Genomic DNA, 112488 nt, shown 5'->3' on the forward strand with positions numbered 1-112488 from the left:
CTGGTTCAGCAGCGGCAGCGGAATATGCACCGTCACGCCGTCGGCGTCGGCGCCCGGCTCAAACTGATAGCTAAGCCGCAGCTTAAGGTTGCCCTGATGCCAGAAGTTCGGATAGTCCAGCTTGCTAACCTGCTCCGCCCCTTCCTTAATCAGCATGCTCTTCTCAAAGTTGAGCAGATCCGGCGTCTCTTTGCTGGCCTGCTTCCACCAGCTGTCGAAGTGGCGGGCGGAGATGACGTCGTGGCTGATGCGCTGGTCGTAGAATTCGAACAGGGTCTCGTCGTCCACCAAAATGTCGCGGCGGCGCGACTTATGCTCCAGCTCTTCGATTTCCGCCCGCAGCTTCAGGTTCTCCCGGAAGAAGGCGTGGCGCGTTTGCCAGTCGCCCTCCACCAGCGCGTGGCGGATAAACAGCTCGCGGCACAGCGCCGGATCGATCTGGCTGTAGTTGACCTTACGCGCGCCCACGATCGGCAGGCCGTAGACGGTGACCTTTTCCGTCGCCATCACCGCGCCCTGCGCCCGCTCCCAGTGCGGCTCGCTATATGAGCGTTTGATCAGGTGCTGCGCTACCGGCTCCACCCACTCCGGCTCAATGCGGGCGGCAATGCGGCCCCACAGCCGGCTGGTCTCCACCAGTTCCGCCACCATCGTCCACTTCGGCGGCTTTTTAAACAGACCGGACCCCGGGAAAATGGAAAAGCGGGCGTTGCGCGCCCCGGTAAACTCCTGTTTATCGGCATCCTTCATGCCGATGTGCGACAGCAGACCGGTCAGCAGCGCGGTATGGATCTCGCGATATTCCGCTGGCTCGCTGTTGATCGGCAGGCCAAGCTCCTTCACCACCTGGCGCAGCTGGGTATAGATATCCTGCCACTCGCGCACGCGCAGATAGTTCAGATAATCGACCCGGCACTGACGGCGGAACTGATTCGACGACAGGGCTTTCTGCTGTTCGCCGAGATAGTTCCACAGGTTCACAAAGGCGAGGAAGTCAGACTCTTTATCGTGAAAGCGGCGGTGTTTTTCGTCAGAGGCCTGCTGTTTGTCCATCGGCCGCTCGCGCGGATCCTGAATCGACAGCGCGGAGGTGATGATCATCGCTTCTCGCACGCAGCCGTGCTTCTGCGCCTCCAGCACCATCCGCGCCAGACGCGGGTCTACCGGCAACTGGCTAAGCTGACGGCCCATCGGGGTCAGCTTGTAGGCGGTGGCCTGCTCATCGGTGGTGATGGCGCCCAGCTCTTCCAGCAGGCGCACGCCGTCCTGAATGTTGCGCTTATCCGGCGCTTCAACGAACGGGAAGGCGGCGATATCGCCTAAGCCCAGGGCGGTCATCTGCAGGATGACCGACGCCAGGTTGGTGCGCAGAATTTCCGGATCGGTAAATTCCGGGCGCGACAGGAAATCGTCTTCTGAATAAAGACGAATACAGATCCCTTCCGAGACGCGACCGCAGCGGCCTTTACGCTGGTTGGCGGACGCCTGGGAAACTGGCTCGATCGGCAGGCGCTGCACCTTGGTGCGGTAGCTGTAGCGGCTGATACGGGCGGTACCGGGATCGATAACGTACTTAATGCCCGGTACGGTCAGCGAGGTTTCCGCCACGTTGGTCGCCAGCACGATGCGTCGTCCACTGTGCGGCTGGAAGACGCGGTTCTGCTCGCTGTTGGACAAGCGAGCGTACAGCGGCAGCACTTCGGTATGGCGCAGATCCAGCTTATTCAGCGCATCGGCGGTATCGCGAATCTCCCGCTCGCCGCTCATAAAGATCAGAATATCGCCGGGTCCTTCGCGCCCGAGCTCATCGACGGCATCAAAGATCGCCTGCAGCTGATCGCGCTCGGTATCGTCCGCCTCTTCCACTATCGGCCGATAGCGCACTTCCACCGGGTAAGTCCGCCCGGAGACTTCGATAATCGGCGCATTATTGAAATGCTTTGAGAAACGTTCCGGGTCGATGGTCGCCGAGGTGATGATGATTTTCAGGTCAGGACGGCGCGGCAGCAGCTCTTTCAGATAGCCGAGCAGGAAGTCAATGTTCAGGCTGCGCTCGTGCGCTTCATCGATAATGATGGTGTCGTACTGCATCAGCAGGCGATCCTGCTGGATCTCCGCCAGCAGAATACCGTCGGTCATCAGCTTGACCATGGTGTTGTCGCTGACGTGATCGCTAAAGCGGACCTTATAGCCGATACAGCCGCCCGGCTCCGTTTGCAGCTCCTCGGCGATACGGTTGGCCACGGTTCGCGCGGCCAGACGGCGCGGCTGGGTATGGCCGATTAGCCCTTTCAGCCCGCGGCCCAGCTCCATGCAGATTTTTGGCAGCTGGGTGGTTTTACCCGAACCGGTCTCCCCGGCGACAATCACCACCTGGTGATCGCGTACCGCCTCGAGAATTTCTTGTTTTTTCTGGCTAACCGGCAGATTTTCCGGATAGGTGATGGCCGGACGCGCCGCTTCGCGCAGCAGGACTTTACTGGCTGCCTGGCTTATCTCCTGCGCCATCTCCTGAAGGATGGCCTGTTGCGATTCAGGATTTTTAACCTTCTTCACGCCGTGCAGACGGCGGGCAAAGCGCGTTTTGTCGCGCAGCATCAGGCCGTCGAGCTGTTGATAAAGCTGGGGGAAGGTGATTTTTTGTTGTTCTGTCATAGCGTTATCGGGCAGAGCTCTGCCGGGAAAATCTCTTTTGAAGTATTGCCTTAGAGTACCACATCTGCGCCACTCATGCCTTGTTCAAAAAATCTGAACTTAGGATTCGATATATTGCGCTATCTCTGTGGCGCGATTGTGAATACAGTGTCATCAAGCACCAGGGCACTGACCCGTCAATCACATTAAAAAAGGAAACACCCATGAGCAAAGTATTAGTTCTGAAATCCAGTATTCTGGCAGGGTACTCACAATCTGGTCAGCTTTCCGACTATTTTGTTGAACAATGGCAGGAAAAACACCCGGGCGACGAGATCACCGTGCGTGACCTGGCCGCTAATCCGATCCCGGTTCTGGATGGTGAACTAGTTGGCGCCCTGCGTCCGAGCGACGCGCCGCTGACTCCGCGTCAGCAGGAAGCGCTGGCCCTTTCCGACGAGCTGATCGCTGAACTGAAAGGCAACGATGTGATTGTTATCGCTGCGCCGATGTACAACTTCAACATCCCGACGCAGTTGAAAAACTATTTCGACCTGGTGGCTCGCGCCGGCGTGACCTTCCGCTACACCGAAAAAGGGCCGGAAGGTCTGGTGACCGGTAAACGCGCGGTCGTCGTGACCAGCCGCGGCGGTATCCATAAAGATACCCCGACCGACCTGGTCACCCCGTACCTGTCCACCTTCCTCGGCTTCATCGGCATCACCGACGTGAACTTCGTGTTCGCCGAAGGTATCGCTTACGGCCCGGAAGTCGCGGCCAAAGCGCAGTCTGACGCGAAAGCGGCCATCGACAGCGTGGTTGCAGCCTAATAGTTAACTCCTCTCGCTTCCTGCGGGAGGAGATTTTTGCTTTTTCTCGTAGCGCAAATACCCCACCACGCCTCCGCCGCCATCTTTTGGATGATTCACGCCGTCGTTGACTTCCACGCAAGGAAAATCGAAAGGTGAAACGCCGTCAATGCAGGCCACATTCACCCCATACTGCTGTGGGTTTGATCGCCGTTGATGAAAGGTGTAGATCCCGCATACCGAGCAGAAAAAGTGCACGGCTTCCCCTGTATTAAAGCGATACTCTGTGAGCTTATCCCTGCCGCGTACCACATCGATTCCTGAACGCGGCGAAGAGACCGCGACCGCCCCACGCATTCGACAATATGAACAGTTACAGCGCCGAACGGTGTTGAAGCCGTCGCTGAGCTCAACGGTAAAGGCCACCGCACCGCAGTGACAGTGAGCGGATAATTTCTCTGCCATTATATTTACCCCTCAGGTGGAGGATTTTGGCCGCAGGTTTTCATCAAACTCCAGCCGCTTACGCCCGTCTTCCACTTCCCGTAATGGCTCAACCTGGTGCAGCGTCTGCTTACAGCGTTCCACCAGCACCTGGTATTCACGGGTACCGTGCTTTTTCCACGCCAGCTCCTGTTCGCTCAGGGCGCGAATCGCTTTTGCCGGGCTGCCGATAATCAGATGGTTGGCGGGCATCTCGGCGTTGGCTTTGACGAAGGCCGAGGCGCCGACAATGCTGTTTTCGCCGATAGTCGCCCCGTCGATAATCACCGCGCTCATGCCCACCAGCGCGTTGCGGCCAATTACGCAGCCGTGCAGAATAGCGCCGTGGCCGATATGACCCTCCTCTTCCACCACCGTATCCTGGCCTGGGAAGCCGTGCATCACGCAGTTGTCCTGTATATTGGCCCCGTCTTTGACCACGATGCGGCCAAAATCGCCGCGCAGGCTGGCGTTGGGCCCAACATAGACCCCTTTACCGAGGATCACGTCGCCAATCAACACCGCGGTCGGGTGGACGTAACTCTCCTCCGGCACCACCGGGGTCAGTCCATCAATCTGATAAATCGGCATGCAACCTCCTTATGCGCCCGGCAAACCGCCAAAGCGCTGATAATAGAGCGGGCCCGGCGCGGGAAGCTCGCCAACCGAGCTTTCACCTTTCTCGCTGACGAACGCCAGCGCGCCGGGACTCACCCGTTGGTAAATATTGATACATAGCTGGCGGGCGGTTTGCCCCGCCCAGTGCGCCGGCAGCAGCTCTTCCGGCAGCAGCGGATCTTTGAGCACCACCCGGCGATAGAAATGAATCAGCAGGAGCTGGATCTGAAAGCTGCGCTCCGGCGTTAACTCTGCGGGGTCGCAGTCACGGAGCAGCGGCAGTATCGGCCGGAATAGCGAGATGAACGATTCATACATCTCGTTTTGTTCGGTGAGATGCCAGCACTCCTCTACCCGGCTGCGCAGCGCCGCCCGGGAGAGCGCCAGCGGCGAGTGGGCTTCAAAACAGATGACGTTTTCGGCGACGCCTGCTTCGTGGAGCAGCGACTGGACATCCGCCAGCTTTTGCGACGGCGAGGCTAACAGGCTCGGCGCCAGCGCGCCAAATCCCTGCCACAGCAGCTGCTTTTTGACGTCGGCCAGCACATTTTTTTCCAGGCCTTCCGAGAGCAACAGCAGCCAGGTACCATCCCATTCCGGGGCGTTCGCGCGATAAATTTTATGTTCCGCACGACGGGTCAGGCGCAGCCCTTTGTCGCTCAGACGATAGAAGCTGCGGCGGCCGATACGGACGACATCAAGCCACTCTTCTTTATTGAGGCGAAACAGCGCGGTGCGGACGAAGCGCTCGCCGAAGCCTAATCCTTCCAGCAGCGCCGCGACGCTGCCCAGCCACACTTCCCCACCGCGTTGTAATAAGGCGTCGCCATACAGCGAGGCGATCAATGACGTGCCGCTGATCGGCGTCGCCGTCACGGCTTGTTGAATAAAGGCGTCGAGTTTACTCATCTGATTCATGCTGTTGTTATATTTTTCCTTTATGAATCATAGCACAGGAATTTCCCCGGCTGAGGGCGTAAAGGCCTCAGCCGGGCTAACCGCGTAGCCCCGGTCAGCGCAGCGCCACAGGGGAGAGGTTTAACCGCTGACAACCGCTTTACGCAGATCAAATACCCGACAGGCTTTGCCTTCAGAGCGCGGAATGCTGCCGCAGTTGACGATAGTGATATCGGTGGAGATCCCGACCATCGACTTGATGCGGTGGCGCAACTGGTGACAAATCTGGCAGCGCTGCTCGTGACTCAGCGCCAGCCCGCTCTCTTTCAGCTCCACGCGCACCGCCAGCGAATCAAGATGGCCGCGGCGATTGACCTCCAGCTGGTAGTGCGGCGCCAGATGTTCAAACTTAAGGATCTCCTCTTCCAGCTGCGACGGGAAGACGTTAACCCCGCGGATGATCAGCATATCGTCGCTGCGTCCGCTGATGCGGTCCATACGGCGCATGGTGCGGGCGGTGCCCGGCAGCAGGCGCGTCAGATCGCGGGTACGATAGCGGATCACCGGCAGCGCCTCTTTGGTCAACGTGGTGAACAGCAGTTCGCCGTGTTCGCCATCGGCCAGCGGCGTGCCGTCGTCCGGGTTAACGATTTCCGGGAAGAAGTGGTCTTCCCAGATGGTCGGGCCGTCAACAGTCTCCAGACACTCCATCGCCACCCCCGGGCCCATCACCTCCGACAGACCGTATATGTCCAGGGCGGTGATCCCCAGCCGGCGCTCGATCTCCGCGCGCATCGCCAGGGTCCACGGCTCGGCGCCAAAGACGCCGACGCGTAATGAACAGCCGCGGGCATCGCCGTCCATCTGGCGCTCCAGCTCTTCAATCAGATTCAGACAGTAGGACGGCGTCACCATGATCATATCCGGCTTGAAATCACGGATCAGCTGCGCCTGTTTTTCGGTCTGTCCGCCGGACATCGGGATCACCGTCGCGCCTAAGCGTTCCGCGCCGTAGTGCGCGCCAAGGCCGCCGGTGAACAGGCCATAGCCGTAGGCGACGTGAATTTTATCTTTCGCCGTGCCGCCGGCGGCGCGCAGCGAACGGGCGACGATATTGGCCCAGTTATCAATATCGTTCTGCGTGTAGCCCACCACCGTCGGTTTGCCGGTGGTCCCGGAAGAGGCGTGAATGCGCACCACCTGCTCCATCGGCACCGCGAAGGTATCGAAGGGATAGTTGTCGCGCAGATCCTGTTTGGTGGTGCACGGGAATTTGGTCAGGTCGCTCAGTTCGCGAAAGTCGTCAGGGTGCACGCCGGCGGCGTCGAATTTGCGACGATACATCGGCACATTGTTATACGCATGATTCAGGGTCCACTTCAGCCGTTGGGTTTGCAGGGCCTGCAGCTCATCACGCGAGGCGGTTTCAATCGGATCTAATTTTGTAGTAGTTATCATTGTAGGGTACTCGCAGGTAAATTAGCTCACACTCGCTCGAGGATCATGGCGATGCCCTGACCCACGCCAATACACATCGTACACAACGCATAGCGCCCGCCGCGGCGCTGCAGCTCAAGGCTGGCGCTCAGCGCCAGACGCGCGCCGCTCATGCCCAGCGGATGGCCTAACGCGATGGCGCCGCCGTTGGGATTCACATGCGCCGCATCGTCCGGCACGCCAAGCTGTCTGAGCACGCCCAGGGCCTGGGCGGCGAAGGCCTCATTCAGCTCAATCAGATCCATATCGTGGATATTGAGTCCCGCCCGCTCCAGCACTTTACGCACCGCCGGTACCGGCCCCAGCCCCATCAGCCGCGGTTCGACCCCTGCCGTCGCCATCGCCACGATACGCGCGCGCGGCGTGAGCCCCTGGATAGCAGCCTGCTGTTCGCTGGCGACGATCAGCGCCGCGGCGCCATCGTTGACGCCGGAAGCATTGCCCGCGGTAATGACGCCGCCCTGACGGAACGGCGCTTTCAGTTGCGCCAGCTGCTCAAGCGTGGTTTCCGGGCGCGGATGCTCGTCCTCGCGCACATCGCTGACCGCCCCTTTCCGGCCGACAATCTGCACCGGCACGATCTCCTGCGCCAGAATGCCATCGCGCTGGGCCTGCGCCGTGCGCTGCTGGCTGCGCCAGGCGAAAGCATCCTGATCGGCGCGGCTAATATTTAACAATTCAGCTACATTCTCGGCCGTTTCCGGCATGCTGTCAGTTCCGAAGTGTTGCGCCATGAGCGGGTTCACAAAACGCCAGCCAATGGTGGTGTCAAACAGCTCCGCCTGACGCTGATACGGCGCGCTGGCCTTCCCCATCACAAACGGCGCGCGCGACATCGACTCCACGCCGCCGGCAATCAGCAGATCGGCATCGCCGGCTTTGATCGCTCTGGCGGCAAAGCCGATCGCATCCAGACCAGACCCACATAGACGGTTAATCGTGGTGCCCGGTACGGTATGCGGGAAACCGGCCAACAGCGTCGCCATATGCGCCACATTGCGGTTATCTTCGCCCGCCTGATTCGCGCAGCCGTAAATCACGTCATCGATCGCGGTCGGGTCAAGCCTGGGGTTGCGGCTCAGCAGCGCCCGCAGCGGGATCGCCGCCAGGTCGTCGGCGCGCACGCTGGCCAGCGCGCCGCCGTAGCGGCCAATCGGCGTGCGGATCCCGTCACAAATAAAGGCCTCGCGCATTAGACTTCTCCTGTGATTGTGCCGCCGATGCGGTGCGATTTGCCGCGAAACAGGGCCACAATTTTTTGCTGTTGATTAACAATTTCAATGTCGTAGACCCCGGTCAGCTTGCCCTGCTGTTTGACTCGGGCGGTGGCGACCAGCCGGTCCCCGGCAAACGCCGGGCGAAGGAAATCAATGCTGGCCGCCGAAGCCACCGCCGCCAGCCCCTGGCTGTTACAGGCGTAGGCGAAAGCGGTATCGGCAAGGGTAAATAGCTGACCGCCGTGACAGGTTTGATGGCCGTTAAGCATGTCCGGCGAGACGGTCATGGTCATCTGCGCAAAACCATCGTCCATTTCGATAAGTTCGATCCCCATCTTTCTGGCGCAGGTATCTTTTTCGTACATCGCGCGCGCGTTGCGCCACGGATCATTGCTCATGGTGCTTCTCCATTAGCGCCTTCTGGCGCAACAGGGAACCGGGGCGATAGCGCTCCTCGCCATAATGGTGATGCAGGTTCTCCAGCAGGCGCAGCACGCGGCGCCAGCCGAGGCTTTCCCCCCACGCCAGCGGGCCCTGCGGGTAGTTGACGCCAAGACGCATGGCGGTATCGATATCCTGCGCGCTGGCCACCCCTTTCTGCAGTGCGTCCAGCGCTTCGTTAACCAGCATCGCCACCGTGCGCCACACCAGCAGGCCGGGATAATCGGCGATGCGCAGCACTTTCTTGCCCTGCTGCTGGAAATAGTGCACCGCTTTGTCCGTCGCCGCCGGCGCGTTGGTCGCCGCGGCGGCCAGCACCACCGTATCGCTGGCGCACAGGTCATACACCACCACCGGACGACGATGCTTAACGCTCAGCGCCAGGGCGGTTTCGCCTTCGGTCTCCAGCAACAAAAGCTCGTCCAGCTCGGTGACACTGTCACTTACCGTCATCACGGATTGCGCGCCAGTGGCGACCGGCGGCAGCGTCACCTCCGGCTGCGTCTCCGCAGGCCAGCGATAGACGCCGTGACCGCTCTTTTTCCCCAATCGCCCGGCCAGCGCCAGCTCCTGCTGCAGGAGCGATGGCAGGTAACGCCGGTCCTGCCAGAAGGCGTTAAATACCGAGCAGGTCACGGCGAAGTTGACGTCCTGGCCAATCAGGTCCGTCAGCGCCAGGGGTCCCATCGGGAAGCCGCCGCCGTCACGCAAAGCGGCATCGATAACCTCCGGGGCGGCCACCTGCTCCTCCAGCGCCCGCCAGGCTTCAGCATAGAACGGACGCGCCACGCGGTTAACGATAAAGCCGGGCGTCGAGCGGCAGCGAACCGGCCGTTTCCCCCAGCCGCTCACGCACTGGCACAGCAGCTCCACCACTTCCGCAGACGTCGCCAGGCCGCTCACCACCTCGACCAGCTTCATCACCGGCGCCGGATTAAAAAAGTGCAGCCCGGCCACCCGCTCCGGGTTTTTGACCCCGGCGGCGATGGCGGTAATCGAAATCGACGAGGTGTTGCTGGTCAGCAATGTTGACGGCGAGCAGATCGCCGCCAGCTGCGCGAACAGCGCCGCTTTCACCTCCAGCCGTTCAGAGGCCGCTTCGATCACTAAATCTGCGTCGGCCAGCGCGGCTAAATCGTGGGCCGGATGCAGCCGCGCCAGCAGCGCGTCGGCCTGCTCAGGGGCCAGTTTGCCGCGCGCAACGCGCGACGCCAGACGCCCGGCGATGCCCTCAATCGCCTGGCCTACAGCCTTAGGGTTAATATCAAAAATACGCACCGGATGTCCTGCGGCAGCGGCCACTTCGGCGATGCCGGCCCCCATGGTGCCGCTGCCGATCACCGCCACGTTGGCTAAGGATGTCGTCATCATCTATTTCCCGCTGAACTGTGGTGGCCGTTTGGCCAGAAACGCGCTGACCCCTTCGCGGTAATCATCGCTGCGCCCGGCGAGGCGCTGATAATCGCGCTCCAGATCCAGCTGCGCGTCGAGACTGTTGGTTTCCGCCGCCAGCAGCGCCTTTTTAATCAGCCCAAGACCAAACGTCGGCTGGGCCGCCAGATGGCGCGCCAGCTGCAGACTGGTATCCGCCAGTTCGGCATCGTCCACCAGTTGCCAGATAATCCCCCACTGCGCGGCCTGTTCCGCGCTGAGGCTGTCGCCCAGCAGCGCCAGCCCCATCGCGCGCGCGCGGCCAGCCACCCGCGGCAGGAACCAGCTGCCGCCGCAGTCCGGCACCAGCCCGAGCTTGCTGAACGCCATCACAAACTTGGCCGAACGCGCGGCCAGCACGATATCGCAGCCCAGCGCCAGGGTGGCGCCTGCGCCAGCGGCTACGCCGTTGACCGCGCAGATAACCGGTTTCGGCAGCGCCGCCAGACGGCGCACTAACGGGTTGTAAAAGCGTTCCACCGACAGGCCGAGATCCGGCGGCGGCCCACTGGGGTCGACGTTGCGGTCATTCAGATCCTGGCCGGCGCAAAAGCCGCGGCCGGCGCCGGTGATCAGCAGGCAACGCACGCCGTCGTCGCGCTCGGCCTGCTTCAGACATTCCGCCAGCTGCTGATGCATCCGATCGTTAAAACTGTTGAGGCGGTCCGGGCGATTGAGAGTGATGGTCATGACGCCCTGTTCCACTGCGCTGAGAATGAAAGCTTCCACGATTAGCGTCCTTTAAAGTCCGGGTTACGTTTTTGTAAGAAGGCGTCGATGCCTTCGCGGCGGTCTTCGGTGGCGCTCAGCAGGCTGAACAGCTGGCGCTCCTGCTGGAGACCGGCCTGCAGGCTCACTTCCTGCGACAGGCGCAGCGACTGTTTCGCCGCCCGCAGCGCCAGCGGCGCATGGCGGGCGATGGTGGTCGCCAGTTGCAGGGCATACTCATCGGTTAACGCCGCCGGATGGACATCGCTCACCAGCCCGGCCTGCTGCGCCTGACGGGCGTCAATACTCTCGCCGCTCAGCACCATCCGGCTGGCCAGCGCCTTGCCAACGCTGCGGATCAGCCGCTGGGTGCCGCCAGCGCCCGGCATTATGCCGAGGGTAATTTCCGGCAGGCCAAAGCGGGCGTTGTCCCCGGCGACAATCAGATCGCACAGCAGGGCCAGCTCGCAGCCGGCTCCGAGGGCGTAGCCGTTGACCGAGGCGATCAGCGGTTTGGGGAAGGCATCGATACGCGCCCACAGCCGCGGGCGGATATCGTCCAGGGTCGCCGGGAGATCTTTCTCCGCCATCTCATTCAGGTCGGCCCCGGCGGCAAAGAAGCGCGGGTTACCGCTGATGACGCAGACGCTGACGCGGTTATCAGCGGCCGCGACCTCCAGCGCCTCGGCAATCTGGGTTAATAAGGCATTGTTCAGTGCATTGCGGGCCTGCGGACGGTTGAGCGTCAGCTGCAGCACCCGGCCATGGCGGTGGATCAGCAGCTCGCTCATGCCATCCCCCGCGCGTCAAAGTCGACAACTACGTCGCCGCTGGTGGGCAGCGCCTGGCAGCTCAGTACATAACCCGCCGCCAGCTCATCCGCTTCGAGGCTATAGTTGGCGGCCATCGCCACTTCGCCGCGCAGCACTTTGCATTTACAGGTGGCGCACACCCCGCCCTTGCAGGCAAACGGCAGGTCTGCCCCCTGACGCAATGCGGCATCCAGGATGCTGTCGTCTTCGGCGCTGAGGGCGATCAGCCGATCGCGCCCGTCCTGGCGGATGGTGACCGTGCGTCCCTCCGCCTGCACCCCGGCGGCGCGCTTAACGCTGCCGCCCGGCGTATTGAAGCGTTCGAGATGAATCGATTTCTCCGCTACGCCAAGTTCACGTAACGTTGCTTCCGCCTCGTCCATCATCGTCGCCGGACCGCAGATAAAGGCCTCGTCGAAACGGCTGAAATCCAGCAGATGGTCAGCGAGCTGGCGCAGTTTGTCGCCGTCAATGCGCCCCTGTAAAAGATCGCTGTCCATCGACTCCTGGCTGAACAGATGTATCACCTGCAGGCGCTGCGGATAGCGGTCTTTTAAATCGGCTAGCGCCTGGCGGAACATCATGCTGTGGCTGCTGCGGTTACCGTAGATCAGCGTGAAGCGACTGTACGGCTCGGTGGCCAGGGTGGCGCTAACGATCGCCATCATCGGCGTGATCCCGGAGCCGGCGGCAATCGCCAGATAGTCGCCCTGCCGCTCGGCCTGCGGCTGATAGCCGAAATGCCCCTGCGGCACCATCACCTCCAGCTCCATCCCCTGCTGGATATCGTGCTGGGCGTAGCGCGAGAAGCGTCCGCCGTCGATGGCTTTGATCGCGACGCTGATCTCTCCCGGCGTGCGGCTGCGGCAGATGGAGTAACAGCGGCGCAGCTCTTCACCGCCCAGACGGGCTTTTAGCGTCAGATGCTGGCCCGGGCGAAAACAGTATTCCGCCTGCAGGGCTTGCGGGATCGCAAAAGTGATGGTCACCGCATCGCGGGTTTCCGGCTCGACTCTCGCCACCTTAAGCGAATGGAACGTCGTCATGGCAACCTCAAATACATTTAAAGTAATCAAAAGGTTCCCGGCAGCTGTCGCAGCGATAGAGCGCTTTGCAGGCCGTGGAACCGAATTCACTAAGCAGCGAGGTATGGGTGCTGCCGCAGCGTGGACAGCTCACCTCGGCGGGCATATCCGCATGGCAGGCGTGCCCCTGCGGCGGGCTGATGCCGTACTGGCGCAGGCGCTCGCGGGCATCCTGACTCATCCAGTCGGTGGTCCAGGGCGGGTCCAGCTGCAGGACGATATGTACCGGCAGATAACCATGCTCGCTCATCACCGCGCGGATCTCCCCCAGCAGATGCTCCGTCGCCGGACAGCCCGAATAAGTCGGGGTAAAGCCAATCACCCAGCCGTCGCCGTGGCGCGCGACGCTGCGCACCATGCCGAGATCGGTGATGGTCAGCACCGGCACTTCCGGGTCCGGGATCGCGCTTAACAATCCCCAGATAGCGCGCACCTCGGCGGGAGCGATGTCATCTAAACGTTGCATCTTCCCCTCCCTTACCACTGCAGGCCGGGATGCGAACGCTGCAGATATTGCATCTCCGCCAGTAGCGGGCCGAGATGTTCACTGTGCAGCCCCTGTTTGCCGCCGCTGCGGAAGGCCGCTTCCTGCGGGATCGATAAGCCTGAATCAAGCAGCGCGGTATGCACGGTGCTTTGCCATTCGGCCTGAAGCTCGCGCGGATCAACCGCAATGCCCTGCCCGGCCAGGCTGAGCTCCAGGTCATCGGCAAGGAACAGTTCGCCGGTGAAGCGCCACAGATTGTCGACCGCCTGCTGCATTTTGCGATTTGATAATTCGGTGCCGTTACCGAGACGCTCCAGCCAGCCGCGGCTAAAGCGCTGGTGGTAACGCACCTCTTTCAGCCCTTTAGCGGCAATGGCCGCCAGCTGCGCGTCGCGGCTGTTCACCAGCCGGCTGTACAGGGCGACGTGCCAGACGTCGATAAAGAACTGGCGGGCGATGGTGTCGGCAAAATTGCCGTTGGGCTGCTCCACCAGCAGCAGGTTGCTGAACTGGCGCTCATCGCGGCCGAAGGCCAGGGTATCTTCGTCGCCGCAGCCGTTAAGCTCGGCGGCATAGCTTAAAAAGTTGCGCGCCTGGCCAAGCAGGTCGAGGCCGATGTTGGCCAATGCCAGATCGATCTCCAACTCCGGGGCATGGCCGCACCAGGCGCCTAAACGCTGGGCCAGCACCAGGCCGTTGTCGCCAAGACGCAGAGCGTAGGTGGCGACGGGATTCGGGTTATTCATCGCCGCCTCACATATGTTCCATGCCGTCCGGCACGGTATAGAAAGTCGGATGGCGGTAGACTTTGCTTTCCGCCGGGTCGAAGAATTCGCCGCGATCTTCCGGCTGCGAAGCAACGATTTCGCTGGCCTTCACCACCCAAATGGAGCAGCCTTCGCTGCGGCGGGTGTAGGCGTCGCGGGCGTTTTCCAGCGCCATTTGATCGTCGGCGGCATGCAGGCTGCCGACGTGACGATGGGAAAGCCCCTGTTTGCTGCGAACGAACACTTCATATAACGGCCAGTAAACTTTGCTCATGTTGTCTCTCCTTATGCCGCGCTGCGGGCCTGCTGTTTTTGCGCATGGGCCAGCGCGGCTTCGCGCACCCATTCGCCCTCTTCCCAGGCCTTACGCTTGGCGGCCAGGCGTTCGTGATTGCAAATCCCACGGCCGCTAATCACCTCGTTAAATTCCTGCCAGTCGATTTCGCCGAAGCGGTAGTGGCCGCTGGCTTCATCAAACTGCAAATCCGGGTCCGGGACGGTCATGCCGAGGATCTCCACCTGCGGCACGGTGTTGTCGACGAAGCGTTGACGCAGCTCGTCGTTGGAGTGCAGTTTGATTTTCCACGCCATGCTGCGGGCGCTGTTTGGCGAGTTGTCGTCGTTGGGGCCAAACATCATCAGCGCTGGCCACCAGAAACGATTGATGGCGTCCTGCAGCATTTGCCGCTGCGCGTCATTGCCCTGCGCCAGCGCCATGCAGGCTTCGAATCCCTGGCGCTGGTGAAAGCTTTCTTCTTTGCAGATTTTGACCATCGCCCGGGCATAGGGCCCGTAGGAGGTCCGGCACAGCGCCACCTGGTTGACGATAGCCGCGCCATCCACCAGCCAGCCGATCACGCCGATATCCGCCCAGCTCAGCGTCGGGTAGTTAAAAATGGAGGAGTATTTCATCTGCCCGTCGAGCATCTTCTGATACAGGTCTTCCCGCGCGCAGCCAAGGGTTTCCGCGGCGCTATAGAGATACAGCCCGTGTCCAGCCTCATCCTGTACCTTAGCCAACAGGATCGCTTTGCGGCGCAGGGTTGGCGCGCGGGTGATCCAGTTGCCTTCCGGCAGCATGCCGACGATCTCCGAGTGCGCGTGCTGGCCTATCTGCCGAATCAAGGTCTTACGGTAGGCATCCGGCATCCAGTCCTGCGGTTCGATGGCCGTTTCCTGCGCGATGCGCTGGTCAAAGCGTTGTTCTTCTGTCACGTCATCACCTTTATGATTCCGATATTCACAACAAAAACATTTATGTGAATCACTTTGTTTATTGAAGGTTACATATTGGTTAAATGAAACCACAAATTTTGTTTGCTCTTTTTGTGATGATCTCCGCAAAACCTTTTGAAAACCACAATAAATACAGTAAGTTAAGCATAAGGTGTAACGCCATCGCGATCACAATGTTAATAATTTATTAAATACGGGCTTGCATTTTATGATTCATAAAAGAACTATTTATAGATATCACACGTAACACATTTGGAGATTTGCGATGCAGCAGTTAGCCAGCTACTTATCCGGCGCCTGGCAGACCGGCCGGGGCCGCGCCCGTACTATTCATCACGCCATCACCGGCGCGGCGCTGTGGGAGGTGACCAGTGAAGGTCTGGATATGGCGCAGGCGCGCCGCTTCGCGATTGAGCGCGGCGGTAAGGCGCTGCAAGCCATGACCTTTATTGAACGCAGCGCGATGTTAAAAGCGGTGGCGAAACAATTGCTGGCGCAGAAAGACCAGTTCTACGCCATCTCGGCGCAAACCGGCGCCACCCGCGCCGACAGTTGGGTGGATATTGAAGGCGGTATCGGTACCCTTTTCACCTATGCCGGGCTGGGCAGTCGCGAACTGCCGGACGATATCCTGTGGCCGGAAGACGAGCTGATCCCGCTCTCAAAACAGGGCGGTTTTGCCGCCCGTCACGTGCTGACCTCAAAATCAGGCGTCGCCGTCCATATCAACGCCTTCAACTTTCCCTGCTGGGGAATGCTGGAAAAACTGGCCCCCACGTGGCTGGCCGGTATGCCAGCTATCATTAAACCGGCAACCGCTACCGCCCAGCTCACCCAGGCAATGGTGAAAGCGATTGTCGACAGCGGCCTGGTGCCGGAGGGCGCCATCAGCCTGATTTGCGGCGGCGCGGGCGATCTGCTCGACCACCTCGATAGCCAGGACGTGGTGACCTTTACCGGCTCTGCCGCCACCGGCCAGCAGCTGCGGTCGCACCCCAACCTGGTGGCCAAATCGATTCCCTTTACCATGGAAGCGGATTCGCTCAACTGCTGTGTGTTAGGCGAAGACGTCACGCCGGAGCAACCGGAGTTCGCGCTGTTTATCCGGGAAGTGGTCCGCGAGATGACGGCGAAAGCCGGACAAAAATGTACCGCTATCCGCCGCATCATCGTCCCGCTGGCGCAGATCAATGCGGTTAGCGATGCGCTGATCGCCCGCCTGCATAAAGTGACCGTCGGCGACCCGGCGCAGGAAGGGATTAAGATGGGGGCGCTGGTTAATCACGAGCAGCGTCGGGACGTACAGGAGAGCGTCAATAAACTGATTGCCGCCGGCTGCGAAGCGCTGCTTGGCGGACAGGCGGACCTCAGCGCGGCCGGAGCCTTTTTCCCGCCGACGCTGCTCTACTGCGCGCAGCCGGATGAAACCCCGGCGGTTCACGCCATTGAAGCCTTTGGCCCGGTGGCGACCCTGATGCCCTACCAGGACCGCCAGCATGCGCTGACGCTGGCACGCGCCGGCGGCGGCAGCCTGGCGGGGACGCTGGTTACCGCCAGCGGCGAACTGGCGCGGGAGTTTATCCTCGGCGCCGCCCGCGCGCATGGCCGTATTCAGATCCTGAACGAAGCATCCTCCGCAGAATCAACCGGCCACGGTTCGCCGCTGCCGCAGCTGGTGCACGGCGGCCCCGGCCGCGCCGGCGGCGGAGAGGAGCTAGGCGGACTGCGTTCGGTGAAACACTATATGCAGCGCACCGCCGTCCAGGGCAGCCCAACGATGCTGGCGACCATCGGCCAGCAGTGGGTACGCGGCGCCCAGGTGAGCGAAGATCGCATTCACCCGTTTCGCAAATATTTCGAAGAGATCCAGCCCGGCGACAGTTTGCTGACCCCGCGCCGGACACTGACCGAAGCGGATATCGTTAACTTCGCCTGCCTGAGCGGCGACCATTTCTACGCCCACATGGACAAAATCGCCGCCGCCGAGTCGATTTTCGGCGAGCGGGTGGTTCACGGTTATTTCCTGATCTCCGCGGCGGCCGGTCTGTTCGTCGATGCCGGCGTCGGGCCAGTTATCGCCAACTACGGGATGGAAAACCTGCGCTTTATTGAACCGGTCAAGCCGGGAGACACCATCCATGTGCGTCTGACCTGTAAGCGGAAAACGGTCAAGCGGCAGCGCAGCGCTGAGGAGAAAGCCACCGGCGTGGTGGAATGGGCGGTGGAGATTTTCAACCAGCACCAGCAGGCGGTGGCGCTGTATTCCATTCTCACCCTGGTGGCGCGCCAGCAGGGGGATTTCCCGGCGTAATGGCGGAAAATAGACCGCTGGCGCGCTGTTGGCCGGTCCTTGAGCTATTGCTTCTGCAATCGGTTTGCAACGGTTTCGCCCCGGGAAAACGTTTGTTCTGTGTGATTTATCTCAAGGCGCAGGGGACGAAAACAGCTACCGGACAGTTCCTTCTCCCTCCGGTAGAGGGTCAGGGTGAGGGGAAGTACTGAAGTGTGGTTCTTTATGTTATCTGTGGCTTCAGCGCACATTGCGCTCCCGGTTAATTTTTCTTCATTCTGTTTTCCGTGGCGCAGGGAGCGCACAGGGGGCGGCCAGTCGCCGCCGCCCCCTGTACCCCCGGGCTCCGGCCAGCAAAATCGCCGCTGCGCGGTCCCTTCGACTTATCCCTGCAGGCTTCGGGTCGGGCCGAGGTAGCGTCCATGCAAAACACGGCCCTCAGCCCGCATCCATGCGGGCTGCCCCGGCCTGCCGGGAACGTCTCAGCGATTTTGAGGCCGCCAGCACCGGCAGTTTCAGCGGCCCCAGCGCTAGCGCCAGCAGTGATTTGGGGCTGTAGGCCGGGTAAGGCGTTAGCCGCCACCCGGCAAAAAAATCGGCGCTCGTGCTCAATGCCTCTGCGGAGGCATTTTTTACGTCCCTCTGGCAAAACTGACAAATAACCTGGCAAGAGCAAACAAACGCTACGGCGCCGCGGGCTGGTAGCTTAAGGGTGACAAAGCCGACATTCGCAGCGGCATAAGACAACACAACAATAAGATGAGGTCACAATGGCAAACGGCTTGAAATTTTCCCCGCGTAAAACCGCACTGGCTCTCGCTGTCGCGGTGGTTTGCGCCTGGCAATCACCGGTCTTCGCTCACGGTAGCGAAGCCCACATGGTACCGCTGGATAAAACGCTGGAGGCGTTCGGCGCTGACGTGCAGTGGGATGACTATGCGCAAATGTTTACCCTGGTAAAAGATGGCGCTTACGTCAAAGTGAAGCCCGGCGCCAAAACCGCGATCGTCAACGGTAAACCCCTTGATCTGCCGGTGCCGGTGGTGATGAAGGAAGGTAAAGCCTGGGTCTCCGATACCTTTATCAACGACGTGTTCCAGTCCGGTCTCGACCAGACCTTCCAGGTGGAAAAACGCCCTCACCCGTTAAACTCGCTCTCGGCGGCGGAAATCAACGAAGCGGTGACCATTGTTAAAGCCGCGCCGGAGTTCCAGCCCAATACCCGCTTTACCGAAATTTCCCTGCACGAGCCGGATAAAGCCGCGGTATGGGCCTTTGCCCTGCAGGGCACGCCGGTGGATGCGCCACGCACTGCCGATGTGGTGATGCTGGATGGCAAACATGTCATTGAAGCCGTCGTCGATCTGCAAAACAAAAAAATCCTCTCATGGACGCCGATCAAAGGCGCGCACGGCATGGTGCTGCTCGATGATTTCGCCAGCGTGCAGAACATCATCAACGCCAGCAGCGAATTCGCGGCGGTGCTGAAAAAACACGGTATTACCGATCCTGGCAAGGTGGTCACCACCCCGCTCACCGTCGGCTACTTCGATGGCAAAGATGGCCTGCAGCAGGATGCGCGTCTGCTGAAGGTGGTCAGCTATCTCGATACCGGCGACGGCAACTACTGGGCGCACCCGATTGAAAACCTGGTGGCGGTGGTCGACCTGGAAGCAAAGAAAATCATCAAAATCGAGGAAGGCCCGGTGATTCCGGTGCCGATGGAACCGCGTCCGTACGATGGCCGCGACCGCAACGCCCCGGCGGTGAAACCGCTGGATATTACTGAACCGGAAGGCAAAAACTATACCATTACCGGGGATACCATTCACTGGCGGAACTGGGATTTCCATCTGCGTCTTAACTCGCGCGTCGGGCCAATCCTCTCGACGGTGACCTACAACGATAACGGCAAAAAACGCCAGGTAATGTATGAAGGTTCGCTCGGCGGGATGATCGTCCCCTACGGTGACCCGGACGTCGGCTGGTATTTCAAAGCCTATCTGGACTCCGGCGATTACGGCATGGGCACCCTGACCTCGCCGATTGTACGCGGCAAAGACGCGCCGTCGAATGCGGTGCTGCTGGATGAAACCATCGCCGACTACACCGGCGCGCCGACCACCATCCCGCACGCCGTCGCCATATTCGAGCGCTACGCCGGGCCGGAATATAAGCACCTGGAGATGGGCAAGCCCAACGTCAGTACCGAGCGCCGGGAGCTGGTGGTGCGCTGGATCAGCACCGTCGGCAACTACGACTATATCTTTGACTGGGTATTCCACGACAACGGCACCATCGGCATCGACGCCGGCGCCACCGGGATTGAGGCGGTGAAAGGCGTGCTGGCGAAAACCATGCACGACCCGAGCGCCAAAGAAGATACCCGCTACGGAACGCTGATCGACCATAATATTGTCGGCACCACCCACCAGCATATCTATAACTTCCGCCTCGACCTCGACGTGGACGGCGAAAACAACACTCTGGTGGCGATGGACCCGGAGGTGAAGCCCAACACCGCCGGCGGCCCGCGCACCAGCACCATGCAGGTGAATCAGTACACGATTGACAGCGAACAGAAAGCGGCGCAGAAATTCGACCCGGGTACGATTCGCCTGCTGAGCAACACCAGCAAAGAGAACCGCATGGGTAACCCAGTCTCTTACCAGATCATCCCTTACGCTGGCGGCACCCATCCGGCGGCGACCGGCGCTAAGTTCGCCCCCGACGAGTGGATCTACCATCGTCTGAGCTTTATGGATAAACAGCTGTGGGTGACGCGCTACCACCCGAGCGAACGCTATCCGGAAGGCAAATACCCCAACCGCTCCGCTCACGATACCGGGTTAGGCCAGTATGCCAAGGACGATGAGTCGCTGACGCACCAGGATGACGTGGTGTGGATCACCACCGGCACCACCCACGTGGCGCGCGCTGAAGAGTGGCCGATCATGCCAACCGAATGGGCGCACGCCCTGCTGAAGCCATGGAACTTCTTTGACGAAACGCCGACCCTCGGCGAGAAGAAACAGTAATCTTAACCCACGGTGAAATCGAGCAGGATTTTACCGCCTCTTCCCGGCTGGCCGGCGGCGGCAATCGCCTCGCGCCAGTCGTTCACCGCCACCCGCTGGGCCGGCGGTTGCGTAGTCGTCGGTAGCCGCTGCCAGATCTCATCGAACGCCGCCCGCCATGCCGCCACGCTGAGGCCAGGCAGCGCCTCCCGCAGATGAAACTTGCGCACCGCCGCGCTGGCGCGCGTCTGGATCAACGGCCGCCCGGATAATAAGCCGTAGGAGACCAGGGTCGACGACGCGGGCAGCACCGACAACAGCGTGTTCCCCAGCTCCCCGCCCACCGCGTCAAACACCAGATCGCTGTGCTGGCTGACCTTCTCCACCAGCGCCCGGTCGGCGTCGAGGATCGGATAGATCCCGGCCTGCTCCAGACGCGCCCGATGCTGCGGCGAGCGAATAATCCCGCTTACCGAACGGGCGCCCATGGCCAGCGCCCACTGCCCCAGCAGGCTGGCGCAGGAGGAGGCGGCGGCGGTCAGCACGATCTGTTTCCCGGCAACCGGCCAGCGACTGAGCATCAGCATCGCAGTCAGCGGATTGATATACCCGCGGGCGGCCAGCAGATCGTCCACCGCCGGGGGAACCGGCACCAGCCAGGTCTCATCGAGATCGATAAACCGTTGCCAGGTGCCGCCCCCGCGCAGGGGCAGCACCCGCTGGCCCGCGGTCAGTCGGCTGCCGAATGGCGCGGCGACCACCTCGCCAAGGCCTTCGTAGCCGGGGACGGCCGGCAGTCGGGTACGGTGGCGATAGGCGCCGGTGATGGGGATCAGATCTGAAGGATTCACCGGGGCATAGCGCATCCTGACCCGCACCCGTCCACCGGCCAGCGGCGCCAGCGGGGCGCGTTTCAGCGTTAGCACCGCGGCCGGCGGCCCGTAGCGGTCATAAACAATGGCGTCGTTGAACATCGACTGGCTCCAGACAACGAAAGACGGGATCATAGCAGATCCCGTCCGAAGCCGCTTACGCTGGCGGCCAGACCTGGGGGAACAGTGGAGAATCCAGCGGGTCGCCGTCCCGCAGGGTCAGCTCGGGGAACGGCGGCGACGTCACGCCGCCGCGGTCGGCAAAGGCGGCGTCATCCCCCACCCAGCGGGCGGAGAAGACCCGTCGCGCCCGCGCTCCGGGGTTGCCGCGGGCGCCATGGACGGTGCGAAAATGGAAGGCCACCGCATCCCCCGGCTCCAGCGCCCAGCTGACGATATCGTACTCGTCCTCATGGGCGTCGATATCCGGCAGCGCGCTGAACCGGGTGTGCTCGTAGAGCCTGGTGCCATTGAAGCGGGTGGGACTGTACTCCGCCTCCCAGCGATGCGACCCGCGAATGCAGCGCAGCGAGGTGGCCTCTGCTACCGGGTCCAGCGGGATCCAGAAGCTGACGTTCTGTCGGCCGGAGACGCAATAGTAAGGCTGGTCATGATGCCAGGGGGTGACCGTGCTGCCCCCGGCGGGTTTGACCAGCGTATGCTCATGGAAAAATTTCGCCGTCTGCGACTGCATCAGCGCCGCGGCGATTTCGGCGGCGGCCGACTGGAAGACAAACTCGCTAAACGCCGGGATCCGCGACCAGTTGCAGTAATCCTGAAAAAAAGGCGGCGAACCATCTTTGGGGATCACCGTGCGCGCATGACCATATTCGCTGGGGCTGGCCATCAGCGCCGTGACCCCCTCGGCGAGGCGCTCAACCCAGGGGGTAAAAACGCCCTTCAGTAATACCACGCCGTCCGCCTGCCAGCGGTCGACTGTCGCTTGATCGATATGGTGAGAGTGTTGGTTGTGCATCGCTTGGGTTCCTGTGTGGGTGGATCAGGTAAGCGGTTCTGCGGGCTCGGCGCGCATCCACGCGCAAAGCTGGCCCAGCATCGCCATGCAGCGTTCGGTCTGGTCGATACTGATGTACTCATCGGCCTTATGGCCCTGGGCCATGCTGCCCGGCCCGCAGACCAGGGTCGCGACGCCCATCTCGTCGAACAGCCCCCCTTCGGTGCCGAACGCCACGGTGGAAAACCGATCGCTGCCGCACCACTGCGCCAGCCAGCGGGCGAAGTCGGACTGTGGATCGCTGAGCAGCGGCGGGTAGTGGCTCAACAGCTGGAACTGGATGTCGCTCCCGCCGCCGACCCGGCGCATCTCCGGCAGCAGCCGGCGGCGGGCGTAGGCCGCCAGCGCTTCGGTAACCGTTTCGGGACGCATCCCCGGCAGGTAGCGGATTTCAAAATCAAAGCGACAGGACTGCGGAACGATGTTCAGCGCGGCGCCGCCCTGGATGGTGCCCACCTGCAGGGTGCTGAAAGGCGGCGAAAAGCGGCTGTCCTGCTGCCGGGCCAGACGCGCGCCCAGCCGATCCAGGCGGTTGATCAGCCTGGCCGCGTAGCGGATGGCGTTCACCCCCTGCGGGGCATAGGCCGAATGGCAGGCCTGGCCCTCGATGCAGCAGCGCATGGCCAGTTTGCCTTTATGACCGAACACCGGCTGCATCTCCGTCGGCTCGCCGATGAGGCACAGCGCCGGTTTCTCCGGCGAGGCCTGCAGAAAATCCACCAGGCTGCGCACGCCGAGGCAGCCGACCTCTTCGTCATAGGAGAAGGCCAGATGCAGCGGCATCCGCAGCGGCGCCGCCAGAAAGTCATCCACCGCCGCCAGCACGCAGGCGAGAAAGCCCTTCATATCGGCGCTGCCGCGGCCGTAGTAGCGGCCATCGCGCTCGGTCAGGCTGAACGGCGGCACGCTCCAGTCCTGCCCGTCCACCGGGACCACGTCGGTATGGCCCGAGAGCATCACCCCGCCGCCGCCGGACGGCCCCAGCCGGGCGTAGAGATTGGCCTTTCCCCCCGACGGGTCATAAAAGCGGCGGGACGCCACGCCGCGGGCGGCGAGAAAATCGGCGATCCAGTCGATCATCGCCATGTTTGAATGGCGGCTGGTGGTATCAAAGGCCAGCAGCGCGGCAAGGATCGCTCCCGGCGTGTTATTCATCGCCAGGCACGCCATAGGCCGGCGCCTCGCGCGGGTCGAGCGCCCGGGTAATATAGGCCTCCATTTGCGGCTCCCACGCCAGCCACAGCTGCTCAAGGGCCGCCAGCGGATCCGCTTCCGCCCAGTCAATGCGCAGGTCGACCACCGGCCACGGGTAATCGTCCACCACCTTCACCGCCGCCGAGTGGACCGGCCCGGCCTCGCCCCCGGCGACGATCCCGGCGCGCAGTCCGGCCAGCAGCCGGCTGGTCAGCTCACCGGTGGCGGCCTCAAAGGCGCCCACCATCGCAGCGATCACCCCCTCACTGGCCAGCATGTTGCCCGCCGCCACGCAGTTATCCCCCGCCAGGGCGCCGCCGATCCCGAGGGTGAATTCCCCGCTGAACACCGCCGTGTCGCCGTTGGCGTCAATCGCCGCGACCTGGCGATATTCGCGGAAGCGATCCTCCGCCAGCGCCTGCTTCAGGGCCTGCTCAACGCTGGCTCCCGCTTCGAGCGCGCTGAGGATCTGCGGCCCCAGCGTCGGCAGGGTAATGTTCTGGCTGGAAACCGCCCCCACGCCGGGCAGCAGCCACGGACAGCGCGACCCGACGGCCATGCTCGATGAACTAATGGCGATGCCCAACTGACCCGTTTCCGGGCAACGGGCGGTAAGGGAAAGGGTCATTCTGCCGCCTCCCCCTGCCAGTCGTCAGGGATCACCGCCGTGACGTCAATCTCCATCAGCCACTGCGGCTGCGCCAGGGCCGACACCACCACCCCGGTGGAGATGGGAAAGACCCCTTTCAACCATTTTCCCACCTCCTGATAGACCGGCTCGCGATAGCGGGGGTCGATCAGATAAGTGGTGGTCTTGACGATATGCGAGAGGTCGCTGCCGGCCTCTTTCAGCAGCTGCTCGACATTCTTCATCGCCTGTTCCGCCTGGGCTCGCGGGTCGCCGAGGCCGATCAGGTTGCCAGCGAAATCGGTGCCGACCTGGCCGCGAACGTAGACGGTATTCCCGGCCCGCACCGCCTGGCACAGATCGTTGTTCAGCGCCTGGTTCGGGTAGGTCTCTTTGGTGTTAAACATGCGAATACGGGTATGGGTTGGCATCAAAGCACTCCTTCAGGAAACGGTTATCAGGACGGCTGGTAACGCTGATACTGGCGCTGAATGGCGATCTGGTCGGCAATATATTTGGCATCGTGCCAGACGCCCCAGATAAAGGTGGACCCGCGCCGCGACAGCCACGGCAGGCCGAGAAAATAGACCCCCGGCTCCGTCGACACGCCGCGGTGATGCTGCGGCCGCTGCGCGTCATCGAAGGCGTTGACCTTCAGCCAGCGATAGTCGGTGGTATATCCGGTCGCCCAGATGATGGCGCCGATCCCGGCCTCGGCCAGGTCGAGGCTAAGCAGCGGGTCGCTGACGCAGGCCGGATCGGGCAGAAACTCACGGGCGGAGGGCTCTTCAGGCAGATCCGAACCGTTGCGCGCTACCCAGTCGTCGGCGGCGTCGAGCAACGCAAGATAAGAGGCATCGCCGCGGCGGATATTCTCCGCCAGGTCGGGGTGGAACAACGCCCTGGCGCCGTCAAAGCCGCGGGTCTGCCCCACCAGGGTGACCCCCTGATGCGCCAGTTGGCGAAAATCGACGGTATGGCCGCCGCGCGCGCCGCTCACCGCGATAGTGACATGCTCTTTCCCCGGCGCATTGGCCGCGGCGTCCCACATTCCAAGCACCCCGAGCCACCAGCAAAAATCGCGCTGGCGATAGCGACGCGGCGGCCGGTCGTGCGCCCCCACCGACAGCCACACCGCGCGTCCGGCACGCTGCAGCTCATCGGCAATCTGGACGCCGGAGGATCCGGCCCCCACTACCAGCACGCCGCCCTCCGGCAGCTGCTGCGGATTAAAATAGTGCGCCGAGTGGAGCTGCTGAATAGCCGGACTCTGCGGGGCGATCGCCGGGATCGCCGGGCGCTGAAAGGGTCCGGTGGCCGCTACGATCCGCTGCGCCTCAATCACCCCCTGGGAGGTGTCGACACGAAAGCCCGGTCGCCCGGCGAGGCGTTCGGCGCTGTACACCTCCACCCCGGTACGGATCGGCGCGTTGAAGCTGCGGGCATAGGCGGCAAAATAGTCCGCAACCTGCTCTTTGCCGACAAAGCTATCCGGCGGGCAGTCCGGGAACACCATCCCCGGAAACCGATCGTGCCAGGCCGGGCCGTTGGCCACCAGCGAATCCCAGCGCCCGCTGCGCCAGGCCTGGGCAATACCCTGTTTCTCCAGCACCAGGTGGGGAATATCCAGCCGGGTCAGATGCTCGCTCATGGCGACGCCCGCCTGCCCCGCGCCGACCACCAGGGTATCGATCTCGGTTATCTGTTCAGTCATTTCTCTATCCTTCAAGCACAGTTGCCGACGAGGTCGCCGGAATTGACGGCTTTCAGGTTATTTAACTGTGACGAATTGGTAAAATATTATAAAACGATCGACTGAATAGAATTTTACGAGGCTGATTGACGACAAAAAAAATAACGCCTGCCGGATCGACAGGCGTTATTTCAGCCGTGAGAGGGGGTTAATTCGATACTGCGGCAATAATCCATAAACAGTTGCGTTGGCCGCGTCGGCTCATTATTCGCGAGATGCGCCATAATTAAGGTTGAGGCGGGCATATCGTCGGCAATATCCCGCTGCACCACCCTTTCACCATCGTAGGTCATATCGCAACAGGGCCGGGTGACCAGCACCGAAAAACCGAGCCCCTGGCCGACCATACAGCGCACCATTTCGATAGAGGGTGAGCTGTAAGCTACTTCCGGGTGATAGCCTTTTTCCTTAAAGATGGAGATGAAATAATTTTTGCTCGGGACCGCATCAAGGAGGATCATTGGCTCGCGGCTCAGCTCCTGCAGCGTCACCTGCGCCTTTTGCGCCAGCGGATGCGCGGCGGGCAGCAGCGCGTAGGGTTTATGCGGGGCGTTAAGCCGTTCTTTATTGATCGAGTGGCCAAGCTCCAGATCGTAGACCAGCGCCAGGTCAAAGCGGCCGCGGTGCAGGCCATGCATCAGCTCATGCTGTTCGCCGTCATACAGATGCAGCGTTATTTCCGGATAGCATTTCTTAAATCCAGCCACCAGCTTCGGCATATACAGCGGAGCTACCGATTCAAAGCAACCGATGGAGATCATGCCAGAAACCAGCTCTTTATCCGCCCGCGAATTCTGCTCAAATTCCCACGACAGGCGCAGCAGCTCCTTCGCTTTATCGTAGATCCGCCGACCGCTGGACGTGAGCGAGACGCCCTGCGCGTGGTGGCGAATAAACAGCTGCTGGTCGAAGGTGCTCTCCAGATTCTTAATGGCAATGGAAATCGACGGCTGCGCAATATGCAGCTGGCGGGAGGCCTCGGCGATACTCTCCGTCTCCACCACGGTGACGAAATATTTGAGCTGCTTCAGGGTAAATCGGTTCATAGCATCACCATTGATAAAATATGGTCCGGCGCACGCAGGAAATAGTTTTCCCCTAAGTCCCAAGCAATCCGCGTGCCACCCGCGAAAAAAGGCGGCGCATTGCCCGCCAGGGGGCGATATTATTTATTCTCCTCCCGCGCCGGCACGGTTTATTTCCGCTTTTGCACCATCATGCAACACGCTGCACATTGAGCAGGCAGCGGTCGCCCCAGTTTCGCGCAAAATAACCTGTCTGCATAAAATATCGTTATTCAATTGCAGCTATTGTTTTTAAATTGTTTACGCAAAGTATCCTGATAATCACTTTAAATTCCATATCGTTAATAACGCTGTATAGTTTTTTTAAACTTAAAGACCAAAAATTTACTAATTGCCTCTGAAAGCATCCTGCCAGCATAGTGTATTCGCACGATGAACACCGGCGGCTCCCCATTAATGCACAGCCGAGCCGCTTTCATTTAGGTTAATTATGACGAGTGAAATAGCCCATGACGTTTAACTGGAACTACATGTTAAGCCTGCTCAGCGATGCCGATTTTTGGTGGGCCACCTGGACCGTCATTAAATTAAGTCTGCTGACCTGGGGCTGCAGTATTGTGCTCGGCTTTATTCTGGCGCTGGCTAAACAGTCGCCGCGCGGCTGGTTATCCACCCCTGCCCGGCTGTATATCTGGTTATTTCGCAGTATGCCGCTGCTGGTCCTGCTGATTTTTGTCTACAACATGCCGCAGGCGCTGCCCTCCTTCGCGCCGGTGCTGAACGATCCCTTCTGGGCCGGCCTGCTGGCGATGGTCCTCAGCGAAGCGGCCTATATTGCCGAGATCCATCGCGGCGGGCTGCTCTCCATCCCCCGCGGGCAGAGTGAAGCCGCGCGGGCCCTGGGTTTACGCTACGCCGGGATCCAGTGGCGGGTGATCATTCCCCAGGCGCTGCGCGTCGCCCTACCGGCGCTGGCCAATGAGTATATCGCCATCGTGAAGCTCAGTTCGCTGGTGTCGGTGATCTCCCTGACCGAAATATTGATGGTCGGCCAGCAGCTCTACTCGCAGAACTTTCTGGTCATGGAGACCATGACCGCCGTGGCGTTTTATTACATCTTTATCGTCACGGTGTTCGATTTTCTGCTGAAACGGCTGGAGAACTACCTCGATGTCACCCGACGCGACACCGCCCGGCCGGTGGATGCCGAGATGCAGCAGTTGGCGACCGCCCGTCGCCCGGCGATGGCGCGCAGCGTCTCCCAGGGCCAGGAGCCGGCACTGCAGGCCTCTAAGCTGCATAAGGCCTACAACAATGTCGAAGTGCTGGGGGCGGTGAGCCTGCAGATCCAGCCCGGCGAAGTGGTCTCGGTTATCGGCCCGTCGGGCTCGGGGAAAACCACCCTCATTCGCCTGCTTAACGGTCTTGAGCAGATCGATAACGGTGAAATTCAGATTAACGGCCAGCCCTTTATTCATCTCGACCATCAGGGGCAGCAGAAGCCGCGCTTTATGGAGAATGCCGAACACCGTCTGAATATCGGCATGGTGTTCCAGAGCTTCAACCTGTTCCCGCATCTGACCGTGTTCGGCAATCTGCTGCTGGCCCCGCGCTATCACCATCTGGCGAGCGACGCGGAGCTGCGCCAGCACGCCTGCGAGCTGCTGCACAAGGTGGGCATGCTGGAACACGCCTGGAAGTATCCGCACCAGCTCTCTGGCGGTCAGCAGCAGCGGGTGGCGATCGCCCGCGCCCTGATGATGCGCCCGCAGATCATGCTGTTCGATGAGCCCACCTCGGCGCTGGATCCGGAAAAAGTGAATGAGGTGCTGCAGGTTATCGAATCCCTGGCCCACGAAGGCATCACGATGGTGATCGTCACCCACGAGATGAACTTCGCCTTCAAAGTGTCTGACCGGATCGTGTTTATGGAGAAAGGCCGGGTGGTGTGCGATGACACGCCGCAGGCGATGCGCAGCGGGCAACACCCGCGGGTCGAGGCCTTTCTGAAAGATGTTTCTCTGGCTTAATTATCGGGACGTGAAGAGGAAAAACTATGATTGCGCAGTGGCAAATTGAGCAGTTTCATCAGCAGGGTTATCTGGTGGTCGAAGGGGTGCTTTCCGCCGCCGACATCGCCACGCTGCAGAGCGATTTCGACGGCTGGGTCGAGGAGAGCCGCCGTCACGCGACGGCGTGGGGAGAAACCCTCGACGGGCGGCCGCGTTTCGATATCGAACGCGACCATGCTCCTGACCATCCGTCGCTGCGCCGGGTCGCCTCCCCGACGGAGATCTCCGAGGCCTATCGCCATACTGCGCTGAATTCGCGGATGGCGACCATCGCCGGGCAGCTGATCGGCGGCAACGGCACCCGTTTTCACCACAGCAAAATTAACTCCAAGCTGCCGCACACCGCCACCGAGGTGAAATGGCATCAGGATTTCCTCTTCACCCCGCACAGCAATGACGACATTATCACCGCCCTGCTGATGGTCAGCGAGGTGACTCCTGAGAATGGCCCGCTCAATGTGGTGCCGGGCAGCCATCAGGGGCCGCTGTGGTCCCACTGGCAGGAGGGTCGCTTCACCGGGGCGGTGGATGACGAGGTGGTGACGGCTCACTGCCAGCAGCCGCAGGCCTGTTTTGGCCCGGCGGGCTCAGTCTGCTTTATGCATACCCGCCTGCTGCACGCTTCCAGCCCCAACGAAACCGCCCTGCCGCGCACCCTGTTCATCAGCGTCTACGCCGCCGAGGATGCGCTGCCCTTCGGCGAAAACCCGCTGCCGAGCCGCCATGCCGGCCAGCTGGTGGCCGGGGAAGAGAGCGGTCTGGTGCGCAGTACCAATAACCAGCTTCGCCTGCCACAGAAGCCGCGCGGCGCTTCGTTTTTTGTTCAGCAGGCCGGTGCCGATCGCGCCAGCATGTAATTCGCCCACACTCCGGAGGTTTTATGACACGCTTTTTCGCACCACGCCCGCTGGCTCTGCTGCTCTGCGCAGCGGGGGCTCTGACATCCCTGAACGCGCTGGCCTTCCAGCAAAGCGGCAAGATCACCGCCGGTTCGGACATGACCTTTTTCCCTTACGAGTACATGGAGAACAACAAACCAGCGGGGTTTGATATTGAACTGCTCGACGGTCTGGCGAAGAGCATGGGCCGCGAGGCGGTGAATATCGACACCCGCTTCCCCAACCTGATCCCCGGACTGCAGGGCGGGCGCTTCGATATCACCAACTCGTCGATGTACATTACCGCCGAGCGCCTGAAGGTGATCGACATGGTGCCGTACCTGAAAAGCGGAGAAGCGATCCTCGCCCGCAAAGGGAGCGACTACCAGCCCAAGACGCCGGAAGACTTCTGCGGGCATAAAATCGGCTCGATGGGCGCCACCTCGTGGCTGGCGCAGTTGCAGAAGCTTTCCACCGACTACTGCGTGAAGAAAGGGCTGAAGCCAATTGCGCTGAGCGTCTATACCACCGACCCGCAGACCACCCAGGCGCTGCTGTCGCGCGCAGTGGATGCGCAGATCACCGACGCCGCCGTGGCGCGCGGGGTGGTGGAAAAGCTGGGCGACCGGGTGGCGATCTCCTCTGACACCCTGATCTATCCGGTGCTGAACGGCTTTGGCGTTAAAAAAGGCAACACGGAGGTGAAAACCGCCCTCGAACAGGCGCTGAAAAAATACAGCGCGACGCCGGAATATGCCGCCTTGCTGAAGAAATATCACTTCCAGGCGCCGACGGCAGAGGATCTGCAGACCCTGATGCCGAAAGCGGAGTAATGCCCATGCGCGATTCCGATGAAGAGCAGATCCGCATCGACCTGGCGGCCACCTTTCGCATCATTGCCCATCTCGGCATGCATGAGGCGGTGGCCAACCATTTCAGCGCCGCGCTCTCCGCTGACGGGAAAACGTTTTTACTCAACCCGAAGTGGAAACACTTTTCGCGCATCCGCGCCAGCGATCTGCTGGTGCTGCACGCCGACGATGAACGTTGCGCCGCGCGACCTGACGTCGATGCCACCGCGTGGGCCATTCACGGGCAGATCCATCAGCGACTGCCCGACGTGCGGGTGGTGCTGCATCTGCACCCGGTGTACACCACCAGCCTCGCCTGTCTGGCGACGCCGCAGATCCTGCCCATTGACCAGAACACGGCCCGCTATTTTAACCGGGTCGCCGTCGATACCCTGTACGGCGGGATGGCGGACACCGCGGCAGAAGGCGCCCGGCTGGCAGGGCTGCTGACGGATAAACGCCGTCTGCTGATGGGCAACCATGGGGTGCTGGTGACCGCTCCGACTATCGGCGAAGCGTTCGACGATATCTGGACCCTGGAGCGCGCCTGTCAGATCCTGATCACCGCCTGGTCAACCGGCCAGCCGCTGAAGGTGCTGTCAGACGCGGTGGCGGAAAAAACCGCCCAGGACTGGGAGAAAATTGCCGATTTCTCCCGGCAGCACTTCGCCGAGATGAAGCAGTTGATGATCGACCTCGATCCCTCCCTGGTGGATTAACCCCGCGCCAGCCCGGGTCAGCCCGGGCCGTCGCTGGCCGCCGCCAGCAGCGGCACGATGATATCGCTGAGCGGCGTCGGTATGCCGTGTTGACGCCCGCGACGCTGTACCACCCCGTTACGAATATCCCACTCCAGCGGTCGGCCATGCAGGCGATCGATCAGAATAGAGGTGCTCAGGTCGGCAGGCGCCCGATGAAAGCCGGCGATGATCTCCTCCGGCACGCTGTCGCTCAGGACGGCCCCTTCCGCCCGCGCCACCTGCAGGCATTCGCGCAGATAGGCCAGTCCGAGGGCGGTGATCTCCTCCCGGGCGAACATCCCGGCGCGTCGTCCGGTCAGCACCATCAGTCCGGCGACGGCGTTCTGCAGCAGTTTACGCCAGGCGACGCTGGTAAAATCCGCCGCCAGCTCCACCGCGCAGTGGGTTCCCGCCAGCGCCTGCTGCACCCGCTCCGCCCCCGGCACATCCGGCAGCGTCAGTCGCGGCGCGGCGCGCAGCCAGACCGAAGCATCGGCGTCGCGCTGCGCCGGAAACCAGACCACCGACGGCAGCACCGTCGCGCCGCCGGTCAAAGGGGCAAACTGCTGGCGCTGCTCGACGCCGTTTTGCAGCACGCACACCACGGTGTCTGGCGAACACAGGGCCGCCAGCCACGGGGCGATGGCCTCCGTCTGGGTGGCCTTCACCGCGACAAACACCAGGTCGAAGGGGGCGGCTATCGCCGTCGGGTCGGTGAGCACCGGGCCGGGCACCACGATCTCACCCTCATCAGTGCGCAGCACCAGCGACGAATGGGCAGTGCGCCCGCAGACCACCGGCGCCCTCCCCACCGCAAACAGGGCGGCGGCGATCGTGGTGCCGATGGCGCCGGGACCAATTAGTGCAACTTCAGGAAATGCAGTCATGCCGAAGACCTCCTCATCATTCTCCGCCCTGCGCGGGCAAAGATTGCCCTCCACAGTAGCGAGAAAGAGCGGAGGTCGGCAAGCGGGACGTCGGGAAAAGCGATGCGCCTTCCCCGACGGAGGGCTAGTAACGCACGCAGACGGATTTGGTTTCGCACCAGCCGTCGAGCCAGTCCGGGCCGAAATCGCGACCGGTGCCGGACTGCTTCATGCCGCCAAACGGCAGGTTGGCGTCAATCAGGGTGTGACTGTTGACCCAGACCGTCCCGGCCTGCAGGCGATCGGTATAGTTGAGAGCCTGGGTCAGGTCGCGGGTCCAGACGCTGGCGGTCAGGCCAAAATCGCTGTCATTGGCCAGGCGCAGCGCCTCCTCGCCGTCGGCCACCCGCACCAGGTTCACCACCGGACCAAACACCTCCTCACGGGTGAGGCGCAGCCCGGCGTCCGGGTTAACCACCAGCGTCGGCGGAATATAGTACCCCCCCGCATCCGGCCCGGCGCTGCCGCTGATAAGCTCCGCCTTCTGCTGTCGGGCCTCTTCAAGGTAGGCCGCCACCTTGTCGCAGTGGGCCCGGGAGACCACCGGGTTGATCTGCGCCGTCTCCAGCATCCCCGGCCCCACCTGCAGCGATTTCACCGCCTGCTCGAAGCCGCTGACCAGGGTGTCAAACAGAGGCGCTTCAATGTAGATCCGCGAGCTGGCGGCGCAGACCTGCCCCTGGTTAAGGAAGCTGCCGGTCATCAGCCCCTCAATGACCCACTGGGGATCGGCGTCTTTAAGCACAATCGCCGGGTTCTTGCCGCCCAGCTCCAGCGTCACGCGGGTCAGGCGGTCGGCGGCCACCCGCGCAATCTGTTTCCCGGTGGCCGTCGAGCCGGTAAAGCTCACCTTCGCCACCTGCGGATGGGCGGTCAGCGCCGCGCCGCAGCCGGCGCCGCTGCCGGTGACCACGTTGAACACCCCGTCAGGAATGCCCGCCTGGGTCGCCAGCTCCGCCACCCGCAGCAGGGTCAGCGGGGTGGTTTCTGAGGGTTTAATGACGATCGAACAACCCGCCGCCAGCGCCGGCATCACCTTCCACATACCGATCATCAGCGGGAAATTCCACGGAACGATGCCCGCCACTACTCCCACCGGCTCTTTTTTGGTCCACGCCTGATAACGCGCCCCTTGCGGGAACGGGATCGAGACGTCCAGTGTCCGGCCGCTGATTTTGGTAGTCAGCCCGGCGGTGTAACGCATCCAGTTCAGGGTGCAACCGACCTCGAAGGCGCGGGAGATGGCGATGGATTTACCCTGTTCAAGGGTTTCCAGCTGCGCCAGCTCCTCGCCGTGCTGCTCCACCAGATCGGCAAAGCGCAGCAGGATGCGCTCGCGGTCGGCCGGGGTGCGCCCGGCCCAGCGGCGGTCGACGAAGGCACGCCAGGCAGACATCACCGCCCGGTCAACATCCGCCGGGCTGGCGTCGGCGGTGGTGGCGATCGCCTGCCCGGTGGCCGGATCCCAGACGGTTAACCGGTTTTCGCTCTGCGCGGCGCAGGGGGCGCCGTCGATATACAGGCCATGCTGACGGTCTAAAAACTGCTGGACGCTGGCAAGCAGCGCTATCTGAGAGGTGGACATACCCTTTCCTTATTCTTCGCGGATAGTGCTTTCAGTCTATGTCCGGTTGGCGGCTGGCGCTTTTTTCTCTGTGACATTCGTTTGCGCCGCTGTGACAGTCGCCGCAATTCCGTCGCCTGCCCTGACAGAAATGTGCCGCAGGTAATAGTTCTTTCATATACCCGCCATCGCGCCCTTGCCTGAGGCGGCATAAATGCAACAATGCAGAAACATTATTATTACAGGAGAAGGGCGAATGATGACCACGGCTGAGGGGGGGCTGGCGTACCAGCGCTGGCTGGCGACGATCAATCAGGTCTGCGGCCATTTCGCCGCCCGGCCGCTGGAGGGCCGCTTTCACGGCGAGATTGACGCCCGCTACGCCGGCAGCCTCAAGGTCAGCACGGTCACCGCCGCCGGCGTCAATCTCTACCGCACGCGCAATGAGATAAAACGCGATAACGACGCCTGGTTCTATACCGTGTTTCAGCTCGCCGGCGAAGCGGTGATCGAACAGGACGATCGCCAGGTGACCCTGGCGGCGGGGGATATCACGTTGATCGATGCCGCCCGCCCGTGCTCTATCGTCTGGCAGCAGACCTCGCGTCAGGCTTCGCTGCTGCTGCCGCGCCAGCGGGTGGCGCCGGCGGGCGAGATAGTTACCGCCTGCCGGCTGGATAAGTCTCTGCCGATGGTGCAGCTCAGCCAGCGACTGCTGCTGGAGAGTATGGGCGGCACGGCGCTCTCCGCCAGCGAAAGTGAAGCGGCGCTGGAGGCGATCGCCTGCCTGTTGCGCCCGGTGCTGCGCCAGCGTGAGCCGACCCCGTCCCGGCGGGACAAGCAGTTTCAGAAGATAATAGCGTTAATCGACGCATCCATTCAGTCGGAGCATCTGCGGCCGGAGTGGCTGGCCAGCGAGATGGGAATGTCGGTACGCAGCCTCTATCGGCTGTTTGCCGACAAAGGGCTGGTGGTGGCGCAGTATATTAAGAACCGGCGGCTGGATCTGTGCGCCCGGGCGTTACAGGACGTCCACGATGACGAAAAGCTGGCGGGGATCGGCTACCGCTGGGGCTTCAGCGACCATAGCCATTTCTCCACCGCCTTTAAGCAGCGCTTTGGCGTCTCGCCGGGCGAATACCGCAAGCGCTGCCGCTAATTATTTGCGCAGCCACTGGCCGTTTAGCCCCTGAACGTACTCGCCGGGTTGAGCGCGGGCCACCAGCTTCTGTCCGGCCATTTTCGCTACCTCATCCACCGGCAGATTGTTGTCATCCGCCAGCTGCTGGTAGCTTTCACTGCGCGCGGCGTTGATCTGTTTCACCAGCGCCAGCGTCTCTTTATCCTGACGCAGCGGCGCCAGATAGCCGTTCAGCGTCTCCCCCACCCGCCCCTGCTGGCGCGCTTCGCTCAGGGTTAACGCCAGCGCGGGCGCGCTGAGCAGAGTTAGCGCCAGCGCCGCGGTTAACAGTCGTTTTCTCATCGTCGCCTCAGAACAAATCGCTGCGGGATTTCAGCAGGTTTTCCACATCCTTATCGACCTTGATATGGATCTCATGCTCAATTTTGACATTCATATTGATGGTGATGGGCTCTTTCGACGCCGCAATTTCGATACGCGGCGTACAGCCGGCGAGCAGCATCGACGCCACTATGGCCAGTAACAGCTTCTTCATTTAGGTTCCTTACATGTCTTACCGTCCGTACAGCGCCGCACGGGCAGCGTGGCATTCTGCTCAAGCCACGCCTGTAAATTGTCGCCAAAGCGTAAACTGCGCCACAGATCGAAAATATTCTCCTCATGAGCGTAGTTTAAATGCACGGTACTGCTTTTCCCGTCCACCCGGCTGGTGCCGTTGATGGCGGCCTTAAGCGTCAGCACGCCCAGATTGTTCAGGTTAATCTGCGTCGATGAACGGGAGATCTCCATATAGCGCAGCCAGTTGATCGCCGCCCCGGCGGAGACGTTGTCCGCCACCAGCGCATCGGCGGTGTCTTTATCCAGCCGCAGGGTCATCGGTCCGTCATTGCGCAGCCAGCCGTCGTGGATAATCCATTGATTGTTCTCCAGCCACAGCGGCAGCGCGCCGCTCACCGCCCCGGACATGGCGAACTGCTTCACCTTGACCGCGCTGGTCAGTTCGCTGCTGGAGATGTGCTGCAGACGGATCAGCGCCGGGTCGCGCTGCGGCATGCGCAGCTGCAGCAGGGTCAGCTTGCCGCCTAACAGGTCGACGCTGACGTCGCTAAGCTGCAGTGGATTGGCCTCGCTCCACGGCCAGGTGCCCTGCAGGTCCGCCGTCAGGTTGCGCGCGGTGACCTGGTTGACGATTTCGCCAATGCGTAAGGAGACCGGACGGCGGGTGCCCAGCTGCCAGTGGCCGTCGCTGAAGCGGAACGGCAGGACGAAGTCGACGCCGTTAATCTGGTTATCCGGCATCCAGGCGCTGCCGCCCTTCAGGACGCCATGGCCGCCTGCCTCAAATCCCTGCCCGGCTGCCGCCGAGAAGGCCACCTGCGCATAGAGACTGCCTTCGCGCAGGTTCATCTTCCAGTCCGGCGGCACCAGCGGCTGGAATACCGTCAGCGACTGTTTTGGCCACCACGCCTGGCCGCGCAGCCGTTCGCCATCCCAGCGCCCGGTCAACCGCACCGGGCCAATGGTATCGGCGTGCAGCGCGCCGGTGAACTGGAACCACGTCGGGTCCCGGCCGTCGAGGGCGAATTTCAGCGTCGATGCCGGAAGATAGCTGCCGCCGGTGAAGGTAGTTTTTGCCGCATCCAGCGACAGCGCGCCGGTCAGCCGCGGATGCTCAGCATCGCGCAGCCAGCGGATCGGCTGCTCGAGGGTCAGACGCGGCGTGCTGACCCGCATCGTGCCGTACTCGAGCTTGTCGAAACCCGTGGAGAGGCTGCTCAGCGTAATGGCATTGTCCCGCCACTCACCGCTGCCCTTCACATCCCAGCGCGCCTGCATAGGCGTGAAATGCCCCTCGCCCCAGTAGCGCCACTGCCAGCGGCCGCTGTCGGGCAGAAAATCGTTCGCCAGGCCGTCCAGATGCAACGTAAAGTCGCCCATCTGCTGCTCATGGGCGCGGAGGATCGCCTGCAGGCGGCCATCGACGCCCTGCTGCGTGACCTTTACCCCGGCCAGCGGCCAGCGAATTTCGTCAATGTTCAGCGCGTCGATCACCCGCCCGCGCGACCGCAGCAGCGCCCCGGGGTGAAACGCCAGCTGCGGGCTGACCAGCGACCCGCTGAGCTGGGCCGGCAGCGCGGCGTAAAAGATCATCTCCCCCAGCTTGGCCTCGCCGGTGAGTCGCAGCGGCAGGTCGCTGTTATCCATGCTCAGCTTGCCCGGGCCGATATTCAGCACCGCGTTGCCTTTTCCGGCATGCCCCTCGGTGAGAACATTCAAGCGACCGCTGACGATCATCTGTTCCGTGCCCTGCTGCCAGTTACCCACCGACAGCGCCACGCGGCCGCTCAGCGGATACGCCTCGTAGCGGGTGCGCCAGCGGCCGTCGCTGATGGTGATCCGCTCCGGAGTGATCTCCCACGGCAGGTCGAGAATGGGCTCCACCTCGCCGCGTGGGGTGACCAGCAGCTGGCCGCGATTATGCTGCCACGTCAGCTCGGCATCGATCCATTCCGCAGTCTGCGGGAATTCGAAGGTGCCCTGCATCTGGCCATCGACCGGCAGGCCATCCGGCACCAGCGGCAGATGGAAGGTCCCCACCAGCTTCACCGGCGGCTGATCGTCAGCCAGCCGGGCGCTGAACTGGCTGACGGTAAGCGCCTGGCCGCGCAAGCGCGCCTGCAGGCTCAAATCGTTACCGGCAAAGCCGATATCCTGCTGCGCAGGGGTCAGTGACATCACCAGCCGCCCCTGCCATTTTTCCCACGGCGACAGCCGCAGCTTGTCAATAGTTAACCAGCTGTAGGGCAGCATCGATTGCCATTCGGCAAGGGTGCGCGGCGATCCGGGCGTGGGATCGCTGGCCGGCAGTTTGCTCAGGCAGGCGCTGTTGATGTCAAGTTGGCCAATATGCAGCCGCCAGCGGCTGGGGCGCGAGAGACGGGCATCGGTCACCCTGGCGAGTTCACACTCGCCCACCAGATAGCGCAGATCGGGGATCAGCAGGGCGGAACGCGTAAGACGCGGGCTCTCCTGCATAGCGATATGAGTGCCCACGGGCAGCCAGATGCCCGCCAGCGTCGGCACCCAGTGGGTCAGCGTCAACAGCAGGGTTAGCGGCAGTAACACCAGCGCTAACACCAGCGCGATGGCGGCTTTATATTTACCCTTCATGGGCAGTTAATATCCTGATTCAACATAAGTAAAAGCCGAAAGGCGCCCATTGTGACACGTTCGACCAGTGAGTGAAAGTTTGCGACCTGTTAAAGCATAGTTGCCAGCCGGTATCGCGGCGCGGCGATCGGCCGTCACCATTTAACTTTTGTTTAAGCACCCCCTGCCACACTCCAGAAAGATAGGTATTGCTTGCGGGAGAGACGGTGTCGTTAATTATCTCGCTCATTGAGAGCGCACAGGGCCACTATCCATTGGTATTACTGATGGTTTTCTTGCTCACTTTCACTAAATCCTGCGCGCTAGTGTCGCTAGCCATCCCGGGCACCTCCGGCCTGCTGCTGCTGGGGACATTCGCTTCCGCCAGCCTCGGTCATTTCCTGCTAATGTGGTCCAGCGCCAGCCTCGGCGCCATCGGCGGATTCTGGCTCTCGTGGTGGTTGGGCGTTCGCTATCGTCACCGCCTTACGCAGTTACGCTGGCTGACCGCCGAGCGGCTGGCCCGCAGCCGACTCTTTTTTCAGCGCCGAGGGCTGTGGGCGGTCTTTTTCAGCCGCTTTCTCTCTCCCCTGCGCGCCACCCTGCCCCTGGTCAGCGGCGCCAGCGGCCTGCCGCTGTGGTCGTTTCAGCTGGCTAACGTCAGCTCCGGTCTGCTGTGGCCGTTTCTGCTGCTCTCCCCCGGCGCGTTAAGCCTGAGTTTGTGGTAAAAAAAACTTTGTCTTTCAAAGAGATTCCTCAAATCCGCGATATGCTCTAGAATTAGGATAAGCACCTGCCATTTAAACTATTTTTTAATAATTGTACGATTATTTTAAATATGCTACCGTGACGTTATAATCACTGGAGAAAAGTCTTATGAAAATCGCGGTTTACAGTACGAAGCAGTACGATAAAAAGTACCTGCAGCACGTGAATGATACCTACGGCTTTGAACTGGAATTCTTCGACTTCCTGCTGACAGAGAAAACCGCCAAAACCGCCAACGGTTGCGAAGCGGTATGCATCTTCGTCAATGACGACGGCAGCCGTCCGGTGCTGGAGGAGCTGAAGGCCCACGGCGTGAAGTATATCGCCCTGCGCTGCGCCGGGTTTAACAACGTCGACCTCGAGGCGGCGAAAGAGCTTGGCCTGCGCGTCGTGCGCGTCCCGGCCTACTCGCCGGAAGCGGTGGCTGAGCATGCGATCGGCATGATGATGTCGCTTAACCGCCGCATCCACCGCGCCTACCAGCGTACCCGTGATGCTAATTTCTCCCTGGAAGGCCTCACCGGTTTCACCATGTATGGCAAAACCGCCGGGGTGATTGGCACCGGGAAAATTGGCGTGGCGATGTTGCGGATCCTCAAAGGTTTTGGCATGCGTCTGCTGGCGTTCGACCCGTACCCAAGCGCCGCCGCGCTGGAGTTGGGGGTGGAATATGTCGACCTCGCCACGCTGTACAAGGAGTCGGACGTGATCTCCCTGCACTGCCCGCTGACCGACGAAAACTACCATCTGCTCAATCGCGGGGCTTTCGATCAGATGAAGGACGGAGTGATGGTGATTAACACCAGCCGCGGCGCGCTGATCGACTCCCAGGCGGCCATCGATGCCCTGAAGCACCAAAAAATTGGCGCGCTGGGGCTGGACGTTTATGAGAACGAACGCGATCTGTTCTTCGAAGACAAATCCAACGACGTGATCCAGGATGACGTCTTCCGTCGCCTCTCCGCCTGCCACAACGTGCTGTTCACAGGCCATCAGGCGTTCCTCACCGCCGAGGCGCTGATCAGCATTTCGGAGACCACCCTGGGCAATCTGCAGCAGGTCGCCAACGGTGAAACCTGCCCGAACGCTATCGTCTGATTCCTTTCCCTTTTGTGCTCCTCTCCCCGGGGGGAGCACATTCAGATAATCCCCACAGATCCCCGCTGCGATACCGTTACACTGGCTTTGTTTTATTAGTAATGTGAATGTTTTGGAGTGAAAATGAACAAATTTGCGGCATTACTGGCGGCAGGGTTGCTGCTGTCCGGCTGTGTCTATAACAGTAAGGTGTCCACCGGCGCGGAACAGCTACAGCATCATCGTTTCGTGCTGACCAGCGTCAACGGCCAGGCGGTAAACGCTGGCGACCGGCCGCTGGAGCTGAGCTTCGGCGAGAAGATGGCTATTACCGGCAATATGTATGTTTCGGGCAATATGTGCAACGGCTTCAGCGGGGAAGGTAAGGTGTCGGACGGCGAGCTGAAGGTCAAATCGCTGGCGATGACCCGGATGCTGTGCCACGATGCCCAGCTTAATACCCTTGATGCGACCATTGGTAAGATGCTGCGCGAGGGCGCGCAGGTCGATCTGACGGAAAACCAGTTGACGCTGGCGACCGCCGACCAGACGCTGGTCTATAAGCTCGCCGACCTGATGCACTAGCCGGCGTTTTGAGCCCGCTGCGGGGCTGCCATTAATAGCCGCAGCTTCCGCCCGCCAGCGCCTGCTCGCTGCAGCGTTTACCGTTCGGCAGCGCGCACATGCCAATCGCTGAACCATCGAGCTGACGAGCCACCGATAACGAGCCGCCTATCATGGCGCAGTTGGCCTGACCGGCGTCGCTCATCGCCGCCCGCATTCCTGGCGTGACGTGCGCCGCCGTGGCCTGCTGAACGGGTTCACTACTGCACGCCGACAGCAACAGCGCCGCACATCCCACTAACATCGCAGCTCGCATTTTCTCTCCCCTCGGAAACGTCTTAAATAGCAAACCCAAGAATAATAGGCAGCGTGGCGCGCGGCGTCGAGAGGGGAAGTACGTATTTATGCGTCTCATTAACATTTTCTAGCAAATTTCTGCGTAAAGGTTGATCTGCACAGGGATACTCACCGGGCGATGGCTCGCCTTCACGTCCAGAAAAGCTACTTTCTCCGCGAACCGCGCAAAATATTGATCTGGTCACGGGTAGCCGTCGTATTGAGGACACAAATGCAAAAATGGCGGCGCCAACGGTTTGCTAAACTACCTCTTATATAATTACAGGGCGCGTCGCGGTTTCACGCGTCCATTCTTTTGCGCAATGTAAGGGTGTCTTCATATGATTACGATTGATGGTAATGGCGCGGTCGCTTCCGTCGCGTTTCGCACCAGTGAAGTTATCGCCATCTACCCGATCACGCCCAGTTCAACGATGGCGGAACAGGCTGACGCCTGGGCCGGCAATGGGCTGAAAAACGTCTGGGGCGATGTGCCACGCGTGGTCGAAATGCAGTCGGAGGCAGGCGCCATTGGCGCCGTACATGGCGCGCTGCAGACTGGCGCCCTCTCCACGTCCTTTACCTCATCGCAGGGCCTGCTGCTGATGATCCCCACGCTGTACAAACTGGCCGGCCAGCTGATGCCGTTTGTCCTGCACGTCGCCGCCCGCACTGTCGCCACCCACGCGCTGTCGATCTTCGGCGACCATTCCGATGTGATGGCGGTCCGTCAGACCGGGTGCGCCATGCTGTGCGCCAGCAGCGTTCAGGAAGCGCAGGATTTCGCGCTGATCTCGCATATCGCCACCCTGCAAAGCCGGGTGCCGTTTATTCATTTCTTTGATGGTTTCCGCACTTCGCACGAAATCAACAAAATCGCCCCGCTGGCGGATGACACGATTCGCGCCCTGCTGCCGCAGGAGAAAATCGCTGAGCATCGCCAGCGCGCGCTCAATCCGGAACACCCGGTGATCCGCGGGACCTCCGCTAACCCTGACACCTACTTCCAGTCGCGGGAGGCCACCAACCCGTGGTACGACGCGGTTTATGATCATGTCGAGAAAGCGATGGATGACTTCGCCGCCGCCACCGGCCGCCAGTACAAACCGTTTGAGTTTTACGGCCATCCGCAGGCGGAACGCGTGATCGTCATTATGGGCTCGGCCATCGGCACCTGCGAAGAGGTGGTCGATGAACTGCTGAGCCGCGGCGAGAAAGTCGGCGTCCTGAAAGTGCGCCTCTATCGCCCATTCTCCGCCGCCCACCTGCTGGCAGCGCTGCCGGAGAGCGCCCGGGCGGTGGCGGTGCTGGATCGCACCAAAGAACCTGGCGCGCACGCGGAGCCACTGTATCTCGACGTGATGACCGCCCTGGCGGAAGCCTTTAACCGCGGCGAGCGCGAGACGCTGCCGCGGACCATCGGCGGCCGCTACGGTCTCTCTTCCAAGGAGTTCGGTCCGGAATGCGTGCTGGCGATATTCCATGAGCTGCAGGCCGCCCAGCCGAAGCCGCGCTTTACCGTCGGCATCTATGACGACGTGACCAACCTGTCGCTGCCGCTGGGCGAAAATACTCTGCCATCAGAGGCCAAGCTCGAAGCGCTGTTCTACGGCCTCGGCAGCGACGGCAGCGTGTCGGCCACCAAAAATAATATCAAAATCATCGGCAATTCCACCCCGTGGTTCTCCCAGGGGTACTTTGTCTATGACTCGAAGAAGGCGGGCGGCCTGACCGTCTCCCATCTGCGGGTCAGCGAAAAGCCGATTCGTTCTTCGTATCTGATTTCGCAGGCCGATTTCGTTGGCTGCCACCAGCTGCAGTTTATCGATAAATACCAGATGGCCGAGCGGTTGAAGCCCGGCGGCATTTTCCTGCTCAACACGCCGTACAGCGCCGATGAAGTCTGGTCCCGCCTGCCGCAGGAAGTACAGGCCACCCTGAATCAGAAAAAAGCGCGTTTTTACGTGGTCAACGCGGCGAAGATCGCCCGCGAATGTAGCCTCGGGGCGCGCATTAATACCGTGATGCAGATGGCTTTCTTCCATCTGACTCACATCCTGCCTGGCGACAGCGCGCTGGCGGAACTGCAGGCGGCCATCGCCAAAAGCTACAGCAGCAAAGGCCAGGAGCTGGTGGAACGCAACTGGCAGGCGCTGGCCCTGGCCCGCGAGTCGCTGGCGGAAGTGCCGCTGCAGCCGGTGAATGCCAACAGTCCGAACCGCCCGCCGGTGGTCTCCGACGCCGCGCCGGATTTCGTCAAAACGGTCACCGCCGCGATGCTGGCCGGTCTCGGCGATGCGCTGCCGGTCTCCGCCCTGCCGCCGGACGGCACCTGGCCCATGGGCACCACGCGCTGGGAGAAACGCAACATCGCCGAAGAGATCCCCATCTGGAAGGAAGCGCTATGTACCCAGTGCAACCACTGCGTCGCCGCCTGCCCGCACTCGGCGATCCGCGCCAAAGTGGTCGCACCGGAAGAGATGGAGAACGCCCCTGCCAGTCTGCACTCGCTGGACGTCAAGTCCCGCGATATGCGCGGGCAGAAATACGTACTGCAGGTCGCCCCGGAAGACTGCACCGGCTGCAACCTGTGCGTGGAAGTGTGCCCGGCAAAAGATCGCCAGAATCCGGAGATCAAGGCCATCAATATGATGTCGCGCCTGGAGCATGTGGAAGAGGAGAAAGTGAATTACGATTACTTCCTCAACCTGCCGGAAATCGACCGCAGCAAACTGGAGCGTATTGATATCCGCACTTCGCAGCTGATCAGCCCGCTGTTTGAATACTCCGGCGCCTGCTCCGGCTGTGGCGAAACGCCGTATATCAAACTGCTGACCCAGTTGTATGGCGACCGGATGCTGATTGCCAATGCCACCGGCTGCTCATCCATTTACGGCGGCAACCTGCCCTCGACCCCGTACACGACCGACGCCAACGGCCGCGGCCCGGCGTGGGCCAACTCGCTGTTTGAGGATAACGCTGAATTCGGGCTCGGCTTCCGCTTAACCGTCGATCAACATCGTCAGCGCGTGATGCGCCTGCTGAGCGAATTCGCCGACCAGTTGCCGGCAGAGCTGAACGCGGCGCTGCATGCCGAGGCGACGCCGGAAGCGCGCCGTGAACAGGTGGCGGCCCTGCGCCAGGCGCTGACCGGCGTGCAAGGCGCTGAAGAGCTGCTGACCGATGCCGACGCGCTGGTGGAGAAATCCGTCTGGCTGATCGGCGGCGACGGCTGGGCCTACGATATCGGCTTCGGCGGCCTGGATCATGTGCTGAGCCTGACGGAAAACGTCAACATTCTGGTGCTGGATACCCAGTGTTACTCCAACACCGGCGGCCAGGCGTCAAAAGCCACCCCGCTGGGGGCGGTCACTAAGTTTGGCGAGCACGGTAAACGCAAGGCACGCAAAGATCTTGGCGTCAGCATGATGATGTATGGTCATGTCTATGTGGCGCAGATTTCGCTGGGCGCGCAGCTGAACCAGACGGTGAAAGCGATTCAGGAAGCGGAAGCCTATCCGGGGCCGTCGCTGATCATCGCCTACAGTCCTTGCGAAGAGCATGGCTACGATCTGGCGCTCAGCCACGATCAAATGCGTCAGCTGACCGCCACCGGCTTCTGGCCGCTCTACCGCTTCGACCCACGTCGGGCGGAAGAAGGCAAGATCCCGCTGGCGCTCGACTCTCGCCCACCGTCAGACGCCCTGGCTGAGACGCTGCTCAATGAGCAACGCTTCCGTCGCCTGAACGCCCAGCAGCCGGAAGTGGCGGAGCAGCTGTGGAAAGATGCTGCCGCCGACCTGCAGAAGCGCTACGACTTCCTCGCCCAGCTGGCTGGCAAAGCGGAGAAATCACCGAGCGAGAGCTAAGGTTATTTTCCATCCCGCAGCCATAAAAAAAGCCCGAACATGAAGTTCGGGCTTGTCGTTTTACCGATAACAAAATCATTCCGCAGAATGAGACGGCAAATAAAAATGCTTGGCATGACAATAAAGGCATATAACGCTCGAATAATACGCGATCAAACTGAATATGTATAATTTTTATTTTGTATATTAGTTGAAGATGTATTCATCATAATTATCACCATTACTTCAGTATTATTTTATTTAGATTTTACTTATATCGTAACAATTGAGTCTTACCATATCTCAGACCGCTCCTTTAGCATGAGTTCACTTCCTTCCCGGAAGCTAAAACATAAAAACAGTTAAAGGAATTTCTTCATGAAAAGAAAAGTACTGGCCCTCGTTATTCCGGCTTTATTAGCCGCTGGCGCCGCGCATGCGGCGGAAATTTATAATAAAGACGGAAATAAATTAGATGTCTATGGCAAGGTAGACGGTCTGCACTATTTCTCCAGCGACTCGAAAAAAGACGGCGACCAAACTTACGTTCGCTTTGGCTTTAAAGGCGAAACCCAGATCAACGATATGCTCACCGGTTACGGCCAGTGGGAATACAACGTTCAGGCCAACAATACCGAAAGCGCCGGCGATCAGGCGTGGACCCGTCTGGCCTTCGCCGGTATCAAAGTGGGCGATTACGGTTCCTTCGACTACGGTCGTAACTACGGCGTGCTGTATGACGTCGAAGGCTGGACCGATATGCTGCCGGAGTTCGGCGGCGACTCTTACACCTATGCGGATAACTTTATGGCAGGCCGCGCCAACGGCGTCGCGACCTACCGTAACAGCGACTTCTTCGGTCTGGTAGACGGTCTGAACTTCGCCCTGCAGTATCAGGGTAAAAACGAAGGCCAGAACGCCCAGGACATCAACGTCGGCACCAACAACCGCAGCAGCGACAGCGATGTTCGCTTTGACAACGGCGACGGTTTCGGTCTCTCTACCTCCTATAACTTCGGCATGGGCATCAGCGCGGCAGCGGCCTACACCTCATCTGACCGTACCAACGACCAGATGACCCAGACCAACGCCCGTGGCGATAAAGCTGAAGCCTGGACCGCTGGCCTGAAGTACGACGCCAACAATATCTACCTGGCGACCATGTACTCTGAAACCCGCAACATGACCCCTTACGGCAACGACGGCGTGGCCAACAAAACGCAAAACTTCGAAGTCACCGCTCAGTATCAGTTCGACTTTGGTCTGCGTCCGGCTATCTCCTATCTGCAGTCCAAAGGCAAAGATCTCTATAACACCGGCAGCTACGCCGATAAAGATCTGGTCAAATATATGGACGTCGGCGCCACCTATTACTTCAACCGTAATATGTCCACCTACGTTGATTACAAAATCAATCTGCTGGATGACAACGACAGCTTCTACAAAGACAACGGTATCTCTACCGACAACATCGTCGCGTTGGGCCTGGTTTACCAGTTCTGATGCGCCAGCCCGCCGGTTCCGGCGGGCTTTCTCTCTCTTTGCATCGCACCAGCTAAAACAAAACAATATATCCCACCGCTTAAAATAGCCGTCCATTTAGTGATATAGTCGTGCTCAGTCAGTGCCTGCCCGAGGACGTCCATCATGCATCATCACCCGGTAAAATCTTCCCGAATTATCTCTGTCGCCTATGATGACGCTTCCGCCACGCTGGAAATTTGTTTTTATCACCAGCCGCCGTTGCAATATACCGGCGTTCCACCGCGTATTTTTCGTGACTTTTTACAGGTGGTGTCAAAGGGTCGCTTTTATGACGGCGTGATAAAGGGAAAATTTCCCGAACACAAGTCACGTTAATGTCAAAGTGTGACTGCGGTCATGATACAAAACGTGTCATAATGCCGTACAATATGAGGGGATACTTAAACAGGAGGTTTTATGAGCAGAATGATTCTTGTCCCCATCGATATCTCTGATAAAGAATTTACTGAACGCATTATCAGTCACGTTGAATCGGAAGCGCGGATTGACGACGCTGAGGTCCATTTCCTCTCCGTTATCCCTTCCCTGCCTTATTATGCCTCGCTGGGAATGGCCTATACCGCCGAACTGCCTGGTATGGATGAGCTGCGTGAAGGAACGGAAACGCAGCTTAAAGAACTCGCGAAACAGTTCTCTATCCCGGAAGATCGGAAACATTTTCACGTTGCCGAAGGATCGCCAAAAGATAAGATCCTGGCCCTCGCCAAGTCGCTACCCGCCGACCTGGTGATCATTGCTTCGCACCGGCCGGATATTACCACCTATCTGCTGGGCTCCAACGCCGCCGCGGTGGTCCGCCACGCCGAGTGCTCGGTGCTGGTCGTTCGCTAACGCCTCAGCCCGCCGCCCGGCGGGCTGTTTATTTTTACTTCTGCTCCACCAGCTTGCCTGCCCGCAGCGGAAAGTGCCGGAAAGATGCTGACATTCCGCCCCTGAATCCGTACCATACACGCCACGGTTGTCTGTCAGACCTCATTAATTGCTACGCGCCAGCGCCACGTTGTCCAGCGGCTGGCAGAACGCGTGCTCTTCTGATGCCACACTATGAATTGAGCCACTATTACATGCTGCAAAATCAAGAAATCAGTAAAAATGTACAACACCAATAAGTTGTGCCCCCTCCAACCAACTGAATTTATTTTATATTTACATACAGCCAGCCCCCACAGCGCCGGCCGCTGGTCCTGGTAACTGAATCCACCCGGGAATGGATGAGGCAGGCTATTCGAGGAAAAGAGGTGAATGAGATAATTGCAGATGGTGCGGTACCTGCTGATCATTTCACATGGCACCCCGTTTTCCGAGCGGTGGACAACGTTAGGAATCAGGGGGCGTAATTGATTGAGGCTATTAAAATCCAATAACCTGATAATACCCGCACTATGCTGAAAGCAGACCTTGGTGTTCTGCTTGCCTTTTGCTTCGGGAATGCCCTCAAAGCGCATAAGTTAAGGAAGTTGCTCAGGCTCCGAGGACATCTTTAGGGCTGGTTGATAAAAAATCAAAATTGTGAGCTACTTTCATCGATAATAAATTCAACGTAATAAAAAACCGCCGGCGCGATTTTCAATCAGAAGTCATCTATTATCACGTTAAGATAGTTAAGATAACGCAACTGTACCGATCAGCTACTCTTTGAAACCAGGCTTGCCATTCCTGGCCCGCCATTCTTTCACTTCCTTAACAACCCTTTCCGGACTATCCTCTCGGCCCTTTGGAGGATAGAAAATTACATCAGAACCATCAGGGTGTTCAGTGATACGTTCAAACTCTAAAACATTTTGCACATCTTCATCTTCGGTTGTATTATCCGGATTAAATATCTTTTTCACAAAAGCTAAAAACTCAGATTCGGTGTAATCAGAAATGCTTTTTTTATTGTCCATCATTTACCACCATTGCTTAGTGAACTTCGACATGGCTTTTTGTGCATCATAACTCGCCAGTTCTCAATACCATACACATCACCGGTATTTTAATAGCTTTTGCGTGTTCTAATTCATGTTTAAGCCTTCCCCCGACATGCTCATTTTACGAATGAACGACCATGTTTCTTACTTGATACCCCCTAAGCTAGCTTGTCAAACCGCTCAGTTAGCTCAGTGGTATCAGAAACCGCCTTCCTGAAAGCTCTCCGAATGAATGAAAGTTCGAAAACTCACAGCCACGAAATTTTTCAGCAATCACACTGGGAACAGGAGAGCCTAACTCGTCTCCAGTTTTTTTTCAGCCAACCATGACTAACCTGCTCCCCTTAACCAGTGATTTTGCCAGGTAAATCTCTAGAGCTTGCCAACATAACATCACTTGGCTCGACTCCCATTGCAAGAGCATCAGGCTGCTAGATCTCTCAGTACAGAAAATCCAGGTAGGCTAGCAGTATTTACGGTTGAGATGGACGAAATCTTATTGTTCCACGCGCAATGCCTGGCTTTCCGGGCTCATACTTGCATTTTCTCATTGCTGATCTTGTTTCTCTAAAAAAGAGCTCAGCACCAGTTGTCTCAACAGAAGTTACTTCCCCTTTTTCATTTACTGAGGCAGCGTAATTTACAGTGCCACTAATCCGATTAGCCATGGCAGAAACTGGATAATAAGGATTAGGGCAACTTATCCGCACAGGCACCACTTCTTCTTTATTTCCTGCAGCAAGTGCCAAGTTTGATATAAGAACAGCGCAAACCAGAAGTAATGTTTTTTTCATAACCGATACCAATTGTTGTTTTCCTTATGTCTATAGATCCCTAATACGCCTTTTTCATGCAACGCCGGAGGATGCGGCTCCACTTCTTCATCCCCGCTGGTATGGAGGGGATTATATATCACAGCCGGGTTAGCTGCGCGCTTTGCGTTCTGCGGGGGATTGAGGCATCGCCATTCTTCCGCAGGGCTACTCCTTCCCTATAACGCTTCCATTCACCTATATTCCATTAAAAAATGAGGAGTTTCGACTTATCATTTAGGGTCAAGTAAAGTAAACACCTCTCTTACAGCCAGATTTCCAATCTTATGTGAGCCCCAAAACCCGGCACTGATTGCCGGGTATTTTATTGCTTCCCAGGTGCTTTTACGGTTTCTCACGCCCGGCACATCTCCGGCGAGTTACCTCTCACCAGCGCCTCAGCAAAAGGCCTCGGTATGGCATTAGCAGCAGGAAACCGGACGATACAATTGCTCGGCGCTGCCCTGGACGCGCTGAAAGCGCAGCATGAACTGACAGCTGGATATCCGGTATCCACTATCACGTTTCACCACAGGGAATACGGCTCAAGCGAGGAACAGAATTTGCGATTTGTTTTCATGCCGCGGAGACGGAAAGGCGAGCAAAAACCCTGCTACTCGCACAGCAGCATAGGCAGCAGATGGGAAGCTGCAGTAAAACGCGCTGGCATTCGCCGCAGGAATCCGTACCATACGCGGCATACTTTTGCCTGCTGGCTCCTGACGGCTGGCGCAAACCCGTCTTTTATAGCCAATCAGATGGGGCATGAAAACGCGCAAATGGTGTACGACGTTTATAGTACATGGATAGAAGAGATGAACGGCGACCAGGTTTCTATGTTGAATTCCCGGCTTGGGCTTTAACACATTTTGCCCCCTATATGCCCCTTTTAGATTTTGAGAATGTTAATAATGCAAGAAAATCAAGAGCTTACAAAGAAAGAGAAATACAACATCGATAAGCTGCAGAAACGTCTGCGCCGCAACGTCGGTGAGGCGATCGCCGACTTCAATATGATTGAAGAGGGCGACCGCATTATGGTTTGTCTGTCAGGCGGCAAGGACAGCTATACCATGCTGGAGATCCTGCGTAACCTGCAGAAAAGCGCGCCCATCTCCTTCTCGCTGGTGGCGGTGAACCTCGACCAGAAACAGCCCGGGTTCCCGGAGCATATTCTGCCGGCGTATCTTGAGCAGCTGGGCGTTGAATACAAGATTGTCGAAGAGAACACCTACGGCATCGTCAAAGAGAAGATCCCGGAAGGGAAAACCACCTGCTCACTGTGCTCTCGCCTGCGTCGCGGCATTCTCTACCGTACCGCCAGCGAACTCGGCGCCACCAAGATTGCCCTCGGCCATCATCGAGACGACATCCTGCAGACGCTGTTCCTGAATATGTTCTACGGCGGCAAAATGAAAGGAATGCCGCCGAAGCTGATGAGCGACGACGGCAAACACATCGTCATCCGCCCGCTGGCCTACTGCCGCGAAAAGGACATCGAGCGCTTCTCTCAGGCCAAGGGCTTCCCGATCATTCCTTGCAACCTGTGCGGTTCGCAGCCTAACCTGCAGCGCCAGGTGATCGCCGATATGCTTCGCGACTGGGATAAGCGTTATCCGGGACGCATTGAAACCATGTTTAGCGCAATGCAGAACGTGGTGCCTTCGCACTTGAGCGACGTTAATCTGTTTGATTTTAAAGGCATCACCCACGGCTCCGAGGTGGTGGACGGCGGCGATTTAGCGTTTGACAGGGAAGAGATTCCCCTGCAGCCTGCCGGCTGGCAGCCGGAGGAAGAGGACGCCCGGTTGGATGAGCTGCGTCTGAACGTAGTGGAAGTGAAGTAACCCGCAAGCGTCTCAGGCCGCCGCCTGAGACGCGCTATTCTGCCCTTACTTCAGCAGTCGTACGCGGCAGGCTTTGCCTTTGATCTTGCCGTTTTGTAACTGCTTATACGCCTTCTGCGCCATATTCTGGCGGATCGCCACATAGACGTGGGCCGGGTGGACGTTAATTTTGCCGATATCGGCGCCATCAAATCCCATATCACCGGTCAACGCCCCCAGCACATCCCCCGGGCGCATTTTCGCCTTTTTTCCGCCGTCGATGCACAGCGTCGCCATCTCCGCCGTCAGCGGCGTGATAGCGTTACCCGCCGGCGCCGGCAGCCAGTTGAGGGATAACTGCAGCATGTCGGCCAGAATGGTGGCGCGCTGCGCCTCTTCCGGCGCGCAGAAGCTGATAGCCAGACCTTGTTCGCCGGCGCGGGCGGTACGGCCGATGCGGTGCACATGCACTTCCGGATCCCAGGCCAGCTCGAAGTTCACCACCAGCGCGAGAGATTTGATGTCCAGGCCGCGGGCAGCGACATCGGTCGCCACCAGAACCCGGACGCTGCCGTTCGCGAAGCGCACCAGCGTTTGATCGCGGTCGCGCTGCTCGAGGTCACCGTGCAGCGATAATGCGCTCTGCCCGGCGGCGTTGAGCGCATCGCAGACCGCCTGGCAATCGCGCTTGGTATTGCAGAACACCACGCAGGACGCCGGCTGATGCTGGCTGAGCAGACGCTGGAGCAGCGCAATCTTGCCGTGGCGGGAAACTTCAAAGAACTGCTGTTCGATAGCCGGTAACGCATCGACGCTGTCAATCTCAATCGTTTCCGGATGACGCTGCACCCGGCCGCTGATCGCCGCGATTGCCGCAGGCCAGGTGGCGGAAAACAGCAGCGTCTGCCGGTCAGCCGGCGCGAAGCGGATCACCTCGTCGATGGCGTCGCTGAAGCCCATGTCGAGCATGCGGTCCGCTTCATCCATCACCAGGGTCTGCAGCACGTCGAGAGAGACCGTCCCCTTCTGCAGATGATCGAGCAGACGGCCCGGAGTGGCGACGATAATATGCGGGGCGTGCTGCAGTGAATCGCGCTGGGCGCCAAACGGCTGCCCGCCGCAGAGCATCAAAATCTTGATGTTCGGCAGGCAGCGCGCCAGACGGCGCAGCTCGCCGGCAACCTGATCGGCCAGTTCGCGGGTCGGACACAACACCAGCGACTGGGTCTCAAAGCGCGACGGATCGATATGCTGCAGCAGACCCAGCCCGAAGGCGGCCGTTTTTCCGCTGCCGGTTTTTGCCTGCACGCGCACATCTTTCCCCGCGAGGATCGCCGGCAGGGCGGCGGCCTGAACCGGCGTCATCGACAGATAACCCAGCTCGTTAAGGTTGGCTAATTGGGCGGCAGGTAAAACAGTCAGGGTAGAAAAAGCGGTCACAATGTATTCTCGTATTAAAGGACAGACGATCTGCAGGCGCGTATCCTCGCAGATCTCCGCGCCTGATGCGACAATTTAATCGGCTCTTCATCAGGCGGCGGATCGGGCTGCGGCTGCGGACGCGGTCGTGGATCGGGTAAAGGAACCGGATCGTTCGGCTCGGGCGAGATGGGGATAGACTGGGCTGTCAGCCCTGAAGCGTAATGCATAGTGGCCTCCCGGAAAGTGATACGGGCGTACCCGCAGGCGTAAACGGCCTGAAGACCGTCGGGTGTCTTAGTAAGCGTAGAAGCTGGTCAGGAGAGCGCAAAAAAAAAGCCGACTCAACAAAGTCGGCGTCGTACGAATCAATTGTGCTATGCAGTAATTCAAAAAAGGAAGTAAGACAATATGGAGCGCAACGCCCATCGCTTGACGTTGCATTCACCTGCGAGAGAGATATTGCCCTGAATGGGTAGAGGGTTTATTGATTTCGCTCAAACATTGCCGGGTTTTCCCGGCATCGTCGCTGCTAAAAGGCGATTCTTTACAACCATTTACTGCGATGTAACCACCATGCAACACCACCGATGACAACGACTAACATCAGGCAGAAGAGGCTAAACCCCAGATGCCAGCTGTTGCCAGGGATCCCGCCGAGGTTGACGCCGAACAGGCCGGTTAAAAAGGTGCTGGGCAGAAACACCATCGCCATCAAGGACATCGTATAGGTCCGCCGCGCCAGCGACTCCTGCATAATCTGGGCGATCTCATCGCTCATGATCGCCGTGCGGGCGATGCAGCTGTCGATCTCATCCAGCCCGCGCCCCAGCCGCTCGGCGATATCCTGCATCCGCCGCCGCTGATCGTCGCTCATCCACGGCAGTCGCTCGCTGGCCAGCCGGGCGTAAACATCGCGCTGCGGCGCCATATACCGGCGCATCACGATCAGCTGTTTACGCAGCAGGGCAAGGAAACCGCGCGGCGGCACCTGCTGATCGAGCAGGTCGTCTTCGAGGTCGATTATTCGGTCGTGCAGTTGTTCAATAAACTCACTGGCATGATCGGTCAGCGCGTCGCAGACTTCCACCAGCCAGCTGCCGCAGTCCGTCGGCCCATTGCCCTCCTTCAGGTCGCCCAGCACATCGTCGAGCGCCAGCACTTTGCGCTGACGAGTGGAGACGATGAGCCGCTCATCCATATACAGACGCATCGCCACCAGCTGGTCTGGGCGTTCATCGGTGCTGCCGTTGATGCAGCGCAGGGTGATCAGCGCCCCGTCGCCGATCCGCGTTACCCGTGGTCGGGTGCTCTCGCCTGCCAGGGCATCGCGCACGTTATTGGGCAGTAGCGGGGTGGCCGCCAGCCAGTCGGCGCTGTCGCTATGGGTATAGTTGAGATGCAGCCAGCAGGGCTTCTCTTTGTCGATAATATCGTTATCGGCGAGCGGCTTCACGCCCCCCTGCCCGTCGAGCACCCACGCGAAGATCGCGTCCGGTATCTGCAACTCCGAGCCTTTAATCGCGTCCACTCAACCTCCGTTAATCCATGCCTGTCACATTGCACGCACTCTGTATAAGGTACGCGAAAGCGCGCTTTTTCGCTGTTTATTGCCCGGTGAAAGGGGCTAATCGCTTCATTAAAAAGCGCTTTCCCCCGGGCCGCGCCCACCTTCCTCATTTAACGTTAAAGTGTAGTGAAATCAAGTTCTTCAGGTTTTGCGCGCCTCAGTGCGACTTTTTGCGGTTTATTTTGCGACTTTATGCTGTATTATGCCGCTTATTGCGTCAACTTGCGGAGTCTCTCGTCATGCATAAGCTCGCCCGACAAAAACACATACTCGACCGGCTAAGTGAAACCGGTCAGCTGAGCATCAGCGAACTGGTTGATGCGCTGCAGGTGTCGGCCGATACCATACGCCGGGATCTCAGCGAGCTGGAAAACCAGGGCGTACTGCAGAAAAGCCACGGCGGCGCCATCGCGCTTAACGTCCCGGCGATGACGCGCCAGGGAAGAAACGCCCTGCTCCCCGGAACCAAGCAGCGTCTCGGCCAGCAGGTCGCCGCGCGCATCCCCTCCGGCTCGACGCTGTTTCTCGACGCCGGGAGTACCCTGCTGGCCGTCGCTACCCAGCTGAAAGGCCCCATGACCGTGATCACCGCTTCGCTGGATATCGCCCAGCTGTTTAGCGACCGCGCCGATATCCAGCTCATCCTGCTTGGCGGCCAGTGGGACAGTGAGCAGCGGCTGTTCGCCGGCAGCGCCACGCTGTCGCTGGTGGCGCGCTACCGCGCCGATATCGCGATTCTCGGCGCCTGCGCGTTGCATGCCGAGCTTGGACTGAGCGCCAGCCAGGAGGCCGATGCCGACGTAAAACGCGCCATGCTCGCCGCCAGCGCGGAACACTGGCTGGTGGCGGACCATACCAAAGTCAACCATTGCGAACCCTGGCTGGTGGCCGGTCTCAGCGACATACACCATCTTTTCCTCGATCGTCCCTGGCCTGAGCTGGGGGATGACCCTGCCCTCTCTGTACATATTGCTGACGCTTAACAACGCGGAGAACCTGATGAGTAACAACACGATAAATATCGCCCTGATTGGCTATGGCTTCGTCGGTAAGACCTTCCACGCGCCGCTTATCCGTTCGGTGCCGGGCCTGAACCTGGCCTTCGTCGCCTCGCGTGATGAAGAAAAAGTCAAACGCGACCTGCCGGACGTCACGGTGATCGCCTCCCCGGAAGCGGCGGTCCAGCATCCGGATGTCGATCTGGTGGTCATCGCCTCCCCCAACGCCACGCACGCGCCGCTGGCCCGCCTGGCGCTGAACGCCGGCAAGCATGTGGTGGTGGACAAACCCTTTACCCTTGATATGCAGGAGGCCCGGGAGCTGATCGCCCTGGCGCAGGAGAAACAGCGCCTGCTCTCCGTCTTCCATAACCGCCGCTGGGACAGCGACTATCTCGGGATCCGTCAGGTTATTGAGCAGGGCGCCATCGGCACGGTGAAACATTTTGAGTCCCATTTCGACCGTTTCCGCCCGGAAGTCCGCGTCCGCTGGCGCGAGCAGAACGTTCCCGGCAGCGGCTTATGGTTCGATCTGGGCCCGCACCTGATCGATCAGGCGCTGCAGCTGTTTGGTCTGCCGCAGTCGGTACAGGGCAACATTGCCACCCTGCGGGACGGCGCAGAGATCAACGACTGGGCGCACGTGGTGTTAAACTACCCGGCGCATAAAGCGATCCTCCACTGCAGCATGCTGGTCGCGGGGGGCTCCTCGCGCTTCACGGTGCATGGCGATAAAGGCAGCGTTGTCAAAGCGCGGGCCGACCAGCAGGAGAGCCAGCTGCTGGCGGGTGTGGTACCGGGGAGCGCCGGCTGGGGTCAGGATGATGACAAGCTGGTGATCTATGACGCCTCGCTGCAGACCCAAACTCAGCCTACCCCGTCGGGCGATCAGCGCCAGTACTATATGCAGATCCGCGACGCGCTGAAGGGCCAGATCGCCAATCCGGTGCCGCCGGTTGAAGCGCTGGCGGTAATGGCCGTTCTGGAAGCGGCGGTGCGTTCCGCGGAAAGCGGCGTGGCGCAGACCCTCGACCTGACCGCCGACGAGCGCAACGCGCTGCGCTAAGCCTGTCGCTACTCCGGTTATCTGCGCGGCCCGCAGGTAACCGGGTCACCGCCCTGACTCCAGAAATAATCACTGCCTGTCAGCAGATTATCCTTTCTTTATCCTGCCTTTTTGCGTAAAGCACCGCTGGAAATTTCAGCCAATTGGGAGGAGGATAGAGAACAGATCGATCGTGATGAGAAAAAGGTTGCTGACGCTGTGGACGCGGTGACCGCAATACCGGACAGGAGAAGCTCATGTACTACACGTTAGGAGATACCACTCTCCATTTTTATCGCTATCAGTGCAAATTTTACGTCGCCCACTGGGAAGGAGGGAACGTGATGGACGAAAAATTTAAACCGTTTATCGAGCAGATCACTGAGAAGACCGGGCTGGACGCGAAGCGCGTCGAGACCGCCGCGCGCGATTATTTTACTAACGTGGATTAACAGGCAGCCTGTTGCTGTATACCAAAGGCCAGGCCGACGCGCCTGCCGTTGATGTTTCCCCTTCCGCCGCCAGGGCCCTCGTTGTCGCTGGCGGCTTTTCTTCCTGCCGGCGCTAAACGGTGGTCAGTTTTGCAAGGATCGCGGCGAAGGTGTCGCTGACGTTATCGCCGGCGAGCATTTTTTTGCGCAAGGTGATACTTCTGCCTGTCGACGGGATGAGCAGCCGGACTTTCGCATCATGACTGCCGCGCTCAGCGAGAACTACATCGCGCAAAGGAATAATGTAGGTGTCGGCATAGAGACCCGGCGTAAATATCATCGACTCGCCGCTGACGCCAATCACCACCCGATTCTGCAGACGATAGCCGTTGCACAACGCCAGAATACCGGCGGCAATAAATACGCCGCCAATACCCATGCCAATCATTAAGATAATTATCCCGGCGATGAGCGCCAGCGCTCCCTGCGGATAAAAAGCGGATGCATTAAAGGTTAATAGCTGGTGATTATCGTCGCGGCTCATCGCCCCGGTTGTTGACCGCCACGGGGTAAAACCGGCGTTAATCCGCGTTTGAAAGCTGAACAGGCTGCCGACCAGAAAGATCATGCTGATGGGGATCATCACGATACCGCCAATAAAGGCTAGCACAATGGCCAGATAAGGATAGCGGCCAGACAGCATAATGCTGAGCGCCTGAACCACCACGGCGATAAACAGGGCAAGAACCAGCCAGGACCACATGCTGTCCACCCGACTATGGAAATTCAGTTGTCCTTCATCGAGTAATAAATTACGCGCGACAAAACAGATAATAATATTGACGAACAGGCCAATCCAGGCCAGCTTGTGCACATGCTTCATACCCTACTCCATTATGTATTTTATCATTCCATTTCCAGGCATTATAAAATAAAGACTCAATGCCGGCTGGATAGTAGCAAAGCGGTACGCAAGATCAATAAAAAGCGCGCGGTCACCTCACATTCTCATTTATATTCAGCGTGATATTGTTAGTTATCATTTATCGTAATTATATAAACCATCCTATATATTGGCGCTATATGTTTTCAGCGCAATAATATCGCCCTGCCGCCAGGCAGGGCGTCGCAGATTAACGCTCCTCCAGCGCCGCCACCGGCTCCAGCGCGCTTTTCCTGCGCAGCAGATAGCCTGCGGCAAGGATCAGCAGCCATACCGGGATCAGGCAGACGGAGATGCGGATGTCCGGGGTCAGATACATCACCCCGAGGATCCCGGCGAGAAACAGCAGACACAGCCAGTTTGTCAGGGGATAGGCGAAACTCTGGAAAGCCGTTACCTTCCCGGCCCGCTGCATCGCGCGGCGGAACTTAAGATGAGTGATGCAGATCATCGCCCAGTTGATGACCAGGGCGGCCACCACCAGGGCCATCAGCAGGGCAAAGGCTTTCCCGGGCATCACATAGTTAATCACCACGCAAAGCGCCGTGGCGACGGCGGATACCGCCAGGGCGGTCAATGGGATCCCGCGGTGGTTCACTCGCAGCAGCGCACGCGGGGCGTTGCCCTGCTGAGCCAGGCCGAACAGCATCCGGCTGTTGCAGTAGACGCAGCTGTTGTAGACCGACAGCGCGGCGGTGAGCACCACCAGATTGAGGGCGTTGGCCACAATATTGCTGTCAATGGCGTGAAAGATCAGCACAAAAGGGCTTCCCCCTTCCACGACGTTCCGCCACGGGTAGAGTGACAGCAGGACCGCCAGCGACCCCACGTAAAACAGCAGAATCCGGTAGATCACCTGGTTGGTGGCTTTGGGAATGGTTTTATGCGGCTCATCGGCTTCCGCCGCGGTGATCCCCACCAGCTCAAGCCCGCCGAAGGAGAACATGATCACCGCCATAGCCATCACCAAGCCCGTGATGCCGTTAGGGAAAAATCCCCCGTCCTGCCATAGGTTGGCCACCGTCGCCGCCGGGCCGCCGTGACCGCTAAATAACAGATAGCAGCCAAAGGCGATCATGCTGATGATGGCGGCCACTTTGACAATCGAGAACCAGAACTCCAGCTCGCCATACACTTTGACGTGCGTCAGGTTGATGGCATTGATCGCCACGAAGAAGATCGCCGCCGACAGCCAGGTGGGTACCTCCGGCCACCAGTACTGAATATAGATCCCCACCGCCGTCAGCTCCGCCATGCTTACCAGCACGTACAACACCCAGTAATTCCAGCCTGACATAAACCCGGCGAAGGGCCCCCAGTAGCGGTTGGCGAAATGGCTGAACGAACCCGCCACTGGCTCCTCTACCACCATTTCGCCTAGCTGACGCATGATAAAGAAGGCGATAACCCCGGCGATGGCGTACCCCAGCAGGACCGAAGGGCCTGCCATACGGATCGTTTGCGCAATACCTAAAAACAGTCCAGTGCCGACCGCCCCCCCGAGGGCAATCAACTGGATGTGGCGGTTTTTTAACCCGCGTTTTAACTGATGCTCTTGCTGCGTTGTCATCTCTGACCTGCCCCTGTCTGTAAAAAGTCACTTTCGCCGGTAGCAACTTTCAGGCCAGCGGATCGCCGCGCAGCGGCAGACAAAAATTAATTCATTGAATTATATTGAATTATTGTTTTCACATCAGTTCCGGTAGCTGCTCATCGCGGCGCTGACCTGGCGCATCACACGCGAAAACTGGCCAGATTACGCACAGATCATGAGAAAAAGAGCGACTTAATGCATGAACCTGACCCGTTTTGGTGCATCCGCTTTGCCGCCGTCCGCCCAGGCTTCACGCCAGGCAAAAAACTGTTAGGCTGTTAGCCACTTTTACGTTCCGCTAGTGGCCACTATGTACAACATCGACGACTATGATCTGAAAATTCTTACCCTGCTGCAGGCCAATGGCCGTTTAACCAATCAGGAACTGAGCGAGCTTATCGGACTGTCCGCTTCCCAGTGTTCGCGCCGGCGTATCGCCCTTGAACAGGCGCAGCTTATCCTCGGCTACCATGCGCGTCTGGCGCCGGATGCCGCCGGGCAGGAGATGCTTGGCCTGATTGAGGTGCGTCTGCTGAATCACACCCCGCAATGCGTGGAGAGCTTTCATCAGATGCTCAGTGAAGTGGACGCCATTCTGGACGCCTGGAAAACCACCGGCGACGCCGATTATCTGCTGCGGGTAACGGTCCCGGACCTGCCCGGTCTGAGCCATTTGATCAGCCATATTCTGGCGCAAAACAAAGGGGTGGCCCATCTGAAAACTGCCGTTGTGCTCAACCGCCTGAAAGAGAACGGCCAGCTGATGCCGGGCACGACCCCGCTGCGCTGAACCGGGGCACAGTGCCCTGCGCTGGTGCAGACGCGGGGCCAGACAATGCGCGACAAGCGGCAAATTCGCACAATTCACGCATTAGGAAACCATAAAACGCACGACCCGTGCAATTTTCTCTTCCTGTCAGAACAACAGGTTAGGCTAAACCACGGCTATTTTTTCCGCAAACGATCGCCCGGGCACGCTCCTCTGGTGCGATTTTTGCAAACAAGCGCTTATCCTTGTTAACGAAAAGATAGTGCTTATTTATGGATAACGTCCTTTCACCTGAAAAACTGACTCACACCTGGCTGGAGGATGCCCTGGCGCTGCTGTTCGGCACGCTAATGATCTCCTTTGGTATTATCCTGTTTCGTCAGGCCGGTGCCCTGACCGGCGGGACGGCAGGCATGGCCTTTCTGATCCACTACGCCACCCACCTGCCGTTCGGCGTGGTTTTCTTCGCCATTAATCTGCCCTTCTACTGGCTCTCCGTCCGGCGGATGGGCGCCGCCTTCACGCTGAAAACCTTCTGCGCGGTCGGACTGGTGTCGCTGTTCTCCGACCTGCACGGCTACTTTATCCATGTCGATCGCCTGAACCCCTATTACGCCACCCTCTTCGGCAACATCATGGTCGGTATCGGCTTTGTGGTGCTGTTCCGCCATAAAGCGAGCCTCGGCGGCGTCAATATTCTGGCCCTCTATCTGCAGGATAAAAGCGGCATCCGCGCCGGTAAATTCCAGATGGTAGTGGACGCCTGCATCGTCACCGCCTCCCTGTGGGTGGTTAGCCTGCCGATGCTGCTGGTCTCTGTCCTCGGCGCCGTGATTTTGAATTCGATTATCGCCATGAACCACCGCCCCGGACGCTATGCGGTGTAATGGCTTCACCTTTAACGGTCATTTCAGGAGTAACCACTGTGTTCCAGAACGTCGACGCCTACGCGGGCGATCCTATCCTGTCGCTGATGGAAGCCTTTCAACAGGATCCCCGGGCAGACAAAGTTAACCTCAGCATCGGGCTGTACTATAACGAGCAGGCCATCATTCCTCAGCTGGAGGCGGTCCGCCAGGCCGCTGACCGGCTACAGAGCCAGTTGCAAAAGGCCAGCCTCTATCTGCCGATGGAGGGACTGGCGCCCTATCGCCGCGCGGTCCAGACCCTGCTGTTTGGCGAACATCATCCGGCGTTGCGTGCCGGACGCATCGCCACCATCCAGACGCTGGGCGGCTCCGGCGCGCTGAAGGTGGGCGCGGATTTTCTCAAGCGCTACTTCCCCGACTCCGCGGTCTGGGTCAGCGATCCGACCTGGGAGAACCATGTGGCCATCTTTGCCGGGGCGGGCTTCGAGGTGCATACCTATCCCTGGTTCGACAGCGCCACTCGCGGGATCAATTTCCCCGCCATGCTTGCCGCCCTCCAGCAGCTCCCGTCGCGCAGCATCGTGCTGCTCCATCCTTGCTGCCATAATCCGACGGGGGCCGATCTCACCCCCGAGCAGTGGGATCGGGTGATTGAGGTGTTGATCGCCCGGGAGCTGATCCCGTTCCTCGATATTGCCTACCAGGGCTTTGGCCGTGGGCTGGATGAAGATGCCTATGCCATCCGCGCCATCGCCAGCGCCGGGCTGACGGCGCTGGTTAGTAACTCGTTCTCGAAGATTTTTTCGCTGTACGGCGAGCGTGTCGGCGGCCTGTCGGTGGTCTGTGACAATGCCGATGCCGCCGGGCGCGTGCTGGGCCAGTTGAAAGCCACCGTGCGCCGCAACTACTCCAGCCCGCCGGGGTTTGGCGCCCAGGTGGTGTCGCAGGTGCTCAACGATCCCGAGCTGAATGCCCTGTGGCAGGAAGAAGTGGAGGCCATGCGCACCCGCATCAGCGCCATGCGCGTCGCGCTGGTGAAATCCCTGCAGACAGCCCTGCCGGCGGAGGATTTTTCCTATCTGCTGACCCAGCGCGGCATGTTCAGTTACACCGGCTTTAGCGCCGATCAGGTAGACGTTCTGCGCGAAGTGCACGGCATCTATCTGATCGCCAGCGGTCGGGTCTGTGTGGCCGGGCTCAACCACGGCAATATTGCGCGGGTAGCCAGCGCCTTCGCCGCGGTCTGCGCACGCTAGCCGGGGCAACCCCGGCGCGGATTAGCGGTTATTCGCGACGCAGCCGGCGAGCCAGGCGGGTACCCAGCGTCTGAATAAGCTGGACAATAACAATCAGCACCAGGGCGGTGGTGAGGGTGGCAAAGGCGTCGAAGCGCTGATAGCCGTAGGTGATCGCCAGATCGCCGATCCCGCCGCCGCCCACCGTTCCCGCCATGGCGGTCGCGCCAAGCAGACCGATGGTCGCGGTGGTAAGGGCCAGAATCAGCGACGCCGCCGCCTCCGGCAGCATAAAGTGCCAGACGGTCTGCAGAGGGGTAGCGCCCATGGCGTCTGCGGCCTCAAGGATCCCCTCATCCACCTCCAGCAGCGAGCTCTCCACCAGCCGGGCAATATAGGGGGCGACAAAAACGATCAGCGGCACGATGGCCCCCGCGGTGCCGATAGTCGTGCCCACCAGCAGCCTGGTGAAGGGCAGGATCACAATCAGCAAAATGATAAACGGCAGCGAGCGCAGCACGTTAATCAGCGGATTCAGCGCCTGATGCACCACCGGGTTGGCCACGATGCCGCCGGGACGACAAACCACCAGCACAATTCCCAGCGGGACGCCGATCAGCGCGCCAAAGCCCAGTGAGATGGCGACCATAATCAGGGTATCATGCAGCGCCAGCAGAAACTGCTCGCCGGTAATGGCGGTATCAATCAGATCAAACATGGGTGATTTTCACTCCTGCGTCGGCCAGATGGGTGATAGCGCGTTCGGTTTCGTCAGGCTCGCCGAGGAGTTGCACAATCATAAATCCCAGTATCCGGCCCTGAACTTCGGACATGCTGGCAAACAGGATATTCACCTCGACAGCATACTCGCGGATCAGGTGGTTAATGATCGGCTGCCGGGCCGTCGCGCCGATAAATTCGAGGCGTAAAGCCCGGGCGCCGTTATCGCGCTGCAGGAGCGACGCCACCCGCTGCGGCAGGCGATCGTGCACCACCGACTGCACGAAACTGGCGGTGACCGGATGCTGCGGCTGGGCAAAGAGATCGAACACCGTCCCCTGCTCAACAATGCGCCCGGCCTGCATCACCGCCACTTTGTGACAGATTTTCTGGATCACTGACATTTCATGAGTAATCAGCACAATGGTGATGCCATAGCGGCGATTAATCTCCTGCAGCAGCAGTAAGATCTGTACCGTGGTGTGGGGGTCGAGCGCCGAGGTGGCTTCATCGCACAGCAGCACCGACGGGTTGGTGGCCAGCGCCCGGGCGATACCGACCCGCTGCTTTTGCCCTCCCGACAGCTCATTAGGGTAGCTGTGCATTTTGTCGCTCAGGTCGACAAACGCCAGCAGCTCCGCAACCCGCGCCTGGATAAAGGCCTTGTCGCGGCCCTGCAAAATAAGCGGGATAGCGATGTTATGAAATACCGTTTTCGAATTCAGCAGATTAAAATTCTGAAAGATCATGCCGATATCTTTTTTGATCGCCTGCAGTCGCTGGCCGCTGCAGTCCTGTAGCGGCTCACCATTCAACACCACCTCGCCCTCGCCCGGCGTTTCCAGCCGATTAATCAGCCGCAATAAGGTGCTTTTTCCTGCGCCGCTGTAGCCAATAATGCCGAAAATATCGCCCCGGTCGATACTGAGATTAATATCCTGCAGGGCCAGAACCGGATGCCCTTTTCTGGAAAAGGTTTTACTGACATGGCGAAATTCTATCATTGCGTTATTCATTTTAAATAATCAGGCAGCAGGTAACCATCATACTGCGGATGGCTGAGAATATATTTTTTGAAATCGGCAGAGTGATAGCCGTCGATAATATCTTTGGCAAACTGCGCCTTCTGATTTTTACCGGCAACGGTTACGACGTTAATAAAATGGCTGGTGGCGGCCTCCAGCTTTAATGCCGAGGTGAGCGCCATGCCGCTGGAAACGGCGAAATTGCCCTGAATCAGGCCATAGTCGACGTCCGGCAGCGCGCGAACCTGCTGGGCATTGTCCATCTCCTTAAGCACGATTTTATAGGGGTTAGCAACGATGTTGCGCTGGGAAAAGGTGGCGGGATCGCTGTCCGGTTTAATCTTCACCCAGCCCAGACTTTCCAGCACCAGCACCGCGCGATATTCGTTCGACGGCTGGTTTGGCACCGACACCACCGTGCCGGCTGCCGGGGTGCCCAGGGTGGTCAGTTTACCGCCATACAGGCCCATCGGCGGTGTGGGTACCTGCACAATGCCCACGTTATCGGTCCCCAGCCGCTCATTGATCGCTTTCAGGTATACCGGATGCTGCATAATATTCGCTTCGATATCGCCGCGGGCTACCGCGTCATTGACCTGAATACCGTCGCTAAAATCTTTATATTCGATTTTATACCCTTTACTCAATAAATAGGGGGCGACCCCTTTTTCAAATTGCTCTTTATACGGCCCGGGATTGAAGCCGATACGAATAATTTGATCTGCGGTGGCGTAAAAAGAGGTAGCGGATAACAGGGCAAGCGTCATCCCGAGCGCAACTGACTTGTTCATAAGGTATTTTCCTGGAAGGTTGGCGATATGGAGCGATTAAATCACAGCCGCAAGAGGGTTGTAAGCCAGAACGCCGGATTTCCTTTTGCTTATTCCTCATAACCTTTTGCCATCCTGACATATCCTAAAAATAATCATCCTTTGCAGATATTGTTATTTAGCCAGGCGCCATAAATCCCTTAAAGATGGCAGATTATTGATGACGTAAACCGGGAAAATTATGCCTGATTTTGCTGCTTCACCGCTGGTGGACGCCCTGGAAGAGAATCTGTTCAGCCTGCTGGAAAACCTGGCCGCGGAGGTCAACACCGACATGCTGCCGTTGATCGACCTCTCCAGCGGCAGTCCGGATCAACCCACCCCGCCGGAAGTGATTGACGCGCTGCAGAGCGCCATTCATCGTCGTGAAAACCATGGCTACCCCTCATTCTGGGGCAAGCCGCAGGTCCGCGAAGCGATCGCCCATTTTTATCGTCGCCAGTATGATGTGGAATTCGATCCGCACAGCGAAGTCGCGGTATTTCAGGGCTCGCATATCGGTATTGGCGGCATCCCGCGGGCGCTGCTCCGTCCCGGGCAATACCTCATCTCCACCGATCCCTGCTATCCCATTTATCGCTCAGCGGCGCTGCAGTCCCAGGCGACGTTTTATGGCCTGCCGCTCAGGGCTGAGAACCATTTCCTGCCGGATTTTAACGACCTCCCCCGGGAGATGGCTGCCAAGGCCGGGCTGGTGGTGCTTAACTATCCGCATAACCCCACCGGCGCCCTCGCCACGCCGGCGCTGTTCGCCAGCGCCCTGCAGTTTGCCCACCGTCACCAGGTGCCGATCCTGCACGATTTTGCCTATGCGGCCATCGGCAGCGCGGCCAGTGACGCGCCGCTGAGCCTTTTCTCTCAGCCCGGCGCGAAGGCGTGGGGAGTGGAAACCTACACCTTCTCCAAGACCTTTAATATGGCCGGCTGGCGCTTCGGCTTCGCGGTCGGCAACGCTTCGATCATTCGGGCATTTAAAAAGCTGCACACCCACAGCTACAGCACGGTGTTTGGCGCGATTCAGGATGCGGCGATCGCCGCGCTCAGCCTGCCGGCAGAGCGGATTGCGCAGCTGACGGAGGCGTATCATCAGCGCCGGGAGTGGGTTCTGCGTCGACTGGCCGCGCTGCGCTGGCCGGTTCGTACCGCACAAGGCACGTTCTTCCTCTGGCTGAGCGTGCCGCCCGGGTACCGTTCACAAGAGTTTGCCCGCCTGCTGCTGCAGGAGGCGCATATTCTGGTGGCGCCAGGCACTGGTTTTGGCGAAGGGGGCGAAGGGTTTATCCGCATCAGTCTGACGGCTGGGGACGACGCGCTGAGCAACGCGCTGGACCGTCTCGCCCGGCTGGCGCTGTTTTAGCGCCCGCCTCGCGGGGCCGTTACACCTTCAGGTAGCCCGCCATGCGTTGAATACGCGCGGCGGAATAGTCATAGCAGGCGCTGGCGGGTTTACCCAGTACGCGATATTTGGCGCCATTGTAAAAGGCGGTCTTATTCTCCTCTTCCAGAAAGCGCCGGGAGACGGTGTCGCTGAAAATACGGTCGCCATCCGACTGCGGTTGATAGCGGCTATATTTGACGCTCTCCCACGCCACGCCGATCGGCTTATGATCATAGCCGGTCATACAGAACAGCCGGTTGGAGGCCAGCAGATCGGCCTCGATGGTTTTAAATTCAGCCGCCGTAGCGGCGCAGGTCATGCTTAACAGGCAGGCCGAAGCCCATCGGTAAATTGTCATTATTCAGGCGATCCCAGAGTGTTTCCTCCATTGTAAGCGGCTGAAAATTCTGGATGTTCGCTTTTACCTATCGTTGTGCGTGAAAACCGCTTAAAATTTTACAATCGTACTCCTCGTGAGTTGTCTTAACGACCTGTAGGCCCTCCCTGCGCAGGTCATCACGCCGGCCAAACACCGAGACGCCGGCGCAGAGGAGGTATCGCCTTTAACGATTAAACGCCCAGCTGGCCCCGCTGGTCAGCGCCCGCTCGAAGGCGGGACGGCCGGGGCCCGCCAGCCAGCCGGCGAAGGTGTGCAGCTGCGGATGCAGCTGGCGCATGGCGTCGAGGTCGGCGTGCCCGGCCAGCCGCCCGTCGTCCACCAGCCCGGTCAGCTTGTGCAGAAAAGGGCTGGCGGCCAGCACCTCGTCGGAAAATCGCGAATAGGGGATCGGCCGTCCCGCCGCCGCGGAGAATAACGCCTCCAGTTGACGGCCGGTCACGCTGTCGCTGGCGATCTCAAACGTCTTGCCGGCAAACCGCGCTGGCGCGGCAAAAACTGCCGCGACTAGATGGCCGATATCCTCCACCGCCAGCACCTGCATCCTCCCCTCTGGCAGCATAAAAAAGTGAAAATGACCTTCATCAAGGCCAAAACCGGGCATCACCAACAGCTCCATAAAGGTGGCGGGACGCACGATGGTCGCCGCCAGCGGCAGGCGGCGGATATGCCGTTCAATTTCCGCTTTGGTGTCATAATGCGCTACGCCGGTGGGCGTCTCCCCCGCAGCGCTGCCGGAGCTGTACACCAGATGCTTCACCCCGCACTCGACGGCGAGGTCGGCGATGGTTATCCCGTAGCGTACCTCCTGCTCATCGGTCACCGTCCCTCCCGGCGAACTGGGCTGGACGCTGAAGACGCCGTCGACCCCGGCCATTGCCGATCGCATTGCCGCCCGGTCTTCAAAGGTACCCACCACCAGCTCGGCTCCCCGTGCCGCCAGCGCGACGGCCCCGGCGGAGAAAGGATCCCTGACCAGCGCCCGAACCCGCCAGCCGCGGTGCAGCAGCGCCCGCGCCACCGAGCCGCCCTGCTGACCGGTGGCGCCAAAAACCAACACGCTTTGCGTATTATTCATCACTGTTTCCCCTTATCTGCAGCTTGTTGCCCGGCCTCTCGCCAGCGATAGTCACCTTGCTTATCCTCCTCCAGCCAGCCGCAGGAAGACCCGGCAAAATGCCCGGTGAACCATTGAGCATGATGGCTGGCTCCCCACGCCATCATCTCCCGTCGGGAGGCTTCCGCCTGCCGGGGATCGCCGCAGAACGCCGAGTTCCAGTGCGGATGGGTAAACTGGCGCGGGGAATGAAGAAGATCGCCGGAGAAACAGGCGTAATCATCTCCGGCGGCGAGGATCAGCGCGGCATGGTCCGGACTGTGGCCGGGGGTAGGGATAAAGGCGATCCGTCCGCCGACCTGCGGCCTGGCCGCCACATCCACGGTCTCCAGCTGGCCGGCCTCGATCACCGGCAGCAGGCTGTCGAGCCACAGCGCCCGGTAGCGTTCGCTGTTCTTCACCCGCGTCAGCTCTTTTGCCGAACACAGGTAGCGCGCGTTGGGAAACAGCGGCGCCCAGCGATCGTCCTGCCAGACGGTATTCCACCCGACATGGTCGGTATGCAGGTGAGTCAGTAGTACCAGGGTCACCTCCTCCGGGTTCACTCCTGCGGCGCGGAGATTCTCCAGATAGGGCGTGTTAAGTTGATGATAAAGCGGATTGCCGCCGCGTTCCCGGCCGTTGCCGGTGGCGGTATCGATAACTATCAGATCGTGGGGGGTCTGTACCACCCAGCTGTGGATCGATAGCGCGATTGGCTGATTATCGGCGTCCGCCTCCGTCGCAGGGAACGCTGCGGGATAGAGCGCCGCCGGCTGCAGGCTAATCTCGCGCTCCGGAACTTTGAATATCAGGCTGTCGCCTGTCTGGTAAGTTTGCATCACTCCCTCCGCGCGCATTGCGCTGGTTGATTTATCGGGGTGATATTCACTATGCTGCCGGGATAACCCACATTCAAATTGATTATCATAATGAAGAAAATCATTGAAAATGATTTTAGTCGTATCGATCTGAATCTGTTGACGGTCTTGATGGTGCTGTACCGCGAAGCCAGCGTCACCCGCACCGCAGAGGCCCTGCATCTTGGCCAGCCGGCCATCAGCGGGGCGCTGAAACGGCTGCGCGAGATGTTTGACGATCCACTGTTCGTGCGCAGCGCCAGAGGCATGCTGCCGACGCCGCGGGCGCAAGCGCTGATGACCGAGCTGCAGCCGCTGATGGAACACCTGCATTCGGCAATGTTTGGCGCCGGGGAGTTTTCCCCCGCCAGCGCCCAGCAGCTTTTCCGCGTCGGCCTCAGCGACTGGAGCGAACACTGGCTGATGCCCCAGCTGTTACCCGGACTGATGCAGGAGGCGCCCGGAGTGTCGCTCCAGACACTAGCCGCCGACCCCTTCCAGGTACGCCAGCTGTTGGAGGAGGATCGCATTGATGTCGCGGTATCCCTCAACAAACAGAGCCGCGGGGAGATCGTCAGTGAACCGGTGATGACCATGGGGGTGACCACTCTCTGGTCGCCGCAGCAGATCCCCTGCCGCGGGCCGTTGTCGGTGGGCGATTTCGTCGCCTGGGAACATGTGATGGTGGCCTATCGCGAAACCGGCCACGGGGAAATAGACCGCCAGCTCGCCAGTCAGGGACTCGCGCGGCGCGTGCGCTTTGCCACGCAGAATTTCTCCACCTTTCCCCTGCTGCTGACCACCCTGCCGCTCTTCGCCACCGTCCCCCAGGGGCTGGCGCAGCGCTGGCAGGAGCAGTATGCCCTGCGCGCGGACGCCCCGCCGGTGGCCTACCCGAAATTTACCCTGTGTATACTGCGTCACAAACGCCGGGCGCAGGATCCGGCGCTGAACTGGCTGATAGCGAGGATAAAACAGGCCATGCGCGGACCATAGCGGGAGCGAATGCCACCGACATCAGGCCTCGCTGAGCGGGGGTTGCAGAACGCGTCTGCTCCAGTCATAAAATGCGCGTACCGCCGGCGGCAGATAGCGGTTTTGCGGATAAACCAGCGACAGGGGAAGATCAGAAGCGGCCTGCTCCAGACAGGCGACCAGCGCGCCGCTCTGCAGATAAGGTTGCGCCAGATAGCTGGCGACGCGGATCAGGCCCAGTCCCTGAACGCCGGCCTGGATATAGGCATCGGTATCGTCGACCACCAGCGTCTCCTGCATGCGGATCGCGCAATCGCCGTCATCGAGGGAGAAAAGCCAGTCGATGGTCCGCCCGGTACGGTGGTTCAGGTAGCCCACCGCCCGGTGCTGGTGCAGATCGTCGATGCTCTGCGGCCGGCCGTGGGCCGCGAGCCAGGCCGGCGAGGCGAGGACCATCCAGCGGTAGCGGGCCAGAGGACGCGCCACCAGGGTGGTGGAATCTTCGATTTGTCCGCTACGGATCACGCAGTCGAATCCCTCCTGGATAATATCTTCCACGTTGTCGCTTGAGCAGAGGATCAACTCCAGGTCAGGATACTGCTGCAGAAACTCGCCGATCCTTGGCAATACGCAGTGCCGGGCAAGAGATTGCGGCATCCCCACCTTGAACCGCCCGGCGGGCTGGGCCGAGCGGCCGGGAAAGGAGGCTTCCATCGCCGCCATCTCGGCCAGCAGCCGTTTACACTCCGCGTAATACCGGCGTCCCTCGGCCGTCACGCTGAGCTTGCGGGTGGTGCGCTGAAGAAGCTGCGCCCCCAGCCAGGCTTCCAGCTCCTTCACTACCCGCGACACCGTTGAGCGCGGCTGCCCCAGCACCTCCGCCGCCCGGGCGAAGCTGTGGGCATCCACAACCGCAACATACAACTGCATGGCATCCAGTCTGTCCATTTCGTTCTCCACTGGCGGTTATTATCCCATTAAGACGAACAGTCTAACCCGAAATCCTGTTCTTATCGAATGATGCCCACCCCCCTACACTGAGCCTGTAGCCAGTCAATAAAAGGCTTAACTGAGTAAGGAGTTAAAATGAAATCTGATAATCTTAACCACGAGGAAAAGGTATTGGTGCTGGGAGCGGGACAACTGGGCGCCGCCGTACTGGATGCGCTGGTACCTGCGGTGATCCAGCGACAGGGCGCGGTCTCGGTTATCGTCTCGCCGGCGGCCTGGGATGAAGCCGGCCAGCTGCGGTCGGCAAACCACCGGGCGCTGGCCGACGCCGGGGCCACCTTTCTCGCCGTCGACATTGCCGGTAGCGACATGGAGACGCTGGCTGGTCAGTTTAGCGGATTCACCACCGTGATTAACTGCATGGGGTTTGTCGCCGGTCCGGGGACGCAGCTAAAAATTACCCGCGCGGTGCTGGCCGCCGGAGTGCCCCGCTATTTTCCCTGGCAGTTTGGCGTCAATTACGATGTGGTCGGCAAAGGCAGCGGCCAGCCGGTGTGGGACGAGCAGTATGATGTCCGGACCCTGCTGCGCGCGCAGCAGGCCACGGAGTGGGTCATTGTCTCCACCGGCATGTTTACCAGCTTTCTCTTCGAGCCAGACTTCGATGTGGTGAATTTAGCCACCCGAACCCTTCACGCCCTTGGCGGCTGGGACACCCAGGTGACCGTCACCTCGCCGGCGGATATTGGCCGCCTGACCACCGCGATTTATCTGCATCAGCCGCGGATCGTCAACGAGGTGGTGTTTGTTGCCGGCGAAACAACCTCTTACCGCCAGCTGGCGGAAACCGTGGAGCGCGTGACGCAGCAGACGTTCAGCAAAGCCGTTCACACCCTGCCCGCCCTGCTGGACCAGCTGCGGACGGACCCGGATAACGCCATGCTGCGCTATCGCGCTGCCTTCGCCCGGGGGGATGGCGTGTGGTGGCCGATGGGCGACACCTGGAATGCCCGCCACGCGCTACCGACCCAGGACATTGCCGGCTGGCTGCAGGCCGCGCGCTGATTTTCTCTCACAGGACAGAATGACGATGAACAAGTTGCTTCCACTGATCGTATTGAGTTGTCTGCTGCCGCTGGCGGTCAACGCCAGAACCATCACCGCCACCGGCGATACCCTGGACAACGCGGAGAGCAAAATTCGCCAGCAGGCCGCCCGCGAGGGCGCAACCGCCTATCGGATCATTGAGGCGCGAATGGGCAACAAAGTGCATATTACGGCGACACTCGACAACTGAACCACCGCTACCCGGCTCAGGGAGGAGCCGCCGCCATCCCGCGCGCCAGGTCAGGCGCTCATTTTTTCCCGTCGGCGATCGCGGCCCGGCGGCGCACCGTACAGGCGAGCATATTCCCGGGTGAACTGGGACACGCTGATATAGCCCACCTCGCCGGCCGCCTGGGCAATGCTCATCCCTTCCGCCAGCATCAGGCGGCGGGCGTGGATCAGGCGCAACTGCTTCTGAAACTGCAGGGGCGACAAGGTGGTCATGGCGCGGAAATGACGGTGAAAGACAGAGACGCTCATCCCGGCGGCGTCGGCCAGCGCGTCGACGCTGACTGGCTGCATAAAATCCCGGCGCAGCATCGCCACCGCCCGGCGGATCCGCGCCGAATGGCTGTCTACAGCGCCCAGCGCCCGGATGGCTGGCCCGTGAACACTCTGCAACAGCCAGTAATGCAGCTCCCGCCGCAGCCCTTCGCCTAACACCGCCAGCGCCCCCGGTTGATCAAACAGCCTTGCCAGCCGATAAGCGGCGTCCGTCACGTCAGCATTCATCGGTTCGATACCGACGCGGGGCGCCTCATCCGGACCAGATGGGCCGGCGTCCTGCAGCTCGCGCAGGATAGCCAGGTCCAGCTCCAGCACCAGCGCGTAATAGGGAAAGCGCTGACTGGCCTCGGTGATCTGGCTGGTGGTGGGAACATCGCCGGCGATCACCATCGCCTCCCCCGGACCGTAGTCAAAGCTTGCCAGGCCGGTGGTCACGCTTTTGCGCCCCTGCAGCAGCATGGCCACCAGTGGCCTGGCGATGGCCGCCTGCAGATCGCCGGGGTGCAGGGCCCGCACCAGGGTGATGCCGGGAACCGGGGTGACCGCCACCCCGCTGCTATCGACATGAGCATCGGCATACCGGCGGCAGAGAGCGAAGAGTTCGTCGCGCATAAGATCCTTTCAGGCAAGTTTTAAAGCCTGAGTATGCGCTATTTCCCGCCAGAGGGGAGTGTATGGAGAGGAATGGGCAAAAAATAACAAGGATTGGGCAACCCGGTCTGGTAGGCCCCCCCTATTGTAAGGACTCCACATACCAGAGAGGATCGAACATGACTAAGATTGCACTTATCACCGGCGCCAACCGCGGCCTTGGCCGTCAGACCGCACTGGATATCGCCCGCCAGGGCGGGGACGTCATCGTCACCTACCGCGGCAATATTGAACAGGCGGAAGCGGTGGTGGCCGACATTCACGCTCGCGGCCGCAAGGCCATCGCCCTGCCGCTGGATATGGCGCAGACCACCCGCTTTCCGGCCTTCGCCGACAGCCTGAGCGCTGCGCTGGCCAGCGTCTGGGGACGGAACACCTTCGATCATCTGATCAATAACGCGGGACACGGCGAATTTGCCCCGCTGGCCGAAACGCGCGAGGCGCAGTTCGACGGGCTGTTTAACGTCCACGTCAAGGGGGTGTTTTTCCTCGTTCAAACCCTGCTGCCGCTGCTGGCTGACGGTGGACGGATCGTTAACTTCTCTTCCGGACTGACTCGCGTCTCATATCCTGGCTTCTCCGCCTACGCTGCGGCCAAAGCGGCCGTGGAGATGCTGAGCGTATACATGGCCCGCGAGCTGGGCGGGCACGGCATCACCGTCAATACCATCGCCCCCGGGGCTATCGCCACTGATTTTGGCGGCGGGCTGGTGCGGGACGACGCGAGTGTTAACGCGCAGTTTGCCGCGATGACGGCGCTGGGACGGGTGGGCGTTCCCGAGGATATTGGGCCGATGATCGCCAGCCTGCTGCGCGACGATAACCGCTGGGTGACCGCCCAGCGGATCGAAGTCTCGGGCGGACAGACTATCTGACCACTCAGGCCGGCAGGATACGCTCCAGCGCCACGCCTGCCAGCCGCACGGTCTCCAGAAGACGCGGGAGGCTATCCCCCTCCCGCGCTTTCGCCGACAGACCAAGCATCAGCGTATCCATATAGTCAGTCACCCGCAGCGCATCCTGCGGGTGATGGCGGGCGATATACTGCTGGATTTTGGCCCTCGCCGCAGCATGCCATTCGCCTGCCGCCACCCGAGCGTCGGCATCCTGACAATGTCCCCCCTCCAGCACCAGGCAGCCGGCGGCGGCCGGATCGGCTACATAGCGGCGAGCCGCCTCCTGCAGCACGGCGATGAGCGACGCCGCCACCGGTTGGTCGTCCTGCAACAGCGTCTCTATGGGGATGGCCCCGGTCTGGCTGTAGCGCTGCAGGACGCGGGTATACAGGCCGAGCTTGCTGCCGAAAGCGGCATAAAAGCTTGGGGGGTTGATGCCGAAAGCCTGGGTCAGATCGGCCACACTCACCGCGTCGTAGCCTCGCGCGTGAAAGAGGCGCTGAGCCGTTTCAATAGCCTGTTCCGCATTGAACTGACGGGGGCGCCCCGGGGTACGCCCTTGTTTTGTAGTGGTCACTATATTAATCCTTGACAGCCTGTTTTGCCGCAGCATATTGTAATCATCACTACAATATCATGAGGTGCGGGATATGACAGCGTTTCACAACAAATCAGTGCTGGTTTTAGGTGGAAGTCGGGGAATTGGCGCGGCGATCGTCAGGCGCTTTGTCGCCGACGGCGCGTCGGTCAGGTTCAGCTATTCCGGTTCGCCGGAGGCGGCCGAGCGGCTGGCGGCGGAGACCGGCAGCACGGCGGTGCAGGCGGACAGCGCCGATCGCGATGCGGTGATAAGCCTGGTCCGCGACAGCGGCCCGCTGGACGTGTTAGTGGTCAATGCCGGGATCGCCATTTTTGGCGATGCCCTGGAGCAGGACAGCGATGCCATCGATCGCCTGTTCCGCATCAATATTCATGCCCCCTACCATGCCTCCGTGGAAGCAGCGCGCCGGATGCCGGAAGGCGGGCGCATTATTGTCATCGGTTCGGTCAATGGCGATCGCATGCCGGTGCCGGGAATGGCGGCCTATGCGCTCAGCAAGTCAGCCCTGCAGGGGCTGGCGCGCGGTCTGGCACGGGATTTTGGCCCGCGCGGCATCACGGTCAACGTCGTCCAGCCCGGCCCAATTGATACCGACGCCAACCCGGAGAACGGCCCAATGAAAGAGCTGATGCACAGCTTTATGGCCATTAAGCGTCATGGCCGACCGGAAGAGGTAGCGGGCATGGTAGCCTGGCTGGCCGGTCCGGAGGCGTCGTTTGTCACAGGCGCCATGCACACCATCGACGGAGCGTTTGGCGCCTGATGACCCACGGCGGCGGCGCGCGCTTTGCCACGCCGCTGTCCTGACGTCATGGTCCACTGGATTCATCAGGCCAGGCTGTCGATCGCCATAAAATACGATCTTCGGTGAGGATCAGTCTCGCCTCCGGGGGACTGGTGCGCTTTGCGGATCCGTCCCCGGCGCCAGACTTAGATAACAAACCTCTCGCGCCACCGCGCCGCCGGGTGCCTCAAGGCTCAGAATTAAAACCCCTTTTCCATGCTATCCCACAGCTGCTGCGGCACGATATTGCCGCTGCGCTCGCCGTTTTTACTGCAGCGCGGTGTGCCCCTGAACAGGACGCTTTTCTGTGGTAACAGACATTAGCATTGGCGAAAAAGTTGCCGTTACCAAAAAAACATGAACCCGGTTACAAGATGCGCATGCCACCGTCTTCAGCATCCTGAGGAGGTCGCATTCTGCGGATCGCCAGGCTATATCTATGACACCTTTCTCCCACAACGAGTAAAAATAATGAGCAAGAAGATCCTGATGCTGGTCGGCGATTACGCCGAAGATTACGAAACGATGGTCCCTTTTCAGGCTCTGCAGATGATTGGCCACCAGGTCGATGCGGTCTGCCCGGATAAAGCCACCGGCGACTATGTGATGACGGCGATCCATGATTTTGACGGAGCCCAGACCTACAGCGAAAAGCCGGGGCACCGCTTCACCCTGAACGCCGATTTTGCCGCGGTGAAGGCCGAGGATTACGACGCGCTAGTGATCCCCGGCGGCCGGGCGCCGGAGTATCTGCGTCTGAACGAGCAGGTGATAAAACTGGTACAGGCGTTCGACGCCGCGCGTAAACCTATCGCCGCCGTCTGCCACGGGCCACAGCTGCTGGCCGCCGCCGGTATTCTGCAGGGGCGGACCTGCAGCGCCTATCCGGCCTGCGCCCCGGAGGTGCGTCTGAGCGGCGGGCATTATGCCGATATCGGTATCGATCAGGCGCATGTTGACGGCCATCTGGTCACTGCTCCCGCCTGGCCGGCCCACCCGCAGTGGCTGGCGAAATTCGCCGCCCTGCTGGCGGAGTAACGCATTTTCTCTGACCAGACAAATGGACTATCGCCGCGCTGGTGCTCTCTTGCTTACCGGCCGGCGGTTTTCGAGCGGCCGTTTCCGCTACAGTCAAACCTGACCAGCTCAGCGATACGCTGGCCGGGTTATCTCCTCGACTCAGATGCGCATTCCCCCGGAAACTTCAATGCGCTGAGCATTAACCCAGCGATGATCATCGGATAACAGCGAGGCGATCATCGGCCCGATATCTTCTGGCACCCCCGGTCGGCCAAGCGCCGTCATGTTCGTCACCGCCTGAGCGACCTGCGGGTTATCCCGCACCACCCCGCCGCTGAAATCCGTGGCGATGGCGCCCGGCGCTACGCAGTTTACCGTGATCCCGCGGCCGCCCAGCTCAAACGCCATATAACGGGTCAGGGTTTCCACCGCAGATTTCATGATCGCATACGGCGCCCGGTTCGCCATCACGATACGGGTCAGTCCGGACGAGATATTCACAATTCGCCCGCCATCCGCCAGCAGCGGCAATAATTTTTGGCTGAGGAAAAAAACCCCCTTCACATGGATGCGATAAAGCGCATCGAACTCCGCTTCGGTAGCGTTCAGAAACCCCATGCCGCTGGCATTGCCGGCATTATTAACCAGGTAATGAAACCGATCGGCCCCCAGCTCCGCCAGCGCCTCCTGAAAGGCGCTGACAAACCCGTCAAAGGTGTCGGTTTCGCCGGCGCTGAAGGGCAGCGCGATCGCCCGCGAGCCCTGAGCTTTAACCCGCTCGATCTGGCATCCGGTGTGTTAACGGAGGTGCTGGCTGATTTTCGCCCTGCGCCGCTGCCGCTCTCCCTGCTCTACCCCAGCAGCCGGCAGCTCTCTGCCCGGGTACAGGTATTTATCGACTGGGTGACGGCGCTGATGAAGGCGCTCCTGGCGCAGCAGGCATCCGGAAGGCTAAAATAATGTTTGCTATTATTTGCGGCTCGTGCGTTAATCGTTAAGTTGATTTACCAGACGAAAAGTTATTATCTAAGTACGTGTTCTCATCTCCAGGCGTTATCCCTGATACCACCTTCCTTTGAGCAGTCCCGTTAGTATTTTGCTTTTTCTGTAAACAGGCCCTGTCAGCCCCCTGTTGGCTCGTTAAACAAGCCCTCCGACTGACCCAATACCCGGCTTACTCCTAACAAAAATCAGCCGCGTTAATTTCCCTGAAAACGACCATTGTCTTTTCAACAGAACATTACCCATACAAGGTTTACATTATGATTGAACATATCCATTTTAGATGCCCATGCTGCCATGGCTCCCAGTACAGAACGTCCCAGTTTGACGTGACGGAAAAAAATCCCTTTGGTGCGAAATGCATTTTCTGCAAATCGGCCATGATGACGTTAGATACTCTTCGCCCTTATCACCTGGGCGCGCTGTCCACCGCTCAGGCCCAGCCATAAGACGGATGAAGCCGGTGAACGCGGGCGGGAAAATTCCCCCGGGGATTCACCTGGGGGCAAGCTCTGTTCCTTCACCTGACGCGATCGTCGGTGGAATGGCGAAGAACGGCATCCGGCAACGCTTTTATCAGGGTCGTCACATTCTCCCCGGCGCGGGTTTCCACATTAAAATAGTCCACCGTGCGCAGAATAAGCCGCAAACCTCTGCCGCTTTCCGCTAACGGATCGACATCGAAGCGCTCATCGCCACGCGCCAGCGCCAGGCGCTCGGCCGGAAAGACCTCTCCCGCATCAATAAAGCGCAGCGTCACCCGGTCTTCCGTTGCGATAAATTCGACACGAAAAACACGTTGCCGATCCTCATGCAACGCATAGCGAATGATATTGGTGGCCGTCTCACAGACGGCAAGATCGAGCGCGAAGCGCCACTCCTCCCCGACGGACAGCGGCGCCATTTGTTGAGCCAGCCACGCCGCCAGCGGTGATAGCGAGCTGAGTTGGGCAGGAAAATTCATGACGTTATTCACGGGCGCGTCACGGATTGAACTGCGCAAGGGCTGAAGTGCGATCCTCGCAAATACGAAAAATACGATCCATCCTGGTCAGGGTAAACATATTGCGGATGCCGGGGTTCAGCGCGCACAGTGTCATTTCTCCTTTACCGTTCATCATTTTCATCAGGGAAACCAGCGTTCCCAAACCGCTGCTGTCGATAAAATCGATTTTACTGAAATCAACAATCAGATCGGTGCTATCTTCGCCTATCTCCTGGGCGATTGCCGCCTTAAAGGCTACCGCGACGGAAGCATCCAGCCGACGCACCGCCGGCGTCAGGATCGTCACCGAGGCCTGCCGTTCAGTTTCAATTTTCATCACTGTCCCCTGTACGTTCAATAATCAAGAGTGAAACATCATCGGCCATCGCCTGGGTCTCCTGCGCGTCGCCACTGCGCCAGCGGATCAGGTGCCGGGCAAAACGCGGCAGCAGCGCGGGCAGCGGCTGCGTCACGCTGTCCTGCAGCCACGCTTGCAAGCGCGCCTCGCCAAACTGTTCACCGCTCCGGTTTTCACATTCGGTGATACCGTCGCTGAACAGGCACAGCCGCTCTCCCGGCGCCAGCGAAAAACTGACATCTGCCCACGAGAGATGGTCTATCAACCCCACCGGCGCCCCGCCGCTGCCGACCGGGCGGACGGTAGCGTCCGGGCTAACGATAAAAGGCGTGGGATGCCCGGCCTGACAGAGTTTGCCCGCACCGGTCTGCAGGTCGATCACGCCATAGATCAACGTGAAATAGCTGACGATCTCTGTTTCGTCACTGCAAAAACGACCATTGAGGATCGCCACCACCTCGGCCGGCGACGCCGGCTGGTTGTCTGCCGTAAAAAGAAAGCGCTCAACGGCCCTGCCATGCAAAAACTGGCGGGCGACGGCGAGCGACATCATCGCCGCCCCCACGCCGTGTCCGGAGACATCCACGCAGTAAAATCCGAGACGATCGCCCAGCGGGAAGACGTTAAAAATATCCCCCGACACCCAGGCCGAGGGCAGGAAAATCCAGTCGGAGAAAAATCCCTGATGGCGCAGCTGATGAGCCGGGAGAACCGACTGTTGAATGCGCGCCGCCAGCTCCAGATCCTGTTCAATCTGTCGCAGCGCTTCGCTCAGCCGCGCATTGCGCGCGGCGAGGTCAGCCTCGAGGGAGAGGATCCGCGCCCCGGCGTGCAGCCGCGCCCGCAGCTCGCTCTGCTCTACCGGTTTGCTGAGAAAATCATCGGCCCCGGCCTCAAACCCCTGCGTTAAATCACCAGGGTCTTCGCGGGCGGTGAGCAATATCAGATAAACGTAGTGACCAAACTGGCGGCGGCGCACTTCCCGGCACAGCGTCAGGCCATTCATCTCCGGCATTTCCCAGTCGCTTATCACCAGGCTGACAGGCTGGTTTTCGAGGATCGCCAGCGCGTCGACGCCGTTTTCCGCCTCACTGACGATATAGCCCCACTGCGTCAACATCCGACTTAGCAGCCGACGATAAACCAGCGAATCTTCAACAATCAGGACGTGCTGTGCCGACATCGCGCCTCCTAAATCGGCAAGAACCAGATAAGGCTGATCGTGCCTTCACGAAACTTGCCGCTGCCGCTGTCATGCCCCGGGTAGCGGGTACCGGCATAGTTGGCATACTGCACAGAGAACGATCCCGGCGTATAGCCCGCGTAGCCAAAACTGTAACTATAATCGCCATTCCACGGCTGCTGCTGACTACTGTCCGGATACCAGAACGCGGTGGCGCGCACAAAAAAATGTTGTTTAAAGGTATATCCACACCCCCCAAGCAGCACATTTTTGTTTTTGCGGATATCGTTACTCTCCAGATCGTAATAACGCGGCACCCAGCTGTAGCCTGCCTGGCAGATAATGGCGTCGCCTTTGTTAATCAACAGCGCATGCTCCATGGGCTTCGGCAGCGAAAATTTATACGCCAGGGTAATCGCCCCCTGCTCAAAATAGGTGTGACGCTTGCTGCCCGAGGTCCAGAAGTGGTTATCGCCATAGTTACTGTAAACCAGGCTGAAGGTGTTGGCATGCCAGTCGTCGTAGCCAAAACTATAGCGAAAATCGGCGGTATAGCGGCTGGTGTCAGTCACCGGTAAACGGGATGTCACGTTGGCGAACCAGAAGCTGTAGGGCGAGTATTGCAGGCTAAGATTCAGAGTCTGATTATATTTTTTCTTCTGTTCTGCGCTGTCTGAGCTGTTGGGGACGGTCATCCACTGCTCTTTTAAACCCGAACTAAAGCTCAGCGCTCCCGAAAACACCTTGTCATTCCCGGAAAAAAGCCGTCCCCAGCGGCTGGTAAACACGCCGGCCTGCACCGGTTCACCATTTTTATCACGCAGCGGTTGTGCGTCGTTCTTCTCTGCGCCTTCCGCACCTGCGATGGCGCACCATAGCGCGCAGGCCAGCATATATTTCTCCCGCATTTGCCCTTCCTTAGTTAGGTATCCAGCGTGCGGCGACGCGGTATTTGGCCATCAGCCACAGAACGCCCAGCGCAGCGGCATGGATCAAGGTGTTCACTATCCACGCCTGGCGCCACAGATCGAAGGTGACCAGCTGGCTTACGGCGAGCACGATGTAAACATGCAAAATAAAGGTGTAGAGCGAACGCTGCCCGAGCGGGATCAGGAACCAGCCTGCCAGCCGGTTAAGGGGGCGCCAGCACCAGGTCAATAGCAGATAAATGGTGACCATCAGACTGATATCATTGAGGATCCGTACCGGACCGAGGCCGTTTTTCGCCGCCCAGGTATGGTAAAAGGCGTTAAAATCCGCCGGCGGGATTACGTGCATCAGCAGCGCGGGCGGCATAAAAGGATTGGTATGATTCTGGGCGACAAACGCAAGGATAAGCGCGATGAACACCAGCGCCGCCAAGGCGACTTTGCCGGGCGGCGTGCGGGCGAAAGAGATCAGTTCCGCTTTGTACCAGCCGCAGCACATGCCCAGCACAAAGATAAATTGCCAGGCCAGCAAGGGAAAGGCGAATTCAAATTCGCAGGGCGTGACCCGTATCGGCCAGCGTTGCCAGCAGCCGTATATCAGCAGCGAGGCGCCCAGTAAGGGGTAGACGTGACCCTTTTGCAGCATTCCCAGAAACAGCGGGCTGAGCAATAACAAAAAAATATAGAGTCCGAGGATCTGCGTCTGATGCGGGCCAATCTGCAGATAGAGGATAATGTTAAACCACGTCTCTTTTATTTGCGGGGTTAGCGGATAGAGCGACCAACTGGTCCCGGAAAAGCGGTCGGTAAAATGAGTGACTTCATAGACATTAATATAAGGCAAATATCTCAGCAAAAGAAAAGAGACAATAATAATAATATTAACCTGATATATTTTCCATGCGCGAAGATAAAGCCCCCAGCTCACCGTCAGTAATACTGCCTTTTGTAATCTGACACGATTTAGCATCCCTAACATGAAGCCGGACAGGATCACAAAGCCCTCGGCACCGGTGGTCAAACCAAATCGTTCCCAGCTGAAAATATTAAATATCGACATCACTTCGGTATGCGCCACCACCATCATCACGAGAGCAATACCGCGCATAAAGTCGATACGCAGGTCGCGATCCCCGGTCAGAGAGTAACGCCAGGGCATTGATTTATGAGTTTCTTTTTGCGAAATCGCTGAAGCAACCTGGCTCATTAGGGATCCTGCCGTCTACCCTGCAACATTTATTACAAATTATTTAGATAGTGTAGAATGGGCTATCTTGCAATGCTCGTTTTATAAATTCCGCCGGCGTGCATCACACTATGTTAAGTCATCCCGGTGACTATCAGTTCGCGCTGTTGAAATTTTTGTGCCACCATCTACACTCACTTTACTGTTATTTATAAGCCCCTGTGCGTTCTGCAGAACGCCCCCAATCGATAACAGACCTGTCATTCAAACCCAGCGCGGAATCAGGATATCCTTGCTATGGATTTTTATTTTTCCCGTTTTGAACATCGCCGACCGCCTGAACCGCTCAGCACCCCGCGCTGGGTGAGAATGATTTGGCAGGTATTAGCTGTGGCCGCCCTGGTGCTTGGCGCTAATTATATTTACTGGCGCTGGACCGCCTCCTTAAACACGGACGCCCTGTGGTATGCGATTCCTCTGGTGCTGGCGGAAACCCTGGCGTGGATTGGCACAGTTCTGTTCACCATTAATTTATGGCAGGAGAAAGATCCTCCGCCAGGGGTCCCCCCGACGGAGATCAACGACTGTCTGCGCGCGGATGAAGCGGTGGAGTCGAGGCCGATTAAAGTCGATCTGTTTATCGCCACCTACTCCGAAGACGTGGAGCTGGTCAGGCTATCGATTCGTGACGCCATGCGGATGACCTATCCTGGTCCGCTCGATTATAAGGTGCATGTCCTTGACGACGGGCGTCGCCCGGAGATGAAGGCGGTCTGCGAGCAGGAGGGGGCGAACTATATCACCCGTCAGAGCAATATCGGCTATAAGGCCGGTAACCTGCGCAACGGGCTGGAACATACCGATGGCGACTTTCTGATCATCTGTGATGCCGATACCCGCGTTTTCCCGACCCTGCTGAGCCACACGCTCGGCTATTTTCGCGATCCGGACGTCGCCTGGGTGCAGACCCCACAATGGTTTTTCGATCTCCCGGAGGGGGAGGATCTGGCGCGCTGGCTGCGGCGTAAAGCAGGCGGCGCAGGCTATGGCGTGGGCTGGCTGGCGCAGAAAATCGTCGGTCCGGTGACCATTGGTCGCGATCCTTTTTTCAACGATCCGCGCATGTTTTACGACGTGATTTTACGGCGCCGCAACTGGGCTAACGCCGCGTTCTGCTGTGGCGCCGCCTCCGTTCACCGACGGGAAGCGGTGATGCAGGCGGCGCTGCGCAGCTACGTCTGGAGCGTTGACGCCGAAATCGCGCGTCATACGCGGGATATTCGTGACCCGGCAACGCGGGAAGCGCTGCAGGACGCCATGCGCCCCCACGTTGCCTTCGATACTGAACTGACGCCCTATAAGTTCCACGTCTCGGAAGATATTTATACCTCAATCCTGCTACACGGCGACGCTGCCCGCCGCTGGCGCTCGGTAATGCACCCGCGGATCGAGTCGAAAATGCTCTCTCCGCAGGATATGCTGACGTGGATGATCCAGCGCTTTAAGTACGCCGCCGGATCGCTGGATATCCTGTTCCATGACAACATCTTCAACCGACGCCGCTTTAAACTCTCGCTGCCGCAAACGCTGATGTACGCGACCACCTTCTGGTCGTATCTGGCCTGCGTGTGGAACACCGTGTTCCTGATCTCGCCTGTTATCTATCTCTTCACCGGCATTCCGCCGGTGTCGGCGTGGTCTACCCCTTTCTATCTGCACTTTTTACCCTTTTTTATTGTCTCCGAACTGGCCTTTATGTTCGGCACCTGGGGCATTTCTGCCTGGGACGGCCGGGCCTCTTACCTCTCCTTTTTCTCGATGAATCTGCGGGCGCTGGACACCGTTTTGCGCGGGGAGCAGATCAAATTTCACGTTACGCCGAAAGAGCGACAGACGGGCCGTTTTCTCTATCTCGTCAAGCCGCAAATTGCCATCGTTTTGCTCACCCTGACGGGGCTGATATGGGGCGGTATTCAGGTGGCGCGCGGTCAGGTTGACGACCCCTCCGGGTACTTCATCAACATTTTCTGGGGCGCGGTGAATATTGCCGCCATGCTGCCACTGATCTTCGCCGCCATGTGGACGCCCCCCGAAGAGCAGGAGGCGAGCCGATGAGGATCCGCGACGCCCTGCTATCCGCGCGCAGCTATCTCACTATCCTCATTGGCTTCCTGCTGGGTTTTGCGATTGTCGTGTGGGTGGAAAAACAAATGCCCGCGCGCGTCGAGAGCAGCGGCGGGATGACGTTGAGCCAGGATTTTCCGCCGCTCCCTCCCCCGCGCGAGCTGACCTTTGACGAGGCGATCTGGGCGCGGGTGGCCTGGCAGTATTATGTCAACAATACCCAGCCAAACGGCCTGGCCAACGCGCACGATGGCGAACCCTGGCTCAGCCTGTGGAGCGTCGGCAGCTATCTTTTCGCCGTGGTCGCCGCAGAGCAGCTGCATATTGTGACCGCCGCCGAAGGTGATGAGCGCATTGCCGCCGCCCTGTTTACCCTCGGTCAACTGCCCCTCAACGCCCAGGGATTGCCCGCCGCTCAGTACCATGCCGACACGCTGCAGATCCTCGGCAACCCGGACTCCTCCGCCATCGGTATGGGACGCCTGCTCACCGCCCTGCAAACCCTGCTCTGGCGCTATCCTCAGCACGCCGCCGCGGTGCGGGATCTGTTTAATCAGTGGCGGGTCGGCGCGCTCATCAGCAACAGCCCCGCCAGCCAGGCCGCGGCGCCGCTGCACCACTGGGCGCTGGCGGCGGATGAACCGCGGGACAGCTTTGGCTACCGGCTGTACGCCAGCCATACGCTGCGGTTGATCGACAGCGCGGCGGGGCTGGCGGTGACCAACCCGCCGCAGGGGCAGCAGATGATCGATATCGACGGCATCATGGTGCCCGACGAGGGGCTGCGCACGCCCTGGGGTCGGCAGCCTTCGCTGATCAGCCTGCCGTACCTGCTCACCGGACTTGAGCTGGGCTTTGACGCGCAGAGTGCGGAGATCGCCTGGCGCATCATGCAAATCCAGCAGCGCCGTCATGGCCTGAGGGTCAGCAAGCCGCCGATCAGCACTGACTACGCCGAGCCCGCGCCGGATTATGCCAGCGCGCTGGCGGACCGGCAGCCGCAGAGCGCCTTCGCCCCACGCAGCGCCGCCCCGGAGCAAACGGCGATCACCTCCACCCGCACCGCCTTTGCCTGGTACGCTCTGTTCCGTAATAGCTGGAGCGAGGCGCTGCGCCAGCAGGTGCAGACGCTGCAGGTCCCGGGCAAGGGCTGGCAGCGAGGGTTAAATCTCAACCGCAGCGTCAACGACGTTATTGACGGCGATACCAACGCGATCGTGCTGGAAAGCCTGGCCTACATTTCCCGGGGGCAGATGCTGTGTCTGGCCTGCCTGAGCCCTGCCCCTCTACCCTCTTCCTCAGCAGGAGCAACGCCATGAAGCTGACCTATTTTTCCCGTTTTCCCCTGCTGGCCGGACTCATGGCGCTGTGGCTCTCGCTCTCCGGCGCGCAGGCCGCGACCGGTCTGCCGGCTGCGGAATACGCCCCGCGCAGCGGGGAGCTGACGCCGAGGGAGATGACTATCGCCAGAAACGCCTGGCAATACTTCGTCGCCAACTTTCAGCCCACCACCGGGCTGGTGAATGCGGTAAACAAATACCCCTCCACCACCATGTGGGACAGCGCCTCCTATCTGGCCGCGATGACCGCAGCCCGTGAGTTGGGGATTATTGATAAGGCGGAGTTTGACCGTCGGATGCTGAAGTTTCTCGCCACGTTGAATAAGCTCGATTTATTCCGTAACGAACTACCCAACAAAGCCTATAACACGATAAGCGGACAAAAGGTTAACTACCAGAACAAGCCGGGTGAAATCGGCTTTTCGGCGCTGGATATCGGCAGAATGCTGATCTGGCTGAAGGTGATCAAGGAGCGCTATCCGGAATACAGCAACAGCATCGATAATGTGGTGCTGGGGTGGGATTTTAGCCATGTGGTCGATCCCTGCGGCACGCTGTACGGGGCGTATCTGGAAAACGGCCAGCCCAAATACGTTCAGGAAGGCCGTCTGGGATACGAGGAGTACGGCGCGGCAGGCTTTCAGCTGTGGGGATTTAACACCTGTCAGGCCAGCCGGCCGCAGCCCTACGAGCTGGCGGAGATTTACTGCGTGCTGGTCCCCTATGATTCGCGCGACCCACGGCAAACCAGCCAGCATAACTATGTGGTCAGTGAATCCTACGTGCTGTATGGCATGGAGTTTGGCTTTGATAACCCTGGTGACCGGAACAACAGCCCGCGCGAGTACTCCCATCCCTGGATGAAAAACTTCGCTGACCGGGTCTACCAGGCCCAGGAGAATCGCTACGCCATCACCGGGTTCCTCACCGCCCGCTCCGAGCATCAGCTCGATAAATCCCCGTACTTTGTCTATGACACCGTGTTCAGCGACGGGTTTAACTGGAACACCATAACCGACAAAGGCCAGTTCGTACCGAATAGCGCCGCCGTGTCGCTCAAAGCGGCGATGGGGATGTGGGTGCTGTGGAACTCGCCCTATACCGATCGTCTGCTGGACGCCATTGAAAACGCGAACGAAGCGGGAAAAGGCTATTACGAGGGGTTGTATGAGAACGGCGACGGGCCAATCAATGAGTTTACCGCCAACAACAACGGCATCATGCTGGAAGCACTGCTATTTAAAAAGGAGGGAAAACTGCTGCAGTTTTCCAGCGACAATCCGAAAAACCGCGATTTCGCCCCTTCGCTGTGGGACAAGAAGCTGGTGGATCTCTTTGAACCCAATAACGGCCCGCGCAATCGCCCGTTCCTGAGCAACACCCCCGCCGTCAAAACATGGTGCGAGCAGACCGGGACCACGCAGCGCACCAAACCCGCCTGCCAGGCCTGCCAGTGTGCCGCCTGCAAGGCTGACGAGCCCGTTAAACTTCCGCCGGTGACCGCGCAATGCTTAAAACCATAGCCCGCTGGCTGGCCATCGCCGTCGTCCTTTTTCTTATCGCCCTGGCGCTGTTTGGTCGCGAAGGCGCGGGGTGGCGCTGGCTGACCAAAGGCGGCTGGCACACCACTGCCCGTATCAGCAGCCTGACGCCGCAGGAGCGAACGTGGGCGCAGATCGCCTGGCGGTACGTCGAGAACAATACCCAGCCGCAAACCGGCCTGGTCAACGGCAGCGACAAACAGCCCCGCGCAACGCTATGGCAGATGGGCGACACCCTTATCGCCCTGCTCGCCGCCAGAGAGCTGGGGTTGGTAAAGGAGGCGGAATTCGACGCCCGCCTGACGCCCCTGCTCGGCACCCTCAATCGCCTGACGCTGACCGACGGCGGTTCGCCGGGCAGGCTATACTCCACTCAGACGGCGACCCCTGTCGACTTCAGCGGCAAACCGGCGGCCAGCGGCTGGTCAGCAAAAGATATGGCCCGACTGATGCTCGCCCTGCGGCTCACCGCCGAACGCGCGCCGCAGTATGGTGAATACATTGATAAAATTGTCCTGCGCTGGAACTTCTGTCCGGTTATCGATAAAGACGGGGAGCTGTGGTCCGCCTCACTGCAGAACGGTCAGCGGACGATCCGCGAGGAGCTCCGGCTGGGAGACAGTGAATACGCCGCCAGCGCGTTTCGCCTGTGGGGATTTCCGGCCGGCAAGGCCCTCTCCCCCCCGACGCGCCATGTGATTATTTATCAGCGCCGCCTCGCCGTTGACGACCGCGACCCGCGAACCACCTGGCAACCCGTGGTGCTCTCTACACTGCCCGCCATGCTGCCTGGACTGGAGTTCGGCTGGCAGCCGCCCGGCGTGCCGGAGATGGCGCAAAAAGCCATGCGCGAGCGGGCGGAAGGGATATGGCTCAGCCAGAAAACGCGCTGGACGCAGGATAAGGTGCTTACCGCCCGGGCCGATTTTTCGCTTACCCAGGCGCCCTGGCACGTGGAAGACACCGTCTGGGGGAATGGCTACGCCTGGAATACGCTCGGGGACGACGGGAAGTACTACCCCCGGCTGGCGCAGGTGACCACCAAAGCGGTCTTTGTCCTGTGGACGCTTTGGGAAACCGAGTATACCGATGCGCTGATGGCGGTCACTACCCATCTTAACGACCCGCAGCGCGGCTGGTTTGAAGGACGGGTCGAGGCCACCGGCGACGTCAACGCCACCCTCACCCTCTCCACCAACGCCATGGTGCTGGAGGCGCTGTTTTACAAACACAACGCCGGGCCGTTGTTCAAAAACGGCCTCGCGGATGACAACAGCTACTTTGCCCACCGCGCGACGGACGAATTTAACCCGCCCCACCGCTGCCTGCCGGGCGAACGGGTCATGAGGAGCGCACCATGAAATTTTATCGCGATCTCTTTGAAGCCAGCCTGAATCGCGTCGTACCAGAGCACGACAAACAGCGCTTCTTCCAGGCCTTCTACAGCACCTTTATCCATATGTCACCGGAAACCGAGCAACACTTCTCCCAACGCTCCGGTGAGGAAGGCCAGCAGATGATCTTTAAGAGCTTTTTCGCCATGCTGGCGGTCAACGGCGACCTCTTTGTACCCGATTTTCTGGAACGGCTGGCGCGAGCGCAGAGCGAGGAAGGCCTGCGTCTACCGCCGCGGTTTTTTGCCCTCTGGCGGGAAGCGATGCTCAAAACCGTCCGCGCCTGCGATCCGCTGTGCGATGAGGAGATCCTCACCGCATGGGCAATGGCCATCGCCCCTGGGCTCGAGTATCTGCGCCGCCAGGCGGAGCTCCACTATCAAACTGTTGGCCAGTAATCATGCATGCCGCTAACCGTAACGACCTTAACCTCCTGCCCTCGGCGGTGATGATCTACGATGAGCGCGAACGACTGCAGGCCTGGAATGATAAGGTGGCGCTGTTTTATCCAACGATCGCGCCCTGGCTCGCCGTCGGCGCCTCTCTTGAGAGCCTGGCGGAGAAGTTTATCGATGCCGGATATAACATCGACCCAGGCCGGCAACAGACGCTGCGCGAGGCGATTATCCGCAACTGCCGCCAGACGAACCACTGCGAGGTCCGCCAGTCGGGTAACCGCCGGATTTACGTTCAGCATCAGCGGCTGGCGGATGGCGGGATTGTCAGCCTGCATACCGACATCACCGAGCTTGACGAGGCCCGGCGTTCGCGTCATCAACTGCATGATGACTTTTTATTCACCGCGGAGTCGATCCAGATCGGCATCTGGGACTGGCAGGTCTCCGGCGACAGCCTGCAGGTGAATGACACCCTGCTGGCGATGGTCGGCCAGTCGCGGGCGCAGTGGCGCTTTCCGCTGCGCTTTATGCTCAACCTGGTCCACGAGGACGATCGCGCCACTCTGCAGCAGGCGATGATCGCCTCGCAAAACGAGCACATGCCGGTTTTTGAATGTGAGCTTCGCGTCCAGCACCCGACGCAGGGCTGGCGCTGGATGCTGCTCTCGGGGCAGATCGTCACCCTCAACATGCAGCAGCAGGCAGAGCGGGTGATCGGCACCTTGCAGGATATTACCCGGCGCAAAGCCGCAGAGCTGCTGGCCATTGAGGCGGCGAAGGAGGCCCGTGAGGCGAACGAAGCGAAAAGCGCTTTCCTCGCCAATATGAGCCACGAAATCCGCACCCCGATGAACGGCATTCTCGGCATGACGCAGCTCTGCCTCGACACGCCGCTGACCGCGGAGCAGCGGGAGTACCTTTCGCTGGTGATGAGCTCAGCCCAGTCGCTGCTGCACATTATCAATGACATTCTTGATTTTTCACGCATTGAGTCGGGCAAGATGCAGGTGGACGTAGAGCCGCTGGAGATCCGCCCTTTTGTTCAGTCGCTGATCCGCCCGCATATGCCTGCCGCCAGCGAAAAGGGCATTGAGCTGCTGGTGGATATCTCCCCTGCGGTGCCTGAGGTGCTGATCGTCGATGGCCCCCGGCTGCGGCAAATCCTGACCAACCTGCTGGGTAATGCCCTGAAGTTCACTCATCAGGGGGAGGTCCTGCTGGCGATAGCGCCGGCCGAGGACGACAACCGCTGGTGCTTTCGCATTCGCGATACCGGCATCGGCATTGCCCCGGAGAAGCAAAAGGCGATCTTCGAGGCCTTCAGCCAGGCCGATAGCTCTACCACCCGTCGCTACGGCGGCACCGGACTGGGGTTAACCATTTCGGCCCGCCTGGTCAGCCTGATGGGCGGTGAGCTGACGGTGGAGAGCCAGCCTGGGGCAGGCAGCGAATTTGCCTTCACCCTGCCGCTGGAAGGCCTGAACGCCGCGGCCTCCGGTAGCGCCCCTCTGAGCCGCTTCAATCACCAGCGGGTGCTGGTGGTTGACGACAACAGCACCAACCTGCGCCTGCTTGACGCCATGCTTCGCCAGATGGGACTGATGCCAACCTGCGTGAACAACGCTGGCGAGGCGCTACGCCGGGCCGCCGAAGGCCCGCCATGGCCGCTGATCCTGCTGGACGCGCAGATGCCGGATATGGACGGCGTATCCCTGGCGCTGGAGCTCTCCGCTTTGCCTGAAGCCAGGCAAAGCCAGATTATTATGCTCAGCTCCATGAGCCGTCATTTTGACGCCAATATGCTTAAGCGCATCGGCATTGCCCACTATCTGCATAAACCGGTGGCACAGCGCGAACTGCATCAGGTTATCGCCGGCATTCTGGTGCCCACGCCGGTGGTGACGACAACGCCTGCCCCCGTTGCGCAACCGGTCAGGGACCAGACCGGGCTAAATATCCTGCTCGCCGAGGACAACCTGGTAAACCAGAAGGTCGCCAGACGGCTGCTGGAGCAGTTGGGTCACCGCTGCGAGGTGGTGAACAACGGTCGGGAAGCGCTGGAGCGCTGGCGCGCAGCCTGCTGGGATCTTCTGCTGATCGATCTGCAAATGCCGGAGATGGACGGTGAAACCGCCATCCGCCTGCTGCGGGAAGAGACCCAGGCGCAGGGCAGACAACATCAGCCCACGATTGCCATGACCGCCCACGCTATGCAGGGCGATAGAGAACGCTGTCTGGCGATGGGTTTTGACGGCTATATCGCCAAGCCGGTGAGCCAGGAGGCGCTACGGGAAGCCATCGCCCGCGTCGGCGCGGCGGAAGATAGCGCGCCGGAGGAAGAGGAAGGCCTGCCGGACGAAGCCCGCCTGCTGAAACAGTGCGCCGACGATCCTGAGCTTGTCGAGGAGTTGCTGGGACTCTTCGCTGCAGGACTTAATGCTGCGGCCGCCGCCCTCAACCACGCCATTGACGCCAATGACCGGGAGACATGGCGCCGCGCCGCCCACAAACTGCGCGGCGAGGCGGCCACCCTAGGTTTTCAACGCCTTGCCAGTGTGCTCCAGCGGCTGGAGAGCCAGGCGGCCTCGCCAGACCAAAGCGTGCCGGGCGACCTGCGCGACGCGCTGACCGAGGCGATCGCGGGCTGCCACCTGTGGCTGCGCCGCAGAACGCAGGAGGTTCCCCGTGATCGCTAGACGTCTTCTGCTGCTGGTCATTTGCCTGCCGCTGGCGCACGCCGGTTCTGCGCCGGTGACCTGGTCACTGGCCGGACAATGGCGGGTGCATGACGCCAACGACAGCGCCTTCGCCGGCGCGCAGGCTTCGGACGGCGACTGGCGCACGCTGCGGGTACCGGCAAACTGGTACAGCGCCGGATACGATCATCAGGGCGCCCTGTGGTATCGCCATCAATTTACCCTGCATGGCCTGACGCCGGACGCCATGGCTACGCTGGTGTTTGACGGCGTCGATTACTTTGCCGAGGTAGCGCTCAACGGCAAGACGCTGACCCGGCACGAAGGCTATTTTCAGCGCTTCCCGGTGGACATCACCGGGGCCGTTCGCCGCCATAATCAGCTCGCCGTGCGGGTCGACAGCCCCTATGAAGACCCGCAAAAAATCTGGCCGCTGCACAAGACGCTGATGAAAGGGATCCTGAATCAGCACGATACCCGTCCGGGCGGCGCCTGGTCGGTTCAGGGGCAGGATGCCAACTCCGGGGGGATCTGGGCGCCGGTGAAGCTCCATCTGAGCCGCGGCGTCACTATCGACGAGGTGATCCTGCGCCCGGACTGGCGACAGGGGCTGGAGAAGCCCATGCTGCGTGCCGAAATCCGCTATCGGGCCGTGACGCCCGGCCCCGTCACGCTGCGCCTGACGGCCACCCCGGACAATTTTTCCGGCCCGCCTTTTCAGCAGGCCTTTGCGGTCACCCTGGAGAATACCGCAGGCACTCTGCGCGTCTCGCTGCCCATGCCCTCGGCAAAGCTCTGGTGGCCGGTGGGCACAGGTAAACCGAACCTGTACCGCGTGCGCGCCACCCTCGTGGATAAGCGGGGGATCATGGATACCGCCGTCACCCGCACCGGATTACGTAAGGTGGAAGCGCTGGCGGATAATCAGGGCTGGCGTATCAATGACAGACGGCTGTTCATCAAGGGCAGCAACTATATTGGCTCGCCGTGGCTGAGCACCATGACGCGGAAAAAGTATCTCCGGGATTTCAGACTGGTCACGGCGATGAACGCCAACGCCATCCGCGTTCATGGCCACGTGGCGGGCCGCGCGCTGTATGAGGTGGCCGATGAGATGGGACTCATGATTTGGCAGGATGTCCCGCTGCAGTGGGGTTATGATGATAGCGCCGCCTTCGCCGATAACGCCGTGCGCCAGACCCGGGCGATGATGGACCAGTTCGGCAATTCACCGGCGATTATTGTCTGGGGCGGTCACAACGAGCCGCCGTGGAACTCGCCGTGGATGGAGAAACGCTTCCCCGACTGGCGTAAAACCTTAAACCAGACCCTGACGCAGCGGGTGGGCGATGCGCTGGCGGAAGACACCTCCCGCATCGTGCATCGCTTTTCCGCTGTCGAAGAGCACTACTGGGCAGGGTGGTATTTCGGCACCCTGCGCGACCTGCTCGCCCCGGCGAAAACCGGGATTATTACCGAGTTTGGCGCCCAGGCGCTGCCCCGCCTCTCCACCCTGAAGACCATTATCCCGGCCCGTCTGCTGTGGCCGAAAACCACCGCCGCCGACGATCCCGGCTGGGTGCGATGGAAGTACCATAATTTTCAGCCTTTCCAGACCTTTAAATTCGCCGGGATTCCGCGAGGCAACAATATTCAGGAGATGATTGAAAACACCCAGGCGTATCAGGCCAGGCTGGTGGCCCTGGCGGCGGAGAGCTATCGTCGCCAGCGTTATCAGCCGGTGACCGCCTTGTTCCAGTTTATGTTTGTCGAGACATGGCCCTCCATCAACTGGGGGGTGGTGGATTATCTGCGCCAGCCAAAGGCGGGTTACTATGCCCTGCAGCGCGCCTATCAGCCGATCCTGCCGTCCATCGAGCCGGTGACCGCCAGCTGGCGTCAGGGTAGCCCGGCGACGGTGCGCCTGTGGGCGATTAACGATACCTGGACGGCCTGCGAGGATTGTCGCCTGACCTGGCAGGTCAGGCAAAATGGTCGGATACTGACTCAGGGGGAAACCACGCGGACCCTGCCGCCCGACGCCGGCCAGATGGTCAGGGAGCTGACCGTCACCCCCGCCGGCCAGCAGCCCGTGACGATCGTCTACCGCATCGACAACCGTCGCGGCAAACGCGTGGGGGCTAACCAGCATAGCGAACCCGTCGCCGCGGCCCAGGCAGCGAAATGAAGGAGGCTTCCCGCTGAGCCGCGATCAGTCGTGGATTTTCACCCCCAGACAACCGCGAACGAATTGAGGGTTAAAGTGTTTTACCGCTTCGCCGACATAGCCTAAATCCAGAGCGCTGATTTGCGCCATTTCGCGCGCGGTGAGCGAGAAATCCCAGATGGCAAAGTTCTCTTCAATACGCTCCTGGCGGGTGGATTTTGGAATGACCGTGACGCCACGCTGCACGTTCCAGCGCAGGATAACCTGCGCAATGGTTTTATGATGGGCATCGGCAATCTCCTGCAGCGTTGCCTCTTCATACGGGTTATGTCTGCCGCCGCCTAACGGCGCCCAGGCTTCCGGCTGAACGTGATAGTGCTTCATGGTTTCCAGCGCCGCGGGCTGGGCGAAATAAGGATGCAGTTCGACCTGGTTCACCATCGGCTTAATTCTGACGGTTTCGCAGAAGTTCGCTAACACATGGGCGTAGAAATTGGACACGCCAATCGCTTTCAGGATACCGGCCTCATAAGCCTCCTCCAGCGCGCGCCAGGCGCTGAAATAATCGCCCATCGCCTGATGCAACAGATAAAGATCGAAGTATTCCAGCCCGGATTTTTTTAAGGACGCGGCGATACCGGCTTTCGCCATCCCGGCGTTGGCCATGTCCTGAACCCACAGTTTGGAGGTGATAAATAGCGCCTCGCGGGTACACAGACCTTCGGCGATGGCTTCGCGAACGGCCTCCCCCACCGCATCTTCATTATCGTAGACGGCAGCGGTATCGATAAGGCGATAGCCGGTACGAATAGCGTTCAGCACCGCCCGCTTACACTCTGCTTTATCGGTCACCTTAAAAACGCCAAAACCCAGCATCGGCATTTTACGGTTGTTACTTAATACACAATATTCCACGGTGCAGTCTCAGTTTGTTAAAAATTTCATGATAGACCAGAAACATCGCCGCGATTACCCCGTCATTTGTGATTTGACTTATGCATCCAGCTCATTAATCGCAGTGCGCTGATATCTCCTGTGTTTGACAGAAAGCAGGAAGCTCCCCCCTGCCGCGCCCAAAAGTAACAGACCGCTCAGAGCAAAAGTGCTGCGCCATCCCAGACTATCAAACACCAGGCCTCCTGCCGTTGACCCGAGGGCAATCGATAGTTGGATCACGGCGACCATCAGACCACCGCCCGCCTCCGCATCCTCGGGCAGCGTCCGCGCAATCCATGTCCACCAGCCGATGGGCGCTGCCGTCGCCAGCAGGCCCCACAGGCTTAACAGTACGGCGACTGAACCTGTGTGGTGCCCGGCCAGCAGAAGCGTTCCGGCAATCGCGGCCATTAACAAAGGGATAGCCACCAGTGTCGGATAAAACCGGGCGTTCAGAACGGTCGTAATAAGCAGCGTGCCGACAAAACCGGCGGCGCCAATCGCCAGTAATATCAGGGAGAGGCCAGAAGGCTTGACTCGAGTCACTATCTCCAGAAACGGTCGCACATAGGTAAATAAGGTAAACTGCCCCATAAAGAACAGCCCGCAGGCCAACAATCCAAGGGATACCGTCGAGCGACGGAACAGACGCAGCACGGTTCCCTGCCGCTCTGGTGCGCGCTGACTTTTCATCGATGGCAGGCTAACGCATTGCCAGATGAAGGCTACCATCGCCAGCGGGACGAGACATAAAAAGGCGCCGCGCCAGCCGACGGTGGCCCCCAGGTAGCTGCCCAGCGGGGCCGCGACGACCGTGGCCAATGCGTTACCACCGTTAAAAATGGCCAGCGCGCGGGGAACCTGGCGTTGCGGCACCAGCCGAATGGCCGTTGCTGCCGACAATGACCAGAATCCGCCGATGACGATCCCGATGAGCGCCCTGCCCAGCATATAAACCGGAAAACTGGACGCCTGGGCAATCATCAATCCTGAGGCCGCCATCAGCGCCGTGAGCCCCAGCAGCAGCCATTTACGGTCCAGCGACCCGGTAAGAGGGGAAATCGTCAGGCTGGTCAGTACCGCCAGCGCGCCAGAAAGCGCGATCCCCTGGCCTGCTAATCCCTCGGTAATGTGTAAATCACCCGCGATGGGTGTCAACAGACTGACCGGCATAAACTCTGAGGCAATGAGCACAAATACGCAGAGCGTCATCGCCAGGACGCCGCTCCAGTGTGCCCGGGTGTGACCTAATGCAGACATTATTTCTCTCCGACAAGACAAAGCCGCCCGCAGGCGCGTGGCGGCTTTGGGGATGTCTCCGGCACAGGAGATCTATTTCAGGTTGGTTTTAAAAAACTGCGCGAACGTCGCAAAGGGAATTTTGCCCGCGGCGTTGTCATAGAGGTCGACATGGTTTGCCCCAGGGACAATCACCAGCGCTTTCTCTTTGCTGCCGATCGCCTTGAAAGCATCTTCGGCAAAATAGCGTGAATGGGCTTGTTCGCCGGTCACAATAAGCGTCGGAATAGTCACTTCGCTGGCGTAACTCAGCAGCGGCATATTCATAAACGACAGCGGCATCGTCGCATTCCATGCCCCGGTTGAATTAACCGAACGCGCATGGAAACCTCGCGGCATACGGTAATAATCGAAGAACTCTTTCAGGACCGGGTTGGGGTTGGCGGGCAAGGTTTCCGGCAAAATACGAGCGGCAGCGCTGACGTTGCCTTTATCATCAACATATATGTCATGCCCACCTGGGGCGAAAGTGCCGTTTGCCGCATCCTTCCAGCGCTGCGCGTTCAAGTACTGCAGTACCGCTCGGCGGTCGGCTGTCGTGTAGCGGTCTTTGCCATCGCCTACCCCATGACCCATCGCGCGGCTCATGTCATACATGACGCTGGTCGCCACCGCTTTGACGCGTGTATCCATCGCCGCGTCGTTTAGGGCCATACCACCCCAGCCGCAAATGCCGAGCAAACCGATACGGTTGCGATCCACCTCTTTTTGCAGGCCCAGAAAGTCCACCGCGGCACTGAAATCCTCGGTATTGATATCCGGTGAGGCCACGTTGCGTGGGTAGCCACCGCTTTCGCCCGTATAGGATGGGTCAAACGCCAGGGTGACAAACCCCTGTTCGGCCAGCGTCTGGGCATACAGGCCGCTGGACTGCTCTTTTACCGCGCCGAAGGGACCGCTCACAGCAATAGCTGCCAGTTTGCGTTCACCGCGATCCTTCGGCAGGTAGAGATCTCCAACTAAGGTAATCCCGTAGCGGTTCTGAAAGGTCACCTTACGGTGATCCACTTTTGCGCTCTCCGGGAATGTTTTATCCCATTGTTCAATCAATGAAACAGGTGCGTTCGGGTTAGTTGTATCAGCATAACTCATCGTTGTGGCTCCACTTAATAAGGCGCAAAGCAGCATGGCGGGTATCGTGGCTGTCATTTTTTTGCTGAAAACCGTCATTAAATCCCCCTAAATAAACGTGTAAAAACCAGTCTCCAGAGGACAACGCTGCTGGGCTTTGTTGTCATGCGCTTATTGTAGCTAGCAATAAAAGTGCTTATTAGAGGCTAAAAAATGCTAAGATTAATACCATTTAGTTCTAAATAGCGCGATTGTTACGAGGCGGAAGATGGCGAAACGGGAAAACTATAATGACCTCTACCTGTTTATGCAGGTGGTGCGGGAAGGCAGTTTTACCGCCGCAGCGCAACGACTGGGTCTGGCGCAGTCCGGGATCAGCCGTGCGGTTCGCGAACTCGAAGAGCGGCTGGGCGTTCAGCTTCTGGTGCGCACCACCCGCCGGTTGTCGCTCACTCAGGCGGGTGAGCAGCTCTATCACAATGTCGAATCCGGTTTCGACGCCTTAGATATGGGACTCGCCACGCTGGCCCATTATCGGCAAACACCGTCCGGTACGGTTCGCATCAATGCCAGCCAGCACGCTATTGATAAAGTTCTGCTGCCTAAGCTGGCGATATTTAAACAACGCTATCCCGATATCCGCCTGGAACTGATCACCGAAAGCCGGTTCGTCGATATTATTGCGGAGCGTTTCGATGCGGGCGTGCGTCTGGGCCCGGAAGTGGGGAGTGGCATGATTGCGGTACGTATTTCGCCCGATATGGAGATGGCGGTTGTCGGAACCCCGGAGCATTTTCGTCGCTACGGCTTTCCGCAAACCCCTGCCGATTTAACCGGTCATCCCTGCATCGCCTATCAGTTCGGCGACGGCAGCCTGTACGCCTGGGAACTTAACGTGGAAGGCAAAAAAATTACCCACCCGCCTCAGGGACAGTGGGCTTTCGCCGACAGCTATATGGAGGCCAAAGGGGCGCGGCTGGGGCTGGGACTGGCTTATGTCCCGGAGGAGCTGGTCACAGATGATCTGCAACGCGGTACGCTTATCCGGGTGCTCCAGCGCTATAGCCAGCGTCTGGAAGGTTCATTTCTCTATTACCCGCACCGAAATGTGTCGCCCGCGCTGAGAGCGGTCATTGATACATTGCGAATGTAGTAGAGGTCGCCTTCAGGCTTAGAGAAAACTGGTATTTTCACTTAAGTCGATCTTCGGTGCGACCAGTTACTGAATATATAATATGAAAAGGACAGCCTTTTTATATATTTCGAACATGAAAAATTATTTAGTTCTGGTTTTTCATTATATGAAGACGATATTAATTTTTAAGATCTGGCAAAGCTTAAAGCACCAAATTCTCAATTGGCTGATTTACTTATTAATAAATAACTGGCGCCGCAATCCGCGCCAGTTCTGGGTTCAGCAATGGCTACCTGCCCTGAGCAGGAGGCCAACCTGCCCTGAGCAGGAGGCCAGTACGCATCAGTGTTTAACGATATACATGGTACGGCTGTAGGCCACATCTTCCGGGTTGGTGATCGGGTAGCCTTTCAGCCACGGCTTAATCAGCCGACCGTTGGTGTACTGGTAGATCGGCGCAATTGGCGCTTTGGCCATAATGATCTTCTCCGCCGCGTTGTAATCGTCGTTACGCGCTTTGGCCGAATTCTCCACCGCCGCCTGGGCGAGGATTTTGTCGTACGCCGGATCGTTAAAGCGTGAAATATTTCCGCTGTGGGTGGAAGTCAGTAGCGACAGGAAGGTGGACGGCTCGTTGTAATCCCCTACCCAGGAGGCGCGGATCACATCGAAATTGCCGGTGTTGCGGCTGTCGATATAGGTTTTCCACTCCTGATTCTGCAGTTTCACATCCACGCCGAGGTTCTTTTTCCACATCGACGCCACTGCGATGGCAATCTTCTGATGGTTCTCAGAGGTATTATACAGCAGCGTCAGCTTCAGCGGGCGATTCGGGCCATAGCCGGCGGCGGCCAGCAGGGCTTTCGCCTGGGCGTTAAGCTCGGCCTGACTCATGCTCTCAAACTGCGACGGCTGCGGCGTGAAGCCCGCCGTTACGTCCGGTGTGAAACGCCAGGCCGGTTTTTCCCCGGTCCCCAGCACCTTCTCCGCCATCACCCGGCGATCGATGGTCATACTCAGCGCCAGTCGCACCCGCTCGTCCGCTGTCGGCCCTTTTTGGGTATTAAAGGCGTAATAGTAGGTGCCCAGCTGCGGCGGGGTATACACCTGTCCAGGAATATCCTTCAGCAGCTTCTGGTACATATTTTTCGGGAAAGATTCGGTGATATCGATATCGCCGGCCAGATAGCGCTTGGTGGCGGCGGACTCCTGGTTGATCGGCACAAAGGTGACCTGCTGGATCACCGTTTTGGCGTTATCCCAGTAGTGGTTGTTCGGCACCAGCACCAGCTTTTCATTCACGACGCGATCTTTCAGAACATAGGCGCCGTTGCCCACCAGGCTGCCGGGCCGCGTCCAGTTCGCGCCGCTGTCGACATTGGCTTTTTGCACCGGATAGAAGGCAAAGCTGGCGGTCAGGTTGCTGAACCATGGCAGCGGCTTATCCAGCTGCACCCGCAGGGTGTGGGCGTCGACGGCGGTGACCCCCAGGGTCTCCGGCGCGGCTTTGCCGTCGATGATGTTCTGCGCGTTGGCGATCCCCGCCAGCGCCGCGAACCAGGCGAACGGCGAAGTGGTTTTCGGATCCACCAGACGCCGCCAGCTATAGACGAAATCCTCGGCGGTGACCGGCGTACCGTCGGACCAGCGGGCGTTATCGCGCAGGGTAAAGGTCCAGACGCGGTTATCATTGCTCTGCCAGCGGGTCGCCACCCCCGGCACCAGGTTGCCTTTCGCATCCTGATTGACTAAACCTTCAAACAGATCGCGGATCACCTGGATTTCCGGCAGGCCCACCGCTTTGGCGGGATCTAACGAGGCGGGTTCATCTTTGATATGGCGCACCAACTGCTGTTTTTCCGCCAGTACCGTGCCCGGCGGTACGTCCGCCGCCCAGGCCAGAGAAGATACGCTGGCTAACCACAGCGCGCCGCATGTCAAAGCGACAGGATACTTCATAAGATCCCCTTTAAAATGAGAAAAAACACCGCCAACAGAGCGATAATTATTTGTTTCATCACCTGAAATTGCAAACAACATATGATAGAAAATTGATGTGCCGTCGGATTTCACGCCTCCGGGAATGGGTTTGATTCCAACACGCTTTTCGCCAACACTGAATAATAACGACACACAGGAAGCTCTATGTCTATTTCACGTCCTCGCCCGCAGCGCGGCGACTTTCCGCCGGGAACCCGGCAGTACGGCAGCTCGGAACTGGGCGCGCCGCTGCTGTGGTTTCCTGCGCCGATGGCCGACAGCCGCAGCGGCCTGATTATTGCCGGCACCCACGGCGATGAGAATTCGTCGATTGTGACCCTCTCCTGCGCCCTGCGCACCCTGAAGCCGGAGCTACGCCGCCACCACGTGGTCCTGACGGTCAATCCTGACGGCTGTCAGCTCGGGCTACGCGCTAACGCCCGCGGCGTGGACCTCAACCGTAACTTTCCGGCCGCTAACTGGAGACAAGGGGAAACGGTGTACCGCTGGAACAGCGCGGCGGCGGAACGAGACGTGGTGCTGTTGACCGGCGAGCAGCCTGGTTCGGAGCAGGAGACCCAGGCCCTGTGTCAGTTGATCCATCAGATCCATCCGGCGTGGGTGGTCTCCTTTCACGATCCGCTGGCCTGCATCGAAGACCCGGGACACAGCCCGCTGGGACACTGGCTGGCGGACACCTTCTCACTGCCGCTGGTGGGCAGCGTGGGCTACGACACCCCAGGTTCCTTTGGCAGCTGGTGCGCCGATATCGGGCTCCCCTGCATCACCGCCGAGTTTCCGCCGGTCTCCGCCGACGAGGCAACGGAGCGTTACCTGCCGGCGATGACCGACCTGCTGCGCTGGCAGGCTTAAACTTAAAGATGAAGCACGCCGGTGCTGAACCGCAGCGCCGGCTCAACGTCCACCGCCAGCCATGTCGGGCCGTCGAGGTCGGCGAAGCGCGCCAGCGGCGCCAGGGGGAGCGCGGCGGCGATCCCGCGCGAGGTGCAGAGCATACAGCCCAGCATCCGTTCAAAGCCCTGCCGTTCCGCCTCCCCGGCCAGGGCCAGCGCTTCGGTCAGGCCGCCGGTTTTGTCCAGTTTGATATTGATCATCTCATAGCGCCCGCGCAGCCTCGGCAGGCTCTCCCGGGTATGGCAGCTCTCGTCGGCGCAAATCGGTAACGGATGAACGAAGTTTTCCAGCGCCGCATCGGCGTCGGCGGGGAGCGGCTGCTCAAGCATCGCCACGCCGAGGTCCGCCAGCAGCTGGCAGCGCGCCGCCAGCCCCTCGCTGTGCCAGGATTCATTGGCATCGACAATCAACGTGGCCTGCGGCGCCGCCTGGCGAATAGCGATTAACCGCTCGCTGATAAGCCGGTCGTCGAGCTTCACCTTCAACAGCTGAGCCCCCTTCTGCCACAGCGCCGCGGCGCTGGCCGCCATCTGATCCGCCGTGCCAATGACCACCGTCTGGGCGGTGATCACCCGCTCGGGCAACGTCACTCCCAGCAGTTGGGGCAAGGTTTTGCCTTCGCGCCGCGCCTGCAGATCCCACAGGGCGCAGTCAATGGCATTGCGCGCGGCGCCTGCGGGCAGCAGCCGCTGCAGCTGTTCGCGGGTAAGTCCCGCCTCCAGCTGCTCGCCGATCGCCATCACCTGGGCCATGACCGACGCGATGCTTTCGCCATAGCGTGGATAAGGCGTGCATTCGCCCACGCCTTTCACACCGTCCTCTTCCAGTTCCACCACCACCACTTTTGCTTCGCTGCGGCTGCCGCGGGCGATCACAAAGGGGGTGTGGAGCGGCCAGGCTTCCTCATACACTCGCACGTTACGCATTCCCTTGTCCTCTCTGGTCAATGTTAAATAGGGTTTGCCGTGTAGCTGGCGGATGTCATACACTACTCGCGACGTTAACTATATGTAAACAGGAAGATAACCATGTCACAAACCGTGCATTTCCAGGGCAACCCCGTTTCTGTTCAGGGCACCATTCCGCAGGCAGGCGCTAAAGCGCAGCCGTTTACGCTGGTCGCCAAAGATCTCTCTGACGTCGCGCTGAGCCAGTACGCCGGCAAACGTAAAGTACTGAATATTTTCCCGAGCATTGATACCGGCGTGTGCGCCGCATCAGTGCGTAAATTCAACCAGCTGGCCGCTGAACTGGACAACACCGTGGTGCTGTGCATTTCCGCTGACCTGCCGTTCGCCCAGTCTCGCTTCTGCGGCGCCGAAGGCCTGAGCAACGTGGTGACCCTTTCCACGCTGCGCGGCGCATCATTCCTCGCTGACTACGGCGTCGCCATCTCTGCCGGTCCGCTGGCTGGCCTGGCCGCTCGCGCCGTGGTCGTTATCGATGAAAACGATCAGGTCGTCTACAGCCAGCTGGTGAACGAAATCACCGAAGAGCCAGACTACGACGCCGCGCTGGCCGCCCTGAAAGCCTGATAACAGACTGCCCTGGCGCAGCGCGCCTGCGGACATTCGCTTTGCTCAGCCCCCGCTCTGCGGGGGCTTTTTATTGCCGCGGCGCATAGCGGGAAATCGTCCGCGCCATCGCCGGACCGGTCAGCAAAATGGTAAACAGCCGCAGCGTCTGCAGCGCCATGATGAACGACATATCCGCCCGGGTACCGGCGGCGATAATCGCCACGGTGTCCAGCCCGCCGGGGCTGGTGGCCAGATAGGCGGTCATAAAGTCCATCGGCAAAATATGAGTCAGGGCAAGGGCCATCAGGGCGCACATCAGGATCAGCCCGAGGATGGAGGCGATAATCTGCGGCAGCGTCTTCAGGGCCAGTAGAAAAACCGCTTTGTTAAACTGCAGGCCCACCGTCCAGCCCAGCACCGCGTAGGCCATCGCCAGCAACCACTCCGGCAGCTCCAGCATCACCCAGCCGCCGCCCTGGACCAGCGCGCCGAACAGCATCGGCAGCAGCATGGCTCCGGAAGGGATACGCAGCCGGACGCCCAGCCAACAGGCCGCCGCCGTCAGCAACAGCGTGATAGGAAAATTGAGGGTCAACGGCGCAAACCAGACGATGGCCTGGCTCATTGCCTGCGCCTCGTTGCCCAGGGCATAGCGCACCACCAGCGCCGCCGCGCCGACGACAAACAGCACCCGTAGATACTGCATCAGCGCCACCAGCCGCACATCTGCCCCGTACTCCTGAGCCATCACTACCATTGCCGACGCCCCGCCGGGAGAGCTTCCCCAGGCGCCGGTGGCGCCCGGCAGCGCGCTATAGCGAACCAACAGCCAGCCGGTGAGACCACTGATCGCCAGGGTGGTCAACAGGATCGCCAGCACCAGCGCCCAGTTAGCGAACAGTACGCCAAAAACAGAGGGATTAATCGCCCTGGCGATCATGCAGCCAACAATGGCCTGCGCCGCCAGATAACAGGGGCGAGGTATGCTCAGCTTCACCCCGCGCAGGCTCAAAATGAGACCGGCGATCAGCGGCCCCAGCAGCAGCGCTGCCGGCAAATGAAGGCGTAACAGCAGCGAGGAAAAGAGAACGGAGAGCAGCAGCAATATCAGCCACTGCCCGATCGCGCGACGCGACGCCAAGATGCACCACCCCGGAAAAAGAATTAAAAAACCAGTATATACAGGTTTGGCCCGCTTTGCAGGCCGAATGCCGGCGACATAGGTCGCCGGCCTGGCGGGATTATTCGTCGCCCTTTTTCTGACTCAGACCATATTCACGCAGCTTATTAGCGATGGCGGTATGCGACACCCCCAGCCGCTTCGCCAGCTTACGGGTGCTGGGGTAGCTGCGATAGAGCTGGGTTAGCACCGAGCGCTCAAAACGGCGGGTAATGTCGTCCAGCGACCCTTCCATGGCCTCCTCGCCCACCGGCAGCGAGGCGACGTCGTGGTCCGGCAGCAGAATGTCCTGCGGACGCAGTTCGAATCCTTCCAGCTGGGTTAGCGCGCGATAGACAGCATTTTTCAGCTGACGAACGTTGCCGGGCCAGCTGTAGCGGGTAAGCACCGTACTCAGGTCGGCGGAGAGCTTCGGCCGCGGGATCCCCTGCTCATCAGCAAAGCGGGCAACAAACAGCTCCGTCAGCGGCATAATGTCCTGCGGGCAGTCGCGCAGCGGCGGCAGATACAGGGTCAGGACGTTGAGGCGATAGTAGAGATCTTCGCGGAACAGCCCTTTCTGCACCAGCTCGACCAGGTTTTTCTGCGTCGCGCAGATCACCCGCACATCGACGTGTACTTCATGATCCTCGCCGACGCGGCGGAAGGTGCCGTCGTTGAGAAAGCGCAGCAGCTTGGTCTGCATTCGCGGCGACATCTCGCCAATTTCATCCAGCAGCACCGAACCGCCGTTGGCCTGCTCGAAGAAGCCTTTTTTGCCCTGCAGGGCGTCGCCGAACAGTTCGCTCTCGACCGCGTCCTCGGGAATGGAGCCACAGTTAAGCGCCAGATAGGGTTTGCCCGCCCGCGGGCTGGCCAGATGGCAGGCATGCGCCAGCAGATCTTTGCCGGTGCCCGTATCGCCGACAATCAACAGCGGCGCGCTGAGCATCGCCAGCTTGCGCGCTTGCTCCACCACGTGGCGCATTTTCGGCCCCACCGCGAGGATCTGACTGAAGGCGCTGGTGTCCTGGCTGGTCATGGTCTGCAGTTGGCGTCCCATGCGCACGGTTGAGCGCAGCATCGCCACGGCGCCGGTCAGCACTCGCTCGTTATGCTCCCCTTCAAGATAGACCGGGGTCACTTCCAGCAGGTAGTTCTGCCCGTTCACCACCACATGCTCCGCATGCGTCTCCTGCGGGCTACTTTCCAGCCAGCGCTGGACGTTGAAATCGGCGATCAGCTGGGCCACCGGATGGTTGCGCAGCTTCGCCTGGCTTTGGCCAAACAGCAGGCAGCTGGCGGGGTTGGCCAGTTCGACCCTGCCTTTGGTATCCAGCGACAGCACCGGCTCCGGCATCGCCACCAACAGCGCGCTGAGCGCAAGATGTTCACGCTCAGATGGCATCCACGGCACGGTGCGCACGTCTGTCACGCCGGCGATACGGCGGATCTCCGCCATCAGGCTGCTGAAGGTGGCGAACTCCAGTTCGGCAAAATTGAGGTAGATACGGCCAATAGGGTCAATATCGATACCACGCAGATCAATGCCGCGCAGCACCAACAAATCGAGCAATTCACGAGTCAGACCGAGGCGGTCTTCACAAAAGACTTCAAGACGCATGGGAGTGTTCACCCTAAAAGTGCCAATGACCGGAGAATAATAGGCCAGGAATGGACTTTCGGGAAGCTAACTGTCAACAATTATTGACAGCATGGCGGAAAAATGGGCGTTGCGCCGTAAAGTCAGGCGGTCAGTGGTGAAATTGACGCCAGGGCGAGCCGGGATTCAATATAACCTCAAGGCCGGGCAAGGCGAAGCCGCCGCCCGGCAATGTCTCTGAGCGGAGGTTACTTCTCCGGACTGGTTTTGCTTTTCTGCAGGGTCTCTTTCAGCTGGCCAATCAGCTCGCGACGAAAATCGCCGAGCCGCGGTTTATCATCGGCGAGCCACGGCAGCGGGCGGCACAGCTCCATTGCCTTAATCCCGAGGCGGGCGGTGAGCAGGCCGGCGCCGATGCCCTGCGCGGCGCGCGCCGACAACCGGGCCGCCAGATCCTGCGACATCCAGTCCATGCCCACCTCGCGCACCAGTTCGCTGGCGCCGGCGAAAGCGATATTCAGCAGCACCAGGCGAAACAGGCGCAGGCGGCTGTAATACCCGAGCTCAATGCCGTACAGGGTGGCAATCCGGTTGATCAACCGCAGATTGCGCCAGGCGATAAACGCCATATCCACCAGCGCCAGCGGGCTGACGGCGATCATCAGCGTCGACTCCGCCGCCGAACGGCTGATTTCCCGCCGCGCCTGAGCATCAAGCACCGGCTGCACCAGTTGGGCATAGAGGCTGACCACTTCCCGGTCGCTTTGCGTTTCGTGGATGGCGGCATACCAGCGCTGCAGCGCCGGATGCGACTGATCCAGCCCGGCCTGCTGCGCCAGCTTCTCACAAAAGGCTTTCCCTTTACCGACCGCGTGACTGTGCAGCATATCGCGGGCTTCATCGCGTTCGTGGGCGCGCTGGCGCAGTCGCCACAGGCGGCGCCACTCGGTGGCCACCGATCCGACGCCGGCGCCGACGATCAGCGCCCCGGCGACGCAGCCGCCCAGCGCAATCCAGTCCTGGGTCTGCCAGGCGTTGGCGGTCCACTGCACCCCTTGCGCCACGACGCTGACGCCGAAGATCGCCAGGCCAGCGCTGACCATCCGCCGCCACAGACTGCGTTTCGGCCGCAGCACTGACTCCACCACCGCCTCTGCCGCCCCCTCTTCCTCTTCGCCGGTCACCAGACGCGCCGGCGCGAAGTTATCGGCTTCCAGTCGGTCGAAGGCGCGAGCGCTTTTCAGCGGCGGCGTTTTTTCCGCCTGCAGCGGGCCATCAAAATCAATCCGCGGTTTTAACGGTTCGCTCATCGCAGTTTATCTCCAATCAAAAATTCCAGCGCCGCGTCGAGGCGAATGTGCGGCAAGGGCCGATCGACATCCATGACCTGCGGACGAAAGTTTTCAAACTGAAAGCCCTGCTGCTGCCAGAAGGCCTGGCCCGGCAGGCGCGCCGGCACCTCGCCGGGATAGATGGTCAACGGCTGGCCGTCGCTCAGCCGATTGCCGCGCAGGGCGGGAATTTTCTCGCCGTTCAGCTCAATCAGCCCGCTCTGGGTCGCCTGAATGGACGCCAGCCCCAGGCAATCCATACTGATCCCCTCGAAGGCGGCATTCTGCCACGCATCCTGGATCAACTGCTGCAGGAGCGACACCATATTGCTGTGCTGATCCACCGTGACGTGGTCGGCTTTGGTGGCAGCGAACAGCAGCTTGTCGATGACCGGCGAAAACAGCCGGCGAAATAAGGTGCGCTGCCCGTAATGGAAACTTTGCATCAGCTGGGTCAGCGCCAGGCGCATATCGTTAAACGCCTGCGGCCCGCTGTTGAGCGGCTGCAGGCAGTCCACCAGCACAATCTGCCGGTCGAAGCGCAGGAAGTGCTCTTTGTAGAACCCCTTCACTACCTTTTCGCAGTAGTACTTATAGCGTTCGCGCAGCATGCCGGCGTTGCTGTGTTTATCAGCTTGCGCCAGCTTGGCTTCGCCGACGGCGTCGACGTCTGGCCATGGGAAGAACTGTAGCGCCGGCGCGCCGGCCATTTCGCCGGGCAGGACAAAGCGCCCGGGCTGGATAAAGTGCAACCCTTCACGCTTACAGGCGTGCAGATAGTCCGTCCAGGCGGCGGCGATGTCGGCCAGACGGGCCTCGTCGGCAGGAGCCAGCGGATCCAGCCCGGCGCATAGCTGCCGCCAGCGGGCCGACCACTCTGCACGCTGTCCCTGCAGGAGTCCGGTCATCTGCCGCGACCAGCTCAGATAATCCTGCGCCAGCATCGGCAAATCGAGCAGCCACTCCCCCGGATAGTCGACAATCTCCAGATACAGCGTGGAGGTGTCTTTAAAGTGGCGCAGCAGGGAGTCATTGGAACGGTAGCGCAGCGCGAGACGGATCTCGCTCACGCCGCGCGTCGGGGTTGGCCACATGGGCGGCTGGCCGTACAGCTGGGCCAGCCCTTCATCGTAGGTGAATCGCGGAATGCCGAAGTCCCGCTGCGGCACGCGCTTGACCCCAAGCAGTCGCTCTTCGCGCGCGGCGCTCAGCAGCGGCAGGCGGGCGCCGGTGTGAATATTTAGCAGTTGGTTGACCAGCGCGGTGATAAACGCCGTTTTGCCGCTGCGGCTCAGGCCGGTCACCGCCAGGCGTAAATGCCGGTCAACCCCGCGGTTGACCAGCGCATTCAGTTCAGTTTTCAGTCGCTTCATCGCCAGTCCGTTATGCCCTGAAGGTGTGTCTCGTCATCATAAGCTATCCGCCGGGAATAAGCAGGACAACGTTAATCCTTTTGCGCCTTTCCCACGGCGGCGTTATTTCATCCCGCGCGTGACGCGGTTGGCCAGCCGGCTGAGCAGCGGCTCCAGCGCCACCGCCAGCAGCATTTTCAGCGGCCGCCGCGCGACCGATTTGACCGCCCAGCCGGCAACGCCAGCCGGGCCATAACGCAGCGCGGTCAGCAGCGCCAGCTTACCGACGATTTTCAGACCGGGCTTCACCTGCTGCCCGGCGCGTTGCCATTTGCTATTCATGCGTTGCCTCACTCGTTAACAACAGGGTTTACAGCTGACGAAAGCGGCTGCGCAGCGTAAAGGTGTCGGAGGTGACGTACCGTTCCATCTCACGCAGACGCTGTTCGCCGGAGGCCAGTTCGGCATCCACGGCGGCCAACAGATCGCCATTGCTCGGCGCTTTATGGCCGTACAGCTCACTGTCCGGCATCGGGTCCAGGGCGAAGGTCAGAATGATGTAGGCCACCAGGACGAAGAAAAAGAGGCCAAAAATCATCGCCAGCACGGTAATCAGGCGCACCAGCTTCACCGGGACGTCAAGATGCTGAGCAATGCCCGCGCAGACGCCCTTCACCATCCCGCGCTGCGGAATACGCCACAGTTTTTTATTCAGATCCAGTCCAGCCATTATTTGTCTCTCCAGTTCGGATGTTCGGCATCCAGGATCGCTTCCAGCGCCTGAATGCGCTCGCGCATCCGCTTCGCGTCATCGGTCAACTGCAGCAGCCGTTGCTGCTCATTTTGCGTCAGACTGCCGTTGGCGCCGCGATTGTTGTAGTGCAGCCATAGCCAGACCGGCAGAACAAACAGCACAAACAGCGTCAGCGGAATGGCGAGAAAAAGCATGCTCATGTGTACTCCTTACAGGGGGTGAGCCGCGGCGCAACGCCGCGCCGCGCAATCGTACTTACTGGTTGGACTGATTCATTTTGGCTTTCAACGCCGCCAGCTGCTCGCTGATTTCATCGTCCGCTTTCAGTTCGGCAAACTGCTGATCCAGCGTCTGCTGCTTGCCAAAGCGGTGGCTCTCCGCTTCCGCTTCCATCTGATCGATGCGACGCTCAAAGGATTCAAAGCGCGCCATCGCCTCATCCAGTTTACCGCTGTCCAGCTGGCGACGCACATCGCGCGACGAACTCGCCGCCTGATGACGCAGCGCCAGCGCCTGCTGACGAGCGCGGGTTTCGCTGAGTTTGTTCTCCAGCTCGCCAATCTCTTTCTTCATGCGCGCCAGCGTTTCATCCACCAGCTGCACTTCGTGGTCCAGCTGAGCAATAAGGTCGGTCAGCTTCTGTTTTTCGATCAGCGCCGCCCGGGCCAGATCCTCTTTCTCTTTGCGCAGGGCCAGCTCGGCCTTTTCCTGCCATTCCGCCTGCTGGGCGACCGCCTGCTCAATACGACGGGTCAGCTGTTTCTTTTCGGCCAGCGCGCGGGCCGACGTGGAACGTACCTCAACCAGCGTGTCTTCCATCTCCTGGATCATCAGACGCACCAGCTTTTGCGGGTCCTCCGCTTTCTCCAGCAGGGAGTTGATGTTGGCGTTCACGATGTCGGCAAAACGAGAAAAAATACCCATAATTTCAGTCCTCATAGTTCTGGTTGCAGGCATTCACCTGTGGGTTAGCTAATACAAATGGCGTGCCAACTTTTTATCTTATTGATTTTAAACAGAGTGGTTGCGAATTGCGCAGGGCATTGCTACATTCACCTGGTTAATCCCACTATTTAATGGCGAAATTCATCATGGCGCAGTACAAGGATAATCTGCTGGGCGAGGCCAACAGCTTTCTCGAGGTGCTGGAACAGGTTTCCCGACTGGCTCCGCTGGATAAGCCGGTGCTGGTCATCGGCGAGCGCGGTACCGGGAAAGAGCTTATCGCCAACCGTCTGCACTACCTCTCCGCCCGCTGGCAGGGGCCGTTTATCTCGCTGAACTGCGCGGCGCTGAACGACAATCTGCTCGATTCGGAACTATTCGGCCACGAAGCCGGGGCCTTCACCGGCGCCAGCAAGCGCCATCCCGGGCGCTTCGAGCGCGCCGACGGCGGGACGCTGTTTCTCGATGAGCTGGCGACAGCCCCAATGCTGGTGCAGGAGAAGCTGTTAAGAGTGATTGAATATGGCGAGCTGGAGCGCGTGGGCGGCAGCCAGCCGCTGCAGGTTAACGTCCGGCTGGTGTGCGCCACCAACGCTGACCTGCCGCGGATGGTGGAGGAAGGCCACTTTCGCGCCGACCTGCTCGACCGTCTGGCCTTCGACGTGGTGCAGCTCCCGCCGCTGCGCGAACGGCAGAGCGATATCATGCTGCTCGCCAACCAGTTTGCCATTCAGATGTGCCGTGAGCTCGGCCTGCCGCTGTTTCCCGGCTTCAGCGAACGAGCCACCGCCACGCTGCTCGGCTACCGCTGGCCGGGGAATATTCGTGAACTGAAGAACGTCGTCGAGCGCTCGGTCTATCGCCATGGCGACAGCGAGCACGAGCTGGACGCCATTATCCTCAACCCTTTTCGTCAGACCGCCGCCTCCGTGCCGGAGGCCGCGTCCGGGGACGAGCTGCCCACCCTGCCGCTGGATCTACGCGATTTTCAGCTACAGCAGGAAAAACGCCTGCTGCAGCGGAGTCTGCAGCAGGCGAAGTATCATCAGAAGCAGGCGGCGGAGCTGCTGGGGTTAACCTATCACCAGCTCCGCGCGCTGCTGAAAAAGCATCAGCTGTGAGAAGTGCGCGGCAGCAGCAGCGCGCTCACCGCCATCGCCCCCAGGCATAAGGCGGCGTTGAACCACAGGGCATACTGGGCGGCATGGGCCATGCCCAGCGGCAAAAACAGCGCGAAAAGTGACGCCGTCACGGCAATGCCCATCGCCCCGCCCAGCGAGCTGCCCATCTTGTAGATCCCCGAGGCGACGCCAATTTTGTTCTCCGGCGCGTTGGCCACCGCCGTATCCGTTGACGGCGTGGCGTAGCAGCCCAGCCCGAGGCCGAACAGCACGTTGCTGGCGAATACCACGCCGATATACAGCGCCTTATCGAGGAAGGTGCAGGATATCAGGCCGATGGCGATGGCGGTCAGCACCGGGCCGGCCATCATCGGCAGCCGGGCGCCATAGCGCTGAAGCAGCTTCTCGCCGACCCGGATCATCGCCAGGACGGTGACCAGATAGCCGAGGGTCATCATTCCGCTCTCCAGCGGCGTCAGGTGGTGCCCTTGCTGTAGCCAGATGCTGGCGATCATCATGGTGCCAATCGCCCCGTTGAGCAGAAAGTTCGATAGCACCGCCGCACCGTAGGCCCGGTTGCGAAACAGCGCAAAATCGATCAGCGCCGCCTCGCCTTTGCGCAGCCCGCTGCGAATAAACACCGCGCCAGCGATCAGCGCCCCCGCCAGCATGCTCAACGACAGCGGACTGGCCCAACCCCAGCCGTGGCCTTTGCTGATAAACAGGTTCACCAGCACCAGCCCGACGATCAGGCTCAGCAGGCTGCCAACGTCCAGCTTATGCTGGCTGGCGCTGGCGCTGCGGCTCTCCGGCGTGCCGCGCAGCAAAAACAGCGCCAGCAGAGCGACGGCAATGGAGAAGACAAAGATCCAGCGCCAGCCCAGGCCGGTGGCGATAGCTCCGCCAACGAAAGAGCACAGGCCGCTGCCGCCCCACGAGCCGATGACCCAGAAGCTGACCGCCCGCTGACGCGCGCGTCCCTGGTACCAGGTTTTAATCAGCGCCAGCGTCGCCGGCATAATGCACGCCGCCGACAGTCCCTGCAGCACCCGGCCGGCGAGGAACAGCCCCGGCCCCTGGGCCAGTACCAGCATGGCGCTGCCGATGATGCTCAGCCCCAGTCCGAGGGTGGTCATCCGCATGCGGCCAAACTTGTCCGCCAGACCGCCGCTGGCCACCACGAAACAGCCGCTGAACAGCGCGCTGAGGCTGACGGCCAGGGTTAGGGTCTCAAGGGAAATATCAAGACTGCTTTTCATCGCCGGCACGACGTTTATCACCGACTGGGCAAACAGCCAGAAGGTTAAAACGCTCAGCACAATCCCTACCAGCAGACGATCGCTGCCGACAAAGGAGGTGTCGCTTACGGTGACAGTGCTCATTGCATGGCCCTCCCGTTTCCGGTGATTAACGCAGATAGTGTTCCGTCAGGCCGCACCACAGCGCCGCCCCGCTTAGCAACAGCGCGTCGTTGAAGTCATAGCCCGGGTTATGCACCATGCAGCGATCCGGCTCGTCGCCAGCGCCGATAGTGAAATAACTGCCGTGGGGGTGCTGCTCCAGCATGAAAGCGAAATCTTCACTGCCCATAAACGGCTTCACCTCGCCCACCTGCTCTGCGCCAAACAGCGCTGTCGCCACCTCCCGCACCATAGCGTTTGCCGCCGGATCGTTACGCAATACCGGGCTGCCGTTGACGTGGGTCAGCGTGGCCGTGGCGTTGAAGCTCTCCGCCTGGGCCACGGCAATGTCATGGATCCGCTGCAGCACGATCTTACGTACCTGCTCATTGAGGGTGCGCACCGTGAGCTTCATCAGCACGTGATCGTTAATGATATTGGGCGCATGTCCGGCCTGGATGCTGCCGACGGTCACCACCGCTGGCTCAAACGGGGTGATATTGCGCGAGACGATGGACTGCAGCGCGAGGGTAATATGGCAGGCCACCAGCGTGGCATCCACCGTATGCTCCGGCACCGCGCCGTGGCCGCCAACGCCCTTCACTTCAATATGCAGCGTATCGGAGGAGGCCATCATCGCCCCGTCGCGCAGGCCGATTTTACCCAGCGGCTGACCCGGCATATTGTGCAGGCCGAAGATGGCGTCGCAGGGAAACTGGTCAAACAGACCGTCCTCGACCATTATCCGCCCACCGTACAGTAACTCTTCCGCGGGCTGGAAAATCAGCTGCAGCGTCCCGTTAAACTGGCGTGTGCGCGCCAGATATTCAGCCGCGTAGAGCAGCGTAGTGGTGTGCCCGTCATGGCCGCAGCCGTGAAAGCGCCCTTCGACCTGGCTTGCCCACGGCTTCCCGCTCCGCTCCTGCATCGGCAGCGCATCCATATCGGCCCGCAGGCCGAGGCGTTTTTTTCCGTGGCCGACGCGCAGCGTGCCCACCACTCCGGTGCCCGCCAGGCCGCGGTGAACCTCGTATCCCCACTCGCCAAGCAGTCGGGCGACCTCGCTGCTGGT

Annotated in this window: 107 protein-coding genes and 5 pseudogenes (2 of these 112 running past the window's edge); 44 read left to right on the forward strand and 68 right to left on the reverse strand. The window is 60.0% G+C overall.

The features are described 5' to 3' along the window. Positions 1 to 2655, reverse strand: partial view of an ATP-dependent RNA helicase HrpA gene (gene hrpA, locus ABLV76_RS22985; RefSeq protein WP_348878497.1) — the 5' portion only. It extends 1248 nt beyond the left edge of the window; only the first 2655 of its 3903 coding nucleotides appear in the window; its start codon is at positions 2653 to 2655; its stop codon lies beyond the left edge, outside the window. A gap of 203 nt (positions 2656 to 2858) precedes the next feature. On the opposite strand from hrpA, the gene azoR reads away from it, so the two are divergent. Beyond that, a complete protein-coding gene (azoR, locus tag ABLV76_RS22990; RefSeq protein ID WP_002902889.1) occupies positions 2859 to 3464 on the forward strand; it encodes an FMN-dependent NADH-azoreductase in 606 nt (201 codons plus the stop codon). Between the two features lie 3 nt (positions 3465 to 3467). On the opposite strand, the gene ABLV76_RS22995 is transcribed toward azoR, so the two are convergent. The 14 genes from ABLV76_RS22995 to paaA all read right to left on the reverse strand — a co-directional run bounded on the left by ABLV76_RS22995 (position 3468) and on the right by paaA (position 15101). Continuing rightward, a complete protein-coding gene (locus tag ABLV76_RS22995) occupies positions 3468 to 3911 on the reverse strand; it encodes a GFA family protein (protein WP_025999094.1) in 444 nt (147 codons plus the stop codon). 9 nt (positions 3912 to 3920) lie between these two features. Further along, positions 3921 to 4517: a phenylacetic acid degradation protein PaaY gene (paaY, locus tag ABLV76_RS23000; protein WP_023318114.1), complete on the reverse strand. Its 597-nt coding sequence runs from the start codon at positions 4515 to 4517 to the stop codon at positions 3921 to 3923. A 9-nt stretch (positions 4518 to 4526) separates the two neighbouring features. Further along, a complete protein-coding gene (gene paaX, locus ABLV76_RS23005) occupies positions 4527 to 5453 on the reverse strand; it encodes a phenylacetic acid degradation operon negative regulatory protein PaaX (protein WP_025999095.1) in 927 nt (308 codons plus the stop codon). Between the two features lie 129 nt (positions 5454 to 5582). Next, entirely contained in the window at positions 5583 to 6899 is a 1317-nt protein-coding gene (paaK, locus tag ABLV76_RS23010) for a phenylacetate--CoA ligase PaaK (protein ID WP_004204046.1), read from the reverse strand. Between the two features lie 26 nt (positions 6900 to 6925). Further along, positions 6926 to 8131 (reverse strand): 3-oxoadipyl-CoA thiolase, encoded by a 1206-nt coding sequence (gene pcaF / locus ABLV76_RS23015; protein WP_017898728.1) that lies wholly within the window; start codon positions 8129 to 8131, stop codon positions 6926 to 6928. Next, positions 8131 to 8553 carry a hydroxyphenylacetyl-CoA thioesterase PaaI gene (paaI, locus tag ABLV76_RS23020; RefSeq protein WP_048294676.1) on the reverse strand — a complete coding sequence of 141 codons (423 nt, stop codon included), beginning with the start codon at positions 8551 to 8553 and terminating at the stop codon, positions 8131 to 8133. The genes pcaF and paaI overlap by 1 nt, the downstream gene beginning before the upstream one ends. Beyond that, positions 8543 to 9967, reverse strand: a complete 1425-nt coding sequence (locus tag ABLV76_RS23025; RefSeq protein ID WP_348878498.1) for a 3-hydroxyacyl-CoA dehydrogenase — start codon at positions 9965 to 9967, stop codon at positions 8543 to 8545. The genes paaI and ABLV76_RS23025 overlap by 11 nt, the downstream gene beginning before the upstream one ends. Beyond that, positions 9968 to 10756 carry a 2-(1,2-epoxy-1,2-dihydrophenyl)acetyl-CoA isomerase PaaG gene (gene paaG, locus ABLV76_RS23030; protein ID WP_004204040.1) on the reverse strand — a complete coding sequence of 263 codons (789 nt, stop codon included), beginning with the start codon at positions 10754 to 10756 and terminating at the stop codon, positions 9968 to 9970. A 2-nt stretch (positions 10757 to 10758) separates the two neighbouring features. Then, positions 10759 to 11526 carry a 2,3-dehydroadipyl-CoA hydratase PaaF gene (paaF, locus tag ABLV76_RS23035; RefSeq protein WP_017898730.1) on the reverse strand — a complete coding sequence of 256 codons (768 nt, stop codon included), beginning with the start codon at positions 11524 to 11526 and terminating at the stop codon, positions 10759 to 10761. Further along, positions 11523 to 12593, reverse strand: a complete 1071-nt coding sequence (gene paaE, locus ABLV76_RS23040; RefSeq protein WP_017898731.1) for a 1,2-phenylacetyl-CoA epoxidase subunit PaaE — start codon at positions 12591 to 12593, stop codon at positions 11523 to 11525. Before paaE ends, paaF begins: the two co-directional genes overlap by 4 nt. Positions 12594 to 12600: 7 nt before the next feature. Next, a complete protein-coding gene (gene paaD, locus ABLV76_RS23045; RefSeq protein WP_004204037.1) occupies positions 12601 to 13098 on the reverse strand; it encodes a 1,2-phenylacetyl-CoA epoxidase subunit PaaD in 498 nt (165 codons plus the stop codon). 11 nt (positions 13099 to 13109) lie between these two features. Continuing rightward, on the reverse strand, positions 13110 to 13865 hold the full coding sequence (paaC, locus tag ABLV76_RS23050; protein ID WP_049004383.1) for a 1,2-phenylacetyl-CoA epoxidase subunit PaaC: 756 nt from the start codon (positions 13863 to 13865) through the stop codon (positions 13110 to 13112). 7 nt (positions 13866 to 13872) lie between these two features. Then, entirely contained in the window at positions 13873 to 14160 is a 288-nt protein-coding gene (paaB, locus tag ABLV76_RS23055; RefSeq protein ID WP_002902768.1) for a 1,2-phenylacetyl-CoA epoxidase subunit PaaB, read from the reverse strand. Positions 14161 to 14171: 11 nt separating this feature from the next. After that, positions 14172 to 15101: a 1,2-phenylacetyl-CoA epoxidase subunit PaaA gene (gene paaA, locus ABLV76_RS23060; RefSeq protein ID WP_004176377.1), complete on the reverse strand. Its 930-nt coding sequence runs from the start codon at positions 15099 to 15101 to the stop codon at positions 14172 to 14174. Positions 15102 to 15387: 286 nt separating this feature from the next. Here paaA and paaZ point away from each other — a divergent pair, with 286 nt between their 5' ends. Continuing rightward, positions 15388 to 17433: a phenylacetic acid degradation bifunctional protein PaaZ gene (gene paaZ, locus ABLV76_RS23065; protein WP_155009206.1), complete on the forward strand. Its 2046-nt coding sequence runs from the start codon at positions 15388 to 15390 to the stop codon at positions 17431 to 17433. A 417-nt stretch (positions 17434 to 17850) separates the two neighbouring features. On the opposite strand, the gene ABLV76_RS23070 is transcribed toward paaZ, so the two are convergent. Further along, positions 17851 to 18024: a hypothetical protein gene (locus tag ABLV76_RS23070; RefSeq protein WP_048295800.1), complete on the reverse strand. Its 174-nt coding sequence runs from the start codon at positions 18022 to 18024 to the stop codon at positions 17851 to 17853. Positions 18025 to 18182: 158 nt separating this feature from the next. Here ABLV76_RS23070 and tynA point away from each other — a divergent pair, with 158 nt between their 5' ends. Next, positions 18183 to 20450 (forward strand): primary-amine oxidase, encoded by a 2268-nt coding sequence (gene tynA, locus ABLV76_RS23075; protein ID WP_348878499.1) that lies wholly within the window; start codon positions 18183 to 18185, stop codon positions 20448 to 20450. Positions 20451 to 20452: 2 nt separating this feature from the next. Here the strand turns inward: tynA and ABLV76_RS23080 are convergent, their stop codons facing one another. From ABLV76_RS23080 to ABLV76_RS23110, 7 genes are all read right to left on the reverse strand, one after another. Next, positions 20453 to 21436: a zinc-dependent alcohol dehydrogenase family protein gene (locus ABLV76_RS23080; RefSeq protein WP_025999096.1), complete on the reverse strand. Its 984-nt coding sequence runs from the start codon at positions 21434 to 21436 to the stop codon at positions 20453 to 20455. A 22-nt stretch (positions 21437 to 21458) separates the two neighbouring features. Then, complete coding sequence (locus ABLV76_RS23085) at positions 21459 to 22277, reverse strand: phytanoyl-CoA dioxygenase family protein (RefSeq protein ID WP_004204030.1); 819 nt, start codon at positions 22275 to 22277, stop codon at positions 21459 to 21461. A gap of 24 nt (positions 22278 to 22301) precedes the next feature. Then, positions 22302 to 23471 (reverse strand): acetylornithine deacetylase, encoded by a 1170-nt coding sequence (argE, locus tag ABLV76_RS23090; protein ID WP_064187374.1) that lies wholly within the window; start codon positions 23469 to 23471, stop codon positions 22302 to 22304. Beyond that, on the reverse strand, positions 23464 to 24138 hold the full coding sequence (locus ABLV76_RS23095) for a DUF1028 domain-containing protein (protein ID WP_064183618.1): 675 nt from the start codon (positions 24136 to 24138) through the stop codon (positions 23464 to 23466). The genes argE and ABLV76_RS23095 overlap by 8 nt, the downstream gene beginning before the upstream one ends. Next, entirely contained in the window at positions 24135 to 24569 is a 435-nt protein-coding gene (locus tag ABLV76_RS23100) for a RidA family protein (protein WP_004190423.1), read from the reverse strand. The genes ABLV76_RS23095 and ABLV76_RS23100 overlap by 4 nt, the downstream gene beginning before the upstream one ends. A 26-nt stretch (positions 24570 to 24595) precedes the next feature. Then, positions 24596 to 25852: an NAD(P)/FAD-dependent oxidoreductase gene (locus ABLV76_RS23105; protein ID WP_004204027.1), complete on the reverse strand. Its 1257-nt coding sequence runs from the start codon at positions 25850 to 25852 to the stop codon at positions 24596 to 24598. 170 nt (positions 25853 to 26022) lie between these two features. Continuing rightward, positions 26023 to 26937, reverse strand: a complete 915-nt coding sequence (locus tag ABLV76_RS23110; protein ID WP_004204026.1) for a LysR substrate-binding domain-containing protein — start codon at positions 26935 to 26937, stop codon at positions 26023 to 26025. 488 nt (positions 26938 to 27425) lie between these two features. Here ABLV76_RS23110 and ABLV76_RS23115 point away from each other — a divergent pair, with 488 nt between their 5' ends. The 4 genes from ABLV76_RS23115 to ABLV76_RS23130 are packed head-to-tail and all read left to right on the forward strand — an operon-like array spanning position 27426 to position 31436. Continuing rightward, complete coding sequence (locus tag ABLV76_RS23115; protein ID WP_064794806.1) at positions 27426 to 28946, forward strand: amino acid ABC transporter permease/ATP-binding protein; 1521 nt, start codon at positions 27426 to 27428, stop codon at positions 28944 to 28946. A 26-nt stretch (positions 28947 to 28972) separates the two neighbouring features. Next, positions 28973 to 29845 (forward strand): phytanoyl-CoA dioxygenase family protein, encoded by an 873-nt coding sequence (locus ABLV76_RS23120; RefSeq protein ID WP_049116246.1) that lies wholly within the window; start codon positions 28973 to 28975, stop codon positions 29843 to 29845. Between the two features lie 23 nt (positions 29846 to 29868). Next, positions 29869 to 30699 (forward strand): ABC transporter substrate-binding protein, encoded by an 831-nt coding sequence (locus tag ABLV76_RS23125; RefSeq protein ID WP_057214811.1) that lies wholly within the window; start codon positions 29869 to 29871, stop codon positions 30697 to 30699. A 5-nt stretch (positions 30700 to 30704) separates the two neighbouring features. After that, positions 30705 to 31436: a class II aldolase and adducin N-terminal domain-containing protein gene (locus ABLV76_RS23130; RefSeq protein WP_004204022.1), complete on the forward strand. Its 732-nt coding sequence runs from the start codon at positions 30705 to 30707 to the stop codon at positions 31434 to 31436. A gap of 17 nt (positions 31437 to 31453) precedes the next feature. Here ABLV76_RS23130 and ABLV76_RS23135 read toward each other — a convergent pair whose 3' ends face one another. Further along, positions 31454 to 32344, reverse strand: a complete 891-nt coding sequence (locus ABLV76_RS23135) for an oxidoreductase (RefSeq protein WP_074384450.1) — start codon at positions 32342 to 32344, stop codon at positions 31454 to 31456. 124 nt (positions 32345 to 32468) lie between these two features. Further along, complete coding sequence (locus ABLV76_RS23140) at positions 32469 to 33968, reverse strand: aldehyde dehydrogenase family protein (protein WP_048294657.1); 1500 nt, start codon at positions 33966 to 33968, stop codon at positions 32469 to 32471. A 235-nt stretch (positions 33969 to 34203) separates the two neighbouring features. Here ABLV76_RS23140 and feaR point away from each other — a divergent pair, with 235 nt between their 5' ends. Next, positions 34204 to 35106, forward strand: coding sequence for a transcriptional regulator FeaR (feaR, locus tag ABLV76_RS23145; protein WP_048323971.1), 903 nt, complete (start codon positions 34204 to 34206; stop codon positions 35104 to 35106). On the opposite strand, the gene ABLV76_RS23150 is transcribed toward feaR, so the two are convergent. Genes ABLV76_RS23150 through ABLV76_RS23160 form a run of 3 tightly spaced genes read right to left on the reverse strand, consistent with a single transcriptional unit; the run spans position 35107 to position 38259 of the window. Then, entirely contained in the window at positions 35107 to 35430 is a 324-nt protein-coding gene (locus ABLV76_RS23150; RefSeq protein ID WP_004204018.1) for a YdbL family protein, read from the reverse strand. Between the two features lie 7 nt (positions 35431 to 35437). Next, positions 35438 to 35623, reverse strand: coding sequence for a YnbE family lipoprotein (locus ABLV76_RS23155; protein ID WP_004204017.1), 186 nt, complete (start codon positions 35621 to 35623; stop codon positions 35438 to 35440). Further along, positions 35620 to 38259 (reverse strand): YdbH family protein, encoded by a 2640-nt coding sequence (locus tag ABLV76_RS23160; RefSeq protein WP_108432864.1) that lies wholly within the window; start codon positions 38257 to 38259, stop codon positions 35620 to 35622. The genes ABLV76_RS23155 and ABLV76_RS23160 overlap by 4 nt, the downstream gene beginning before the upstream one ends. Positions 38260 to 38465: 206 nt before the next feature. Here ABLV76_RS23160 and ABLV76_RS23165 point away from each other — a divergent pair, with 206 nt between their 5' ends. The 3 genes from ABLV76_RS23165 to hslJ all read left to right on the forward strand — a co-directional run bounded on the left by ABLV76_RS23165 (position 38466) and on the right by hslJ (position 40668). Next, positions 38466 to 38966, forward strand: coding sequence for a DedA family protein (locus ABLV76_RS23165; RefSeq protein ID WP_004204015.1), 501 nt, complete (start codon positions 38466 to 38468; stop codon positions 38964 to 38966). A gap of 148 nt (positions 38967 to 39114) precedes the next feature. After that, on the forward strand, positions 39115 to 40104 hold the full coding sequence (locus ABLV76_RS23170) for a 2-hydroxyacid dehydrogenase (RefSeq protein ID WP_004204014.1): 990 nt from the start codon (positions 39115 to 39117) through the stop codon (positions 40102 to 40104). A 123-nt stretch (positions 40105 to 40227) separates the two neighbouring features. Next, complete coding sequence (hslJ, locus tag ABLV76_RS23175) at positions 40228 to 40668, forward strand: heat shock protein HslJ (RefSeq protein ID WP_004204013.1); 441 nt, start codon at positions 40228 to 40230, stop codon at positions 40666 to 40668. 31 nt (positions 40669 to 40699) lie between these two features. Here hslJ and ABLV76_RS23180 read toward each other — a convergent pair whose 3' ends face one another. Next, on the reverse strand, positions 40700 to 40963 hold the full coding sequence (locus tag ABLV76_RS23180) for a DUF333 domain-containing protein (protein ID WP_004140155.1): 264 nt from the start codon (positions 40961 to 40963) through the stop codon (positions 40700 to 40702). 361 nt (positions 40964 to 41324) lie between these two features. Between ABLV76_RS23180 and nifJ the strand changes: the two genes are divergently transcribed. After that, entirely contained in the window at positions 41325 to 44852 is a 3528-nt protein-coding gene (gene nifJ / locus ABLV76_RS23185) for a pyruvate:ferredoxin (flavodoxin) oxidoreductase (RefSeq protein WP_017898746.1), read from the forward strand. 357 nt (positions 44853 to 45209) lie between these two features. Continuing rightward, a complete protein-coding gene (ompK37, locus tag ABLV76_RS23190; RefSeq protein WP_023318087.1) occupies positions 45210 to 46334 on the forward strand; it encodes a porin OmpK37 in 1125 nt (374 codons plus the stop codon). Here the strand turns inward: ompK37 and ABLV76_RS23195 are convergent. After that, on the reverse strand, positions 46322 to 46480 hold the full coding sequence (locus ABLV76_RS23195) for a hypothetical protein (RefSeq protein ID WP_153245201.1): 159 nt from the start codon (positions 46478 to 46480) through the stop codon (positions 46322 to 46324). The two genes, ompK37 and ABLV76_RS23195, sit on opposite strands and share 13 nt — an antisense overlap. Here ABLV76_RS23195 and ABLV76_RS23200 point away from each other — a divergent pair. The 3 genes and pseudogenes from ABLV76_RS23200 to ABLV76_RS23210 form a co-directional block, all read left to right on the forward strand. Next, the gene (locus ABLV76_RS23200; protein WP_004203998.1) at positions 46479 to 46691 is read left to right on the forward strand and encodes a KTSC domain-containing protein; all 213 of its coding nucleotides are present in this window, start codon (positions 46479 to 46481) and stop codon (positions 46689 to 46691) included. The two genes, ABLV76_RS23195 and ABLV76_RS23200, sit on opposite strands and share 2 nt — an antisense overlap. A gap of 81 nt (positions 46692 to 46772) precedes the next feature. Then, positions 46773 to 47207 (forward strand): universal stress protein UspF, encoded by a 435-nt coding sequence (uspF, locus tag ABLV76_RS23205; RefSeq protein WP_017898748.1) that lies wholly within the window; start codon positions 46773 to 46775, stop codon positions 47205 to 47207. A gap of 338 nt (positions 47208 to 47545) precedes the next feature. Continuing rightward, positions 47546 to 47713, forward strand: a pseudogene (locus ABLV76_RS23210) (SOS response-associated peptidase); the annotation flags it as partial. Positions 47714 to 48004: 291 nt separating this feature from the next. Here the strand turns inward: ABLV76_RS23210 and ABLV76_RS23215 are convergent. Next, positions 48005 to 48262, reverse strand: a complete 258-nt coding sequence (locus tag ABLV76_RS23215) for a bacteriocin immunity protein (RefSeq protein WP_025999099.1) — start codon at positions 48260 to 48262, stop codon at positions 48005 to 48007. Between the two features lie 497 nt (positions 48263 to 48759). Beyond that, positions 48760 to 49080: a TonB family protein gene (locus tag ABLV76_RS23220; RefSeq protein ID WP_071600372.1), complete on the reverse strand. Its 321-nt coding sequence runs from the start codon at positions 49078 to 49080 to the stop codon at positions 48760 to 48762. Positions 49081 to 49526: 446 nt separating this feature from the next. Between ABLV76_RS23220 and ABLV76_RS23225 the strand changes: the two are divergent. Both ABLV76_RS23225 and ttcA read left to right on the forward strand, forming a co-directional pair. Then, positions 49527 to 49961: pseudogene (locus ABLV76_RS23225) on the forward strand (tyrosine-type recombinase/integrase); the annotation flags it as partial. 48 nt (positions 49962 to 50009) lie between these two features. Continuing rightward, positions 50010 to 50945, forward strand: coding sequence for a tRNA 2-thiocytidine(32) synthetase TtcA (ttcA, locus tag ABLV76_RS23230; RefSeq protein WP_023289425.1), 936 nt, complete (start codon positions 50010 to 50012; stop codon positions 50943 to 50945). A gap of 45 nt (positions 50946 to 50990) precedes the next feature. Here the strand turns inward: ttcA and dbpA are convergent, their stop codons facing one another. The 3 genes from dbpA to zntB all read right to left on the reverse strand — a co-directional run bounded on the left by dbpA (position 50991) and on the right by zntB (position 53874). After that, complete coding sequence (gene dbpA, locus ABLV76_RS23235) at positions 50991 to 52364, reverse strand: ATP-dependent RNA helicase DbpA (protein ID WP_043522058.1); 1374 nt, start codon at positions 52362 to 52364, stop codon at positions 50991 to 50993. A gap of 14 nt (positions 52365 to 52378) precedes the next feature. Continuing rightward, positions 52379 to 52573: a hypothetical protein gene (locus tag ABLV76_RS23240; protein WP_071592553.1), complete on the reverse strand. Its 195-nt coding sequence runs from the start codon at positions 52571 to 52573 to the stop codon at positions 52379 to 52381. 317 nt (positions 52574 to 52890) lie between these two features. Further along, positions 52891 to 53874, reverse strand: a complete 984-nt coding sequence (zntB, locus tag ABLV76_RS23245; RefSeq protein ID WP_004203984.1) for a zinc transporter ZntB — start codon at positions 53872 to 53874, stop codon at positions 52891 to 52893. A gap of 278 nt (positions 53875 to 54152) precedes the next feature. On the opposite strand from zntB, the gene ABLV76_RS23250 reads away from it, so the two are divergent. The 3 genes from ABLV76_RS23250 (at position 54153) to ABLV76_RS23260 (ending at position 56408) form a co-directional block, all read left to right on the forward strand. Continuing rightward, on the forward strand, positions 54153 to 54896 hold the full coding sequence (locus ABLV76_RS23250; protein WP_032452613.1) for a DeoR/GlpR family DNA-binding transcription regulator: 744 nt from the start codon (positions 54153 to 54155) through the stop codon (positions 54894 to 54896). Next, positions 54859 to 55977: an oxidoreductase gene (locus ABLV76_RS23255; RefSeq protein WP_050558923.1), complete on the forward strand. Its 1119-nt coding sequence runs from the start codon at positions 54859 to 54861 to the stop codon at positions 55975 to 55977. The genes ABLV76_RS23250 and ABLV76_RS23255 overlap by 38 nt, the downstream gene beginning before the upstream one ends. Before the next feature lie 236 nt (positions 55978 to 56213). Continuing rightward, positions 56214 to 56408 carry a hypothetical protein gene (locus tag ABLV76_RS23260; RefSeq protein WP_004203980.1) on the forward strand — a complete coding sequence of 65 codons (195 nt, stop codon included), beginning with the start codon at positions 56214 to 56216 and terminating at the stop codon, positions 56406 to 56408. Between the two features lie 112 nt (positions 56409 to 56520). Here ABLV76_RS23260 and ABLV76_RS23265 read toward each other — a convergent pair whose 3' ends face one another. After that, positions 56521 to 57270 carry a hypothetical protein gene (locus tag ABLV76_RS23265; RefSeq protein WP_049093717.1) on the reverse strand — a complete coding sequence of 250 codons (750 nt, stop codon included), beginning with the start codon at positions 57268 to 57270 and terminating at the stop codon, positions 56521 to 56523. Positions 57271 to 57520: 250 nt separating this feature from the next. Further along, positions 57521 to 58900, reverse strand: coding sequence for an amino acid permease (locus ABLV76_RS23270; RefSeq protein WP_004203977.1), 1380 nt, complete (start codon positions 58898 to 58900; stop codon positions 57521 to 57523). A gap of 334 nt (positions 58901 to 59234) precedes the next feature. Here ABLV76_RS23270 and ABLV76_RS23275 point away from each other — a divergent pair, with 334 nt between their 5' ends. From ABLV76_RS23275 to ABLV76_RS23285, 3 genes are all read left to right on the forward strand, one after another. Beyond that, positions 59235 to 59714, forward strand: a complete 480-nt coding sequence (locus tag ABLV76_RS23275; RefSeq protein ID WP_002902405.1) for an Lrp/AsnC family transcriptional regulator — start codon at positions 59235 to 59237, stop codon at positions 59712 to 59714. A 251-nt stretch (positions 59715 to 59965) separates the two neighbouring features. Next, positions 59966 to 60580: a YitT family protein gene (locus tag ABLV76_RS23280; protein WP_004176405.1), complete on the forward strand. Its 615-nt coding sequence runs from the start codon at positions 59966 to 59968 to the stop codon at positions 60578 to 60580. Positions 60581 to 60618: 38 nt separating this feature from the next. Further along, positions 60619 to 61818, forward strand: a complete 1200-nt coding sequence (locus ABLV76_RS23285; RefSeq protein ID WP_348878500.1) for an amino acid aminotransferase — start codon at positions 60619 to 60621, stop codon at positions 61816 to 61818. 28 nt (positions 61819 to 61846) lie between these two features. Here the strand turns inward: ABLV76_RS23285 and ABLV76_RS23290 are convergent, their stop codons facing one another. From ABLV76_RS23290 to ABLV76_RS23300, 3 genes are read right to left on the reverse strand one after another with little or no spacing between them, the layout of a single operon-like run. Continuing rightward, the gene (locus tag ABLV76_RS23290) at positions 61847 to 62515 is read right to left on the reverse strand and encodes a methionine ABC transporter permease (RefSeq protein WP_004203975.1); all 669 of its coding nucleotides are present in this window, start codon (positions 62513 to 62515) and stop codon (positions 61847 to 61849) included. Further along, on the reverse strand, positions 62508 to 63521 hold the full coding sequence (locus tag ABLV76_RS23295; protein ID WP_004203973.1) for an ATP-binding cassette domain-containing protein: 1014 nt from the start codon (positions 63519 to 63521) through the stop codon (positions 62508 to 62510). Before ABLV76_RS23295 ends, ABLV76_RS23290 begins: the two co-directional genes overlap by 8 nt. Before the next feature lie 8 nt (positions 63522 to 63529). Beyond that, the gene (locus tag ABLV76_RS23300) at positions 63530 to 64333 is read right to left on the reverse strand and encodes a MetQ/NlpA family ABC transporter substrate-binding protein (RefSeq protein WP_004203972.1); all 804 of its coding nucleotides are present in this window, start codon (positions 64331 to 64333) and stop codon (positions 63530 to 63532) included. Between the two features lie 220 nt (positions 64334 to 64553). Between ABLV76_RS23300 and ABLV76_RS23305 the strand changes: the two genes are divergently transcribed. Then, positions 64554 to 65729 (forward strand): aminotransferase class I/II-fold pyridoxal phosphate-dependent enzyme, encoded by a 1176-nt coding sequence (locus ABLV76_RS23305; protein ID WP_049093710.1) that lies wholly within the window; start codon positions 64554 to 64556, stop codon positions 65727 to 65729. A gap of 19 nt (positions 65730 to 65748) precedes the next feature. Here the strand turns inward: ABLV76_RS23305 and ABLV76_RS23310 are convergent, their stop codons facing one another. From ABLV76_RS23310 to ABLV76_RS23320, 3 genes are all read right to left on the reverse strand, one after another. Then, on the reverse strand, positions 65749 to 66108 hold the full coding sequence (locus tag ABLV76_RS23310) for a hypothetical protein (RefSeq protein ID WP_048294633.1): 360 nt from the start codon (positions 66106 to 66108) through the stop codon (positions 65749 to 65751). 205 nt (positions 66109 to 66313) lie between these two features. Then, positions 66314 to 67225 (reverse strand): NmrA/HSCARG family protein, encoded by a 912-nt coding sequence (locus tag ABLV76_RS23315; RefSeq protein ID WP_117131627.1) that lies wholly within the window; start codon positions 67223 to 67225, stop codon positions 66314 to 66316. Further along, the gene (locus ABLV76_RS23320; RefSeq protein WP_075201727.1) at positions 67225 to 68088 is read right to left on the reverse strand and encodes an MBL fold metallo-hydrolase; all 864 of its coding nucleotides are present in this window, start codon (positions 68086 to 68088) and stop codon (positions 67225 to 67227) included. The genes ABLV76_RS23315 and ABLV76_RS23320 overlap by 1 nt, the downstream gene beginning before the upstream one ends. A gap of 87 nt (positions 68089 to 68175) precedes the next feature. On the opposite strand from ABLV76_RS23320, the gene ABLV76_RS23325 reads away from it, so the two are divergent. Further along, the gene (locus ABLV76_RS23325; protein ID WP_049092181.1) at positions 68176 to 69099 is read left to right on the forward strand and encodes a LysR family transcriptional regulator; all 924 of its coding nucleotides are present in this window, start codon (positions 68176 to 68178) and stop codon (positions 69097 to 69099) included. A gap of 21 nt (positions 69100 to 69120) precedes the next feature. Here the strand turns inward: ABLV76_RS23325 and ABLV76_RS23330 are convergent, their stop codons facing one another. After that, a complete protein-coding gene (locus tag ABLV76_RS23330; protein ID WP_049092182.1) occupies positions 69121 to 70026 on the reverse strand; it encodes a LysR family transcriptional regulator in 906 nt (301 codons plus the stop codon). A gap of 138 nt (positions 70027 to 70164) precedes the next feature. Here ABLV76_RS23330 and ABLV76_RS23335 point away from each other — a divergent pair, with 138 nt between their 5' ends. Together ABLV76_RS23335 and ABLV76_RS23340 are read left to right on the forward strand one after the other, a co-directional pair. Then, entirely contained in the window at positions 70165 to 71094 is a 930-nt protein-coding gene (locus ABLV76_RS23335) for an aromatic alcohol reductase (protein WP_064177911.1), read from the forward strand. Between the two features lie 25 nt (positions 71095 to 71119). Further along, entirely contained in the window at positions 71120 to 71326 is a 207-nt protein-coding gene (locus ABLV76_RS23340; RefSeq protein WP_017898765.1) for a DUF1471 domain-containing protein, read from the forward strand. Between the two features lie 50 nt (positions 71327 to 71376). On the opposite strand, the gene ABLV76_RS23345 is transcribed toward ABLV76_RS23340, so the two are convergent. Continuing rightward, the gene (locus ABLV76_RS23345) at positions 71377 to 72255 is read right to left on the reverse strand and encodes an AraC family transcriptional regulator (protein ID WP_348878501.1); all 879 of its coding nucleotides are present in this window, start codon (positions 72253 to 72255) and stop codon (positions 71377 to 71379) included. Between the two features lie 158 nt (positions 72256 to 72413). On the opposite strand from ABLV76_RS23345, the gene ABLV76_RS23350 reads away from it, so the two are divergent. Then, entirely contained in the window at positions 72414 to 73169 is a 756-nt protein-coding gene (locus ABLV76_RS23350) for an SDR family oxidoreductase (RefSeq protein WP_348878502.1), read from the forward strand. A 4-nt stretch (positions 73170 to 73173) separates the two neighbouring features. Here ABLV76_RS23350 and ABLV76_RS23355 read toward each other — a convergent pair whose 3' ends face one another. Beyond that, the gene (locus ABLV76_RS23355) at positions 73174 to 73767 is read right to left on the reverse strand and encodes a TetR/AcrR family transcriptional regulator (protein WP_004203957.1); all 594 of its coding nucleotides are present in this window, start codon (positions 73765 to 73767) and stop codon (positions 73174 to 73176) included. 73 nt (positions 73768 to 73840) lie between these two features. Here ABLV76_RS23355 and bdcA point away from each other — a divergent pair, with 73 nt between their 5' ends. Next, a complete protein-coding gene (gene bdcA / locus ABLV76_RS23360) occupies positions 73841 to 74554 on the forward strand; it encodes an SDR family oxidoreductase (RefSeq protein WP_004203956.1) in 714 nt (237 codons plus the stop codon). Positions 74555 to 75046: 492 nt separating this feature from the next. Beyond that, positions 75047 to 75613: a DJ-1/PfpI family protein gene (locus ABLV76_RS23365; RefSeq protein WP_004203955.1), complete on the forward strand. Its 567-nt coding sequence runs from the start codon at positions 75047 to 75049 to the stop codon at positions 75611 to 75613. Between the two features lie 141 nt (positions 75614 to 75754). Here ABLV76_RS23365 and ABLV76_RS23370 read toward each other — a convergent pair. Next, positions 75755 to 76381, reverse strand: a pseudogene (locus tag ABLV76_RS23370) (SDR family oxidoreductase); the annotation flags it as partial. On the opposite strand from ABLV76_RS23370, the pseudogene ABLV76_RS23375 reads away from it, so the two are divergent. Next, positions 76376 to 76555 (forward strand): annotated as a pseudogene (locus ABLV76_RS23375) (LysR family transcriptional regulator); the annotation flags it as partial. The pseudogenes ABLV76_RS23370 and ABLV76_RS23375 overlap by 6 nt on opposite strands. Before the next feature lie 302 nt (positions 76556 to 76857). Then, complete coding sequence (locus ABLV76_RS23380; protein WP_004183775.1) at positions 76858 to 77046, forward strand: hypothetical protein; 189 nt, start codon at positions 76858 to 76860, stop codon at positions 77044 to 77046. 71 nt (positions 77047 to 77117) lie between these two features. Here the strand turns inward: ABLV76_RS23380 and ABLV76_RS23385 are convergent, their stop codons facing one another. Genes ABLV76_RS23385 through opgC form a run of 5 tightly spaced genes read right to left on the reverse strand, consistent with a single transcriptional unit; the run spans position 77118 to position 81259 of the window. Next, entirely contained in the window at positions 77118 to 77561 is a 444-nt protein-coding gene (locus tag ABLV76_RS23385; RefSeq protein ID WP_071845755.1) for an ATP-binding protein, read from the reverse strand. Between the two features lie 19 nt (positions 77562 to 77580). Next, the gene (locus tag ABLV76_RS23390) at positions 77581 to 77919 is read right to left on the reverse strand and encodes an STAS domain-containing protein (RefSeq protein ID WP_004183770.1); all 339 of its coding nucleotides are present in this window, start codon (positions 77917 to 77919) and stop codon (positions 77581 to 77583) included. After that, complete coding sequence (locus ABLV76_RS23395) at positions 77909 to 79123, reverse strand: SpoIIE family protein phosphatase (protein ID WP_131080408.1); 1215 nt, start codon at positions 79121 to 79123, stop codon at positions 77909 to 77911. Before ABLV76_RS23395 ends, ABLV76_RS23390 begins: the two co-directional genes overlap by 11 nt. 8 nt (positions 79124 to 79131) lie before the next feature. Further along, positions 79132 to 80031, reverse strand: coding sequence for a hypothetical protein (locus ABLV76_RS23400; RefSeq protein ID WP_004203934.1), 900 nt, complete (start codon positions 80029 to 80031; stop codon positions 79132 to 79134). 10 nt (positions 80032 to 80041) lie between these two features. Beyond that, entirely contained in the window at positions 80042 to 81259 is a 1218-nt protein-coding gene (gene opgC, locus ABLV76_RS23405; RefSeq protein ID WP_065904036.1) for an OpgC domain-containing protein, read from the reverse strand. A 276-nt stretch (positions 81260 to 81535) separates the two neighbouring features. Between opgC and ABLV76_RS23410 the strand changes: the two genes are divergently transcribed. Genes ABLV76_RS23410 through ABLV76_RS23440 form a run of 7 tightly spaced genes read left to right on the forward strand, consistent with a single transcriptional unit; the run spans position 81536 to position 92919 of the window. Next, a complete protein-coding gene (locus ABLV76_RS23410) occupies positions 81536 to 83353 on the forward strand; it encodes a glycosyltransferase (RefSeq protein ID WP_348878503.1) in 1818 nt (605 codons plus the stop codon). Continuing rightward, a complete protein-coding gene (locus tag ABLV76_RS23415) occupies positions 83350 to 84681 on the forward strand; it encodes a DUF3131 domain-containing protein (RefSeq protein ID WP_064150204.1) in 1332 nt (443 codons plus the stop codon). The genes ABLV76_RS23410 and ABLV76_RS23415 overlap by 4 nt, the downstream gene beginning before the upstream one ends. Then, entirely contained in the window at positions 84678 to 86225 is a 1548-nt protein-coding gene (locus ABLV76_RS23420) for a DUF3131 domain-containing protein (RefSeq protein WP_348878504.1), read from the forward strand. The genes ABLV76_RS23415 and ABLV76_RS23420 overlap by 4 nt, the downstream gene beginning before the upstream one ends. Continuing rightward, positions 86210 to 87604: a DUF3131 domain-containing protein gene (locus tag ABLV76_RS23425; RefSeq protein WP_348878505.1), complete on the forward strand. Its 1395-nt coding sequence runs from the start codon at positions 86210 to 86212 to the stop codon at positions 87602 to 87604. The genes ABLV76_RS23420 and ABLV76_RS23425 overlap by 16 nt, the downstream gene beginning before the upstream one ends. Then, complete coding sequence (locus tag ABLV76_RS23430; RefSeq protein WP_004179506.1) at positions 87601 to 88035, forward strand: globin; 435 nt, start codon at positions 87601 to 87603, stop codon at positions 88033 to 88035. The genes ABLV76_RS23425 and ABLV76_RS23430 overlap by 4 nt, the downstream gene beginning before the upstream one ends. A 2-nt stretch (positions 88036 to 88037) precedes the next feature. After that, positions 88038 to 90731, forward strand: a complete 2694-nt coding sequence (locus tag ABLV76_RS23435) for a response regulator (RefSeq protein ID WP_004203927.1) — start codon at positions 88038 to 88040, stop codon at positions 90729 to 90731. Next, on the forward strand, positions 90721 to 92919 hold the full coding sequence (locus tag ABLV76_RS23440; RefSeq protein WP_057214608.1) for a glycoside hydrolase family 2 TIM barrel-domain containing protein: 2199 nt from the start codon (positions 90721 to 90723) through the stop codon (positions 92917 to 92919). Before ABLV76_RS23435 ends, ABLV76_RS23440 begins: the two co-directional genes overlap by 11 nt. A 24-nt stretch (positions 92920 to 92943) precedes the next feature. On the opposite strand, the gene ABLV76_RS23445 is transcribed toward ABLV76_RS23440, so the two are convergent. The 3 genes from ABLV76_RS23445 to ABLV76_RS23455 all read right to left on the reverse strand — a co-directional run bounded on the left by ABLV76_RS23445 (position 92944) and on the right by ABLV76_RS23455 (position 96303). Then, positions 92944 to 93813: an aldo/keto reductase gene (locus tag ABLV76_RS23445; protein WP_017898781.1), complete on the reverse strand. Its 870-nt coding sequence runs from the start codon at positions 93811 to 93813 to the stop codon at positions 92944 to 92946. A gap of 78 nt (positions 93814 to 93891) precedes the next feature. Further along, entirely contained in the window at positions 93892 to 95094 is a 1203-nt protein-coding gene (locus tag ABLV76_RS23450) for an MFS transporter (protein WP_348878506.1), read from the reverse strand. 72 nt (positions 95095 to 95166) lie between these two features. Further along, positions 95167 to 96303: an alpha/beta hydrolase gene (locus ABLV76_RS23455; protein ID WP_155009195.1), complete on the reverse strand. Its 1137-nt coding sequence runs from the start codon at positions 96301 to 96303 to the stop codon at positions 95167 to 95169. A 169-nt stretch (positions 96304 to 96472) separates the two neighbouring features. Between ABLV76_RS23455 and ABLV76_RS23460 the strand changes: the two genes are divergently transcribed. After that, positions 96473 to 97357 (forward strand): LysR family transcriptional regulator, encoded by an 885-nt coding sequence (locus tag ABLV76_RS23460; protein ID WP_156234942.1) that lies wholly within the window; start codon positions 96473 to 96475, stop codon positions 97355 to 97357. 324 nt (positions 97358 to 97681) lie between these two features. Here ABLV76_RS23460 and ABLV76_RS23465 read toward each other — a convergent pair whose 3' ends face one another. Next, positions 97682 to 99298, reverse strand: a complete 1617-nt coding sequence (locus ABLV76_RS23465) for a peptide ABC transporter substrate-binding protein (RefSeq protein ID WP_032455964.1) — start codon at positions 99296 to 99298, stop codon at positions 97682 to 97684. Positions 99299 to 99319: 21 nt separating this feature from the next. Beyond that, positions 99320 to 99412 (reverse strand): annotated as a pseudogene (locus ABLV76_RS23470) (hypothetical protein); the annotation flags it as partial. Positions 99413 to 99484: 72 nt separating this feature from the next. Between ABLV76_RS23470 and mpaA the strand changes: the two are divergent. Further along, positions 99485 to 100192: a murein tripeptide amidase MpaA gene (gene mpaA, locus ABLV76_RS23475; protein ID WP_348878507.1), complete on the forward strand. Its 708-nt coding sequence runs from the start codon at positions 99485 to 99487 to the stop codon at positions 100190 to 100192. A gap of 2 nt (positions 100193 to 100194) precedes the next feature. Here mpaA and ycjG read toward each other — a convergent pair whose 3' ends face one another. After that, on the reverse strand, positions 100195 to 101160 hold the full coding sequence (gene ycjG / locus ABLV76_RS23480) for an L-Ala-D/L-Glu epimerase (protein WP_043521190.1): 966 nt from the start codon (positions 101158 to 101160) through the stop codon (positions 100195 to 100197). Positions 101161 to 101262: 102 nt separating this feature from the next. On the opposite strand from ycjG, the gene tpx reads away from it, so the two are divergent. Next, positions 101263 to 101769 (forward strand): thiol peroxidase, encoded by a 507-nt coding sequence (tpx, locus tag ABLV76_RS23485; protein ID WP_004203917.1) that lies wholly within the window; start codon positions 101263 to 101265, stop codon positions 101767 to 101769. Between the two features lie 70 nt (positions 101770 to 101839). On the opposite strand, the gene ABLV76_RS23490 is transcribed toward tpx, so the two are convergent. From ABLV76_RS23490 to pspA, 8 genes are all read right to left on the reverse strand, one after another. Beyond that, on the reverse strand, positions 101840 to 102892 hold the full coding sequence (locus ABLV76_RS23490; protein WP_004203916.1) for an AbrB family transcriptional regulator: 1053 nt from the start codon (positions 102890 to 102892) through the stop codon (positions 101840 to 101842). A gap of 100 nt (positions 102893 to 102992) precedes the next feature. After that, the gene (gene tyrR, locus ABLV76_RS23495) at positions 102993 to 104534 is read right to left on the reverse strand and encodes a transcriptional regulator TyrR (protein ID WP_004203915.1); all 1542 of its coding nucleotides are present in this window, start codon (positions 104532 to 104534) and stop codon (positions 102993 to 102995) included. A gap of 227 nt (positions 104535 to 104761) precedes the next feature. Beyond that, positions 104762 to 105823, reverse strand: coding sequence for a YcjF family protein (locus tag ABLV76_RS23500; RefSeq protein ID WP_017900790.1), 1062 nt, complete (start codon positions 105821 to 105823; stop codon positions 104762 to 104764). Further along, positions 105820 to 107217, reverse strand: a complete 1398-nt coding sequence (locus ABLV76_RS23505; protein ID WP_017900791.1) for a YcjX family protein — start codon at positions 107215 to 107217, stop codon at positions 105820 to 105822. Before ABLV76_RS23505 ends, ABLV76_RS23500 begins: the two co-directional genes overlap by 4 nt. Positions 107218 to 107319: 102 nt before the next feature. Beyond that, a complete protein-coding gene (gene pspD / locus ABLV76_RS23510) occupies positions 107320 to 107538 on the reverse strand; it encodes a phage shock protein PspD (RefSeq protein ID WP_002901915.1) in 219 nt (72 codons plus the stop codon). 28 nt (positions 107539 to 107566) lie between these two features. Further along, complete coding sequence (gene pspC / locus ABLV76_RS23515; RefSeq protein ID WP_004203911.1) at positions 107567 to 107926, reverse strand: envelope stress response membrane protein PspC; 360 nt, start codon at positions 107924 to 107926, stop codon at positions 107567 to 107569. Next, positions 107926 to 108150 carry an envelope stress response membrane protein PspB gene (pspB, locus tag ABLV76_RS23520; RefSeq protein WP_002901911.1) on the reverse strand — a complete coding sequence of 75 codons (225 nt, stop codon included), beginning with the start codon at positions 108148 to 108150 and terminating at the stop codon, positions 107926 to 107928. The genes pspC and pspB overlap by 1 nt, the downstream gene beginning before the upstream one ends. A 55-nt stretch (positions 108151 to 108205) precedes the next feature. Further along, entirely contained in the window at positions 108206 to 108874 is a 669-nt protein-coding gene (gene pspA, locus ABLV76_RS23525; RefSeq protein WP_004203910.1) for a phage shock protein PspA, read from the reverse strand. A gap of 152 nt (positions 108875 to 109026) precedes the next feature. Between pspA and pspF the strand changes: the two genes are divergently transcribed. Continuing rightward, entirely contained in the window at positions 109027 to 110016 is a 990-nt protein-coding gene (gene pspF, locus ABLV76_RS23530) for a phage shock protein operon transcriptional activator (protein WP_074470738.1), read from the forward strand. Here pspF and ABLV76_RS23535 read toward each other — a convergent pair. Both ABLV76_RS23535 and ABLV76_RS23540 read right to left on the reverse strand, forming a co-directional pair. After that, positions 110007 to 111398 carry an MFS transporter gene (locus ABLV76_RS23535; protein ID WP_348878508.1) on the reverse strand — a complete coding sequence of 464 codons (1392 nt, stop codon included), beginning with the start codon at positions 111396 to 111398 and terminating at the stop codon, positions 110007 to 110009. The genes pspF and ABLV76_RS23535 overlap by 10 nt on opposite strands. A gap of 25 nt (positions 111399 to 111423) precedes the next feature. Further along, positions 111424 to 112488, reverse strand: partial view of a M20 aminoacylase family protein gene (locus ABLV76_RS23540; RefSeq protein WP_348878509.1) — the 3' portion only. It continues 105 nt past the right edge of the window; 1065 of the gene's 1170 nt are visible here — the last part of the coding sequence; its start codon lies off the right edge, out of view — the gene reads right to left on this strand; its stop codon occupies positions 111424 to 111426.

This window comes from Klebsiella sp. GB_Kp047 (genome assembly GCF_040065235.1).
Classification (GTDB): domain Bacteria; phylum Pseudomonadota; class Gammaproteobacteria; order Enterobacterales; family Enterobacteriaceae; genus Klebsiella; species Klebsiella quasipneumoniae.

What these genes read in the sequence shown, in the direction of transcription:
- hslJ (WP_004204013.1), top strand. Translation starts at nt 40,228, where the DNA reads ATGAACAAATTTGCGGCATTACTGGCGGCAGGGTTGCTGCTGTCCGGC.
- argE (WP_064187374.1), bottom strand. Translation starts at nt 23,471, where the DNA reads ATGAATAACACGCCGGGAGCGATCCTTGCCGCGCTGCTGGCCTTTGAT.
- ABLV76_RS23180 (WP_004140155.1), bottom strand. Translation starts at nt 40,963, where the DNA reads ATGCGAGCTGCGATGTTAGTGGGATGTGCGGCGCTGTTGCTGTCGGCG.
- ABLV76_RS23450 (WP_348878506.1), bottom strand. Translation starts at nt 95,094, where the DNA reads ATGTCTGCATTAGGTCACACCCGGGCACACTGGAGCGGCGTCCTGGCG.
- ABLV76_RS23290 (WP_004203975.1), bottom strand. Translation starts at nt 62,515, where the DNA reads ATGTTTGATCTGATTGATACCGCCATTACCGGCGAGCAGTTTCTGCTG.
- ABLV76_RS23195 (WP_153245201.1), bottom strand. Translation starts at nt 46,480, where the DNA reads ATGATGGACGTCCTCGGGCAGGCACTGACTGAGCACGACTATATCACT.
- ABLV76_RS23295 (WP_004203973.1), bottom strand. Translation starts at nt 63,521, where the DNA reads ATGATAGAATTTCGCCATGTCAGTAAAACCTTTTCCAGAAAAGGGCAT.
- ABLV76_RS23305 (WP_049093710.1), top strand. Translation starts at nt 64,554, where the DNA reads ATGCCTGATTTTGCTGCTTCACCGCTGGTGGACGCCCTGGAAGAGAAT.
- ABLV76_RS23155 (WP_004204017.1), bottom strand. Translation starts at nt 35,623, where the DNA reads ATGAAGAAGCTGTTACTGGCCATAGTGGCGTCGATGCTGCTCGCCGGC.
- ttcA (WP_023289425.1), top strand. Translation starts at nt 50,010, where the DNA reads ATGCAAGAAAATCAAGAGCTTACAAAGAAAGAGAAATACAACATCGAT.
- ABLV76_RS23325 (WP_049092181.1), top strand. Translation starts at nt 68,176, where the DNA reads ATGAAGAAAATCATTGAAAATGATTTTAGTCGTATCGATCTGAATCTG.
- pspF (WP_074470738.1), top strand. Translation starts at nt 109,027, where the DNA reads ATGGCGAAATTCATCATGGCGCAGTACAAGGATAATCTGCTGGGCGAG.
- paaD (WP_004204037.1), bottom strand. Translation starts at nt 13,098, where the DNA reads ATGCAACGTTTAGATGACATCGCTCCCGCCGAGGTGCGCGCTATCTGG.
- ABLV76_RS23430 (WP_004179506.1), top strand. Translation starts at nt 87,601, where the DNA reads ATGAAATTTTATCGCGATCTCTTTGAAGCCAGCCTGAATCGCGTCGTA.
- ABLV76_RS23400 (WP_004203934.1), bottom strand. Translation starts at nt 80,031, where the DNA reads ATGCGGGAGAAATATATGCTGGCCTGCGCGCTATGGTGCGCCATCGCA.
- ABLV76_RS23125 (WP_057214811.1), top strand. Translation starts at nt 29,869, where the DNA reads ATGACACGCTTTTTCGCACCACGCCCGCTGGCTCTGCTGCTCTGCGCA.
- ABLV76_RS23345 (WP_348878501.1), bottom strand. Translation starts at nt 72,255, where the DNA reads ATGCGCGACGAACTCTTCGCTCTCTGCCGCCGGTATGCCGATGCTCAT.
- opgC (WP_065904036.1), bottom strand. Translation starts at nt 81,259, where the DNA reads ATGAGCCAGGTTGCTTCAGCGATTTCGCAAAAAGAAACTCATAAATCA.
- ABLV76_RS23130 (WP_004204022.1), top strand. Translation starts at nt 30,705, where the DNA reads ATGCGCGATTCCGATGAAGAGCAGATCCGCATCGACCTGGCGGCCACC.
- paaB (WP_002902768.1), bottom strand. Translation starts at nt 14,160, where the DNA reads ATGAGCAAAGTTTACTGGCCGTTATATGAAGTGTTCGTTCGCAGCAAA.
- ABLV76_RS23385 (WP_071845755.1), bottom strand. Translation starts at nt 77,561, where the DNA reads ATGAATTTTCCTGCCCAACTCAGCTCGCTATCACCGCTGGCGGCGTGG.
- ABLV76_RS23240 (WP_071592553.1), bottom strand. Translation starts at nt 52,573, where the DNA reads ATGCATTACGCTTCAGGGCTGACAGCCCAGTCTATCCCCATCTCGCCC.
- ABLV76_RS23315 (WP_117131627.1), bottom strand. Translation starts at nt 67,225, where the DNA reads ATGAATAATACGCAAAGCGTGTTGGTTTTTGGCGCCACCGGTCAGCAG.
- nifJ (WP_017898746.1), top strand. Translation starts at nt 41,325, where the DNA reads ATGATTACGATTGATGGTAATGGCGCGGTCGCTTCCGTCGCGTTTCGC.
- ycjG (WP_043521190.1), bottom strand. Translation starts at nt 101,160, where the DNA reads ATGCGTAACGTGCGAGTGTATGAGGAAGCCTGGCCGCTCCACACCCCC.
- ABLV76_RS23100 (WP_004190423.1), bottom strand. Translation starts at nt 24,569, where the DNA reads ATGCCAACCCATACCCGTATTCGCATGTTTAACACCAAAGAGACCTAC.
- ABLV76_RS23460 (WP_156234942.1), top strand. Translation starts at nt 96,473, where the DNA reads ATGGCGAAACGGGAAAACTATAATGACCTCTACCTGTTTATGCAGGTG.
- ABLV76_RS23160 (WP_108432864.1), bottom strand. Translation starts at nt 38,259, where the DNA reads ATGAAGGGTAAATATAAAGCCGCCATCGCGCTGGTGTTAGCGCTGGTG.
- ABLV76_RS23390 (WP_004183770.1), bottom strand. Translation starts at nt 77,919, where the DNA reads ATGAAAATTGAAACTGAACGGCAGGCCTCGGTGACGATCCTGACGCCG.
- ABLV76_RS23215 (WP_025999099.1), bottom strand. Translation starts at nt 48,262, where the DNA reads ATGGACAATAAAAAAAGCATTTCTGATTACACCGAATCTGAGTTTTTA.
- pspA (WP_004203910.1), bottom strand. Translation starts at nt 108,874, where the DNA reads ATGGGTATTTTTTCTCGTTTTGCCGACATCGTGAACGCCAACATCAAC.
- paaK (WP_004204046.1), bottom strand. Translation starts at nt 6,899, where the DNA reads ATGATAACTACTACAAAATTAGATCCGATTGAAACCGCCTCGCGTGAT.
- ABLV76_RS23115 (WP_064794806.1), top strand. Translation starts at nt 27,426, where the DNA reads ATGACGTTTAACTGGAACTACATGTTAAGCCTGCTCAGCGATGCCGAT.
- ABLV76_RS23275 (WP_002902405.1), top strand. Translation starts at nt 59,235, where the DNA reads ATGTACAACATCGACGACTATGATCTGAAAATTCTTACCCTGCTGCAG.
- ABLV76_RS23380 (WP_004183775.1), top strand. Translation starts at nt 76,858, where the DNA reads ATGATTGAACATATCCATTTTAGATGCCCATGCTGCCATGGCTCCCAG.
- pspD (WP_002901915.1), bottom strand. Translation starts at nt 107,538, where the DNA reads ATGAATAGCAAATGGCAACGCGCCGGGCAGCAGGTGAAGCCCGGTCTG.
- ABLV76_RS23025 (WP_348878498.1), bottom strand. Translation starts at nt 9,967, where the DNA reads ATGATGACGACATCCTTAGCCAACGTGGCGGTGATCGGCAGCGGCACC.
- ABLV76_RS23330 (WP_049092182.1), bottom strand. Translation starts at nt 70,026, where the DNA reads ATGGACAGACTGGATGCCATGCAGTTGTATGTTGCGGTTGTGGATGCC.
- paaE (WP_017898731.1), bottom strand. Translation starts at nt 12,593, where the DNA reads ATGACGACGTTCCATTCGCTTAAGGTGGCGAGAGTCGAGCCGGAAACC.
- tyrR (WP_004203915.1), bottom strand. Translation starts at nt 104,534, where the DNA reads ATGCGTCTTGAAGTCTTTTGTGAAGACCGCCTCGGTCTGACTCGTGAA.
- tynA (WP_348878499.1), top strand. Translation starts at nt 18,183, where the DNA reads ATGGCAAACGGCTTGAAATTTTCCCCGCGTAAAACCGCACTGGCTCTC.
- paaI (WP_048294676.1), bottom strand. Translation starts at nt 8,553, where the DNA reads ATGAGCAATGATCCGTGGCGCAACGCGCGCGCGATGTACGAAAAAGAT.
- ABLV76_RS23335 (WP_064177911.1), top strand. Translation starts at nt 70,165, where the DNA reads ATGAAATCTGATAATCTTAACCACGAGGAAAAGGTATTGGTGCTGGGA.
- ABLV76_RS23135 (WP_074384450.1), bottom strand. Translation starts at nt 32,344, where the DNA reads ATGACTGCATTTCCTGAAGTTGCACTAATTGGTCCCGGCGCCATCGGC.
- ABLV76_RS23535 (WP_348878508.1), bottom strand. Translation starts at nt 111,398, where the DNA reads ATGAGCACTGTCACCGTAAGCGACACCTCCTTTGTCGGCAGCGATCGT.
- ABLV76_RS23340 (WP_017898765.1), top strand. Translation starts at nt 71,120, where the DNA reads ATGAACAAGTTGCTTCCACTGATCGTATTGAGTTGTCTGCTGCCGCTG.
- ABLV76_RS23280 (WP_004176405.1), top strand. Translation starts at nt 59,966, where the DNA reads ATGGATAACGTCCTTTCACCTGAAAAACTGACTCACACCTGGCTGGAG.
- tpx (WP_004203917.1), top strand. Translation starts at nt 101,263, where the DNA reads ATGTCACAAACCGTGCATTTCCAGGGCAACCCCGTTTCTGTTCAGGGC.
- ABLV76_RS23265 (WP_049093717.1), bottom strand. Translation starts at nt 57,270, where the DNA reads ATGAAGCATGTGCACAAGCTGGCCTGGATTGGCCTGTTCGTCAATATT.
- paaZ (WP_155009206.1), top strand. Translation starts at nt 15,388, where the DNA reads ATGCAGCAGTTAGCCAGCTACTTATCCGGCGCCTGGCAGACCGGCCGG.
- ABLV76_RS23410 (WP_348878503.1), top strand. Translation starts at nt 81,536, where the DNA reads ATGGATTTTTATTTTTCCCGTTTTGAACATCGCCGACCGCCTGAACCG.
- ABLV76_RS23170 (WP_004204014.1), top strand. Translation starts at nt 39,115, where the DNA reads ATGAAAATCGCGGTTTACAGTACGAAGCAGTACGATAAAAAGTACCTG.
- ABLV76_RS23150 (WP_004204018.1), bottom strand. Translation starts at nt 35,430, where the DNA reads ATGAGAAAACGACTGTTAACCGCGGCGCTGGCGCTAACTCTGCTCAGC.
- ompK37 (WP_023318087.1), top strand. Translation starts at nt 45,210, where the DNA reads ATGAAAAGAAAAGTACTGGCCCTCGTTATTCCGGCTTTATTAGCCGCT.
- ABLV76_RS23500 (WP_017900790.1), bottom strand. Translation starts at nt 105,823, where the DNA reads ATGAGCGAACCGTTAAAACCGCGGATTGATTTTGATGGCCCGCTGCAG.
- pcaF (WP_017898728.1), bottom strand. Translation starts at nt 8,131, where the DNA reads ATGCGCGAGGCCTTTATTTGTGACGGGATCCGCACGCCGATTGGCCGC.
- ABLV76_RS23270 (WP_004203977.1), bottom strand. Translation starts at nt 58,900, where the DNA reads ATGACAACGCAGCAAGAGCATCAGTTAAAACGCGGGTTAAAAAACCGC.
- ABLV76_RS23395 (WP_131080408.1), bottom strand. Translation starts at nt 79,123, where the DNA reads ATGTCGGCACAGCACGTCCTGATTGTTGAAGATTCGCTGGTTTATCGT.
- ABLV76_RS23465 (WP_032455964.1), bottom strand. Translation starts at nt 99,298, where the DNA reads ATGAAGTATCCTGTCGCTTTGACATGCGGCGCGCTGTGGTTAGCCAGC.
- paaX (WP_025999095.1), bottom strand. Translation starts at nt 5,453, where the DNA reads ATGAGTAAACTCGACGCCTTTATTCAACAAGCCGTGACGGCGACGCCG.
- ABLV76_RS23250 (WP_032452613.1), top strand. Translation starts at nt 54,153, where the DNA reads ATGCATAAGCTCGCCCGACAAAAACACATACTCGACCGGCTAAGTGAA.
- ABLV76_RS23420 (WP_348878504.1), top strand. Translation starts at nt 84,678, where the DNA reads ATGAAGCTGACCTATTTTTCCCGTTTTCCCCTGCTGGCCGGACTCATG.
- ABLV76_RS23455 (WP_155009195.1), bottom strand. Translation starts at nt 96,303, where the DNA reads ATGACGGTTTTCAGCAAAAAAATGACAGCCACGATACCCGCCATGCTG.
- ABLV76_RS23110 (WP_004204026.1), bottom strand. Translation starts at nt 26,937, where the DNA reads ATGAACCGATTTACCCTGAAGCAGCTCAAATATTTCGTCACCGTGGTG.
- ABLV76_RS23425 (WP_348878505.1), top strand. Translation starts at nt 86,210, where the DNA reads ATGCTTAAAACCATAGCCCGCTGGCTGGCCATCGCCGTCGTCCTTTTT.
- uspF (WP_017898748.1), top strand. Translation starts at nt 46,773, where the DNA reads ATGAGCAGAATGATTCTTGTCCCCATCGATATCTCTGATAAAGAATTT.
- ABLV76_RS23260 (WP_004203980.1), top strand. Translation starts at nt 56,214, where the DNA reads ATGTACTACACGTTAGGAGATACCACTCTCCATTTTTATCGCTATCAG.
- pspB (WP_002901911.1), bottom strand. Translation starts at nt 108,150, where the DNA reads ATGAGCATGCTTTTTCTCGCCATTCCGCTGACGCTGTTTGTGCTGTTT.
- ABLV76_RS23120 (WP_049116246.1), top strand. Translation starts at nt 28,973, where the DNA reads ATGATTGCGCAGTGGCAAATTGAGCAGTTTCATCAGCAGGGTTATCTG.
- ABLV76_RS23085 (WP_004204030.1), bottom strand. Translation starts at nt 22,277, where the DNA reads ATGCACAACCAACACTCTCACCATATCGATCAAGCGACAGTCGACCGC.
- ABLV76_RS23365 (WP_004203955.1), top strand. Translation starts at nt 75,047, where the DNA reads ATGAGCAAGAAGATCCTGATGCTGGTCGGCGATTACGCCGAAGATTAC.
- ABLV76_RS23435 (WP_004203927.1), top strand. Translation starts at nt 88,038, where the DNA reads ATGCATGCCGCTAACCGTAACGACCTTAACCTCCTGCCCTCGGCGGTG.
- paaF (WP_017898730.1), bottom strand. Translation starts at nt 11,526, where the DNA reads ATGAGCGAGCTGCTGATCCACCGCCATGGCCGGGTGCTGCAGCTGACG.
- paaC (WP_049004383.1), bottom strand. Translation starts at nt 13,865, where the DNA reads ATGAATAACCCGAATCCCGTCGCCACCTACGCTCTGCGTCTTGGCGAC.
- paaY (WP_023318114.1), bottom strand. Translation starts at nt 4,517, where the DNA reads ATGCCGATTTATCAGATTGATGGACTGACCCCGGTGGTGCCGGAGGAG.
- ABLV76_RS23255 (WP_050558923.1), top strand. Translation starts at nt 54,859, where the DNA reads ATGACCCTGCCCTCTCTGTACATATTGCTGACGCTTAACAACGCGGAG.
- mpaA (WP_348878507.1), top strand. Translation starts at nt 99,485, where the DNA reads ATGTCTATTTCACGTCCTCGCCCGCAGCGCGGCGACTTTCCGCCGGGA.
- ABLV76_RS23200 (WP_004203998.1), top strand. Translation starts at nt 46,479, where the DNA reads ATGCATCATCACCCGGTAAAATCTTCCCGAATTATCTCTGTCGCCTAT.
- bdcA (WP_004203956.1), top strand. Translation starts at nt 73,841, where the DNA reads ATGACAGCGTTTCACAACAAATCAGTGCTGGTTTTAGGTGGAAGTCGG.
- ABLV76_RS23080 (WP_025999096.1), bottom strand. Translation starts at nt 21,436, where the DNA reads ATGATCCCGTCTTTCGTTGTCTGGAGCCAGTCGATGTTCAACGACGCC.
- ABLV76_RS23105 (WP_004204027.1), bottom strand. Translation starts at nt 25,852, where the DNA reads ATGACTGAACAGATAACCGAGATCGATACCCTGGTGGTCGGCGCGGGG.
- pspC (WP_004203911.1), bottom strand. Translation starts at nt 107,926, where the DNA reads ATGGCTGGACTGGATCTGAATAAAAAACTGTGGCGTATTCCGCAGCGC.
- ABLV76_RS23505 (WP_017900791.1), bottom strand. Translation starts at nt 107,217, where the DNA reads ATGAAGCGACTGAAAACTGAACTGAATGCGCTGGTCAACCGCGGGGTT.
- azoR (WP_002902889.1), top strand. Translation starts at nt 2,859, where the DNA reads ATGAGCAAAGTATTAGTTCTGAAATCCAGTATTCTGGCAGGGTACTCA.
- feaR (WP_048323971.1), top strand. Translation starts at nt 34,204, where the DNA reads ATGATGACCACGGCTGAGGGGGGGCTGGCGTACCAGCGCTGGCTGGCG.
- ABLV76_RS23415 (WP_064150204.1), top strand. Translation starts at nt 83,350, where the DNA reads ATGAGGATCCGCGACGCCCTGCTATCCGCGCGCAGCTATCTCACTATC.
- ABLV76_RS23220 (WP_071600372.1), bottom strand. Translation starts at nt 49,080, where the DNA reads ATGAAAAAAACATTACTTCTGGTTTGCGCTGTTCTTATATCAAACTTG.
- ABLV76_RS23310 (WP_048294633.1), bottom strand. Translation starts at nt 66,108, where the DNA reads ATGACAATTTACCGATGGGCTTCGGCCTGCCTGTTAAGCATGACCTGC.
- ABLV76_RS23095 (WP_064183618.1), bottom strand. Translation starts at nt 24,138, where the DNA reads ATGACCCTTTCCCTTACCGCCCGTTGCCCGGAAACGGGTCAGTTGGGC.
- ABLV76_RS23350 (WP_348878502.1), top strand. Translation starts at nt 72,414, where the DNA reads ATGACTAAGATTGCACTTATCACCGGCGCCAACCGCGGCCTTGGCCGT.
- ABLV76_RS23140 (WP_048294657.1), bottom strand. Translation starts at nt 33,968, where the DNA reads ATGTCCACCTCTCAGATAGCGCTGCTTGCCAGCGTCCAGCAGTTTTTA.
- ABLV76_RS23300 (WP_004203972.1), bottom strand. Translation starts at nt 64,333, where the DNA reads ATGAACAAGTCAGTTGCGCTCGGGATGACGCTTGCCCTGTTATCCGCT.